General features: G+C 44.3%; 96 protein-coding genes and 2 tRNA genes (2 of these 98 cut by a window edge). 41 read left to right on the forward strand and 57 right to left on the reverse strand.

Going from position 1 to position 115,343, the window contains the following annotated elements; translation table 11 throughout:
* Positions 1-511: the 5' portion of an anthranilate phosphoribosyltransferase gene (gene trpD / locus EWM62_RS03030; protein ID WP_129875149.1), read on the reverse strand. It extends 479 nt beyond the left edge of the window; only the first 511 of its 990 coding nucleotides appear in the window; it begins with the start codon at positions 509-511; its stop codon lies off the left edge, out of view.
* Positions 512-887: 376 nt separating this feature from the next.
* On the opposite strand from trpD, the gene EWM62_RS03035 reads away from it, so the two are divergent.
* Entirely contained in the window at positions 888-1,832 is a 945-nt protein-coding gene (locus EWM62_RS03035; RefSeq protein ID WP_129875150.1) for an ion channel, read from the forward strand.
* Positions 1,833-1,870: 38 nt separating this feature from the next.
* Here the strand turns inward: EWM62_RS03035 and EWM62_RS03040 are convergent, their stop codons facing one another.
* The 18 genes from EWM62_RS03040 to EWM62_RS03125 form a co-directional block, all read right to left on the reverse strand.
* Entirely contained in the window at positions 1,871-2,686 is an 816-nt protein-coding gene (locus tag EWM62_RS03040; protein WP_129875151.1) for an SDR family oxidoreductase, read from the reverse strand.
* Positions 2,670-3,509 (reverse strand): glycosyltransferase family 2 protein, encoded by an 840-nt coding sequence (locus tag EWM62_RS03045; protein WP_129875152.1) that lies wholly within the window; start codon positions 3,507-3,509, stop codon positions 2,670-2,672. The genes EWM62_RS03040 and EWM62_RS03045 overlap by 17 nt, the downstream gene beginning before the upstream one ends.
* A 6-nt stretch (positions 3,510-3,515) precedes the next feature.
* The gene (recR, locus tag EWM62_RS03050) at positions 3,516-4,130 is read right to left on the reverse strand and encodes a recombination mediator RecR (protein WP_129875153.1); all 615 of its coding nucleotides are present in this window, start codon (positions 4,128-4,130) and stop codon (positions 3,516-3,518) included.
* Positions 4,131-4,655: 525 nt separating this feature from the next.
* The gene (locus tag EWM62_RS03055) at positions 4,656-7,022 is read right to left on the reverse strand and encodes an ABC transporter permease (protein ID WP_129875154.1); all 2,367 of its coding nucleotides are present in this window, start codon (positions 7,020-7,022) and stop codon (positions 4,656-4,658) included.
* Between the two features lie 380 nt (positions 7,023-7,402).
* On the reverse strand, positions 7,403-9,877 hold the full coding sequence (locus EWM62_RS03060) for an ABC transporter permease (RefSeq protein WP_162499764.1): 2,475 nt from the start codon (positions 9,875-9,877) through the stop codon (positions 7,403-7,405).
* An 82-nt stretch (positions 9,878-9,959) separates the two neighbouring features.
* On the reverse strand, positions 9,960-12,383 hold the full coding sequence (locus tag EWM62_RS03065; RefSeq protein WP_129875156.1) for an ABC transporter permease: 2,424 nt from the start codon (positions 12,381-12,383) through the stop codon (positions 9,960-9,962).
* 137 nt (positions 12,384-12,520) lie between these two features.
* Positions 12,521-14,926, reverse strand: coding sequence for an ABC transporter permease (locus tag EWM62_RS03070; protein WP_129875157.1), 2,406 nt, complete (start codon positions 14,924-14,926; stop codon positions 12,521-12,523).
* 72 nt (positions 14,927-14,998) lie between these two features.
* The gene (locus EWM62_RS03075) at positions 14,999-17,368 is read right to left on the reverse strand and encodes an ABC transporter permease (RefSeq protein WP_162499765.1); all 2,370 of its coding nucleotides are present in this window, start codon (positions 17,366-17,368) and stop codon (positions 14,999-15,001) included.
* A gap of 82 nt (positions 17,369-17,450) precedes the next feature.
* The gene (locus EWM62_RS03080) at positions 17,451-19,820 is read right to left on the reverse strand and encodes an ABC transporter permease (RefSeq protein ID WP_129875159.1); all 2,370 of its coding nucleotides are present in this window, start codon (positions 19,818-19,820) and stop codon (positions 17,451-17,453) included.
* Between the two features lie 25 nt (positions 19,821-19,845).
* Entirely contained in the window at positions 19,846-20,874 is a 1,029-nt protein-coding gene (locus EWM62_RS03085) for a DUF4097 family beta strand repeat-containing protein (protein WP_129875160.1), read from the reverse strand.
* 108 nt (positions 20,875-20,982) lie between these two features.
* Positions 20,983-23,382, reverse strand: coding sequence for an ABC transporter permease (locus tag EWM62_RS03090; protein ID WP_129875161.1), 2,400 nt, complete (start codon positions 23,380-23,382; stop codon positions 20,983-20,985).
* Between the two features lie 331 nt (positions 23,383-23,713).
* Positions 23,714-26,119, reverse strand: coding sequence for an ABC transporter permease (locus EWM62_RS03095; protein WP_129875162.1), 2,406 nt, complete (start codon positions 26,117-26,119; stop codon positions 23,714-23,716).
* Between the two features lie 75 nt (positions 26,120-26,194).
* The gene (locus EWM62_RS03100) at positions 26,195-28,549 is read right to left on the reverse strand and encodes an ABC transporter permease (protein ID WP_129875163.1); all 2,355 of its coding nucleotides are present in this window, start codon (positions 28,547-28,549) and stop codon (positions 26,195-26,197) included.
* 88 nt (positions 28,550-28,637) lie between these two features.
* A complete protein-coding gene (locus EWM62_RS03105; protein ID WP_129875164.1) occupies positions 28,638-31,028 on the reverse strand; it encodes an ABC transporter permease in 2,391 nt (796 codons plus the stop codon).
* A gap of 83 nt (positions 31,029-31,111) precedes the next feature.
* The gene (locus EWM62_RS03110; RefSeq protein WP_129875165.1) at positions 31,112-33,469 is read right to left on the reverse strand and encodes an ABC transporter permease; all 2,358 of its coding nucleotides are present in this window, start codon (positions 33,467-33,469) and stop codon (positions 31,112-31,114) included.
* Between the two features lie 73 nt (positions 33,470-33,542).
* Entirely contained in the window at positions 33,543-35,918 is a 2,376-nt protein-coding gene (locus tag EWM62_RS03115) for an ABC transporter permease (protein ID WP_129875166.1), read from the reverse strand.
* A 200-nt stretch (positions 35,919-36,118) separates the two neighbouring features.
* Complete coding sequence (locus EWM62_RS03120; protein WP_129875167.1) at positions 36,119-36,796, reverse strand: ABC transporter ATP-binding protein; 678 nt, start codon at positions 36,794-36,796, stop codon at positions 36,119-36,121.
* Between the two features lie 129 nt (positions 36,797-36,925).
* Complete coding sequence (locus EWM62_RS03125; RefSeq protein WP_129875168.1) at positions 36,926-38,179, reverse strand: efflux RND transporter periplasmic adaptor subunit; 1,254 nt, start codon at positions 38,177-38,179, stop codon at positions 36,926-36,928.
* Positions 38,180-38,491: 312 nt separating this feature from the next.
* Between EWM62_RS03125 and EWM62_RS03130 the strand changes: the two genes are divergently transcribed.
* The 4 genes from EWM62_RS03130 (at position 38,492) to EWM62_RS03145 (ending at position 42,499) form a co-directional block, all read left to right on the forward strand.
* Positions 38,492-39,850: a sigma-54-dependent transcriptional regulator gene (locus tag EWM62_RS03130; protein ID WP_129875169.1), complete on the forward strand. Its 1,359-nt coding sequence runs from the start codon at positions 38,492-38,494 to the stop codon at positions 39,848-39,850.
* Entirely contained in the window at positions 39,840-41,195 is a 1,356-nt protein-coding gene (locus EWM62_RS03135) for a sensor histidine kinase (protein WP_129875170.1), read from the forward strand. Before EWM62_RS03130 ends, EWM62_RS03135 begins: the two co-directional genes overlap by 11 nt.
* 125 nt (positions 41,196-41,320) lie before the next feature.
* Positions 41,321-41,848 carry an NADPH-dependent FMN reductase gene (locus EWM62_RS03140; RefSeq protein WP_129875171.1) on the forward strand — a complete coding sequence of 176 codons (528 nt, stop codon included), beginning with the start codon at positions 41,321-41,323 and terminating at the stop codon, positions 41,846-41,848.
* Between the two features lie 36 nt (positions 41,849-41,884).
* The gene (locus EWM62_RS03145) at positions 41,885-42,499 is read left to right on the forward strand and encodes a thioredoxin family protein (protein ID WP_129875172.1); all 615 of its coding nucleotides are present in this window, start codon (positions 41,885-41,887) and stop codon (positions 42,497-42,499) included.
* A gap of 16 nt (positions 42,500-42,515) precedes the next feature.
* Here EWM62_RS03145 and EWM62_RS03150 read toward each other — a convergent pair whose 3' ends face one another.
* Complete coding sequence (locus EWM62_RS03150) at positions 42,516-43,247, reverse strand: hypothetical protein (RefSeq protein WP_129875173.1); 732 nt, start codon at positions 43,245-43,247, stop codon at positions 42,516-42,518.
* Positions 43,248-43,296: 49 nt separating this feature from the next.
* Here EWM62_RS03150 and htpG point away from each other — a divergent pair, with 49 nt between their 5' ends.
* The 3 genes from htpG (at position 43,297) to EWM62_RS03165 (ending at position 46,256) form a co-directional block, all read left to right on the forward strand.
* On the forward strand, positions 43,297-45,180 hold the full coding sequence (gene htpG / locus EWM62_RS03155) for a molecular chaperone HtpG (protein WP_129875174.1): 1,884 nt from the start codon (positions 43,297-43,299) through the stop codon (positions 45,178-45,180).
* Between the two features lie 262 nt (positions 45,181-45,442).
* The gene (locus EWM62_RS03160) at positions 45,443-45,958 is read left to right on the forward strand and encodes a DUF4251 domain-containing protein (protein WP_129875175.1); all 516 of its coding nucleotides are present in this window, start codon (positions 45,443-45,445) and stop codon (positions 45,956-45,958) included.
* A 31-nt stretch (positions 45,959-45,989) separates the two neighbouring features.
* On the forward strand, positions 45,990-46,256 hold the full coding sequence (locus EWM62_RS03165) for a hypothetical protein (protein WP_129875176.1): 267 nt from the start codon (positions 45,990-45,992) through the stop codon (positions 46,254-46,256).
* Between the two features lie 26 nt (positions 46,257-46,282).
* On the opposite strand, the gene EWM62_RS03170 is transcribed toward EWM62_RS03165, so the two are convergent.
* The 13 genes from EWM62_RS03170 to EWM62_RS03230 form a co-directional block, all read right to left on the reverse strand.
* Positions 46,283-47,212, reverse strand: a complete 930-nt coding sequence (locus tag EWM62_RS03170; protein ID WP_129875177.1) for a sugar phosphate isomerase/epimerase family protein — start codon at positions 47,210-47,212, stop codon at positions 46,283-46,285.
* 87 nt (positions 47,213-47,299) lie between these two features.
* On the reverse strand, positions 47,300-49,897 hold the full coding sequence (locus EWM62_RS03175) for an MGH1-like glycoside hydrolase domain-containing protein (RefSeq protein WP_129875178.1): 2,598 nt from the start codon (positions 49,895-49,897) through the stop codon (positions 47,300-47,302).
* A gap of 4 nt (positions 49,898-49,901) precedes the next feature.
* Positions 49,902-50,972 (reverse strand): dipeptidase, encoded by a 1,071-nt coding sequence (locus EWM62_RS03180; RefSeq protein WP_129875179.1) that lies wholly within the window; start codon positions 50,970-50,972, stop codon positions 49,902-49,904.
* 27 nt (positions 50,973-50,999) lie between these two features.
* Positions 51,000-52,112, reverse strand: a complete 1,113-nt coding sequence (locus EWM62_RS03185; protein WP_129875180.1) for a D-TA family PLP-dependent enzyme — start codon at positions 52,110-52,112, stop codon at positions 51,000-51,002.
* The gene (locus tag EWM62_RS03190) at positions 52,112-52,576 is read right to left on the reverse strand and encodes a RidA family protein (RefSeq protein WP_129875181.1); all 465 of its coding nucleotides are present in this window, start codon (positions 52,574-52,576) and stop codon (positions 52,112-52,114) included. The genes EWM62_RS03185 and EWM62_RS03190 overlap by 1 nt, the downstream gene beginning before the upstream one ends.
* Positions 52,577-52,712: 136 nt before the next feature.
* Entirely contained in the window at positions 52,713-53,519 is an 807-nt protein-coding gene (locus tag EWM62_RS03195) for a hypothetical protein (protein ID WP_129875182.1), read from the reverse strand.
* 12 nt (positions 53,520-53,531) lie between these two features.
* Positions 53,532-55,085 carry a phosphatase PAP2 family protein gene (locus EWM62_RS03200; RefSeq protein WP_129875183.1) on the reverse strand — a complete coding sequence of 518 codons (1,554 nt, stop codon included), beginning with the start codon at positions 55,083-55,085 and terminating at the stop codon, positions 53,532-53,534.
* Positions 55,086-55,094: 9 nt separating this feature from the next.
* Positions 55,095-56,036, reverse strand: coding sequence for a transporter (locus EWM62_RS03205; RefSeq protein WP_162499766.1), 942 nt, complete (start codon positions 56,034-56,036; stop codon positions 55,095-55,097).
* Between the two features lie 181 nt (positions 56,037-56,217).
* The gene (locus tag EWM62_RS03210; RefSeq protein ID WP_129875185.1) at positions 56,218-56,772 is read right to left on the reverse strand and encodes a hypothetical protein; all 555 of its coding nucleotides are present in this window, start codon (positions 56,770-56,772) and stop codon (positions 56,218-56,220) included.
* Between the two features lie 103 nt (positions 56,773-56,875).
* Positions 56,876-58,000, reverse strand: coding sequence for a glycoside hydrolase family 130 protein (locus EWM62_RS03215; RefSeq protein ID WP_129875186.1), 1,125 nt, complete (start codon positions 57,998-58,000; stop codon positions 56,876-56,878).
* Between the two features lie 6 nt (positions 58,001-58,006).
* Positions 58,007-58,696 carry a class I SAM-dependent methyltransferase gene (locus EWM62_RS03220; RefSeq protein ID WP_129875187.1) on the reverse strand — a complete coding sequence of 230 codons (690 nt, stop codon included), beginning with the start codon at positions 58,694-58,696 and terminating at the stop codon, positions 58,007-58,009.
* A gap of 138 nt (positions 58,697-58,834) precedes the next feature.
* The gene (locus EWM62_RS03225) at positions 58,835-59,689 is read right to left on the reverse strand and encodes an SDR family oxidoreductase (RefSeq protein WP_203234970.1); all 855 of its coding nucleotides are present in this window, start codon (positions 59,687-59,689) and stop codon (positions 58,835-58,837) included.
* A gap of 51 nt (positions 59,690-59,740) precedes the next feature.
* Positions 59,741-60,904: a zinc-dependent alcohol dehydrogenase gene (locus tag EWM62_RS03230; RefSeq protein ID WP_129875189.1), complete on the reverse strand. Its 1,164-nt coding sequence runs from the start codon at positions 60,902-60,904 to the stop codon at positions 59,741-59,743.
* A 182-nt stretch (positions 60,905-61,086) separates the two neighbouring features.
* Here EWM62_RS03230 and EWM62_RS03235 point away from each other — a divergent pair, with 182 nt between their 5' ends.
* From EWM62_RS03235 to smc, 7 genes are all read left to right on the forward strand, one after another.
* Positions 61,087-61,926: an MBL fold metallo-hydrolase gene (locus EWM62_RS03235; RefSeq protein ID WP_129875190.1), complete on the forward strand. Its 840-nt coding sequence runs from the start codon at positions 61,087-61,089 to the stop codon at positions 61,924-61,926.
* Positions 61,927-62,127: 201 nt separating this feature from the next.
* Complete coding sequence (locus EWM62_RS03240; RefSeq protein WP_129875191.1) at positions 62,128-62,988, forward strand: sigma-70 family RNA polymerase sigma factor; 861 nt, start codon at positions 62,128-62,130, stop codon at positions 62,986-62,988.
* 62 nt (positions 62,989-63,050) lie between these two features.
* The gene (nfi, locus tag EWM62_RS03245; protein WP_129875192.1) at positions 63,051-63,755 is read left to right on the forward strand and encodes a deoxyribonuclease V; all 705 of its coding nucleotides are present in this window, start codon (positions 63,051-63,053) and stop codon (positions 63,753-63,755) included.
* 22 nt (positions 63,756-63,777) lie between these two features.
* Positions 63,778-64,089, forward strand: coding sequence for a hypothetical protein (locus EWM62_RS03250; protein ID WP_129875193.1), 312 nt, complete (start codon positions 63,778-63,780; stop codon positions 64,087-64,089).
* A complete protein-coding gene (locus EWM62_RS03255) occupies positions 64,071-64,733 on the forward strand; it encodes an ATP-binding cassette domain-containing protein (RefSeq protein ID WP_129875194.1) in 663 nt (220 codons plus the stop codon). Before EWM62_RS03250 ends, EWM62_RS03255 begins: the two co-directional genes overlap by 19 nt.
* A gap of 13 nt (positions 64,734-64,746) precedes the next feature.
* Positions 64,747-65,538 carry a PhzF family phenazine biosynthesis protein gene (locus tag EWM62_RS03260; protein WP_129875195.1) on the forward strand — a complete coding sequence of 264 codons (792 nt, stop codon included), beginning with the start codon at positions 64,747-64,749 and terminating at the stop codon, positions 65,536-65,538.
* 110 nt (positions 65,539-65,648) lie between these two features.
* On the forward strand, positions 65,649-69,224 hold the full coding sequence (smc, locus tag EWM62_RS03265) for a chromosome segregation protein SMC (protein ID WP_129875196.1): 3,576 nt from the start codon (positions 65,649-65,651) through the stop codon (positions 69,222-69,224).
* Between the two features lie 72 nt (positions 69,225-69,296).
* On the opposite strand, the gene EWM62_RS03270 is transcribed toward smc, so the two are convergent.
* From EWM62_RS03270 to EWM62_RS03285, 4 genes are read right to left on the reverse strand one after another with little or no spacing between them, the layout of a single operon-like run.
* A complete protein-coding gene (locus tag EWM62_RS03270) occupies positions 69,297-70,844 on the reverse strand; it encodes a S41 family peptidase (protein ID WP_129875197.1) in 1,548 nt (515 codons plus the stop codon).
* A 44-nt stretch (positions 70,845-70,888) separates the two neighbouring features.
* The gene (locus EWM62_RS03275; protein ID WP_129875198.1) at positions 70,889-71,515 is read right to left on the reverse strand and encodes an HAD hydrolase-like protein; all 627 of its coding nucleotides are present in this window, start codon (positions 71,513-71,515) and stop codon (positions 70,889-70,891) included.
* The gene (locus EWM62_RS03280; protein WP_129875199.1) at positions 71,496-71,792 is read right to left on the reverse strand and encodes an ATP-grasp domain-containing protein; all 297 of its coding nucleotides are present in this window, start codon (positions 71,790-71,792) and stop codon (positions 71,496-71,498) included. The genes EWM62_RS03275 and EWM62_RS03280 overlap by 20 nt, the downstream gene beginning before the upstream one ends.
* Positions 71,793-72,452: an ABC transporter ATP-binding protein gene (locus EWM62_RS03285; protein ID WP_129875200.1), complete on the reverse strand. Its 660-nt coding sequence runs from the start codon at positions 72,450-72,452 to the stop codon at positions 71,793-71,795.
* Positions 72,453-72,615: 163 nt separating this feature from the next.
* Between EWM62_RS03285 and sucC the strand changes: the two genes are divergently transcribed.
* The 4 genes from sucC to nhaA all read left to right on the forward strand — a co-directional run bounded on the left by sucC (position 72,616) and on the right by nhaA (position 76,561).
* On the forward strand, positions 72,616-73,809 hold the full coding sequence (gene sucC, locus EWM62_RS03290; RefSeq protein ID WP_129875201.1) for an ADP-forming succinate--CoA ligase subunit beta: 1,194 nt from the start codon (positions 72,616-72,618) through the stop codon (positions 73,807-73,809).
* Between the two features lie 244 nt (positions 73,810-74,053).
* Positions 74,054-74,584 carry a YceI family protein gene (locus tag EWM62_RS03295; RefSeq protein WP_129875202.1) on the forward strand — a complete coding sequence of 177 codons (531 nt, stop codon included), beginning with the start codon at positions 74,054-74,056 and terminating at the stop codon, positions 74,582-74,584.
* Positions 74,585-74,761: 177 nt separating this feature from the next.
* A complete protein-coding gene (locus EWM62_RS03300) occupies positions 74,762-75,382 on the forward strand; it encodes an L-threonylcarbamoyladenylate synthase (protein ID WP_129875203.1) in 621 nt (206 codons plus the stop codon).
* Between the two features lie 36 nt (positions 75,383-75,418).
* Positions 75,419-76,561 carry a Na+/H+ antiporter NhaA gene (gene nhaA / locus EWM62_RS03305; RefSeq protein WP_317127788.1) on the forward strand — a complete coding sequence of 381 codons (1,143 nt, stop codon included), beginning with the start codon at positions 75,419-75,421 and terminating at the stop codon, positions 76,559-76,561.
* Here nhaA and trpA read toward each other — a convergent pair.
* A complete protein-coding gene (trpA, locus tag EWM62_RS03310; protein ID WP_129875205.1) occupies positions 76,551-77,321 on the reverse strand; it encodes a tryptophan synthase subunit alpha in 771 nt (256 codons plus the stop codon). The two genes, nhaA and trpA, sit on opposite strands and share 11 nt — an antisense overlap.
* Before the next feature lie 260 nt (positions 77,322-77,581).
* Here trpA and EWM62_RS03315 point away from each other — a divergent pair, with 260 nt between their 5' ends.
* From EWM62_RS03315 to EWM62_RS03330, 4 genes are all read left to right on the forward strand, one after another.
* The gene (locus tag EWM62_RS03315; RefSeq protein ID WP_129875206.1) at positions 77,582-79,078 is read left to right on the forward strand and encodes a sodium:solute symporter; all 1,497 of its coding nucleotides are present in this window, start codon (positions 77,582-77,584) and stop codon (positions 79,076-79,078) included.
* Positions 79,079-79,163: 85 nt separating this feature from the next.
* Positions 79,164-79,871, forward strand: a complete 708-nt coding sequence (locus tag EWM62_RS03320) for an LOG family protein (RefSeq protein WP_129875207.1) — start codon at positions 79,164-79,166, stop codon at positions 79,869-79,871.
* Positions 79,872-79,941: 70 nt separating this feature from the next.
* The gene (locus EWM62_RS03325; RefSeq protein ID WP_129875208.1) at positions 79,942-81,204 is read left to right on the forward strand and encodes a TCR/Tet family MFS transporter; all 1,263 of its coding nucleotides are present in this window, start codon (positions 79,942-79,944) and stop codon (positions 81,202-81,204) included.
* 12 nt (positions 81,205-81,216) lie between these two features.
* On the forward strand, positions 81,217-82,488 hold the full coding sequence (locus EWM62_RS03330) for a TCR/Tet family MFS transporter (RefSeq protein ID WP_238989268.1): 1,272 nt from the start codon (positions 81,217-81,219) through the stop codon (positions 82,486-82,488).
* On the opposite strand, the gene EWM62_RS03335 is transcribed toward EWM62_RS03330, so the two are convergent.
* Both EWM62_RS03335 and EWM62_RS03340 read right to left on the reverse strand, forming a co-directional pair.
* Entirely contained in the window at positions 82,472-83,065 is a 594-nt protein-coding gene (locus tag EWM62_RS03335; protein WP_203234971.1) for a DUF502 domain-containing protein, read from the reverse strand. The two genes, EWM62_RS03330 and EWM62_RS03335, sit on opposite strands and share 17 nt — an antisense overlap.
* A 92-nt stretch (positions 83,066-83,157) precedes the next feature.
* The gene (locus EWM62_RS03340) at positions 83,158-85,617 is read right to left on the reverse strand and encodes a bifunctional UDP-N-acetylmuramoyl-tripeptide:D-alanyl-D-alanine ligase/alanine racemase (protein WP_129875210.1); all 2,460 of its coding nucleotides are present in this window, start codon (positions 85,615-85,617) and stop codon (positions 83,158-83,160) included.
* Positions 85,618-85,674: 57 nt separating this feature from the next.
* Between EWM62_RS03340 and EWM62_RS03345 the strand changes: the two genes are divergently transcribed.
* From EWM62_RS03345 to EWM62_RS03365, 5 genes are all read left to right on the forward strand, one after another.
* Positions 85,675-86,157: a regulatory protein RecX gene (locus EWM62_RS03345; protein ID WP_129875211.1), complete on the forward strand. Its 483-nt coding sequence runs from the start codon at positions 85,675-85,677 to the stop codon at positions 86,155-86,157.
* Between the two features lie 112 nt (positions 86,158-86,269).
* Positions 86,270-86,342 (forward strand) — tRNA-Gly (locus tag EWM62_RS03350).
* Between the two features lie 180 nt (positions 86,343-86,522).
* Positions 86,523-86,607: transfer RNA gene (locus EWM62_RS03355), tRNA-Leu, on the forward strand.
* 41 nt (positions 86,608-86,648) lie between these two features.
* Positions 86,649-86,906, forward strand: coding sequence for a GIY-YIG nuclease family protein (locus tag EWM62_RS03360; RefSeq protein ID WP_129875212.1), 258 nt, complete (start codon positions 86,649-86,651; stop codon positions 86,904-86,906).
* Positions 86,907-87,151: 245 nt separating this feature from the next.
* Positions 87,152-87,631 (forward strand): hypothetical protein, encoded by a 480-nt coding sequence (locus tag EWM62_RS03365; RefSeq protein WP_129875213.1) that lies wholly within the window; start codon positions 87,152-87,154, stop codon positions 87,629-87,631.
* 81 nt (positions 87,632-87,712) lie between these two features.
* On the opposite strand, the gene EWM62_RS03370 is transcribed toward EWM62_RS03365, so the two are convergent.
* The gene (locus tag EWM62_RS03370; protein WP_129875214.1) at positions 87,713-88,603 is read right to left on the reverse strand and encodes a winged helix-turn-helix domain-containing protein; all 891 of its coding nucleotides are present in this window, start codon (positions 88,601-88,603) and stop codon (positions 87,713-87,715) included.
* A gap of 104 nt (positions 88,604-88,707) precedes the next feature.
* On the opposite strand from EWM62_RS03370, the gene EWM62_RS03375 reads away from it, so the two are divergent.
* The gene (locus EWM62_RS03375) at positions 88,708-89,250 is read left to right on the forward strand and encodes a hypothetical protein (protein WP_129875215.1); all 543 of its coding nucleotides are present in this window, start codon (positions 88,708-88,710) and stop codon (positions 89,248-89,250) included.
* Between the two features lie 68 nt (positions 89,251-89,318).
* Here the strand turns inward: EWM62_RS03375 and EWM62_RS03380 are convergent, their stop codons facing one another.
* Complete coding sequence (locus EWM62_RS03380; protein WP_129875216.1) at positions 89,319-89,891, reverse strand: dihydrofolate reductase family protein; 573 nt, start codon at positions 89,889-89,891, stop codon at positions 89,319-89,321.
* Between the two features lie 135 nt (positions 89,892-90,026).
* Here EWM62_RS03380 and EWM62_RS03385 point away from each other — a divergent pair, with 135 nt between their 5' ends.
* On the forward strand, positions 90,027-90,803 hold the full coding sequence (locus EWM62_RS03385; RefSeq protein WP_129875217.1) for a hypothetical protein: 777 nt from the start codon (positions 90,027-90,029) through the stop codon (positions 90,801-90,803).
* Here EWM62_RS03385 and EWM62_RS03390 read toward each other — a convergent pair.
* Both EWM62_RS03390 and EWM62_RS03395 read right to left on the reverse strand, forming a co-directional pair.
* The gene (locus EWM62_RS03390; protein WP_129875218.1) at positions 90,800-91,570 is read right to left on the reverse strand and encodes a hypothetical protein; all 771 of its coding nucleotides are present in this window, start codon (positions 91,568-91,570) and stop codon (positions 90,800-90,802) included. The two genes, EWM62_RS03385 and EWM62_RS03390, sit on opposite strands and share 4 nt — an antisense overlap.
* Before the next feature lie 171 nt (positions 91,571-91,741).
* Positions 91,742-92,470, reverse strand: coding sequence for a DUF3667 domain-containing protein (locus tag EWM62_RS03395; RefSeq protein WP_238989269.1), 729 nt, complete (start codon positions 92,468-92,470; stop codon positions 91,742-91,744).
* Positions 92,471-92,700: 230 nt separating this feature from the next.
* Between EWM62_RS03395 and EWM62_RS03400 the strand changes: the two genes are divergently transcribed.
* From EWM62_RS03400 to EWM62_RS03420, 5 genes are all read left to right on the forward strand, one after another.
* Complete coding sequence (locus EWM62_RS03400; protein ID WP_129875219.1) at positions 92,701-93,036, forward strand: potassium transporter KefB; 336 nt, start codon at positions 92,701-92,703, stop codon at positions 93,034-93,036.
* Positions 93,037-93,096: 60 nt separating this feature from the next.
* Positions 93,097-94,419: a serine hydrolase gene (locus EWM62_RS03405; RefSeq protein ID WP_129875220.1), complete on the forward strand. Its 1,323-nt coding sequence runs from the start codon at positions 93,097-93,099 to the stop codon at positions 94,417-94,419.
* A 125-nt stretch (positions 94,420-94,544) separates the two neighbouring features.
* Positions 94,545-95,456, forward strand: coding sequence for a Nif3-like dinuclear metal center hexameric protein (locus EWM62_RS03410; RefSeq protein WP_203234972.1), 912 nt, complete (start codon positions 94,545-94,547; stop codon positions 95,454-95,456).
* A 93-nt stretch (positions 95,457-95,549) separates the two neighbouring features.
* Positions 95,550-96,020, forward strand: coding sequence for a VOC family protein (locus EWM62_RS03415; RefSeq protein WP_129875221.1), 471 nt, complete (start codon positions 95,550-95,552; stop codon positions 96,018-96,020).
* A 117-nt stretch (positions 96,021-96,137) separates the two neighbouring features.
* Positions 96,138-98,990: a hypothetical protein gene (locus tag EWM62_RS03420; RefSeq protein ID WP_129875222.1), complete on the forward strand. Its 2,853-nt coding sequence runs from the start codon at positions 96,138-96,140 to the stop codon at positions 98,988-98,990.
* A 77-nt stretch (positions 98,991-99,067) separates the two neighbouring features.
* Here the strand turns inward: EWM62_RS03420 and EWM62_RS03425 are convergent, their stop codons facing one another.
* The 4 genes from EWM62_RS03425 to EWM62_RS03440 form a co-directional block, all read right to left on the reverse strand.
* Positions 99,068-99,370 carry a hypothetical protein gene (locus EWM62_RS03425; protein WP_129875223.1) on the reverse strand — a complete coding sequence of 101 codons (303 nt, stop codon included), beginning with the start codon at positions 99,368-99,370 and terminating at the stop codon, positions 99,068-99,070.
* Positions 99,371-99,621: 251 nt separating this feature from the next.
* On the reverse strand, positions 99,622-99,885 hold the full coding sequence (locus EWM62_RS03430; protein WP_129875224.1) for a DUF4342 domain-containing protein: 264 nt from the start codon (positions 99,883-99,885) through the stop codon (positions 99,622-99,624).
* A gap of 89 nt (positions 99,886-99,974) precedes the next feature.
* Positions 99,975-100,400 carry an arsenic resistance N-acetyltransferase ArsN2 gene (gene arsN2, locus EWM62_RS03435; RefSeq protein WP_129875225.1) on the reverse strand — a complete coding sequence of 142 codons (426 nt, stop codon included), beginning with the start codon at positions 100,398-100,400 and terminating at the stop codon, positions 99,975-99,977.
* A 176-nt stretch (positions 100,401-100,576) separates the two neighbouring features.
* Positions 100,577-102,352: a tetratricopeptide repeat-containing sensor histidine kinase gene (locus EWM62_RS03440; RefSeq protein WP_129875226.1), complete on the reverse strand. Its 1,776-nt coding sequence runs from the start codon at positions 102,350-102,352 to the stop codon at positions 100,577-100,579.
* 179 nt (positions 102,353-102,531) lie between these two features.
* Between EWM62_RS03440 and EWM62_RS03445 the strand changes: the two genes are divergently transcribed.
* Complete coding sequence (locus EWM62_RS03445) at positions 102,532-102,954, forward strand: secondary thiamine-phosphate synthase enzyme YjbQ (RefSeq protein ID WP_129875227.1); 423 nt, start codon at positions 102,532-102,534, stop codon at positions 102,952-102,954.
* A 314-nt stretch (positions 102,955-103,268) separates the two neighbouring features.
* Entirely contained in the window at positions 103,269-103,670 is a 402-nt protein-coding gene (locus EWM62_RS03450) for a pentapeptide repeat-containing protein (protein WP_129875228.1), read from the forward strand.
* 197 nt (positions 103,671-103,867) lie between these two features.
* On the opposite strand, the gene EWM62_RS03455 is transcribed toward EWM62_RS03450, so the two are convergent.
* The 3 genes from EWM62_RS03455 to fdhD are packed head-to-tail and all read right to left on the reverse strand — an operon-like array spanning position 103,868 to position 107,386.
* A complete protein-coding gene (locus EWM62_RS03455) occupies positions 103,868-106,180 on the reverse strand; it encodes an FdhF/YdeP family oxidoreductase (protein ID WP_129875229.1) in 2,313 nt (770 codons plus the stop codon).
* Entirely contained in the window at positions 106,177-106,533 is a 357-nt protein-coding gene (locus tag EWM62_RS03460; protein ID WP_129875230.1) for a DUF7009 family protein, read from the reverse strand. The genes EWM62_RS03455 and EWM62_RS03460 overlap by 4 nt, the downstream gene beginning before the upstream one ends.
* Positions 106,511-107,386 (reverse strand): formate dehydrogenase accessory sulfurtransferase FdhD, encoded by an 876-nt coding sequence (gene fdhD, locus EWM62_RS03465; RefSeq protein WP_129875231.1) that lies wholly within the window; start codon positions 107,384-107,386, stop codon positions 106,511-106,513. The genes EWM62_RS03460 and fdhD overlap by 23 nt, the downstream gene beginning before the upstream one ends.
* Positions 107,387-107,483: 97 nt before the next feature.
* Here fdhD and EWM62_RS03470 point away from each other — a divergent pair, with 97 nt between their 5' ends.
* Positions 107,484-107,729 carry a MoaD/ThiS family protein gene (locus EWM62_RS03470; protein WP_129875232.1) on the forward strand — a complete coding sequence of 82 codons (246 nt, stop codon included), beginning with the start codon at positions 107,484-107,486 and terminating at the stop codon, positions 107,727-107,729.
* Position 107,730: 1 nt separating this feature from the next.
* Positions 107,731-108,150, forward strand: a complete 420-nt coding sequence (locus EWM62_RS03475; protein ID WP_129875233.1) for a molybdenum cofactor biosynthesis protein MoaE — start codon at positions 107,731-107,733, stop codon at positions 108,148-108,150.
* Between the two features lie 106 nt (positions 108,151-108,256).
* On the opposite strand, the gene EWM62_RS03480 is transcribed toward EWM62_RS03475, so the two are convergent.
* From EWM62_RS03480 to moaA, 5 genes are read right to left on the reverse strand one after another with little or no spacing between them, the layout of a single operon-like run.
* Positions 108,257-109,312 carry a HesA/MoeB/ThiF family protein gene (locus EWM62_RS03480; protein ID WP_129875234.1) on the reverse strand — a complete coding sequence of 352 codons (1,056 nt, stop codon included), beginning with the start codon at positions 109,310-109,312 and terminating at the stop codon, positions 108,257-108,259.
* The gene (locus EWM62_RS03485) at positions 109,287-110,483 is read right to left on the reverse strand and encodes an NTP transferase domain-containing protein (protein ID WP_203234973.1); all 1,197 of its coding nucleotides are present in this window, start codon (positions 110,481-110,483) and stop codon (positions 109,287-109,289) included. Before EWM62_RS03485 ends, EWM62_RS03480 begins: the two co-directional genes overlap by 26 nt.
* Entirely contained in the window at positions 110,464-110,934 is a 471-nt protein-coding gene (moaC, locus tag EWM62_RS03490; protein WP_129875235.1) for a cyclic pyranopterin monophosphate synthase MoaC, read from the reverse strand. Before moaC ends, EWM62_RS03485 begins: the two co-directional genes overlap by 20 nt.
* A gap of 3 nt (positions 110,935-110,937) precedes the next feature.
* Complete coding sequence (locus tag EWM62_RS03495; protein ID WP_129875236.1) at positions 110,938-112,131, reverse strand: molybdopterin molybdotransferase MoeA; 1,194 nt, start codon at positions 112,129-112,131, stop codon at positions 110,938-110,940.
* 13 nt (positions 112,132-112,144) lie between these two features.
* Complete coding sequence (gene moaA / locus EWM62_RS03500; protein ID WP_238989270.1) at positions 112,145-113,167, reverse strand: GTP 3',8-cyclase MoaA; 1,023 nt, start codon at positions 113,165-113,167, stop codon at positions 112,145-112,147.
* Between the two features lie 101 nt (positions 113,168-113,268).
* Between moaA and EWM62_RS03505 the strand changes: the two genes are divergently transcribed.
* Together EWM62_RS03505 and EWM62_RS03510 are read left to right on the forward strand one after the other, a co-directional pair.
* Positions 113,269-114,432: an XdhC family protein gene (locus tag EWM62_RS03505; RefSeq protein ID WP_129875237.1), complete on the forward strand. Its 1,164-nt coding sequence runs from the start codon at positions 113,269-113,271 to the stop codon at positions 114,430-114,432.
* Entirely contained in the window at positions 114,429-115,010 is a 582-nt protein-coding gene (locus tag EWM62_RS03510) for a nucleotidyltransferase family protein (protein WP_129875238.1), read from the forward strand. Before EWM62_RS03505 ends, EWM62_RS03510 begins: the two co-directional genes overlap by 4 nt.
* Positions 115,011-115,143: 133 nt before the next feature.
* Here the strand turns inward: EWM62_RS03510 and EWM62_RS03515 are convergent, their stop codons facing one another.
* Positions 115,144-115,343: the 3' end of an aldose epimerase family protein gene (locus EWM62_RS03515; RefSeq protein WP_317127789.1), read on the reverse strand. 880 nt of this gene lie beyond the right edge of the window; 200 of the gene's 1,080 nt are visible here — the last part of the coding sequence; the start codon falls outside the window, past its right edge — the gene reads right to left on this strand; it ends in the stop codon at positions 115,144-115,146.

A 115,343-nucleotide genomic window follows, 5' to 3' on the forward strand; every position in this document is an offset into this window, starting at 1 on the left:
TTACGCCCAGCTCGCGACGGATAGGCGCTACGGTTTTCATGGCCGGATGAAACAGCGGCGCGTGCAAAAAGCAGATATTAGCCTTATCAACGCTGCGTTTCAGCGAATCGGGGTTATTGGTGAATGTGTAACCCAGGTGCTCCATTACGTTTGATGAACCACAGCCCGATGACACGCCATAGTTGCCATGCTTGGCAACTTTATATCCCGCTCCTGCCACCACAAACGATGCAAGGGTAGAAATATTGAATGTATCCTTACCATCGCCGCCTGTGCCGCAAAGATCAATCAGTTCGCCGGTTTGCAGGTCAACAGGCAGGCAAAGCTCCAGCATGGCATCGCGGAAGCCTTCCAGCTCGTTAACGGTGATGCTGCGCATGCAATAGGCCGTCATAAACGCGGCCATTTGCGAATTGTTGAATTTACCCAAGGCAATATCCTTCAAAATTTCTTTTGACTGCTCGCGGGTAAAGGTTTTATGTTCAAAAAGGTGATTAAGTATCTGTTTCATCTGCCCCCTAACCCCCTGAAGGGGGAATTTTTAAGTTAATTGATATGTTGTTAGCTTCACCATTAATCCGACTCCCCCGTTAGCCAACGGGGGCCGGGAGGCGAGCAATAAAAAAGGGTCGCCGTAATGGCAACCCTTCTGTATATTTTATAAAAAACAAAAAATGAGGCTGCCTTACGAATTCTCGTTAAGCCACCACCAATTGTTGTTTAAAATTTGCGCTTTCATTTTTTATAAAGCAAATATGGAAATTGTTTTCACTAAAAGCAAGCATTATGATATTTTTACCAGAGCATTTAATGAATTAATGATTTAGTGAATTAGCTACTACTTTTTAAATCACTAAATCATCACTCACTAAATCACTAATTGATCCATGGCTATACGCAAACAGCATATTAACCCCGAGAATGACCTTGGTTTTGGCCCGCAGCCGGTGATCAAGAATCAGCCGCTTATAAATAAGGACGGCTCGGTGAATGTAAAGCGCAAGGGCCTTTCGCGGTTCAACACTGCCGATACCTACCATACGCTAATTAAAATGAGCTGGGGCAGATTTTGGGTTGTTGTGCTAAGCGGTTATTTAATTGCCAACCTGTTTTTCGCATCAATATATGTGTTGATAGGTATGGATAGCCTTGACGGTGCATCGGGCCATAACCATATGAGCCATTTGATGGATGCCTTCTTTTTTTCGGCGCAAACCATCTCTACGGTGGGTTACGGGCATATTAGTCCGCGGGGCGTGGTGGCAAACAGCGTGGCGGCATTTGAGTCGATGATAGGTTTACTTGCCTTTGCGCTGGCAACGGGATTGCTGTATGGGCGCTTTTCAAAACCATCGGCAAAAATTGTTTACAGCGAAAATATGGTTGTTGCACCCTATGGCGAAAATGGCCGCGGCTTAATGTTCAGGCTGGCCAATATCCGTAAGAATGTGCTCATAGACCTGGATATACAGGTTATCTTTTCATATAACGAATTTGTAGATGGCAAACCCATACGCCGCTTTTTCCCCTTAGATCTTGAGCGTAAATATGTGAGCCTGCTTACCCTTAACTGGACAATTGTGCACCCGCTTGATGCCAACAGCCCGTTGATAGATATGATATACGAAGACCTGGAAACCTACCAGGCCAGCTTTTCGGTATTGTTAAAAGCTTTTGACGATACCTTTTCGCAAACGGTGCACTCCCGTACATCGTACATTGCCCAGGATATGGTTTGGAACGCCAAATTCATCCCCATGTTTACCCGTGCCGAGGATGGCAGGATAGAATTGGATATGAGCAAAATAAGTGAATTTGAAAAAGTTCAATAGTTTATTAGTGTGTTTTTAAATACCAGTGAACCATGAAATTACTTCAAAAGCGCATCCTTTTCCCTGGCGAAAACCTTGAACACCTGCTTATCTAAAAAGACCGGCCACAATTTACTCAGGAATACAGTTAGCTTTCCCTGGAGGGTCATGATCAGGGTACGGTCGCGGTTCTCAATGCCGTTGGCTATAATTATGGCTACCTGTTCTGCGGTCATCATCTTGCCTTCGTTCATGGTGCTTTCGCCCTGTGGTTTGCCATTTTTATTAAGTGCCGTGTTACGGATATTGGACGATGTAAAACCCGGGCAGGCAACCATAATATGTACCCCTGTTCGCAGGTTCTCTACCCGCAGCGCATCCAGGAAACCGTTCACGGCAAATTTTGAGGCGGAGTACCCCGAACGGCCCGGCAAGCCCTTGTAACCTGCTATTGATGATACGCCTACTATGCTGCCCCTGGTTTCGGTAATAGCCGGCAGGGCATATTTGGTACAGTAAACAGTGCCCCAAAAGTTTACATCCATTATTGTTTTTAATACCTGCAGCTCCGCATCCTTAAAAAGCGCGCGCATAGATACACCGGCGTTGTTTACCAGTACATCTATTTTCCCGAAGGTAAGTTTGGCTTGTTTAATAAGGGTGGCGCAATCCTCCTCAATAGCTACATCGCATTGCACGGCAAGGGCTTTTATGGCATATTCAACCTGTAAAGTTTGGGCAATTTCGCATAAGGTTACGTACTGGCGGGCTGCCAATACCAAATTAGCGCCGCGCCTGGCAAATTCAATGGCAAGGGCCTTACCTATTCCAGATGATGCGCCGGTGATGATGACTACCTTATCTCTCAATTTCATATTTCGGGGCGAAGATCTGCGGGATACCCGGAATTTTTATCTCCGGCATATGCAGCAAATACTTGGCAGCGAATATAATCATAGCCCCATAAAAATGCCTGATGTAAGTCCAGCTAAATTTGGTCCTTGAAAGGCTATTGAAGTTAAGTATATATGTTTTTGGGAAGTAATAGTTTTTGTATCCCGCAAGGCGGATGCGGAAAGAAAGATCGATATCGTGACCGAACATTACAAATCGCTCGTCAAAGGCCTCTATCTGGTTAACTACCGAACGGCGTAATAACATAAATGCACCGTTGATAACATCTACTTCGGTAGTAGCAAACTCTTCATCTTCTACCCAGATATCATCAGTTTTGTAAAGGCGCGATTTTGGAAAGTATTTGGCCAACCCGGTTAGCTTTAGCAAGCCGCCCCATACCCTTGAAAACCCTGTTCGGGATTCGGATAAAAAATTACCACGCGGGCTTAACATACGCACGCCAACACCGCCGGCATCTTTATGGGCATCCATAAACGCAACTACATGCTCAACTGTTTTTTTGCCGCTAATAGTATCCGCATTGACCAGTAAAACATACTCTCCGCCGGCTTGCTCAATACCCTGGTTACGGGCTTTGGCTATCCCACGCGGGTGTTTGTTAACCAATAATTTAGCATCAGGAAACTCGCTGTTCAGCATCTGTACCGACTTATCCGTTGAAGCGTCGTCAACCACAATCAATTCATAATCAATATCCCTACAGGCCCTATTTAAAGTAAATAGCGCTTGCCTTAGCAGCGAACACATGTTGTAATTAACTACAATAACAGAAAGTTTCATAAGCTATCAGGATAATGAATTTTCGTACGGTACACGGGTTACGATAGATCGTCCTAAAGTAATCTCGTCCACGTACTCTAATTCACCTCCAAAAGCTATGCCACGGGCAATAGTTGAGATATTTATTGCAAATTGTTTTAAACGTTTGTGCAGGTAAAAAATGGTGGTGTCCCCTTCCATGGTGGCGCTTAAGGCAAAAATAACTTCCTTAACGTCGTTATCCTTTAACCTTTCTACCAGCGTATCTACCTGCAGATCGGCGGGGCCTATGCCATCCATTGGCGATATCAAGCCACCCAAAACATGGTAAACGCCATTGTACTGACTGGTGTTTTCAATGGCCATCACATCGCGGGTATCCTCTACCACGCAGATCAGGCTATGATCGCGCTTGTGCGACGAGCAAATCTCGCACACCTTTTGATCGGATATGTTATGGCAGGTTTGGCAAAACTGGATCTCGTTACGCAGTTTGCTGATAGCAGTGCTGAATTTTTGCACTTCATCCTTATCGCGGTTAAGCAAATGCAATACTAAACGCAGCGCGGTTTTTTGGCCCACACCCGGCAATTTGGCAAACTCGGCAACAGCATCCTCCAGCAACTTCGACGAAAAATTCATTAGGCGAATTTACAGATTTTGCGCGATGATGCATAGCCTCAGCTGTCAGTTTTGAATTTGTAGTTGCAAGGGTGTCCCACTAAATATATTACACTGCGGGACAGATTTGCAATTACCTGTTTATCAGATGAATACAAAATATAAAATTGCAATCTTATTTAAAGTAATACTTAATCATAAGGTATTTAATTATCTTTAAATAAGTTGTTTATATATTTTTATCAGGGTGTCCCACTCGCTTCTGAATGGGACAGAATGGGACACCCGCTAATTTTAGATTTTAGAATTACGATTTCGGATTTATCAACTCAATGAAGCGCAATCCGTCCTGAAATAAGTTTACACATTTGGTTGTTAATCCTGTAGTGGGTTTACACTCCTATATACGTTTCTTTACTTCTTCCTCAGGGGCTCATTGCGTTGCCTGCATGCGGCGCAGGGTCTCGTTCCGAAGACCCTGCGGAGAAGGTAGTCCATGTTTTTAGCTTCGGGCGAGCAATAAAACAATCAACAATAAAGCAATTATCATTCGCTCCTCAAGTTCTTCACCGGGTTAACCCAGGCGGCTTTCAGGGCTTGCCAGCTTACTGCTGCAAGGCATAAAACAATGCTTAAAAACAGCGTGGCTACAAATACCCAAATACTGATTGTGGTGTGATAGGTGTACTGTTTTAGCCATTGGCTGATGTTATACCAGCTTATGACCGCCCCAATCGCAAACGATATGAATACCAGCTTCACAAACTCCTGCGATAGTTTTAACCAAAGCCCGGCGGTACCGGCACCCAATATTTTGCGGATGCTGATCTCCTTTCCGCGCCGTTCGGCCGAGAATGAAGCTAATCCGAACAGGCCCAGGCAGGAGATAATGATGGCCAAACAGGTAAACATTACCGCCATAATGCCCAGTTGCTGTTCGTTCTTAAATTTTTGGGCGAAGCTTTCGTCGGTAAACTTATAATCGAAGGGGTAATACGGATTGTATTTACGGTAGACAGCCTGCAATAGCGCCATGTTTTTTGATACAGCGTTTGCAGGATTTAGCCGGATGCCGATGTTGCCTACCCAACCCTTTGAAAAACCGATGATGGTTGGTTTAACCGCATCATAAGGCGATGCCCACACAAAATTCTTAACCACACCAATAATGGTGCGCTCGGTGCTCATCCAGTTTATTTTTTGGCCAATGGGTTCTTTTAAGCGCATAAGCTTTACAGCAGCTTCGTTTAAAACCACGGCGGTTGAGTCTGAAGGCCTGTCTATGGCAAAATCGCGGCCCTGTATAACTTTGATCTGGTAGGTGTTTAGCATATGATAGGTAACCGCAATGCAATCTATAGGGATCTTTTCTTCACCTGGTAACTGCCCAGGCCATGTATTCTTCCAGGTGGCGCTGGTTATGGTGGTGATGGGCTCGGAGATACTGGCGGCATCTACAATGGCGCCCGAGCTGATGGCATCCTGCCTGAAACTTTCGAACTTATCGTACATCGCGCCATCTATCGGCAATTCGATAAGTCCGCTGCGGTTATAGCCGATGGGAAGGTCTTTGATATAGTTGATCTGCTTGTACACGAAAATGCTGGATACCACCAGGCATATGGCAAAGGTAAATTGTACCACAACCAACACCTGGCGTGGCCGTATGGTAGTTTTGGTGTTGGCAAACTGACCTTTTAATACCTTAACCGGGTTAAATGATGATAGAAATAATGCCGGATAACTCCCTGCAAACAAACCGGTTATACATGTTACTGTTAGCGCCGTTAACCATGCCCACAAGTTATTGTAAGGCAGGCTTAACTTTATGCCGATGATATTACCGAACACCGGCAACAGTACTACCACAAATATTAACGCCAGTGCCAGGGCCACAAACGCCATTAGCAACGACTCGCCCATAAACTGCTTGATGAGCGAGATACGGCGGGCACCTATGGCCTTGCGGATGCCCACCTCCCTTGCCCTCCGCTCCGACCGCGCGGTAGATAAATTCATGAAGTTGATGCAGGCGATAAGGAGGATCCCAATAGCCAGTAAAAGGAACAGGCGCACATAATCGATACGGCCGCCCACGTTTACGCCATTTTTAAATTCGCCGCGTAAATGCAAGTCGGTAAAGGGCAACATGAATAGCTTTACTTGCTTATCAGGAGCGAAATGCTCGCCTATCAGGTTCTTTATCTTGGCGTTAACTTTAGCGGCCGATGTGCCCGGTTTTAAAAGCACATAAGTGGCATATCCGTAATTGTCCCAGTTTTCGCCCTTCAGCCAGGGCTGCTGCGACAGAAAAGCATCCCACGAAGTGATAACTTTGAATGTAAAACTGGAGTTTTTTGGGTGATCTTTTATCACCGCACTCACCTTCATGGGGAACTGGTTGGCGTATTTCACCACCTGCCCCACCGGGTTTGCATCCCCGAAGATGGCCTTAGCGGTCGATTGGGTAAGTATGATGGATGATGGATCGGCCAGGGCGCTGCGCTTATCACCCTGTGTAAATTCAAAGGTAAACATATCCAGGATCTGGGGGTCCATGGCCACGCTGTTAAATTTCAACCCTTTGTTATTGTAGAATAGCACAACATCCTTCGCCTCGTTTATGCGGGCGGCAACGGATATTTCCGGATAATCTTTATTGAGAGCACCGGCAAGCTTTTGCGGTGTAAACCATTTGGTACGGATCTCGCCGTTGCTTGGCTGATTTTTAAATACCTGGTAAAGCCTTGGGCTGTTTATGTGGAATTTATCAAAGCTGTACTCGTTATACACGTACAACAGCAGCATAAAGCTTACCGCCATGCCAATAGCCAGTCCGCCGATATTAATGAGGGACGAAATCTTATTGCGGGCAAGGTTACGCCAGGCTATTTTTAAGTAGTTTTTTATCATGGTGACAGGTGCAGTGGTTTAACACTACAATATCAGCACTATTGATGTTAAATTATAATTTTTAACATCTGTTAACCTTTTGGGGAATGCTAAATCTTAAATTCTAAAATTCTAAAAGAGGAAGTTACTGCCTTTCTTAAAGAAAATGACGGCTAATCGCAAGGTTCAGCAAGCATGGCGATGCTAATTGGCAACAACAAACAAGTGCAAAAAAATAGCGATGGGTACAAACCCACCGCTATTTATGCTTTCATGCTGATCCGTTGGCTAACGGAGTGCATCTGATCGCCGTGATGCATATCGGTTATGCATAGTTCGCTAACAGATCCTTCACTACGTTCTCCGAAGGAGTCCTTTGGACAGGATGACAAATTTACTATCTATTCGCTCCGCAAACTCCTTACCGGGTTTGCAATCGCCGCCTTTACGGTTTGGAAACTTAGCGTAAACAAAGCTGCCGCAAGCATGCCCGCGCCGCTCAGGGCGAAGATCCACCAGCTTATGGTGGTGCGGTCGGCAAAGTTTTCCATCCATTTGTGCATGGCATAATAGGCTATCGGGGTTACCAATACAAATGCCAGTACAATAAGCCAGATCAATTCTGTTGATAGCAGGGTAACTATCTGCGCCACAGTAGCCCCTAATACTTTACGTACACCAATTTCTTTGGTGCGCTGGGTGGTAGTGTATATGGCCAGGCCCAATAAGCCCAGGCAGCTTATAAAAACAGATAAGCCGGTTGCCCAGTTTAAAAGCTTAGAGGTGTTTTGCTCGGCCGTGTAAAATTTGGCAATGTTATCGTCAAAAAAGTTGTAGCTAAAATCATCTTCGGGATAGATGTTTTTCCAAACTTTCTCAATTGCAGCCATCCCTGCTTTCCATTCGGCACCGCCGGCTGTTTCCGGTTTTAACAGGATATGAAAAGTGCGGTTGTTATATTTATTTGTGGTTGGCTGCAATATAGCCAAAGGTTTAATAGGCGCATGTAACGATCGCTGGTAAAAATCGGCGGTAACACCTATAATTTGCTTCTTTTTACCATTATAGTCAAGTATTTTACCAATGGCATCATCCGGCTTGCGGAAACCTAATATACGGGCATAGGTATTGTTGATGAGCGTGCCCCCGCCGCCGGTGGTATCAGATGTACGCAGGTTGCGGCCGGCCAGTAATTTAATGTTGTAAACCTTTAAATAATTTTCGTCGGCAAATTTTTGCTGCAGGTCGGTTTTAACCTCTTTTTTACCATCTAAATAATTAACCGTGGTAGAGTTGGTATTATTTGATGATGGCGGCGCGCCACCCACGCTTATCAATTGTATCTGCGGGATAGAGCGGATCTTGTTTAAAAACACCTGCTGCTTATCGGTATTTAATTGTTTAAATGGGGTGGATATATTAACGATAGCTTCCTTTCTAAAGCCAAGGTCCTTATGCAGGGCGTAGTATATTTGCTTGCTAACCAATACGGTTGCCATGATAAAGAACTGGGCTATTACAAACTGTGTAACTGTTAACGATTTACGCAACCATACGCTGCGCGATTTGCTGCTGCCGCTTTGCACCTGGTTTTTCAGCACATCTACCGGTTTATAGCCAGATAATACCAGCGCGGGGTAAAAGCCCGAAAGGCCGCTAACCACCACAACCAGTATAAGCAGGAACAGTATCACATCGGGGTGATGAACAATGTTAAGCGAGATCTCCTTAGGTACAAAATCGGCAAATATTTTGAGGATAAGCGGCGCCGCGGCTACTGATATAATTACAGCAAGCAATGTGATCAAAAAGGTTTCGCTCAAAAACTGGGCGATGAGCTGCCCGCGTCTGCTGCCCATGGTTTTACGGATGCCTATTTCTTTGGCCCGCTGCGAGGCCTGTGCCGTAGTTAAATTAATAAAGTTGATGCAGCCCAGTATCAGTAAAAACGCCGCTATAACCAGCAGGCCGTATAAAGTTGTTTTATTAGCGGTGCGTGCGCCCTCCATCCCGCCGTAAACCTGGTCGAAATGGATGGCCTTAAGCGGCTGTAAGGTAAAGCCCTGCGTGTTGCCTTTATCTTCGGGGCGTGGCGGGTTATGCTTGTTAAGCATTACATTCAGTTGCTTCTCTACCTTCGCGGCCGATGCGGTTGGCGATAATTTTATAAAAAGCTGTGATGCCGAATTGGTATTGCCCCACTGCGGCTGCTCGAAATTAGCTTTAAGGTAACTGTTTGTTGTAGCAGTTATGGACGAGATAAAATCGTGGTACATAAAATCGGTACGTTCTGTTATAGGAGCAACAATACCGCTTACCGTGGTTTTAACAGAATCATCGTAGATCACTTCCTTACCCATCATATCGGCATACGCCAGTTTGGGGAAGTAGATCTTAGCCTGGGCCGAGGTAAGCACCACCTGGTCGGGGTTTTTGAGCGAAGTTTTTGGATTACCGGCCAGCCATTTGTAGTTGATAAACTTAAAATAATTTTCATCGGTAAAAATAATGCCCGGCTGATTTTTTACCTTATTATCCGCGGCGGTACCATTTGGTATAACCACGGTAGTTTGATCGTAAGTATAAAACGGGGCAATAATATCTACACCGGTTACTTCGCTTTTTATAGCCGGAGCCAGGGCCAGGGTTACGCCGCTGTTGTGGCCAACTTCGCCCGCGAAGGAGTAATCGGTTGTTACCCGGTAAATACGTTCGGGATCCTTGTGGAATTTATCAAACGTAAAGTCGAAATAAACAATAAGGTAGATAACCAGCGCCGCGCTGATACCTATCGACAAGCCTACAACGTTTATAAGCGTAAATAGCTTGTGTTTTTTAAAACCGCGTAAGGCGATCTTGAAGTAGTTTTTTATCATATTTTGAGTCATTGTGTCATTAGGCCATTAGTCAGTACAGGCCTAAATAACGACCCAACGACCAAATGACTCAATGAACTGTTTATTCGCTCTTTAAGCTTTTCACCGGATTGGCCAATGCCGCTTTAACCGACTGAAAGCTGATGGTAATAAATGCTATAACTATTGCCCCTGTACCTGCCGCTGCTATTATCCACCATTTTATACCATCGCGATAGGCAAAACCCTGCAGCCAGTAACGGCCGGCCAGCCAGGCCAGCGGCGACGCTAATACGATGGCTATTAACACCAGCTTTATAAAATCTTTTGAAAGCATCCCCACTATAATAGATACGTTGGCCCCCAAAACTTTACGGATGCCTATCTCTTTGGTACGCTGCTCGGCGGCGTAGGCTGCCAAACCAAATAAACCAAGGCAAGCAATAACAATGGCCATAGTGGTAAAGGCTACAAAAATACCGCCCATGCGTTGTTCGGTACGGTAGCTTCTTTCAAAATCCTCGTCCATAAAGGTGTAATCCAGTTGCTGGTTTGGCGATACCGAATGCCATTTTGCCTTTACCTGCGCTATAAGGCCGGTTGTATTGGCGGTGTTAATGCGTACGGCGAGGCTGCCCCTATTCTCTTGCAGGGCAAATACCACCGGTGTAACATTTTCCCTGAGCGAGTTAAAGTTAAAATCCTTTACCACACCTATAATACGGTAGATCTTTAAATTCTTTGCCATATTATCCATCGAATAGTACAGTTCCTTGTTTATCGGGTCTTTAACTCCAAGGCGTTTTACGGCAGCTTCGTTTATCACCAGGGCTGTCGAATCTGCTTTATTCCCTTTAGAAAAATTGCGGCCCTGCAATAACTTCATCCCCATTGTGCCTATATAATCTTCATCAATATCCCACACCTGGGTTGATAAGGCAGTTTTGGTATCCCTGTTGGCATCCTGGAAAAACGTGGTGCTGTTGCGCCATCCGCTGGTGGGTATATAGCCCGTCATGGTGGTACTTACTACGCCCGGTAGCTGCCCAAGTTGTTCCTTAAGCACTTTAGCGCGGTCGCCCAGGGCATTAGCGTTATTGATAACCATTACCTGCTCGCGGTTAAAACCAAGGTCCTTGCTTTGGATAAATTTAAGCTGATGATAAATAACCAGCGTGCCGATGATCAGAAAAATTGATATTGAAAACTGGAACACCACCAAAAAGCTGCGCAGAAAGCCGCCTTTAAAACCTGATGATAACTTGCCCTTTAATACATCAACCGGCTGAAAAGCCGAAAGAAAAAACGCCGGGTAAGAGCCTGCCAGGCAACCTATAACCAATACGGTTACAAGCAAGGCCGGTAAAAGCCACGCAAAAGTTGCAGCGGTAAAGCCAAGCTGCTTATCGGCTAATTGGTTAAACAATGGCAACAGCAGCCATGCCCCTATTACCGATATGATGGTAGCGAAAAGTGTTACCATAACAGACTCGGACAGGAACTGCGCGATAAGATATTTACGCGGCGAACCCAATACTTTGCGCACCCCAACTTCGCGGGCGCGGTTTGATGAGCGCGCGGTGCTCAGGTTCATAAAATTAACACAGGCTATCAGCAATATAAATATGGCGATGGCCGAAAACATATACACGTATTGGATATTACCATTCCCGCTCAGTTCGGCCTCGCGGTTTGACTTTAGGTGGATATCCTTTAAGGGGATCAAATTCACCCTGAAGTAACTTCCGCCCTTTTCAAGGTCTTCGTAACTCATATGGACAGCAGCTTGCAACTGGCCGCCCACATATTTGCTCACCATACCCTTAAGTTTGGCATTCAGTTTATTAACATCCGCGCCCGGCTTTAATAAAATATAAGTGTTAAAGTTATTGCTTAACCAGGCATCCTCTTTGCTTTCGGCAAGGTCTGTCATGCATATGAAGATATCGGTGTTAAAGTGCGATTGCTTGGGCATGTCTTTAATAACACCCGTAACCTTGTAAAAAAGCGTATCGTTCAATGTAAGAGATTTACCAACCGCATCATCTGTATCAAAATATTTTTTGGCAGTGGTTTCGTTGATCACCACGCTCCTGGGGTTTTTAAGCGCCGTTTTTGGGTCGCCGTGCAGCATGGGCAGCGTAAACACATCAAATATCTGCGGGTCGGCATATAATACATGCTGCTCCTGCACGTTCTCGTCGCCTTTGCGCACTTTAAAACTGCCGCGGTCCCTAAACCTTACGGCCAGCTCCACCTCGGGGAAATCGTTTAAGAACGTTTGTGCCATTGGCGCCGGCGATACCGCGTAGCTGTTGGTATTGCCCCCAAACCTTATCTCGTCGTTTGCCCGGTAAATGCGGTCGGCTTTGGTGTTAAATTTATCATACCCAAGCTCATCTATCACATAAAAAACAATAAGCATGCACACGCATAAGCCCAGGGCAAGGCCAAACACGTTAATAATAGTGAAGCCTTTATTCTTTTTTAAACTTCTGAAGGCGGTTTTGATGTAGTTTTTAAACATGATGTTTTTTTTTTAAATTCTAAATCTCAACACTAAATCCTAAACTAACCTCTATGTCTTAAATCGACTTTAGGGTGTAAAAATCAGGATTTAGAGTTTCTGTCTCGGCATATATGACAACTTGTAACCTAAACAGGTTACTCGCTTCGTAAACTTTTTACGGGGTTGGCCAATGCCGCCCTAATTGTTTGAAAACTTACCGTAATATACGCCACAGCTAAAGCCATTGTACCTGCCGCTACAAATACCCACCATTGTACCTCTACGCGGTAAGCAAATTCCTGAAGCCATTTGTGCATGGCAAACCACGTAAACGGTATTGCTATGATAATTGACAGCGCAACCAATTTTAAGAACTGGGCCGATAGCATCCCGGTAATACTGCCCGACGATGCACCTAACACCTTGCGGATGCCTATCTCTTTTACCCGCTGGCGGATACTGAATGCCGATAAGCCAAATAAACCCAGGCTCGCTATAATTACTGCCAGCACCGCAAACGAGGTAAATATTTTACCCGTACGGGCCTCGGCTATGTATAGCTGGGCAAACTGGTCGTCCAGAAAGGTATAGCTGAACGGGCTATCGGCGTGGTAATCGTCCCACTGTGTTTTAATATCCGCAATTAAACCGCTTACATCAGCCGTTTTAACTTTTACCATGATAGAGCCGTTGCTGTGGCCGTAAAGCATCATTAACGGGGCTATTTTTTCTTTGGCCGATGAATAATGAAAATCTTTAACTACGCCAACAATGGTAAACTCGCGCTGGCCCGAGCGCACAATGGTTTTACCTATCGGGTCGGCGTTGCCTATACCAAGCTCCTTTACCGTAGTTTCGTTTACAATAACGGCCGACGAATCGCCCGGGGAAGCCGGGGAAAAGTTTCGCCCTGTGGCCATTTTCATGCCCATAGTTGGCAAGTAATTTTCATCAATATGGTAGATGCTGGCGTGGATCTCGCTGTGGCCCACGTTAGCGTTTGATGATTTTAGATAGATCTGGGTACCATCGCCTGTGCGCACCGGCAAATCGCTTGATATGGTGGCGTTAAGTACCTGCTTATTTTGCAGCAACTGGTTTTTAAATGGCACCAGGTTGTTTTTTAACGTGTAAGTATCGTTTATTACCAATACCTGGTCTTTATCGTAACCCAATTTTTGGTTCTGCATAAAATGCAGCTGCTGGTACACTATAAACGTGGCGATGATAAACGCGGTTGATATACCAAACTGGAATACAATTAAGCCACTGCGTAACAGGCTGCGTGTGTTTTGCGAGTTGCTGTTACCTTTTAATACGCTTAGTATCTTAAATGACGAAATAAAGAACGCCGGGTAAACGCCTGCTGCAATACCCACTACCAGGGCCACTATCAACTCGATGAACAGAGCTTTGTAGTTTAAATAAAATTGCATGGTGATATGCTTGCCCGCTACATTGTTAAAATATGGCAGTAAAACATAAACAAGGGCAAGGGCAAAAACCATTGCAATTGTGGTTAACATTACCGATTCGGTTAAGAACTGATTTACCAGGCTGTTTTTTAACGACCCCAAAACCTTACGGATGCCAACCTCTTTTGACCGCCTTGCCGATGCCGCTGTAGAAAGATTGGTGAAATTGATGCAGGCAAGCAGTAATATAAACGCGGCAAGCGCCCCAAATATGTAAACGTAATTGATGTCGCCATTTGCCTCGCGCTCAAATTTGGTATGCGAGCGCAGGTGGATATCGGTAATGGGTTGTAAGCTAAAAATAAAGGTGTTGACAGATTTTTGCGCTTCGGCCAGGCTCACACCCATATCTCGTTGAACTTCGGGCACTACGTATTTTGATACCAGCTGCGGAAATTGCGCTTCCAGCTTTTTAGGGTCGGCGTTCTTATCCAGCAGCAAGTATGTGTAATAACCAATATTGCTCCAGGTTTGGGGGCGGTTACGCGTATCCAGGCTTATAAAAGCATCGGCATGGAAGTGCGAATTATCGGGCACGTTGTTGATGATGCCGGTAACCTTTAGGGGCTGGTTGGCAACCAAAATTATTTTGCCAATAGCGGGGGTTTCGCCAAAATACTTTTTGGCCATATTTTTTGTAAGCACAATGCTGTTTGGCTCGGCCAGCGCGATACTGTTATCGCCCTTTATAAGGGGGATCGAAAAGATCTTCAGGAAATTAGAATCGGCCTGTACAATATTGGTTTCTTTAAATTGCTGCCCGTTATATTTAACAAAAAGCGGGGGATTGCTCAATAACCGGGTTGATGCCTTTATCTCGGGATATGCATTTTTCATGCCCTCGCCTACCGCTACATCAACAAGGGGGTAAACATCGGTACCACCGTTGCCAATGGTGCCCAGGTTTACCCGGTAAAGCTGTTTTGAATTTGCGGAATAGGTATCGTATGTTAACTCCTGGTACAGGTAGCCGCTTATAAGCATACAGCAGGCCAGGCCAATGGCCAATCCAAATGTGTTGATTAACGAGAACACCTTGTTTTTGGTAAGGCTTCGCCAGGCGATGGTTAAATAATTCTTTATCATTTTTTTAGTCATTGGCTCATTAGGTCATTAGTCATTGCCGGTCCGAAATGACTCAATGACCCAATGATAAATTTATTCGGAACGTAAACTTTTTACCGGGTTACTTAACGCGGCTTTTATGGCCTGCCCGCTTACTGTTAGCAAGGTTACGGCAAGGCTTATCACTATAGTAGCCACAAATACCCACGGGCTTATATCAGTACGGTAGGTGTAATTATGCAGCCACTGGTCCATAAAACGCCAGCTTACCGCACCGCCGATAATAAAGGCGATAATAACCAACTGCACAAATTCTTTTGACAGGTTAAGCCATAAATTTGCAGTGGTGGCACCCAATACCTTGCGGATGCCGATCTCCTTGCGGCGCTGTTCGGCTGCGAATGATGCCAGGCCGAATAGACCAAGGCAGGACAGCACAATGGCCAGCACGGTGAATGAATTTGACAGCGTACCCAATAATTGCTCGGTATGGAATTTTTTACTGTACTCTTCGTCAACAAATTTGTAGTTGAAGGGGTAATCCGGGTTATACTTTTTATAAACAGCGCTTAATTTATCCAGCGCATTTGATACGGATAATGCCTTGTTAAGCCTTACCCCTGCCATGCCTGCCCAGCCTTTTACATTGCCTACTATAAGTGGTTTTGCCGGCTCGGATGGCGAGTTTACAATATAATTTTTTAATACCCCAACAACAGTACGGTCGGCGCCCTGCCAGTTAACAACTGCACCCAAAGGTTCTTTTAAACGCATCATTTTCACAGCGGCTTCATTCAGCAGGATAGCGGTGGTATCTGATGGGCGTGTACTATCAAAATCGCGCCCCATGGCCATTTCCAAACCAAATGTTTTGGTGAAGTGATAATTGGCTACCATCTGCTCAATCGGCAGTTTGTCTTCGCCCGGCAACTGCCCCGGCCATTTAATACCCCACGATGCACCACCGTTACCTGTTATGGTGTTTGAAGTGCTTACAGCCTCGGTAATAGCCCCTGATGCGATGGCATCCCTGCGGAAACTTTCAAATTCATTATACAACCTGCCATCAAGCGGAACCTCTACCAGGCCGTTTTTATCATAACCTGCCGGGCGGTTTTTAATGAAGTTTAATTGCTTGTAAATAAGGATGGTTGACAAAATAAGGCAGGTTGCAAACGAGAATTGCACGATAACCAATATTTGCCTTGGCCTTAAGGTTGCCTTGCCAGCTTTGTTTATCCCCTTTAAAACCTTTACCGGTTTAAACGACGACAGGAAGAGCGCGGGGTAACTGCCCGCGATAATGCCGGTAATAACCGTAACCCCTGTTCCGGCTATCCAAAAGAAGGGCAGCCGATAAGGAATGGTTAAATTTTTTGCGATAAGGCCGTTAAAATAAGGCAGTATCAATGCAGTTAAAGCCAGTGCAAGCCCAAATGATATTACGCACATCAGTAACGATTCGCCCATAAACTGCTGGATGATAGAAACGCGCCTTGCACCTACCACTTTGCGCACCCCAACTTCGCGGGCACGGGTTTGTGAGCGTGCGGTAGAAAGGTTCATGAAATTGATGCAGGCTATCAGCAGGATGCCAATGGCCAAAAACATAAACAGGCGCACATATTCTATAGCGCCGCCGCCGGTGCTTACGCCGTTTTTAAACTCGGTGAACAGGTGCTGTTTAGAAAACTGGTACAGGAACAGCTTGTTCTCTTTATCCTGCGAATTGTATTTGGCTACCAGGCCGGCCAGCTTACTATTAAGCTTGCTTAAATTGGTGCCCGATTTTACCTTCACATACGTTTGGAAACTAAAGTTGCCCCAGCCCGAGGTTTTTATCCAGGGTTCGTCTGCCTCCAGCATAGCCCACGAACCCATCGCGCTAAATTTCATGGAGCTGTTTTCGGGCATGTCTTTTAAAATGCCTGTAACCTTGGCGCTGCGTGTATTGTTTATTTTAACCATTTTACCCATAGGGTCAGTATTACCAAAAATTGCTTTTGCGGTGCTTTGGGTTAATACAACGGATGACACATCTTTAAAAGCATCAGATTTACTGCCCTGTACAAATTCAAAGCTGAAAATATCGAGCAGCGACGGATCGGCCGATAACATGGTAATTTTAAGGGCGTTATCCTTATAGCTGAACAGGTATTCGTTCCCCCAGTTGGTGCGTGCCGTAAGCGCTATCTCGGGGTAGTTTTTACGTATAGCATCAGCAACCGGTACCGACATGCTGTTGGTGCTGCGGATGTCGCCATTTGATGGCTGGTTGCGCCAAACCTGGTAGATCAGGTCCTGGTCCTTATACATTTTATCGAACGAGAATTCGTTGTAAACATATAATAACAGCATAAAGCTTACCGCCATGCCTACACCCAGGCCACCTATATTAATAAAGCTGTAAAGCTTATGACGGGCCAGGTTACGCCATGCAATTTTCAAATAATTCTTTATCATTTTTTTAGTCATTGGGTCATTGGGGCATTGAGTCATTACCGGTCTAAAAATTACCTGATGACTAAATGACCTAATGACAAATTTATTCGGAACGTAAACTCTTCACCGGGTTGGCTAACGCTGCCTTTATGGCCTGATAGCTAACCGTGGCTATGGCAATAATTACGGTAATTAAACCTGCCAAAGCCAGCATCCACCAGCTTAGGGTAATGCGGTACTCAAATTTTTGCAGCCATTTATTTAGGGCCCAAACAGATACAGGCACCGCTATAACTATGGCAATACCCACCAGCATTAAAAAATCTTTTGAAAGCAGCGTGGTTAAATTAAATACCGTTGCGCCGAGCACTTTGCGTACACCTATCTCCTTAACCCTTTGCTCGGCGGCATAAGCGGCCAGCCCGAACAAGCCAAGGCACGATATGATAATAGCCAGGCCACCGAAAAGGTTAGACAGTGTAGCCAGTAACTTTTCGTTCTGGAATTTCTTCTCAAAATCACTGTCTACAAATTTTATAGTTGGCGGGTAAGCCGGATTAAGCGATTTTAAGCCCTTATTTATAGTTTCGATATTGGCCGTAATGCTTCTGTTTTGATTTAAGCGCAGATCAATGGTAGCGCCGCTATTACCACCATACTGCGTTAACATGGGGCGGGTTTTTTCGTATGGCGATCCCCATACAAAATCCTTATACACACCCACTACCGTAAGCTCGGTATCGCCCCATTTTATAAGTGTGCCAATAGGGCTTTTAAGCTTCATAACTTTGGCAGCCGATTCGTTTAGCATAACCGTTTTGCCGGCAGTATCGGCCGGGTAAGCCTGCGAAAACTCCCGACCGCTTAATAATTTAACGCCGGCGGTTTTGGTAAAATCGTTACCCGCCCTAAACACGTCGAACAAGATGGTCTCGTCATCGCGTTTTCCGGGCCAGCTTACGCCCCATGTATTGTTTCCGTTTTCGGTAATGCTTTGCGAAAACACAGAAGCGTTGGTAACCGCGCCCGATGTTTTTAACTGATTAATAAGCACTTCGGTATTTTTTTGCAGGTCGCCTTCAATAGGGATCTCAACCAGGTTGTTCTTATCAAACCCCGCCGATTTTTCCTGCACAAATTTTATCTGGCGGTAGATACAAATGGTGGCGGTTATTAAAAATACGGCTAAACCAAATTGCAAAACCACCAGTACTTTACGTATTGGCAAGGCCGAACCCCCTCCCTTAAATACCCCTTTAAGTACTTTAATAGGCTCGAAAGAAGACAGGTAGAACGCAGGGTAACTCCCGGCAAGTATGCCGGTAAGTAAGCCTATGCCTAATATGGCAAGCCAGGTAGGCAAACTGGTGTATGGTAAGGCCAGTTGTATGCCCAACAGATTATTAAAGTAAGGCAGCGATGCAATTACTATACCTATGGCAATTGCAGTAGAAAGTAACGAAAGGATAACCGACTCGGCAATGAACTGGCTTACCAGTGATGCCCTGTTTGAACCGATAGCCTTGCGGATACCTACCTCTTTGGCGCGTTCTTCAGACCGGGCGGTGCTCAGGTTCATGAAGTTTATACAGGCAACCAGTAAAATACAAAATGCAAGCGTAATAAATAGTTTTATCTGGCTTATCATCCCCCCTACAGGTTTGCCATCCACAAACTCCGAATACAGGTGCAGCTTGCTGAATGGGTAAAGGAACAACTGGTTTTTATTACCATCGTTATGCCTTTCAACCATGTTTTTCATAATGCCGTTGGCGCGTGCTAATGCCGATGGGTTTTTAAGTTGTACCACGGTACGTGCAAAATTGCTTCCCCATCCACCATTTTTGGCCCATGGGTTAGCATCTTCAAACATCACCCAGGGTAAAACAAATTCAAACTGGAAGCTGGCATTTGCGGGCAGGTCATCAATAACGCCGGTAACCGTTAAAGGCAGCTGGTTGTTACGCTTTACTATCTTATTCATCGGGTCTTCATCGCCAAAAAGGGTTTTAGCCAGTTTTTTCGTGATGATGATAGAATTTGGAGATTTTAAAGCGCTTGCCGCTGTGCCTTTTATAAAATGGTACGAGAATATATCAAAGAAACCATCATCGGCAAAAAGCCCCGATTTTTTAAAGCTGTTGTTTTTATAGGTAAGCAAGCCTTCGGCAGTATAGGTAATAACCCTTACCGCGCGTACCGCATCGGGCACTTCGGTTTTAATGGTTGCCGCTGCCAGGCGTGGTGTAGCCGCGAAGGTGTAGATTTTGCCATCGCCGGGCTGGTTATTTTCAACAAGGTATATGTTGTCGATATTTTTAAACTGCTTATCATAGTTTAAGTGGTACGATACATAAAGCAGCAAAAGCAGGCAGCTTGCCATGCCCAATGCCAATCCGCCTGCGTTAATTAACGAAAATCCTTTATGCTTGGCTATGTTGCGCCAGGCAATTTTAAAATAATTCTTTAACATATACCTTGTATTTTATTGAAGCGTATTATTTAGTGTTTACATTAACGGTGCCGTCGCCGCGTACTTCAACCAGCGACCCACCACCGTTTACTTTACCGGTAACCCGTTCTTTTTCTTTATGGCCTTCAAATTTGCCGTTGATGTTAAAATTTACGTTATTGCCACGAAGGTCGACATCTACGCCCTGGCTTGTTGGCAATTGCAGGTCTACATGGCCCGAGTTGGCATCAATTTTCACATAGCTGCCTACGCGCAGCATTTGCACGTGCATACTGCCCGCACTTGTAGAAGCATCAACGCTGCCGGCCATAGCCATAAGGTTTACGCTGCCGCCAGATGTGCCTGTTACCAATTCGCCATCAATATTATTGCCCCTTACACTGCCGCCGCTGGTTGTAGCTTTAATAGTGCCTTTAAGGTCGGTTAGGTTTAACGATCCTCCGCTGGTTTCTAAACGGATCTTACCGCTGCAGTTATCGGCAGTAACGCTGCCGCCGCTGGTTTCCAGGTCGATATCGGGTTTACAGTTTGATACATGGATGCTGCCACCGCTGGTTTGACCTTTTATTATCCCGGTTAAACCATCAGCATGAATGCTGCCGCCGCTGGTCTCAAAATTCTGGTTGCCGGTTAGGTTATCCAGGTGCAGGCTGCCGCCGCTGGTATTTAGGTTGGTGGTGGTTTGCTTATTTACATAAACTTTAAAACCAATGCTTAACGACCGCCTCCAGTTCATGTTGTTACGGCGGCTTTTAGCGGTTGCATGCAGTTCGCCGTTCTGGATATTGATATCCAGGATATAATCTTCCTCAAGGCGTTTTTTGATCTCGTCCTTGGTAAGGTTTTGGTTATTATTGCCAACCACATAAACATCAATATGCGGCTGTTGGGTACTTGCACCACTTACCGAAATACTGCCGCCGCTGGTGTTTACAAATACGGCTTTAATACCATCATTTGCTAACGAGCGGGTGTAATAAGGCGTTTCCCTGTCCTGTGCCGAAGCAAGATAAACCGGCGATGCCATTAATAATAAAAGGAAATACTTTTTCATAATTGTTTTGAGTTTAATACAAGACCACTTTTTTATATTATAGGTTGCATGATGTTAGTATTTAGTTCATAGTTCACGCCAGCTTCACTATGAACTATTAACCATCAGCTATTCGCTTCTCAAGCTCTTCACCGGGTTTGTTAATGCCGCTTTTATAGATTGTACGCTAACTGTTATAAGCGCTATTAAGGCCGCGCTGCCGCCTGCTAACAGGAATACCCACCAGTTGATACTAATCTTGTAGGCAAAATCCTGCAGCCATTTATCCATGGCAAACCAGGCTATAGGGCATGCAATAAGCGTTGCTATAATAACCAGTCGCATCAGATCTGTTGATAGCAGGCTTACAATGCTGCCCACACTTGCGCCAAGCACCTTGCGGATGCCTATTTCTTTAACACGCTGCTCGGCAGTAAAAGTAACCAGGCCAAACAAACCCAAACAAGCTATGCTGATGGCCAGTATGGTAAATATCAGCAGGATAGTACCCTGTTTTTGTTCGGTTTGATATTGGGCGGCAAAGTTTTGATCGAGGAAATGGAACTCGGCTTTGTTCTCGATATCAAAAGTGCTGTACACTTTGCTGATGTAATCTAACGATGCCTGTACATTGCCCCTCGCAATACGCACATACAAGTTATCCTTATCATTTGCCTGCGATGGCATATTTAATACCATCGGGCTTATTTTGTGCTGTAACGAGTAGGTGTTAAAATCCTTTACCACACCTACAATGGTTTGCTCTATAATTTTGCCCTGCTCATCAACTCCGGTGCGTACACGGCGGCCAACGGCATCCTTCCAGCCCAGTTCCTTAACCAATGTTTCGTTTACAATAATGGCGTCTTTAACATCGGTGGTAACGTCCTTCGAGAAATTGCGGCCGCCTGCCATTTTTATTTGCAGGGTTGGGATAAAATCTTCATCTACCTGCAGGTTTTGTACCATTTTCGATTCGGAAGTAGCCTTGCCATCCGGGCCGAGGTTGAAGTCGCCCCCACCTATATTGTTGTTGCCGATTGGGTTACCCGCTACGCCAACACTTTCGATATTTGGGTTTAGCAGCAGCTGTTGTTTTATGGCATCCACCTTGCCGCGTACCTCGCGGTTATTGATGTGGAAAGTAAGCGTTTGCGCCTTGTTAAAGCCCAGGTCGCGTTTTTGGAAATAGTTTAATTGCTGGTAGATAACGCATGATCCGGCTATCATTACGATGGTGATAACAAACTGGAATACCACCAGCGATTTACGGAAAAGTATGGTTGATAGCTGGTTGCCCAGCTGGCCCTTCATGGCCGGTATGGTTTTAAATCCGGAAAGGAAAAGCGCCGGATAAATACCGCTTAATACGCCTGCCAGCAAGCTAAAGCCAATAAATATGCAGATGGTTTTTACCGTACCAAATTGTAGTAATACTAAACTTTTGCCGGATAGATGGTTAAAGTATGGCAGCGCAAACTGGATAATGGCCGCGGCTAATAAAGTAGATATAAAGGTAAGCAGGATACACTCGGCAAAGAACATTACCATAAGCTGTGTGCGGCCCGATCCTATTATCTTACGCACCCCAATTTCTTTGATGCGGATAGATGACCGCGCCGTGGTAAGGTTTACATAGTTGATAATGGCGATAACCAGTATCAGCAAAGCGGTTAAACTGAACACATAAACATAAGTAATATTACCATTGGAGCCGATCTCGTAGCTCAGGTTCGATCGCAGGTGTATATCCGTAAGGGGCTGCAGTTCCATCACAAACTTCATGTCTCCAAGGTCTTGTTTAACATGCTTATTAAAAAACGCATCGCCGGCTGCTTCTATTTGTTTGTAGCTATCGTGGTCTTTCAGCAGTACATAGGTATACACATTACCCATGCCCCATTTGTTATCGTTGGCTTTATAGTCGGCAGGGAAAGCACGCAGGGCCTTAAAACCAAAGTGAGAGTTTACCGGCACATCGGCTATTACCCCGGTAACGGTTGTGGGCTGGCTGTCAATTAATATGGTTTTGCCTGTGGCGATTGATGCATTGGTAAAAAGGTTTTCTGCGAGGGTTTTGGTGAGTACTATGGTTTGTGGTTTTGCCAAAGCAGTTTTATCATCACCATATAAAAATTGATAGCTGAATATATTGAAAATGCTATTCTCGGTAAACAGCATGCTGCCTTCGCTTATGCTTTTATCGCCTGTAGTGATCTTGCCGCCACCTTCAGCGTTTATTCTTATAGCATCAACCACCTGCGGAAACTCTGCCTTCAGTGTCGGCGCGTATGGCGGCGAGGTAACCGCCAGGTCGAATTTACCGCCGTTCCATTGTCCGTGCTGCACCACGCGAAAAATGCGGTCGGCTTTGGTGTTGTAGCGGTCGTAGCTCCACTCATCGGTAACGTATAAAGTAATTAACCAGAAGGCAGCAATGCCCATTGCCAGGCCGAAGATGTTGATGAACGAAAAAGCCTTATGTTTTTGCAGGTTCCTCCAGGCTATTTTTAAATAATTGCTGATCATGGCGATGTGGTTTGGCCTGATAAGTTAAAAAAAATGCCAAACATATAACAAATTAATTATCAACCAATTAACTCAATTATATATTTGGCAATACGTACGTAAGCGTAACAGTGTATGTTCGGTTATGATACAGTTGGGGTTTAGAGATTAGAGACTTGTGATTAGAGATTAGTTGTCGCTGGAGATCAGACACTGATTAATTAGAGATTAGTTTAAAAAAAAAACAAAACAAACGATGTGATATGGCATTCCCTCTAATCACTAATCACTAATCACTAATCACTAATCACTAATCACTAATCACTAATCACTAATCACTAATCACTAATCACTACTCCGAACGTAAACTCTTCACAGGGTTGGCTATAGCTGCCTTAATGGCCTGGAAGCTAACGGTTACAAAGGCTATCAGTACCGATATTACGCCGGCCAGTATAAATACCCACCATTGCATATCAATACGGTAGGCAAAGTTTCGCAGCCATATATTCATCAGCCACCAGGCTAATGGCGAGGCAATTAGCAGGGCCACAATTACCAGCACAATAAAATCTACCGATAAAAGCGACACAATGCCCGATACGCTTGCGCCCAGCACCTTGCGGATGCCTATCTCCTTACCGCGCTGCTCGGCGGTAAAGGCTGCTAAACCAAATAAGCCAAGGCAGGATATGATAACCGCCACAACCGCAAATACCGACATCAGCCCGGATGATTTGGCATCATCACGGTACAGCTTATCAAAATCCTGGTCTACAAAGCGGTAAGCAAACGGCTCGCCGGGGAAGTTGGCCTTCCATATCTTTTCTACATTTTTAATCGCTTCTGCCTGTTTATGGGCTACCACTTTCAATTGAAAATTGCTGCAATACTCGTCGGCAGTTTTAATAACCACCGGGCTGATCTTATCGTGCATGCTGCGGAAATGGAAATCTTTAACAATACCGATCACCTGCCCTGTATCACCCCCGGCGGTAAAACGCTGGCCTACGTATGGTTTATGCAGATTAAATTCTTTTGCCGCGGTTTCGTTAAGTAGCACATTGCGCTTGTCGTCATTACCCGGCAAAAACCACCTGCCCATGGCAATTTTAAGGTTTACCACTTTAGTATAATCCCGGTCTACACTGAAAAACGAAATTGGCGGTACAAAATCGGCAGGGCGACCATCCCAATCGTTACTGCTGCCTGATGATTGCCCTTCTTCGTTAACTATGGATTGGAGACTGGTGAGTGATGCCGCCTCAATAGCCGGCTGCGATAACAGGCTTTGTTTGATGGTTGCCATTACCGCCGCGCGTTTAGCATCGTCATACTTTTTAAGCAATTTATAAGAGATGCCAAACGACATTACCTGCTCGCGGTTATACCCGGGGTTGTTGGTGCGGATAAAAGCCAGCTGGCGGTAAATGGTTATTACCCCTACTATCAGGAAGATAGAGAACGTAAACTGAAGCACAACCAGCCCTTTGCGCAGCGAGGTATCTTTTAAGCGCAGCACGCTTGATCCCCTGAAGATATTAAGCGGTTTAAACGATGATAACAGCATTGCCGGGTAAATACTGTTCAATACGATGGTTGCCAATAAGGTAAGCAACAGAATAGCCCATAAGTAACCCGAGCTAACCGATAAGGTAAAATTACGCTCGGTAAAGCTGCTGAACGCGGGCAGGCAGGCCGCTATAATGATCACGGTTAAAACAAGCGCCATCAGGCTTATCAATGCCGATTCGGCCACAAACTGGGCGAAAAGTTGTTTACGCCCCGCGCCTACTATTTTTTTGATGCTTACCTCTTTTGCCCGCAGGCTGGCCCGCGCCGTGGTTAAGTTAACATAGTTGATACAGGCAATAAGCAGCAACAGTGCACCAAGTACTATAAATATGAATACCACCTTTTTATCGCCATGAATAAGGCTGCCGTTTTGCAGGTCGCTTTCAAAGTGGAGGGCCGCCAGTGGCGTTAAACCTATCTCCAGGTTTTTCGCTTTGCGGTTTTCCTCCAGTATTAATTTTATTTTGTTTGTTACCTTTTTCTGGTTGGCGCCGGGATGTAACTTTAAAAAGGTTAGGTAATAAAAATTACCCCATTGCATTTCGTTCTCTCTTTGTTTCAGATCGGCATGCCGGGCAGCTACCGGTATATACACACCAAACCTAAAGCTCGAATTTGCCGGCGCGTCTTTTATAATGGCCTGCACCTGGTAGTTGTTAGAGTCGATACGGATGGTTTTGCCTATGGCATCCTGGTTGGCAAAATATTTTTTGGCCTTGCTTTCTGATAATATGATACTGAATGGGTGCTGGTTAAACGCCGTGCTATTGCCACTTACAAAATCGCCTTTAAACATATTAAACCAGCCGCTGTCAACATAAGCAGCATTTTCTTCGGGGAAAAACTCGCCGTTTATATTGAAATATACCGGCGCGTAATTAATTGGCTTAATGCGGGCCACGGCTTCCACTTCGGGCAATTGTTTTTCAGCTGCCTCCCCTATATTGTAGGGCGAATTATCCCATACCCACGTGGTGTTTTTATCTAACGACAGATAGTTTTTGATACGGAAGATGTTTTCGCCACCGGGCGTGGCCGTATCAAAGCTCAGCTCGTTTTGTACCCATATAAATATGAGCACAGCGGCAGCCATACCAACAGATAAACCGGCAATATTTATAAAGCCGGTTACCCTGTGTTTCCAAAAATTCCTCCACGCGGTTTTGAAATGGTTTTTCAACATGATTTTTATTTCATTGAGTCATTAGATCATTGAGTCATTCCTGTCATGTTTAATGACCCAATGACACAATGACGGTTATTCGCTACGCAAACTTTTAACCGGGTTAGCCAGTGCTGCCTTCATGGTGTTAAGGCTTACCACTATCATGGTTAAAAGTAATATCAGTACGCCAACTGCGGCAAAAAGCCAAATGCTTATGCTGATGTGGTAGGTGTATTTTTGCAGCCAGTTACTCATCAAATACCAGGTTAACGGCACCGCTATAACAAATGCTACCACTACCAATTTTAAAAACTCGGTTGATATCAGCATCAACAGTTGCCTTACCGATGCGCCCATCACCTTGCGCACACCAATCTCTCGGAAGCGTTTTTCGATGGTGAATGATGCCAGCCCGGCTAAACCTATACAGCAGATAAAGATGGCCAGCCCTGCAAATATGTTAGTTATGCGGCTGATCAGTTCTTCGGTTACGAATTTTTTGCCAAACTCCTGGTCTACAAACTGGTACTCGAACAGGTTTTGGGGATTGTATTTTTTAAATATAGGCTCCAACGCTTTAATACCAGCCTGCGGGTTCACGCCATTTTTTAAACGGATATCTATCATGCTGGAGCTGTTGGGGTCGTAATAGATCATCAGGGGCTCTACCGGGTCGTAAGGCGATGCCATTACTATATTATCTATAACCCCGGCAACGGTAAACTTACGCCCGTAATTCATTTCCATGCCAACCGGGTTTTTCAGTGTCATGGCCTCAACAGCGGCTTTGTTTATCAGCATCACCGCGGTATCGCCAGGGGTTTTGTTAAAATCGCGTCCCTGCAATATTTTAATGCCCATGGTTTTGGTAAAATCCACATCGGCGTTTAACCCCGAAAAGATGATATCGCCATTGGCGGCTTTACCGGCATAATCAGGCGAGCCCGATTTCCACCAGATCTGTGTGATGGGCGACGAAGTGCGGGTAACCGCTCCAATTAAGCCGGTGTTCAGTAAATCCTGCTTAATGGCAGCGTAGTTTTTATCAATATCGCTTGATGATGGCACCATCACCAGGTTGTTGGGGTTGTAACCAATGCTGCGGTCCTTAATATGCTGGATCTGCTGGTAAACAATAATAGTAGCCGATATCAACAGTATCGACATTACAAACTGGCCTACCACCAGTATACGCCTTGGCAACACCGCGCTTTTACCCGCGGCAAACGTGCCCTTAAGCACCTTAACCGGGTTAAATGACGATAGGTACAAGGCAGGATAACTACCCGCAACTACCCCTGTGAACAGTATGATAATGAGCGAACCTATCAGGAAGAACGGCTCGAAGATAGCAAGGTGCAGGTTTTTACTTACCAGCGTATTAAATAACGGCATTAACAGGTAAACAAATGCCACGGCCAGCACAAAGGCTATCAGCGCAAGTATAATAGATTCGAAAAAGAACTGCGTAATGAGCTGCTTTTTATCAGATCCTAAAGTTTTACGGATGCCAACTTCCTTAGCGCGTTTTTCAGACCGTGCTGTGCTCAGGTTCATAAAATTAACACAGGCTATCAGCAGGATAATGATGGCGATAACGGTAAACATGCGCACATATTCTATCATCCCGCCTACGTTTTTACCATCTTTCCACTCGCTATACAGGTGCCACTTATTCATGGGGAAGGTGTAGTAAGTGCTTATCTTATCGCCTTTAGAATGGTCGTGTTTTATCTTATCAATGTATTTATCAACGGCAGCCATGTTGGCATTGGGCGTAGTTTGAACAAAAACGTTGTGCGATGAGCCGCCCCATTCCTTCATGCGGTTCTTTACATAATCTGAATTGTAATCAAACGGCTGGATGAAATCGAACTTAAAGGTAGAGTTACCCGGGGGATCGGCGAAAACAGCGGCTATTTTGTAGCTTTGCTGGTTGTCTATCCTCACCATTTTATTCATGGGCTCGTCGTTGCCAAAAAATGCCTTAGCGGCCGATTCTGTTATGATGATGGATTTAGGATCTTTTAACGCTTCGGACGGGTTGCCTTTAAGTACCTTAAAAGTGAAGATATTAAAGAACTGTTCGCTTGCTACATACAAATCTTTTTTTAGCTTGATATTATTGTATTCTACCAGGTGCGACTCCTGGTGCGAAGTAACCGCCGTACGTACTATCTGCGGGTTGCCGCCTTCAAGCGTTTTAGCAAGTGGCAGCACCATGTTAGGGTCGGTAAAAATGGTTGGCTTAAAATCGCGCGTGGCCATTACCTGGTAAATATTATCGTGGTTTTTATGGAACTTATCAAAGGCTACCTCGTCCTTAACCCATAAAAAAATGAAGATGGTGCATATCATCCCGATGGTAAGCCCCAAAATGTTGGTGATGGCAAACCCCTTGTTCCTGACAAGATTTCGCCACGCGATTTTAATGTAATTTTTTATCATGATATATCAGGTCATTGAGTCATCAGGTCATTGAGTCGTTAGCCTAAATAATGACCTAATGACTCAATGACCCAATGATGATGGTTAATTATTCGCTTCTTAAACTCTTTACCGGGTTGGCCAGCGCGGCTTTAACCGATTGTATGCTGATGGTAGCCAGCGCAATTAGTGTGGCGCCGCCCCCTGCAAACAGGAACACTACCCACCCTATGTTAATTTTATAGGCAAAATCCTGCAGCCAGCTGTTCATGGCAAACCAGGCTACCGGCATGGCAATAAATATAGCAATGATGATAAGCACCATAAATTCGGCTGCCAGCAGGCTGATGATCTTGGCCACACTTGCGCCAAGCACCTTGCGGATGCCTATTTCCCTGGTTTTTACCTGGGCTGAGTAAGTTGCCAGCCCGAATAAGCCCAGGCACGATATAACAATGGCGATAGTGGCAAACAGGTTAAATAACGACCCCTGCTTTTGTTCGGTGGTGTAAAGCTTATCGTAGGTTTCATCCAGGAAAGCATAGTTAAACGGCACATCGTTATTGTATTGCTTCCAGGTTGTAAGCGCGGCGGCAATAGCTTTTTGCGCATCCCGACCGGTGGTTTTTACATAAACCTTCCAGCAGTAATTGGGCTGGTACTGGAATACCGCTGGTTCTATTTTTTTATGGATGGTTGTAAAATGAAAATCTTTAACCACGCCAATGATCGTTCCGTTACGGGTTTGCACGCGCAGGCGTTTACCTATAGGGTCCTTAAGCCCCATTTCCCTTACGGCGGTTTCATTTATTAAAAAGTGTATGGAGTCGGCAACTACGCCTTTAAAATTAGCGCCCTCAACAATATTCATGTTAAAAAAGGGGATCAGGTCCTTATCGGCGTAGATCTGGTTGAACCACATGTTGGAATTAGCCGGTTTGCCATCCCAGTCGTTATCCCCGGTAGACATGCCACCTGTAATAATATCGCGCCCCGCACGGGTTACAGAAAGCACCGCAGGGTTTTTAAGCAGTTCGGTTTTTACCACATCAAAATGCTGCTGCATGCTGTTACGCATTGTAAAAGAGAACACGTTCTCCTTATCGTAACCCAGGTTTTTATCGCGGATGAATCTCAACTGGTTGCCAATAACCAATGTGCCTATAATAAGGATGATTGATGCCGAAAATTGCAGCACAACCAGGATCCTGCGGAAAGCCACATTACCTATACTTACAGATATTTTGCCCTTAAGCGCCTTTAACGGCTCAAAGGATGATAACAGCAATGCCGGGTAAATGCTGGATGCAGCCAGCGTACCAACAAGCGTTAGGATGATACAAAGCCATATGTTGTAGTTAGACAGGTCTAAAGCTATTTGCTTGCCCGAAAACTGGTTAAAGTTTGGCAGCAATACGATCATCAGCACAAAAGCAAAAACGGCGGCTATCATAAACAGCAGCGCGGTCTCTACCATAAACTGTATAAAAAGCTGAAACTTGCCTGCACCTATTATTTTACGCATGCTTACTTCTTTGGCGCGCAGCATAGAACGCGCTGTAGACAGGTTTACATAGTTGATACAGGCAATTACCAGTATCATTAAAGCCACAATAGCAAACGTACTTACGGTTGACATACCACCGTCGGTGCCGTCGGCCTTGTACAGGTGCATTTTTAGCAGCGGCTGGGTAAGGTACGGTACAGGTGCATCTTCGGGCTTGTTACGCTCGTGTATGGCCTGCAGCTTTTTCTCAAGCGCAACAGTATTTACATCACTATTCTTAAGCAGCAGATAGGTTTGAAAACCAAAGTTCGACCAATCGGCATCCATTGACGATACAATGGTTTTATTGTCATAGGTCTTTTTGTTTTTAATATAAGCAAGGTCGTTAAACCTTGATATGGGTAGCAACACATGATATTGAAAGCTCGAATTTTCAGGATAATCACGTATTACACCGGTTACCTTACACTGTTCGTTTTGCCCCATCATCACCACCTTCCCTATCGGGTCTTCGTTACCGAAATACCTTTTGGCAGTGCTTTCGGTGATCACCAGCGAATTATTGTCAGGGAATGGGTTTTGTTCATCGCCCCTGATAAGGTTAAAATCAAATACTGTAAAATACGACGGATCGGTAAAAGCAAAATCCTTTTCATAAAACACCTTGTCTTTGTATTTGAAAGGCGCGTCGCCAATTGACATGATGCGCACAGCATCCTTTACCTCGGGGATCTCGTTTTTTGCAAAGGTTGCTACCGGGGCTATAATGTTATTAAATATCTGTTTGCTGATACCCGTGCCGCCAACTATACCAACTTTGTATATATTTTTAGCGTTAGAATTAAACTTATCAAAACTCAGTTCATCCTGCACCCATAGCAACATGAACAGGCCAACAACAAGGCCAACGGTTAATCCGGCAACGTTAATGGTAGCGTAAAACTTATTTTGCAATATGTTGCGCCAGGCGGTTTTTAAATAGTTTCGTATCATAATTTTAAACTCTAAACTCTAAATCCTAAAAGAGGAAGAAAAGTCAATCACTAATTCAATAATTCAATAAGTCACTAACTGACTTATTCACTTCGTAAGCTTTTAACCGGGTTTGCCAGCGCGGCTTTAACAGCCTGGAAACTCACCGTTATAATAGATATAAGGGTAGTTAAAAATGCCGCGATGGCAAATACCCATACACTTATCTCGATACGGTACGAGTATTTCATGAGCCAGCCATGCATAAAATACCATGCAACCGGCACCGAAAACGCGAAAGCTATACCTACCAGTTTCAGAAAATCTTTTGACAGCATGGTGGTAACGCCCAGCACCGATGCGCCTAAAACCTTGCGCACGCCAATCTCCTTAATACGGTTTTGCGCCATGTAAGTAGCCAGGCCAAACAAGCCAAGGCACGATATAAATATGGTTAAGCCTGCAAATAGCGAGGCTAATGTGCCTATTTGCTGTTCGCTTGCAAATTTTTTGCTGTATTCATCGTCAATAAAATGATAATCAAAAGGATAATCGGGGTTAAATTTTTTAAACACAGCCTCTACCAGTTTAAGGTTTTGGGCTGTTGTGTTTTTATCGTTAAGCTTGTAATGTATAACATTGAACCATGCGCTTGGCCCTTGTATAATCATTTGTTTAACCGGCTCGTAAGGCGATTGCAGGATAAAATCTTTCACAACCCCAACAATAACAAGTTTATGGCTGTCGCGTATAACTATCTGGCCAATGGGGTCTTTAAAGTTCATGATCTTTACTGCAGCCTCGTTTACCAAAATCGCCGACGAATCTGAAGGGTAAGTTTTGATATCGATATCGCGGCCTTTCAGAATTTTAAGGTTCATGGTTTTGCTGAAATCACCGTCGACATTAAACATGTTGAAATCTATTTTTGCATTCTGGTCTTTTCCCTGCCAGTTAAAATCCCACGAATCGCTCCAGCCTTCGGTCATGGGCGCGCTGGTTTTGGTAACCGCGGTTACGGCACCGCTTGTTATCAGTTCGTTACGGATAAGCGCGTAATTCTTTTCGATATTGCCCGACATGAAGGTGTAAACCAGGTTGTCCTTTTTATAGCCTGTATCGCGGTTTTGGGCATAATCAAGTTGCTGCTTTACAATTATTGTTGATATGATAAGTACAATTGCAAACCAAAATTGTGTCACCACCAATATTTTACGAGGCGAAAATGTCGCGTTAGCAGCTTTAAACGTGCCTTTTAATACCTTTACAGGTGCAAACGACGATAGGTATAAGGCCGGGTAACTCCCAGATACCATACCCGTAAACAGTATGAACGAGAGGACTATCATCCAGAACGGCGCACTGTTAAAAGGTATAAATAATTGTTTTTCGGTAAGGGTGTTAAACGCCGGCAGCGATAGCTGGATAATTACTAATGCAAGCGCTCCGGCTATAAAAGCGATCATGATCGACTCGCCTAAAAATTGCGTTATCAGGCTGCCCTTTGATGCACCCACCACCTTACGTATCCCCACCTCTTTGGCGCGTTTCTCGCTGCGGGCGGTGCTTAAATTCATAAAATTGATGCATGCGATAAGCAGGATAAATACTGCAATGATACTAAACAACTTAATGGTATCTATACGCCCTCCTGCTATTTTGCCATTCTCGAATTTTGAATACAGCCTCCATTTGGTAGCAGGGTGCATAAACACATCAATATCCTTAATATCCGAATGTGTGCGGGTGATATTTTTTATCCTGGTGTTTATATAACCTTCGGTAACACCGGGTTTTAGCAGCGCGTAAGTGTTTGTTGAGTTGTTGCCCCAGTTTTTATCTTCGCCCTTGTTTAGCTTTTCCCAGTACGACCACGGCAACAGGTATTCAAAATCGAACCGGGTGTTGTTTGGCAGGTCTTTCATTACGCCGGTTACTGTAAAGTAATCAACGCTATCTATTTTAATGGTTTTACCCATCGCATTATCATTACCGAAAAGTTTTTTAGCGGTTTTTTCGGTAAGTACAATGTTGTTCATACTATTCAATGCGGTTTTCGGATCGCCCTTTATCAGCGGGAAACTGAACATCGTAAGAAAATCGGGGTCGGTAAAGTTTCCGGGGATGGTAAGGCGCTTATCGCCCACGGTAAATAAAAACGCGCCACCCGAAATGCGGGCGGCTTGTTCTACCTGCGGATAATCCTGTTTAAGCGATTTCATCATGGGCTTGGGCGTAGTGCCCCAGCACCATAGCTTACCATCAAAAACCGACTTGTTATACATTTGGTACAGGCGGTTCTTATTGGCGTGGAACTGGTCGTAACTGGCCTCATTCTGCACCCAAAACAAAATAAGGGCTGCACTTGCCATACCAACCGCCAGGCCGGCAATGTTTATGGCGGTGAAACCCTTGTTTTTCATCAGGTTACGCCAGGTTATTTTTATGTAGTTTTTAAACATGATGTATAATTTAAATTCTAAATCCTAAAAGGTAAACTCTAAATACTAATCACTAATCACTAATCTCTAACCCTTACTCACTGCGCAAGCTCTTCACCGGGTTACTTAACGCCGCCTTTATAGCCTGGAAACTGATGGTTGCCACCGCGATGAACATTGCCGCTAAACCTGATACCAAAAACACCCACCAGTGTATCTCGATATGGTATTGATAGCCCTTTAGCCAGCCCTGCATTACCCAATAGGCAACCGGGAAGGCTATTACACACGATATAATAACCAGTTGTAAAAAATCTTTTGATAATAAGCCCGCAAGGCCCGATACACTTGCACCCAATACTTTACGGATGCCTATTTCTTTTACCCTGCGTTCGGCTGTGTAAGCTGCCAGGCCAAACAGGCCAAGGCATGATATGATGATAGCCAATGCCGAGAACACCCTCGATAACCTGCTCACCAGCATTTCGCTTTGGAACATCTGGTTAAACTGGTCGTCTACAAAGCGGTAATTAAAAGGATAAGCGGGGTTATCCCTTTTTAAAACGTCCTGCACGGCAGTCAACGAACTTTCGATACCCTTCTGCGCCTTAATGCGTACGTACATCATGGTTGTATGTACCGGGTCGGTACTAAAAAACATCACCGGATCGGGCTTGCCGTACATGTTGCCATATACATAATCGTTCACCACGCCAACCACTACGGCCGATGTGGTATCGCGCTCGCCGTGTACACGTTTACCTACCGCGCTGCCCTTACCCATTAATTTGGCCATGCTTTGTGTAATAATCATGGCAATTGGTTTAGAGTTGGTATCCATTGCGGTAAGGTTACGCCCGTCTATCAACTTAAGGCCGGTAGCGTCAAAAAAATCGGGTGTAATATATCGCTGCGATATAAGCACTTCAGAACCGGGGGGCTTACCATCCCAGGTAAGGCCCGAAGTGTTGTTGCCGCCGTAAATTATCTCATGATCTGATAAGGCTACGCTTTGGATGTAGCCGGTGTTAAGCAGATCGAGCTTAATGGCATTAAAGTTTTTTGCCATATCGCCCTGCAGGCTAATTTCTAACAATTTATCTTTATTAAACCCTAATTGCCTGCTTTTTACATGCTGTATTTGCTGGTAAACAATTATAGTACTAATGATGAGGATCACCGAGGCGGTAAATTGCATCACCACCAAACCCTTGCGGATATAGGCGGCGCCGCTATCCTTTAATTTAAGGCCCTTTAACACCGCTACCGGGTTGAAAGATGACAAATACAACGATGGATAACTGCCCGCTATGAGGCCGCAGGTAAGTGTTATAGCAACCAGCCCGATAATATGATATGGGTTATCAAACCCTGCCACCAATTGTTTTTGAACAAGCGTATTAAATGCTGGCAAAACAAGCGCGATAATGATAACCGCGAAAAACGCCGCCATAACCGACATGAATACAGCCTCGCCAATAAATTGCATGGCCAGCGAGCCTTTACCGGCACCCAATACTTTACGCACGCCTACTTCGCGGGCGCGTTTTTCGCTGCGGGCGGTGGCAAGATTCATAAAGTTGATACAGGCGATGAACAGGATTATCCACGCTATTACAGTAAATAACTTTACATACTCTATTTGGCCGCCGCCTGTTTTAAAGCCATCTTTAAAATCATCGTACAGGTGCCAGTCGTTCATGCTGAATAAAAATACACGGCCCAGTGAGCTGGGCTCGCGTTTTTGAATAAAGCCGTATAATTGTTTGTTTAAAGTTTCGGGGTTTATGCCGGGCTTTAATTCAATAAAAGTACTTAACGAGTTATTACCCCAGCTTTTTAACCATGGGCTTTTATCCCAGTAGATCTGGAATGGCATCAGCCATTCAAACTGTATGGTAGAGTTGGCGGGGATATCTTTTAATACACCGGTTACAATATAATCCTGCTTATTATCAACCCGGATGCTTTTGCCAAGCACATTTTTTTCGTTCCCGAAGAATTTTTTAGCGGTTTTTTGGGTGATGACAACAGAGCGAAGCTGCTTAAATGCCGTAGCGGGATTGCCCTGCACAAAAGGCAGTGTGAAGATGCTGAAAAATGATGGCTCTACATATTTGCCGTTGGCGAAAACGGGTTTGTCGCCTGCACCGAATAATAGCGACTCTGTGCCTTCATTGCTGCGGCAGGTGTTGGCAATGCCGGGTAGTTCGGCCTGTATGGCCGGCCCCATTACACCTGGGGTTGATGAATGGGTAAAAATGTAAGTATCGTATTTTTGATTCTCGCGGGCGAGATAGATGCGGTCTTTTTTGAGGTGGGTTGAATCGTAGTTAACCTCGTTCTCTACCCATAAAAAAATAAGCGAGGCGCAGGCTATGCCTATGGCCAGCCCAAATATATTTAAAAAGCTATACGCTTTGTTTTTTGTCAGGCTCCTGAAGGTGGCCTTAATGAAGCTTTTTAACATGATATTTTGTTTAAAAAATTAAACCTTAAAAGCTACTGTTTAACGGTTATTACCGTTTCGTTGACACTACTCACCCCATAATTTTAAACATGGCGATGCCAATTATAAGGCAATTCTCAAGCAAACCCCTCCGCCGTATGAGGGCGGAGAGGCAGGCAGGAGGCACACTTAACTATATTAATTAAACTAAAAAGCGGGTATTAAACCATGATGTTTTCCATCACAGTCTGGCCATCCAATAAGCGGATAATGCGGTGGCTGTAACGGGCATCATGCTCGGAGTGGGTAACCATTATAATGGTTGTACCCTGTTCGTTCAAATCTGTAAGCAGTTCCATTACATCGTTACCGTTGCTGCTATCCAGGTTACCGGTAGGCTCATCCGCAAGTATCAGTTTTGGTTTATTAACAACCGCACGGGCAATAGCCACACGCTGCTGCTGACCACCAGATAATTGCTGCGGGTAGTGGTTACGGCGGTGCATTATCTGCATTTTATCCAGCACCTCTTCTACCCTTTTAACACGCTCTGATGCGGTTACGCCGGTGTATATCAACGGCAGTTCAACGTTTTCAAACACGGTAAGCTCATCAATAAGGTTAAAGCTCTGGAAAACGAAGCCAATGTTGTGCTTGCGCAGGTCGGCACGTTTGCGTTCGTTAAAATGCGCCACCTCAATACCATTAAATACATAGCTGCCTTCATCCGGATCATCAAGCATGCCCAGGATGTTAAGCAAGGTTGATTTACCGCAACCTGATGGCCCCATAATGGCCACAAATTCGCCTGTGTTAACTTCCATTGTAAGCTTGTTCAATGCAATGGTTTCTACCTCTTCGGTGCGGTAAAACTTTTCAAGATTTGTAATTTTTATCATTTGGCCTCCCCAGCTTCCGCGCCTTCGCGCAGCAGCCTTTTTGTTAATTGTGATTTATATTTTTATTAGTTTTTCTTTTCCGTTTTCTTATACAAGACGCATGCTTTATAAGAAGGTTACAATGTTTTGCTACTTCTTAAGTACCAGTTCCTGTATGTCGCCATAATTCTCGTAGCTGGATGTAATTACCTTATCGCCGGGTTTTAATCCTTTCAATAGTTCGTAATTATCAGTATTGTAACGGCCTATTTGTATATCAACCTTGTAGGCAGTTTTACCATCATCGCTTACTTTAAATATCCAGTTACCACCTGTTTGCTGGTAAAAACCGCCTTTAGGTAATAACAATGCTGTAGTTTCGTCGCTTAGCGCTAAACGGATCTGCAAGGTTTGCCCTTTGCGAATCCCTTTTGGCACTTCGCCTTCAAATTGCATATCAACTTTAAAGCGCCCGCTGGTAACTTGTGTGTAAACCTTTTTAATTACCAGCTTATAGGTTTTATCAGCAAAGCTAAAATCGCCTTTTAAACCTGCATACACCCGCGACAAGTAGTGTTCTTCCACATCAACCTGTACCTTAAAGCCGTTTTGCGCATCCAGCTGGCCCAGGTGCTCGCCTTTGTTTTTGTTTTGGCCAACCTCGGCATCTAATGATGTTAGCTGCCCGTCGATAGGCGCCCTTAAGGTTAAGCTGGCAACCTTTTTACGCATCAGTGTTAACGCCGATTTCATTTGCGCGTAATGTTCTTTTGCCTGCTGCTCCTGCTGTATGGTAAGCGCGGTATCTTGTTTTAATATTTGCGTGGTAAGGCGTTTGCGGCGCAGCGCGTAATCGTAAGCATTTTTTGCCGACTGATATTCCTGTAAGCCAATCGCTTTTTGGTCGTAAAGTTTTTTATCAAGCAGGTAAACGCGTTCGGCTTCTTTAAAGGCATTGTCAACCTCGGCCATTTGGTTAAGCTTGGTAACCGTATTTTGCTGCGCGTTGTTATGCGCTATCTGCATTTGTGTCTGCTCGCCAAATACCGCCGATTCCTGCGATGCCAGGCTAAGCTCTTCGTCTACGTTGCTTAGTTTCAAAATAGGGTCGCCCTTTTTTAGCATGGCGCCATCTTCTACAAACTTCTCTTCAACCTGCCCGCCTTCTACCGCGTCAAGAAAAATGGTATTTAACGGCATTACTACACCATTAACCGGGATAAACTCCTGGAAAGCGCCTTTTTTTACTTCGCTTATAGTGATACGCTCGGTATCTACATTCAATTTACTTTTGCCCGATGTAAAAATAATACTGCCGGCAACTAAAGCTACCACACCTGCAATACCGGCTATGGTCATCAGGCGCTTATTGCTCCACTTCTTTTTTTGTATAACTCTGTCCACTGTAATTTATTAATATTTTGTTATTGGATACAAAAACACATGCCACAAATTAAATTGCTGTATTTCAATTGTTTATGCATAAAACACAATATTGCACCGTACGCTTCTGTTACAGCATGTGTTCGGTTATGATACAGTGTGTTTTTTGGGCCGGCAGCCCATAGTTTACTGCTCATAGTTGATTATCAATATTATACTTAATATAAGGCAATTGGTACGATAATTCGTATCAAAATATTAAATTGCATGGGTATTTAGCAGTACTTTAAAGTATGCTGATCTATCACACCCTGAACTAATTACCAACGATAAATGATACTAAAAAAAGCGACTGTTTTAATTGTTGACGATGACCCCGATGTACTTACGGCAGTTAAGTTATTGCTTAAAACAGAAACCCACGAAATTATCACCGAAAAGAACCCCGAAAACCTGAACTGGCTTTTACAGCGTAACCAGGTTGACCTGGTGCTGCTTGATATGAACTTTAACAGCGCCATTAACACCGGTAACGAGGGGATATACTGGCTGCGTAAGATAAAGGAGTGGAAACCCAACGTTTGCGTGATAATGATAACAGCTTACGGCGATATCGACCTGGCCGTACGATCGTTAAAAGAGGGCGCCAATGATTTTGTGGTAAAACCATGGCACAACGAGAAACTGATAGATACTATAAAAGACCTGCTTGATAAAAAAGAAGGCGACGGCAAAACCATCAAGGCATCGGTTAAGGGTGGGTCCGGGCAAACATCAATACTGGGCGATTCTGAGGTGATGGAGGATATTTTCCATAAGGTAAATAAAATAGCCCCTACGGATGCCAATATCCTGATACTGGGCGAGAACGGTACCGGTAAGGACCTGATGGCGAAAGCCATTCATGAGCGGTCGTTACGGGCAGCTAAACCGTTTATAAAGGTTGATGTGGGCGCTTTAACAGATTCGCTATTCGAGAGCGAACTGTTCGGGCACAAAAAGGGCGCTTACACCGATGCCCGCGAAGACCGCATGGGCCGGTTTGAGGAAGCCGAAGGCGGCACCCTTTTCCTTGACGAAATTGGGAACATCAGTTTGCAGCAGCAGGCCAAGCTGTTAACCGTATTGCAAAACAGGCAGGTAACCCGTTTGGGTACAAACAAAGCTGTTGATATTGATATACGCCTGATATGTGCTACAAACGTACCACTTGCCGAACTGGCCAACGAAAACAAATTCCGTAAGGATCTGATCTACCGCATCAACACGGTAGAGATAAATATGCCGCCATTGCGTAAACGTGCCGAGGATATTGTGATACTGGCCAGGCATTTCGCCAAATTGTACAGCAGTAAATACCTTAAACCATCAATGGATTTTGAGCCCGCGGCGCTGCAGAAACTGCGCGCGTATAATTACCCCGGCAATGTGCGCGAACTGCAATATACTATAGAGCGTGCCGTAATTATGGCCGACGACCCCATGCTAAAGCCCGACGACCTCATCTTCTCGATATTGGAAACACCCGGCGAAAGTATAATAGATGATGATAATATACAGCTGAGCACATTAGAAAAGAACGCGATACTGCGTGTTATTGAAAAGCATAACGGCAACATTACCCGTGCCGCCAAAGAGTTAGGTTTAACACGTACCGCCTTATACCGCAGATTAAGTAAATATGATATTTAACCGTTACGAATGGCGGCTGGTGCTGCGCGTGCTTTTTTTATTTGCTGCCGTTACGGCTACGGCATTTTTGCTGTTGGGCGGCAGTAATTATTTATACAATGTAATAACCGTGCCGCTGGTAGTTTACTCGGTGCTTGACCTGATCCGCTTTAACAAGAAAGCGCAGGACGAGGTTAACCAGTTTGTAGAATCTATACACTACCGTGATTTTTCGCGCCATTTTGATGTGCGTAAGGCACCTAATGAGTTAAAGCCCCTGCGCAAGGGTTTTAACGATATTAACACCACCTTTAAACTCATCAGTCGCGAACGCGAAACCCAATACCATTACCTGCAAAAGATCTTAGAACTGGTTGATACCGGTATTTTAAGCTACGAACAGGAAACCGGCGAGATAAGCTGGATAAACGAAGCTTTTAAATCGCTGATAAGTATCCCTTATTTAAAAACCATCCACTCGCTTGAAAAACGCGAACCGGCCTTATACAAGGATGTAGTGAAGCTTAAACCCGGCGATTCTAAAGTATTAACCATTACGCGCGATCAGCAGCAGATAAAAATGCTTGTTACCGCAAGCATTATGCGCAGCGACGAAAAGATGTACAAACTTATCGCTTTCCAGAACGTGAGTGAGGCCTTGGACGAAACCGAATCAAAGGCATGGTCGAAATTGCTGAATGTGATGACCCACGAGATCATGAACTCGGTTGCCCCTATCTCGTCGCTGGCCGATACCTTGAAAAACCGCCTGCAAAGCCCGGATATAACCGAAAATTTAGAGGGTGTTGACCTGGAGGATATATCGTTAGGTATCGATACCATCAAACGCCGCAGCGAGGGCCTGCTTAAATTTACTGAAAGCTATCGCAGCCTGAATAAGATAACTAAGCTCGACCTGAACAAGATACTGGTGCGTAACATGTTCGAGAACCTTAACAGCCTGATGCGTCCAACCTTAGAGAAAAAGAATATCGAGCTGGAGATCATCCTGCGAGACCCGGCTTTGGCCATAGAGGCCGATATCAACCTGATAGACCAGGTGATGATAAACCTGCTTGTAAACGCCATTGAAGCGGTTAAGGACAGGGACGAACCGCGCATAACCCTATCTGCCGAGGTGCAAAGCAATAACCGTACACTTGTTAAAGTAACGGATAATGGATTGGGCATGCCGCCGGAGTTGCTGGACAAGATCTTTATCCCCTTTTTCAGTACGCGCAAAACGGGCAGTGGTATTGGCCTGAGCCTTTGTAAACAGATAATGCTGCTGCATAAAGGCAATATCCAGGTACAATCCACCGAGGGCAAAGGCTCGGCATTTATATTGCAGTTTGCAAATAATTAATGGCCTCCTAACCCCGTCCCAACCATATCATTGCGAGGAACGTAGTGATGTGGCAATCTCATAAGACGTTCGGATATGCTGAGATTGCCGCGCTATCGCTCGCAATGACATAGATTATATGAGTTATGCCAAACAAAAACATCTTCGCCATCTCCGGTAGCCTGCGCGCCGGTTCATCAAACCATAACATCCTGAAACACATCAGTGGGTTATTACCTGCGGATGTTGGTTATAATATTTACGATGGCTTAGCCACAATCCCACCCTTTGACCCCGGGTTGGATAATGATACGCCACCACAATCAGTCGTTGATTTGAGACACGCCATCACCGCGGCAAATGCTGTGATCATCTGTACGCCAGAATATGCCTTTGGCGTACCCGGCCAGCTGAAGAACGCGCTGGATTGGCTGGTAAGCAGCAGCACACTGGTTAATAAACCGGTGGTATTGATAACCGCATCCTTAGGCGGCGAAGATGCGCATGCCTCGTTACAACGTATACTTAGCGCGCTATCGGCCAAAGTTGTTGATACCTTACTGATACAGTTTATCCGCTCCAAAATAAATAACGAGGGAAATATAACGGATGACAAAGTGGTAATCGACTTGAAAAATATGACCAACAGCGTACTTAAAGCCATCACGAAATAGTTTCTATTTGCTAAATTGCACTTTAAATATGCTACCATGAAAAAAACGATCCTTATATTATTTGTGGTGTTTGCCGCCAAAACCGGGTTCGCGCAAACTGCCGCTTTACCAACAAGCGAAAATATTTTAAAAGATGCTTACGCAAAAGCCGCTAAAGAAAATAAAAAAGTAATGCTGATGTTCCACGCGTCGTGGTGCGGTTGGTGCAGGAAAATGGAAGCTTCGCTGAACGACCCGCTGGTGAAAAAGATGTTTGATGATAATTATGTAACAGCCACGCTTGATGTGATGGAACAGCCTGCAAAAAAGAACCTGGAGAACCCCGGCTCGTTGGATATGATGACCAAATTTCACGGCGAAAAATCGGGCCTGCCTTTTTGGGTAGTACTTAATGCAAAAGGAAAAGTTTTAGGTGATAGCCAGGTAAGGCCTGCCGGTGCATCATTAAATACCTATGGAGAAAGCGTTGGCTGCCCCGCCAGTACGGATGAGGTTGCCTTTTTTGTAAAGGTGCTAAAAGCGACATCTAACTTAAACGACGAGCAATTAGCCATAATAGCCAAACGCTTCGCGCAAAATGCACCGGCACCTGCCGCCCAACCGGCTACACCCGCAACACCAACTTCGCCGGCATCGATGGGAAATAGATAATTTTAGTTTTTTGGAATTATTTTTCGTTTAACTTATTAAAGAGTGTTTTTAGTTGTTTTAAAGTGTCATTAATCGCGTTTAAATTTTCTGGAATTCTTGTTGATTTTAAATAATAGTCATGTTTATCTGTTGATGGTCTCGGGCTGTTGCGGTAAGGTTCTAAGGAAATAAAGAAGGGCTTCTTTAAAGAACTATTGCTTTTTCTATTAATTTTATAACTAATTGTACCAGAATATATCTTCGAACGCAACCCTTTATCAACTTCATCAAAGAAAATAACAGTTCCTTGCACGATTTTAAAAAACGTTTGTCCTTTTAATATAACAGGCACCTCTGTAAAATTAACTTCTTTATTCTTTAGATTTAGCAAAGGCGTATCCCATTTTAACTCTAAATCATACGCATTACTACCACCAATATTTTTCACAGATAATAATGTAAGACCGCTTCTTTTTTCCAAGTCAAACGCCACACAAACATCCGGTTCGTAATCGTCTTCTTGTCTCCACGTTAAGCGTTGTGCATTCCATGTAGATAAAATCGCTGCTATAACAGCAAGAGACGCGGTTACCGTACTCCATTCTTTTATTTTTACACCATAGATAATTAGAATAAAGCTGCACAAGCAACCAACTGTAAGGAGTAAATTAATTAATATTCTAAAGGCATTTTTCCGAAACATATCACTAATATAACAAAATAGAATAATCCTGCCAATTTGGCAAACCCATCTCTTTGGAACGGGCATTGATATTTGGTTTGCATATTATTTAATCAAACCAAAAAAAATATAGACAATGCAAGAAAAAGGCACCATCTCGATACACACCGAGAACATTTTTCCTATCATTAAAAAATTCTTATACTCTGATACCGAGATATTTCTGCGCGAGCTGGTATCTAACTCGGTTGATGCAACTCAAAAAATAAAACGCCTCGCATCATTAGGCCAATACAATGGCGACCTGGGCGAACTGCGCGTTGAAGTTGCTTTTGATGCAGACAAAAAGACCATCACCATATCTGATAACGGATTAGGTATGACGGCCGAAGAAATAAAAAAATACATTAACCAGATAGCATTTAGCGGCGCTACCGAGTTTATGGAGAAGTTTAAAGAAGCTAAAGACGCCAACGAGATCATCGGCCGCTTTGGTTTGGGCTTCTACTCAGCATTTATGGTTGCCGATAAGGTGGAGATAGAAACCTTAAGTTACCAGGATGGCGCTACGCCTGCCCATTGGGTTTGCGATGGCAGCACCGAGTTTGAAATTAGCGAAGGCAGCCTGGAAGAACGCGGCACCGAGATCACCCTGCACATAAATGCCGAATCTGAAGAGTTTTTAAACCAGCAGCGCTTGCAGCAGATCCTGGATAAGTATTGCAAGTTTTTACCTGTGCCTATTAAATTTGGTACCACCAATCAGGAGGAAGAGGATGGCGTTGACGAAGAAGGTAAACCTAAGTACAAGTCTGTTGAAGTTGATAATATCATCAACGATACCAACCCTATCTGGACAAAAGCGCCAAATGAGTTAAAGGACGAAGATTATCTGAAGTTTTATAAAGAACTTTATCCGTATAGTGAGGACCCGCTATTCTGGATCCACCTGAATGTTGATTATCCTTTTAACCTTACGGGTGTATTATATTTCCCTAAGCTGAAAAACGATTTTGAGATCACCCGTAATAAGATAAAACTATTCTCGCGCCAGGTATTTATTACCGACGAGGTGAAAGATATCGTCCCCGAGTTTTTAATGCTGCTGCACGGCGTTATCGATTCGCCGGATATCCCGCTGAACGTATCGCGAAGCTTTTTACAGGCCGATAGCAACGTTAAAAAGATAAACAGCTATATCACCAAAAAAGTAGCAGATAAACTTGCCGATCTGTTTAAAAACGACCGTAAAGGTTTTGAAGAAAAATGGAACGACATTGGCCTGTTTGTGAAATACGGTATGGTGAGCGAAGACAAGTTTTATGATAAGGCGAAAGATTTTGTTTTGGTAACCAATACCGCCAAAGAGAATTTCACACTAAACGAATACAAAGACAAAGTTGAAGCCGTACAAACCGATAAGGATGGCCAACTGGTTTACATTTATACCAACGATGCCGAAAAGCAGGACGCGTTCATCCAGTCGGCCAATAAAAAGGGTTACGATGTTTTGGTGATGAACTCGCCTATCGATAATCACTTCATTAGCCAGTTAGAGCAAAAATTAGATAAAACATCGCTTAAACGTGTTGATGCTGACGTTGCCGATAAACTGATAAAAAAAGACGACGCACTTGAACATGTGCTGACCGAAGAACAATCGACCAAAATAAAGGCGATATTTGATAAAGCCATAAACAAACCGGCTTACCGTGTTGAGTTGGAAAGCCTAAACCCCGAGGAGTTACCTGTAACGGTTACCATGGACGAGTTTATGCGTCGTATGAAAGATATGGCTGCTATGGGTGGCGGCATGGGCTTTTACGGCAACATGCCCGATAACTATAAGGTTATAGTTAACGGCAACCATAAACTGATAAGCCGAATTTTAGAAGGTGAAGATGAGGGTGTACAGGCGCAGCTTGCAAAACAGGCGTTTGACCTGGCCCTGTTATCCCAAGGCTTGCTAACAGGCGCCGAACTAACCGAGTTTGTTAACCGCAGCGTTAGCCTTATATAATAGGCAATCAAGTCCCTCATGGGGGAACAATATCTAAAGCCATTCGTAAACGGATGGCTTTTTTGTTTTATTTCGATTTGCTTATGGAAAACCGCCGGTTGCTGCATCTTGTAAATAAAACCCGAATATGAACATATACAAAACAAACAGTAAAGCGCCGCCGGTTGTACTATTTAAGGTTATAATTTGCTAATGCTATTAAACTTACAGCCCAATATCAAGTCTAACAAAAACAACGTTATATTTATATAAACTATTAAAAATGAAAACTTTAATCAAAATAATTTTAGCATGGGCGCTTGCCATTGTAATGGTAGCACCTGCTAACGCCCAAGATAAAAAAGCCATAAAAAAAGCTAAGAAGGCTGCCGAAGTAAAAGAACTTATTGATGCGCAAAATTACGTATTCAAGGCTACGTACATGTACCCTAATGGCGGGGGCCAGCGCTATTTAACAACAGATTATGATGTTACCGTGTCCCGCGATACAGTGGAGTCGTTCCTGCCCTATTTTGGTGTAGTTTACGCGGGTGCAGGCTATAACAGCAGCAGCGATAATGGAGTAAAATTTACGTCGACCAAGTTTAATTATACTGCCGATCTTCAAAAAAACGGGAGTTACCGGATAATTATTAAGCCTAACGATGTTACCGGCACCACCCAAATGTTCCTTGATATTTTCCCAAACGGTAATGCTAACCTATCGGTAATTAGCTTAAACCGTGAAAGGATCCGTTACGACGGCTACATCAAAGAACGACGCAAACCTAAAGCATAATTTGCAGTTATAGCATATAAACATAATTGTTATGCTTAAAATTAATATTCCACCCATCGGTTTTGAAGGGAGCATATTTGATAAATATAATTTACCATCGCCCCCAAACGGCACCGAAACAGAGGTAAACGGCGAAATGATATTGATGTTTGAGGATGAAGAGGAGGCTGTGGCTTATCTTGATGAACTGGAAGACTACTCAACCCGCTTAGATGCCAATGCACCCGAGAAACCGGTAATAAACACCCTGGTAAGCGCCATCAATAATGATGAATTTGTACAGTCATACTTACAGTAACCTGTACAAATTCTTTTTTAATATACTTATACGTTTAGGTTTTTATTGATGAACCCGATGCTGCTGTTTATACTTGCAAAGGCATCTTTAGGCATATCGTGCTCCACAAAAAAGCTGCGCATACCAGCTGTTGCCGCCGCCGCGAATATGGGTTTAAAGTCGATAGTACCGCTGCCAACAGGCAGGATATTTTCGCGGCTCGCGTCCAAATCTTTCACATGCCAAAGCGGGAAACGACCGGGGTTCTGTTTAAACATCTCCACCGGGTTTTTACCACCTTTTATAGCCCATGCCAGGTCAAGCTCCATTTTTACATGGTTATGGTCGGTTTCTGATAAAAGCAGATCGTAAGGCACTTTACCTCCTTCAAGCGCTTTAAATTCCATATCATGGTTGTGATAAGCAAATGTTAATCCTGCTTTGGTTGCAGCCTCGCCAGTTTTATTTAATACAGCGATCGATGCTTTCAGTTCGTCCATAGTACCGGTTGGGGTATTAGCGCATACCAGGTATTTTACACCACCTTCGGCAGCTTCATCTACCAGTTGCTGCATATTATCCTGCAGGTTATTCATAGGTGGTATCACCATAGGTTTACCATCGGGCATGGTTGGCATTTTGGCGCCTGCAGGCATTTTAAACGGGGCACCCAGCACATGGTGCGATTTCCACGACAAACCCAGATCGTTGGCCAAAGCTTTAAACTCTTTGGGTTTTAAGCCGTAATACCCCCCTTTTTTGCTGAAGGCAGATTCTATTTCGCCATAACCGGCCGCAGCTATTTTGGTTAATGTGCCTTTAACATCATCATCAATAATATTAAAAAAAGTAAATAACTGCACGCCTACCGGGCGTTTAATAATATTAAAATATGATGCTGCCTTACCCGATAAAACAACACTGCTTAGGGCAAGAGCCCCCGTGCTTTGTAAAAATTTGCGCCTGTTAAAATTCATGCTGATTAGTATTTATTACTTGGTAAGTAAATCTAAATCAAATAATTCGAACAAAGAAATTTATTGTGTCTATTTAACACATTAAGTTTAATGATACAGGCAATTAGCTATTATCCCCGTCCAGCCGGTTTGGTGGGCAGCGCCCAATCCTTTCCCGGTATCACCGTCAAAATATTCGTAGTACAGGATGTGGTCTTTAAAATTCGCGTCGGTTTGTACTTTTTCGTTCGTTCCGTTACTTGCCCTGCGGCCGTGCTCATCGGGCATAAAAAGATTTGAGATGCGCCGGTAGATCTCGTTGGCCACCTCTTTCAAGGTCATCATATTGCCCGATCCTGTAGGGCATTCAACCGTAAAACCGTCGCCATAGTACAAATAGTACTCGTTAAGGCTTTGGATAATAAGGTAATTAATGGGCACCCAGACCGGGCCGCGCCAGTTACTGTTGCCGCCAAACATATTGCCATCGCTTTCGGCAGGCAGGTACTTTATACTAAACAGCGTGCCGTTAATATCTGCGCTAAACGGGTGCTCAAGATGATATTTGGACAGTGAACGAATGCCGAAAGGGCTCAAAAACTCGTTCTCATCCAGCATATATTTTAGAATGGCTTTCATGCGGTGCCCGCGCAGCAGGCTTATCAAATGTTTGCCGTTATTACTTTTTTCGTCCCAGTGCGATACCAGTGCTGCAAGGTCGGGGCGGTTTGCTGTAAACCAATCCATACGCGCACGAAAGATGGGGTTATTGGTAATATCCGCGTCGTCCAATACTTCGGCGGCAAACAAAGGCACCAGGCCAACAATGCTGCGTACCTTCATCTTTTCTGCAGTGCCATCGGGCATACGCAACTGATCGTAAAAAAAGCCGTCCTGCTCATCCCAAAGGCCGCTAACCCCGCCTTCGCCCAGGCTGGCCATGGCCGCCGAGATATAAATAAAGTGCTCAAAAAATTTAGAGGCAATATCCGCGTAAGCCTTATTGGTTATGGCGAGTTCAGCGGCTATACGTAACAGATTAAGCGAATACATGGCCATCCAGCTGGTACCATCTACCTGCTCTAAATGGGCGCCATTGGCAAAGCGGGTGTTACGGTCAAAAACACCAATATTATCCATCCCTAAAAAGCCGCCCTCGAATATGTTGTTACCAACTTCGTCCTTGCGGTTTACCCACCAGGTAAAATTGAGCATCAGTTTATGAAAAATGCGTTCCAGGAAATAGGTATCCCCTTTGCCACCGTTCTCATTTTTATCCAGCTGATATATCTTCCAGGTTGCCATGGCATGCACGGGTGGGTTGGCATCATTAAAATCCCACTCATAAGCCGGCAGCTGGCCGTTGGGGTGCATATACCAATCGCGCACTAACAGGTTTAATTGCCTTTTTGCAAAACCCATATCAATTGCGGCCAGGGGGATACAATGGAAGGCCAGGTCCCAGGCGGCAAACCAGGGATATTCCCATTTATCAGGCATCGAAATAACATCCTTACCATTAAAATGCTGCCATTTGCTGTTACGATGCTGTTTCCGCTCGTTTGGCGGGGCGGGTTCTGCCGGGTCGCCGTTTAACCATTGGTGGATGTTGTAATAATAAAACTGCTTGTTCCAAAGCATGCCGGCATAAGCCTGGCGCTGGATCTGTGCTTTTACATCATTTTTATCATCGGGCCTAAGTGCTTTATAAAACTCGTCGGCTTGCTGCTGCCTCGATGCAAAAATCTTGTCAAATTCTCTAAATGTGTTTTCGGCCTTGTCAGACAGTCTTAACCTTATAATGGTACTTTCTCCCGCCGGGATGCTTATATCATAATTAAAGGCCGCCTTTGTGCCTGTATCGGCATGATTAACAGTATCGGCACCGTAAACAACATGGTCATTAATGCCATCCTTGTAATAGGATTTGTTGTCGCCTTGATTAGTAAAACGTTTGGTATTGGTTTGATTATCACAAAAAAGCATCTCAGCTTCACCTTCGGCCATTAAGCTAAGCCGTCCTAAATCTTTGTGATCAATAATGATAGTGTTTGCTCCCGCCGATAATTGCGGTTTGTAATTATCATAACCCCAGTCCCAGGTGTTACGAAACCATACGGTAGGCAGTACGTTTAAGCTCGCTGCCTCTTTGCCCCTGTTATAAATGGTGATCTTTATAAGAACATCATCCGCCGATTGCTTGGCGTATTCCACAAAAACATCAAAGTAATCATCGTTATCGAAGATGCCAGTATCTATTAGCTCGTATTCGGGCTGTGTGCGGTCGCGTTTTTTATTTTCGGCAACAAGGTGGTCGTAAGGAAATTGCTGCTGCGGGTATTTATACAGCATTTTCATGTACGAATGCGTGGGCGTATTATCCAGGTAATAATAAAGTTCCTTCACGTCCTCGCCATGGTTACCTTCGCCATTATTAAGACCAAAGTAGCGTTCCTTTAAAATAGGATCTTTCTTGTTCCACAGGGCCATCGCGAAGCATAACAATTGCTCGCGGTCGCAAATGCCGGCTATACCCTCTTCGCCCCATCGATAAGCCTTACTGCGGGCCATGTCGTGGGTAATGTAATTCCAGGCATCGCCATTGGCGCTGTAGTCTTCGCGTACGGTTCCCCACTGCCTGTCGCTTACGTATGGCCCCCACTTTTTCCAGCCTGTATCTTTTAACCTGTCCTGCTCTGCCCCCATCTATTTATTTCCACGCGTTTCGTAAAAAACGCAGCCAGTTACCGTGCATCATATTGTCAATATCCGCATCGGTATAACCCCGCTTTTTTAATAAAGCAGGTACTTTCTGCAAATCGGCGATGGTTTCCAGGTCATAAGGGCACTGTTCGCGCCCAAAAGCACCATCCAGATCAGTACCCATACCTACATGCAGGGCGTTGCCCGCTATCTGGCAAATATGGTCGATATGATCTACCATCACTTCCAGGTTACAATTCATTCCGCGCGGGGTCGACTGCCCCCTAACCCAATTGGGCACCATCATCCAGGCATCTAAGGCAGCGCCAATTACCGCGCCACGGTCAATAAGGGCTTTTATCATTTCATCGCTGTACTGGCGGTTATGGTTTACCAGCGCGCGGCAATTATTATGGCTTGCCCAAACATGCCCGTTAAAATTATCGAGGGCCTGCCAAAAGGCATCGTCGCAAAGATGGGTAGCATCAAGGATGATATTAAGGCGTTCCATTTCTTTCAATAGCTCGATACCTTTAGCGCCCATTTTACCGGTAGAATCGGTACCGTTTGCGTACCTTCCGGGCCCGTAATGTGCCGGGCCAAGGGCACGCAGGCCGTTTTGATACGCGCCTTCTAAAAAGCCTACGTCAACTATCGAATCGGCCCCTTCCAGACTTAAAATATAGCCTATGGCTTTGTCTGCATTGTCTTTCCCGTTGCACCACAAAGCTAAGTGCTCGCCAAGGCTCTGCAGGCTATTCACCTGGTTCATTTCCCCGGCATCTTCCATAGCTTTGTACCATGCCAGCTGTCCCTGCGTTTGCGCCCAGGCCTGCTGTGGCGAGTGCCAGCCGGGCAGCTTATTATCCGGTGCAACATAGCGGCCTATTTGGGTAGCCACCACCAAACCAATATTACCTTTCCGCAATTCGGGCAGGGATACAACGGCTTTGGCGCGGTCGGGCTTATCGGTTAAACCCTCTTCGCGCCGGTTAATTTCGGCAACCGGGCGGGTAAGGTCGCGGTTCCACTCCAACGCGTTCATGCTAAGGTCTAAGTGGGCATCTATAATAAACATCTTTTGTATGGTTAAATTGATGTATTGCTATATTGTTATCTTCCTGTCTCTCGCAATAGTTTTCCATTCACCGGTAACTAACTTATTTTCAACGGTTATAACGCGTTCATATAAAGCAACGGTTGGGCAAATGTGATATGGCAGGCCGTATAAAATATCACCTACTTTATATGGATGGTTTATGCCTGCATCAGCTACAAGGTGTTCTTCGCTTTGGCCGCTAAACTTTAGATCGGGCGCGTTTAAAAAACAGATACGCTTACTCAACTCGTTCTCTGCTGATACCGATTTATGGCCAACATCAATACAGATCTTCCCATCTTCCGGTAACGAGATTACCCTTCCAACAACAAGCGCCGCGGTTTGAAACTCCTGCTCGGAAAATGCCAGTTGATACCCCCTATCCCAATATGCAAATGTACCGGGGCTGCATTCTATGTTTTTACGCTTGGCGATGATGGGAAACGTTGGCGAACCACCTGCAATTACAATCGGTTCGGGATATCCTTTAGTTGTAATATCCGCGGCAAGTTTTAATACAGGGGCGATACTTTCGTCAGACCGTTGCTGCCTAACCCGGTAATCGCTATCGTGGATATGCCCGTCGTAAGCATGCAGGCCTGTAATAGCTATACCCGGTAACGATGCGCACCGTTCATATAAACCTAATGCTTCGTCAGGCGCAATACCCGTGCGGTTCATCCCAATATTTAAATCGATATAAACGGGTATGGCAATATTATTGCCAACAGCTTCGGCGGATATCGCGTTAGCGGTTTCAACATTATCAAACAGGCTCGAAAACTTAGTTTTTGAGTATGTCTTCACAAGTTGGACAAACCGCTTAAGCTTTGGCCCTGCAGGCTGGTAAGCCAGTAACACATCAGGCGCTTGTGCCACCCCCAGCATCTCGGCCTCGGCAATGGTGGCGCACTTAAATTTGGTGATACCTGCCTTTATCATCATCAGAGAAACGTCGATACTTTTATGCGTTTTTACATGGGGGCGCAGTCGCGATGCATCGTCTATCATCGTCTTCACCATGTCAATATTGGCTTTTACCCTGTCGGGATAAACCACTAAAGCCGGGGTGTCCAGCTCATCAACATTGCTTATGGTGTACCAGTCTGCCGCTGCCATTATACCAGTTCAAATAAGGCTTCTATCTCTACAGGGATATTATCTGGCAACGAGCCCATGCCTACCGCGCTGCGTACGCCTATGCCATTCTCTTCGCCCCAAACTTTGGCAAACAGTTCGCTGGCACCGTTGATGATATATGGGTGTTTTTCAAAGTCGGGCGTACAGTTAACCATGCCCAATACCTTTATAACACGCTTAACCCTATCCAGGCTGCCTAAATTTGCTTTAATGGTTGCCAGCATAGCTAAACCTACCTGCCTTGCGGCAAGTTTGCCGTCTTCCTGGTTAATGGTATCGCCAATTCGGCCGATGATCAAACTGCCATCGTCCTGCACGGTACCGTGGCCCGACAGGTACAGGTATTTACCATCAATTAAACAAGGTTTGTAAACGCCAAGTGGTTTTGGCGCGGGCGGCAGATTTAAGCCTAATTCTTTAAAATTTTGTTCAGCTGAGTTCATTTGGTAAATCTATTATTTAAAAATAAAAACCCGTGTTTATTAAACAAAAAAAGGCCGGGAACCACCCCGGCCTTTACTTACATAACCATTATATATTAAGCTTAAACAAACGTTAAAGCTTTTAAAAGCTACAGTGCTATAAGTTGTGCACTGCCTTTTTATCTGCACGAGAAGGCATGTTAAAACCTGGCGATACCTGTTTTATGGCAAACCACAACGCTATCAGGGTACCGTAGCTGCCACCGCGTTCAATCCACTCGAATACTTCGTAATGCGGGTACAACAACTCGCTTGAGATCTTCCAGATAATGAACAACAACAGGATACCACGCACCGGTTTAATTAGTACTACCAAAGCGGCCGCTACTTCAAAAACACCGATAAACTGCGCCACCTTTGCCGGGTGGGCAAAACCAATTGAAGCGTACTGGCTCAGCAACCCTTTCTTTTGAATAAGATTTAACCAGCCGTGGCCCATAAGCAACAGGCAACCAACTATTTTTAAACAAGTGAATACGTTTTTAATGGTTTTGGCGTCGACAATGGCGTTTGCATCTATCCGGGTAAATAACTGGCGGAAGCTTTTGATGCCACCCGACAGCATAAGCAAGGCAAGCGGTGCGCCAAAATTACCGGCACGTTCAATAAACTCGGCAAAAGGCTCGCCGGATGCCGGGCGCAGGAAGGCCGTAAGAGCGCCCCATATTACCAGCCATAATGCAATTGCACGTACAGGATAAACAAGCATTACCAAACCCATAGCTATATCGCAAACGCCAACCCATGGCATCAGCGCGTAAGCCGTATCGGTGCCAATGCCAAATACGGCAAAATAGTTGCACCACACCTGTTTTGTGATAATACCAAATGTACCGTGGCCAATAAAGCACATAGCTACGGCAATGCGTAAAACGTAGTGTATCTTTTGTTCTGTCCTAAGCATAACTCTCAAATCTTATTTTCCTGCACCGTCTGTTTTTGCCCTGTTTACAGCAAATTCTCCAACTTTTATACCGCTGGCCAAACCAGCGTCGCAATCGCTGCGGTAGTGGATACCACCGTAAAGCCTGGACATACCGGCCTCTTTAGCCATAGCCATAAACTGGGTTGCTTTTTCGGGCACCAGGTATCCTAAAACCGTAGCCGCCGAACCACTGAACGTAGAGTGGCCCGAAGTATACGACGGGAAGTTAGGGATACCTGTAAGTGTTTTTATATTAAACATGGTTTGTGTTGGGCGTGGGTTAAAGTAGTAATACTTGGCATCCCAGCATACGATAGCGGCATCCATCTGCGCCATATTTAATAACGCTAAGTTTCGCGCCCATCTTACTTCGCTGTAATTATGTTTTACAAATTCGTCGGCAGCTATGGTATTCCAGTGACCTGAAGGTGTGGGGGTGCCTACACCATCAGCCCAATAATTTACTATCCGCTCGTGCTCGCGGCTATGATCGTTACTCATGGCCAACACCTCATCAGCTTCTTTTTTAAACTCAGGCGAACTGGTTGAGTAGGGAGCCGGCGGGCGAATAGAAGGTATAGAAGCGTTGCTAAATAAAAACGGCTGTACCTTGGTGAACAAAGGCAGCATTGGCGGGCGTTTTGGCAATTCTAAACTTACCCATGGCACTTCGCCTTTGGCAGTAGCAGTTGTTTCAAACGATTTCCAAACCTCGGGGTTACCACCGGCAGTGCCTGCACCGTCTGTACGGGCGCGCGCTGCAAATACTGCTGCTACCTGTTTGCCTAAAGCTTCGCCCGCATCCATATCCGACCGTGTGTTTGCACCGGCCATAATGCGGTATAATTTTTCTTCGGCTACTTTCTTTTGGATAAAATCAAGGTCGCCAGGGAAAAGCAGTTTCATCAGGTCGGCAGTAACACCTGCAACAACAGCATCCTCGCTTGGGTAGGATGGCAATGTTGATTTGGGTACCAGCGCCTGTATGTTTACATCATTTATATAAGGGGCCGCGCGGTTAAACTGCTTTTTAAATTTCCAGGCCTGTACCAGGGCATCGTACTGTGCAGCGCTTACATAAGCATAAGCGCGGGCGGCGTATGGTGGGTTCGAGAATGGAAACAACGGGTAAGCCAGCGGGTTTGCAGCGCTTGGTGCCGGGTATGTACCATCCTGGTTTTGATACGGCGGTACGTTGTGCTTGGCAACCAATTCGCGCAAAATTTCGTTCCAGCGTAGTACCGAGCCTGCGCTCCAATATTTAATAATATCTTTTTGTTCGCTGGTAAGGTTACGCTGATAGCTTTTTATCTCGTTCAGGTCTGCAAGATAACCCGGTGCGGTAATTACATCAGGCGTAGCTACGGTAAATGTAGACGAGGCTGTTAATACCGGTGTCCAGGTATCAGCGTCAAGATCTAAATTTGACGGGGCCAGTGCAGGGTATTGCTGGTTGCGTTCCTGTATTTCCTTTTTGCATGATGAATTGAATACCGATAAGGCAATCATCATTACGGGTAATATATGGAGTATGTTTTTTTTCATGACTATTTCTTATTTTTCTGATTTATCCTTTTTAACCGAAAACACGTAATAAACACCACCAAAAAAGGATGTATTTTGCCCGTAGTTGCGGCCTTGTAATACATAGTTGCCACCGGCAGTAAGCTCAAGCCCTTCCAGTTTGCTAAAGCTATATTTAAACACAGCCCCAGCCGCCAAAGCATTCATTTTGTTGCTTATGAAAGGCATATTGTTTTTAGTGATATCAAAACCACTTGTCGAGGTCATTTTTGTTAAAACAGCTTCGGCATTAAACCTTAAGCTGCGGTAGCCCGAACTAACTAAAAAGTTGGTAACGTTTGGCATTGCTACCTGGTTGGTATAATGCATTTCGGTAGTGTAGTATGCGTCGCGGTCAATAGTAACATTGTCCTTGCGTACAAACTGACCGGCGCCGGCTATAAAAAAGCGGCCTACCTGGTAATTAACCAGGCCACGAAGCGCTATACTTTTGCTTTGCATACCCAACGAAAGCGGTAAAAAATCAGCCTCGTAATTATTTAGCGGGATGCTTCCTGATAAAATTGCGTGTACGCTAAAAAGGCCCGTGCCTATTTCCTGTTTTACAGCCATCCATTTTACAGCCAGGTTAATATCCTGTACACCGCGCTGCCCCCTAAGGGTACCTGCCGATGCATTTGATTTTATATAAGGGATCATAAACAACAAGTTTACCCGGTTGCTTAGGCCATAGTTACCGCCCACAGCATATATGTTGCTGCTAACGGTGCCTAAATTGGCATTATCACGTTTAAAGGTGCCTTCCCAGTAATGGTCCCAGCTGTTGTGGGTGTACACACCTGCGGCGCAGAAGTAATTTTTAGGTATCATTAATGCGTCTGTTTCGGTTTGGGCGCTAACTGTATTGGTAAAAGCGGCACAAACTAAAACAGCTAAACAATACCTGGTAATATATTGTAAAGAATGTTTCATATAGTTTTTTAAGTAATGGTTAAGTAATATGATAAGCATCAGCCGCTAAAAATCTCACAAATTAGTAGCTGATGCTCATATTTTTCATCTTAATTCAATTAAATAAACGGATAAGCACATCACGACAAGATGCGATACCTTTATTACAGGAATTAAGAAATAATAAGTTTGGATATATTAATCAACCGATGTGGTTAGGCGGCTTGCCCGGAGATTCGATATAAGGTTCTGTTAATTTAGAAGATATAGGATTTTCTCTTCTGTCGATAGAATCTGCGAAACTTAAAAAGATATAATTTACCGCAGGGTTATTGTACTCTGATGTAGCAGATTGTGTTTTCTTTATGGGTGCGTCCTGGCCTTTTTTGCTCAGGGGCACATCGCTAAAGTTTTTGGCGACGATGATGTTAGCATTGAACAGCTTGGTTTTAACACTATTGGCAACGCAAACCAGGAACATGGTATCCCGGGTCATTTTAACGCCTACATAATTATAAAAACCATCTTTTAACTGTATTTGCCCCTGTACGCGTTCGTAATCGGGCCAATCTGTTATTCCGGGGCTTTTTAAGGGTACTTTTATTTGTACAAGCTGTGTAGCATCAACCTTGTTTTCGTAGATCTGCTTTACTATCTGTACTTCGGATTGGTGTATGAAATATTGGAATACAAGGCTGTAACCACCTGTGTTAAACAGATGTATGCTGAGTAAGAATAAAGCAACAAACCTTTTCACCAATCGTAGTATTAGGGATAATACGGTTGTAAATATATGTTTTTATTTAATTATCACAAAAAAATTACAAAACTGTGCTATTTAATTAAAACAATTTTAAAAATTACTTTTTAGGATTGAAAATTGCAACCCCTACGCGCGAATCGGCGCATCCATAATATAAAAACCATTTGCTTTTAAAATACACAAGCCCTTCCATAAATACGGTACCAGCAGGATATTGTCCGCTTTTTTCAAACGCTTCCTGGGGCACAAAAAATGGCTTATCTAACCTGCTGAGGGGCTTAGTTGGGTCGATTGCCGAAAACATTACCTGCCCCCCGCAATACGAGTTGGCGGTATAATGCTTATCGCCGTAGCTGATGTTATTTTTTCCGTTATATAATAACAAAATTCCTTTTGGAGTGATAATAGCAGGTGGGCCACACTCGGTAAGGTCGCTATCAAAATAATTTTTTCGGGGCGATATTAGCGCTTTAAGACTGCCATCGGCATTAATTAGCGGTGCCCAATTGACCAGGTCTGTTGAGGTGGCTGCATAAACACCCGTTTCGCCCCAGTACATCCAGTACTTGCCGTTGATTTTTGCGATCACCTGCTTGCCACCGGTTAATTTTGTGATGATGGATGCCGATTTACTGGCGATATTGAAAAACTTGCCATTATATGCTTTGCGAAAGATAGGCCCGTGCTTTGTCCATTTCTTCAGGTCCTTTGAAGTGGCCACACCAAGGCGCGGCATATCATGGTTCCATTGGGTGTAAAACACCACATAAGTGCCATTGGCGGTCATGGCTATGCGCGGGTCTTCGCAGCCGCCCGTCCATTCAAATTCTTTCTGGCTGTCGTTATCGGGGTATAACACCGGCACCGGCGACCGCTTTACCGAGATACCATCACTGCTTTCGGCCAGGCCGAGCCTTGAGGTACGGCCCCCTATGCCTGTGCCTGATTTGTCCTCGGCACGGTATAGGATATAGATCTTACCATTTTTGATAGTTGCCGCCGGGTTAAAGGTATCGTTCGATTCCCAATCCATTTGCTTTTTGCGCATTGGGTCGTAAAACCGGGTGGTAGTATCCGGGCTGATGAGCGGATTAACATGCGCCGGCCGTATAAAAGGCCCAAATGCCCATGCCGGCAGTTTTTCGGTTTGTGCCGATACGGTGCCTGCCGATAAGATCAGCAGCGCGACTATCCTGATAATTTTGTAAACGTTTTTAATCATATATTTTTAATTAACCGGTGTTAACCTTGCCAGGTACTGATCGAACTCGTCTTCATACAAAAACTCCGTTGCCCAGCCTTCTTCGGTGGCAACAGCTTCTAACGTTTCCTGATCGATATAAAGCCACTTGAACCAATCGGTTTTTTGCCCCTTGTAAACATACTGATAGGATAATTCGCCGTAATATCCCTCTTCGGGCAAATCATCTTCGTATAAATATGTAATATCAGAAGAATCAAACAATAACCGGCCGCCCTCACTCAGCAGCGTTTTGGCATGTTGTAAAAATACACGTAATTGTTGGATAGTTCCGCATAGGCCTATCCCGTTCATCAATAGCAATAAAGTGTCGAATTTTTCTCCGTGGTAATTAAAAATATCACCGGTTACGGCCCGCTTTACCCCGCGCTGCAGCATAATGGTAACTGCCAGTTCTGATATATCCAGTGCGGTAACCTCGCAACCCAGTTCCTGCAGTATCAAGGCATGGCTGCCTGCCCCAGCTCCAATATCTAAAACCCGGTCGTAACACCTACTCAGGGCCTTATGTTCAAGGCCTGGCATCTCATCCTCTGTACGGAAAAATACTTCCAAAGGCATTTCTTCTTTATCACCATAAGTGTTGTTTATCCAAAGCTTATGTTTGCTTTCGCCTTTAAAATGATCAAACAGTGCCTGCCCTAAAATATCTTTCAACGGTTAATTGGTTTTTTTCAACCCAAAGAAAAGCATTGTAAGGTAAATCGTCAATCTTTTTTCTTCACAATGCTTAAGGTCGCCGGTGTGTTCGATATAGCTTTCTTTCACATTATCCATCAGATACGCTCATATGTTTTACCCGTTCACTACCTCGCCGCCGTTAACGTGGATCACTTGTCCGGTAATAAATGAGGCATCATCTGAAGCGAGGAATACATAAGCGGGACCAAGCTCTGATGGCTGCCCCGCGCGTTTCATGGCGGTTTCGCTGCCAAACTCCTTTATCTTTTCTTCATCAAAGGTGGATACGATGAGCGGTGTCCAGACCGGGCCGGGCGCAACAGCGTTAACCCTGATGTTCTTTTTAGTAAGGTTAGTTGCCAGCGATCGTGTAAAAGATGTAATAGCACCTTTTGTGGATGAATAATCTATCAAATTCGGCGACGACCGATAAGCTGTTACCGATGTGGTGTTGATGATACAGTCGCCTGCCTTTAAATATTCAAGGGCCTCGTTTGCAAAATGGAAATAAGCGTAAATATTGGTACGGAAGGTATCATCCAGCTGTTTCTCATCAATAGCTTTTGGATCTTTCTGCGGAAACTGCATCCCCGCATTGTTAACCAGTATATTAAGCTTACCCAATTGCTTTACAGTTTGCTCTACCGCTTTTTTACAAAAGGCGCTTTTTCTCACATCGCCTTTCAATAGCAGGCACTTACGCCCTTCAGCCTCTACAAGCCTTTGAGTTTCTTTAGCATCCACATCCTCGTCTAAATAAACAATGGCTACATCGGCTCCTTCGCGCGCATAATGCACCGCAACGGCCCGGCCAATGCCGCTATCGCCGCCGGTTATCAGTGCAACTTTGCCTAATAGTTTGCCGGCACCCTTGTAATCAGGTTTTATATACTGCGGCCGTGGGTCCATCTGGGCTTCTATGCCGGGCTGATGGTTTTGTTTTTTCGGTGTTTTTTGTGCTTTGCTCATAAGTATTATGTGTAAAGGCTACCACTTAAAAAGCGATAGCCAATAAATCATTTATTCCCAGGGTTTTAACACCACTTTAACGCAGTCGTCTTCTTTTTTATCAAACATCTCGTATCCCTTAGCTACTTGGCTAAGCGGTAAGGTGTGGCTGATGATATCATCCAGCACTACTTTTTCTTCTTTAACAAGGTCTATCAAATGGTCGATATAGTTTAATACCGGTGCCTGCCCCTGGCGTATGGTTAAACCTTTATCAAACATGCGGTGCATCGGGAAGTTATCGTAAGTGGAACCATACACACCCATAATGGTTACTGTACCGCTCCGGCGCACGGCCTTAAAGGCCATATCCAGTACTTTCATGCTACCTACTTCAAAGTTCACCAGTGCCTTGGCTTTATCAAGTATGGTGCGCTCGGGTTCAAAACCTACGGCATCAACGCACACATCGGCACCTCGTCCACCGGTCATTTCGCGGATGGCTGCTACCACATCAACCTCATCGGGGTTAAGTGTGTCAACCTTGTTAACGGCACGGGCTTTTTCTAAACGGTAGTTTAGCGGGTCGATAGCGATAACGCGGCTCGCGCCATTTATCCATGCTGCCTTTTGCGCCATTAAGCCTACCGGGCCGGAACCGAATATGGCAACAACTTCGCCGCCTTTCAATTGCGCCCAGTCGATAGCACTCCAACCAGTTGGGAAGATATCCGTCAGGAAAAGTACCTGCTCATCGGTCATATTTTCGGGCACTACACGCGGGCTGATATCGGCATAAGGCACCCTTACATACTCGGCCTGCCCGCCGCTATAACCGCCGTATAGGTCGGTATAGCCAAACAAGGCCGCACCTTTCTGGTCCATCATATCGCCATTGGGTCCATAATGCTTGTAATTGGAGTTTTCGCAGCTTGGCGATGCGCCGTGGTTACAAAAAAAGCAATGCCCGCAAGCTATTGGGAAAGGCACAACCACACGGTCGCCCTTTTTAAGGTTGGTAATGGCCGAGCCTACTTCTTCAACAATACCCATAAATTCGTGACCCATTACCATATCCGAAGTTTGCGGTACGCCGCCGCTAAGTATATGCAAATCAGATCCGCAAATTGCTGTTGATGTTACCTTAAGGATTACATCCCTCGGGTCTTCGATGCGCGGGTCATCAACGGTGTCGTAGCTAATGTCGCCTGGTTTGTGAAATACTGCTGCTTTCATGTTTGATTTTTTAGTCTTAGTTAGTTTGCAATTATAACACAGATTACGAAATTATAGTTTTAAGAAATAAAATATAGTTTATGATTATTTATTGCGCGAAATTTATGGAGAATCCGATCTATTGCCTTTGCAATTTTTCGCGCATGTATGGTTAATATTTAAAGAATTTCTACCTTCACATCATGAAGCTACATACTATTGATACCGGCTTTTTTAAACTGGATGGCGGGGCGATGTTTGGGGTTGTGCCCAAATCATTGTGGAACAAAACCAACCCGGCTGATGATAAAAACCTATGCACCTGGGCCATGCGCTGCTTGCTGATAGAGGATGGTAAACGCCTGATATTGGTTGATACCGGCATTGGTGATAAGCAGGACGAGAAATTTTTTAGCCATTATTACCTGCATGGCGATGCCACCATGGATAGCTCATTGGCGGCCAAAGGGTTTCACCGGGATGATATAACCGATGTATTTTTAACCCACCTTCATTTCGACCATGTGGGCGGTGCAGTTGTACGTAATAACGAACGGCTTTTGCCGGCCTTTAAAAACGCCACTTACTGGAGCAACCCGCAGCATTGGGACTGGGCGGTTAACCCTAACGACCGCGAAAAGGCTTCCTTCTTGAAAGAAAACATAATGCCTATACAGCAAAGCGGGCAGTTGAGGTTTATCGATGCCAAAGATGGTGTAAGTTTTAGCGATAACATCAGCATCCGGTTTGCCTACGGCCATACCGATGCCATGATGCTACCGCTGATAAATTACAAGGGCAAACAGGTTTTATATATGGCCGATCTGCTGCCATCTGTTGGCCATCTGCCCCTGCCCTATGTAATGGCTTATGACATGTTCCCGCTAAAAACCCTGACCGAGAGAAAAATTTACTGGACTGAGGCCGTAGAGAAGGAATACATCCTTTACCTGGAGCACGACCCCATAAACGAATGTTGCACCCTGCAGCAAACCGAAAAAGGCATCAGGGTTAAGGAGATATTCAGGTTAGATGAGGTATAATTTTTTAACGTTTAAGTAATTTTTTAGATAAACCTAATAAATTGGCCTGCAACAAATATTATTCCAAAAATAGCTTATCAAAATTTCTTTCATTTAATGGTAAAATACAGCCATAATTGGCTATAAAATATTATTTTTAGAAACAAATTTGTAGCTTTGCACGTTCAATTCTAAATTCAAGAATCGAGGTTAATAAAATAAATGAGACAACTCAAAATAACTCAATCCATTACCAACCGTGAGTCACAGTCCCTCGACAAATATCTTCACGAAATTGGTAAAGTTGACCTAATAACTGCCGAAGAAGAAGTAATCTTAGCACAGAAAATTAGAGAAGGCGATCAGGCTGCGTTAGAGCGCTTAACAAAAACGAACCTTCGTTTTGTGGTATCGGTAGCTAAGCAATATCAAAACCAGGGACTTACCCTTGGCGACCTTATAAACGAAGGTAACTTAGGCCTTATTAAGGCCGCAAAACGCTTTGACGAAACAAAGGGGTTCAAATTTATATCATACGCCGTTTGGTGGATCCGCCAGTCGATATTACAGGCCATTGCCGAGCAAAGCCGTATTGTGCGTTTACCTCTAAACCAGGTTGGGTCACTCAGCAAAATAAGTAAAGCATTTTCAAAGCTTGAGCAGGAGTACGAACGCGAGCCATCGCCCGAAGAACTTGCCGATATGCTGGAAACCACTGTAGATAAGATATCTGATACGCTGAGCAACAGCGGGCGCCATGTATCTATGGATGCGCCGTTTGTACAAGGCGAAGAGAACACACTGCTGGATGTATTGGAAAACCAGGAACCCAATACAGATTCTATCCTGATCAACGAGTCGCTGTCTGAAGAGATCAAACGGTCGTTATCTACCTTAACCGAGCGCGAGCGCGAGATCATTGTTCTGTTCTTCGGTTTGGGAAGCAACCACCCGCTATCGCTGGAAGAAATTGGCGAAAAGTTTAATTTAACCCGCGAGCGTGTTCGCCAGATAAAAGATAAAGCTTTACAACGGTTACGCCATACTTCGCGTAGCAAGATCTTGAAATCATACTTAGGATAACTATAGGTTAAAATATTAAGCCCCCGTTTAAACAAGCGGGGGCTTTTTTATGTTATAAACTTATGGATCCATCCGGCTACGAACACTTATCTCCTGCCGAAGCAATAGCTTACCAGGAAGAGTTACGCCATAAGATCAGTATCCACGAGCTTACCAAACCAATTAACACGATAGCCGGTGCAGATATTTCCTTTGATAGAAATTCGGACATACTTTACGCCGGAATAGTAGTTTTTAAATACCCCGAAATGACCGTAATTGCCACTTCGACAGCGATATCGCACACCGAGTTCCCATATATCTCGGGCCTGCTCGCTTTTCGCGAAGTGCCCGCATTATTTAATGCATGGAACAACCTTTATACAAAACCCGATGTACTGGTGCTTGATGGCCAGGGCATTGCTCATGAGCGGCGCATGGGCATAGCCACACATTTTGGCCTGTTAACCAATGTGCCAACCATAGGCAGCGCCAAAAGCAGGCTATATGGTAAATACCAGGAGCCCGCCGATAAAATATTTGCCGAAAGCCCTATGTATGATAAGGGTGAACTGATAGGCATAGCACTACGCAGCAAAGAAAACTGCAACCCTATTTACATATCGCCGGGGCATAATATTAATATGCAGCAAAGTGTTGATGTGATAAAAAAATGCATCCGCGGCTATCGCATACCCGAGCCTACAAGGCAGGCCCATTTCCTGGTAAACAAGATAAGGGTAGAGAACAGCGAAAAAAATAACCGGCAATACAATTTATTTGATTGATTTACGTATAGTATCCAATCAAATGCGACGCCTAACCACCCTCACCCTTCAATATTACCGGTCGTTGCTGCTTTACAATATCACCTTTACAATTCTTTGTGTTTTTTTAATTGGCCTGGGCGTAGGTACAAACCCGGCGGGTTTTTTCTTTTCAAAGCTCATAGGGTTTGCGGCGGCAGCAGGCTTGCATTACTTTTCATCAGCCAAAACATATTTTTACTATCGCAACGCGGGTTTAACTATCAGGCGTTTGTACGTTTACGCCTATTTAATTGATGTAGCTGTTTTCATCCTGTCAACCATCATATTTATAATATGCCGCCACTTATTTTAAAGGTTGATAGCGTTCAGCTGGCTTTTAACGATCGCAGAATACTACAGGATGTTCATCTTGAATGCAGGCAGGGCCAGGTAATTGGCTTATTAGGCAGGAACGGAAGCGGTAAATCATCATTATTAAGGATCATCTTCGGTACGTTGCAAGCCTCATACAAATATGTGAGTATTAACGGTGATTTTATTCACAAAGGGTATCAGAACAACCGGATAGCCTATTTGCCGCAGCATGGTTATTTACCTGATAATATTAAAATTAGCAAACTTGCAAAAATGCTTGTTGACGAATATTGTTGGGATGAGTTTAACGCCCTTGATATATACCGGCAGCACTCTCATAAAAAGCCGGGGCAATTATCGGGCGGTGAGTTAAGGCAGCTGGAAATGCTGATGATCATTCACAGCAGGGCCGGTTTTATTTTACTGGACGAGCCGTTTACGCATATCTCGCCTATCCAGGCCGATGAATTTAAACCCGTTATCCGCGCTTGTGCAAAACGCAAGGGCATTATCATTACCGATCATCAATACTATAATATATTGGAAGTAAGCGACAAAGTAATTTTATTGAATAACGGGGCCACAAAACATATTACCGATAACGATGAATTAATTACTTACGGTTATCTTAGCGGTAAATAAACAATAACCCGCAATGACTATCCCTATTTACCAGGCCGATGCTTTTACCGATAAACTGTTTGGCGGCAACCCCGCTGCTATTTGTCCGCTGGATGAATGGCTGCCCGACGAAACCATGCAGAAAATAGCGCTGGAGAACAACCTTGCCGAAACCGCTTTTTTTGTAAAAAACGAAACGGGCTACCTGCTGCGCTGGTTTACCCCCGAGCTGGAAATAGACCTTTGCGGCCATGCCACGCTGGCATCGGCACATATCTTATTTACCGAGTTGGGATACAACGCTGATACTATAAATTTTGATACCATTAAGGCCGGCACGCTGGTTGTTAAGCGCGATGGCGATAAATATTCGATGGATTTCCCCTCGCGCCCGCCATTTGCCGCGGATAAACCCGAAGGATTAATTGAAGCCCTTGGCGGTAAAAAACCAAAAGAGATCTTGCGCAGCCGAGATTATATGCTGGTTTATGATACCCAGGAAGATATACTTGATATGAAGCCCGATCACTTCGCTTTGGCTAAGATAGACAGTTTGGGAATTATAGTTACCGCGCCCGGTAAAGATGTTGATTTTGTATCGCGTTTTTTTGCCCCCTCGGCAGGTATCCCCGAAGACCCTGTTACGGGCTCGGCGCATTGCAACCTTATACCCTATTGGGCGGGCAAACTGGGTAAAAACATTTTGCATGCCTACCAGGTAAGTCCCCGCAAAGGCGAGCTTTGGTGTGAGTTAAAAGGCGACAGGGTGATAATGGCAGGTAAAGCGGTTACTTATCTTAAAGGTTCTATCGAGGTAAAAGGTTAAGCGTTAAAGGTAAAAGGCCTCGCTCTAAAACCTTTAACCTTTTACCTTTCAGCTTTCGCCTAAAATCATTATTTTCCGACCTCAATTTTATATAGAGCACAGCAGTATTAATGCAACTTACCAGGTTAGAAATCAAGGGCTTCAAAAGCTTTGGCGATAAGATCACCATTAATTTTAATGAGGGTGTTACCGCTATTGTAGGCCCTAATGGCTGCGGTAAAAGTAATGTTGTAGATGCAATACGCTGGGTGTTGGGCGAGCAAAGCACCCGTGCGCTTCGTTCCGAGAAGATGGACAACATCATTTTTAATGGCACCAAAAGCCGCAAGGCAGCCAACCTGGCCGAAGTATCGTTAACCTTTGATAACACCAAAAACGTACTCCCTACCGATTATTCGCAGGTTACACTTACGCGCAGGCTTTACCGTACCGGTGAAAGCGAATATCGCCTTAACGATGTACAGTGCCGCTTAAAGGATATTACCGACCTTTTTCTGGATACGGGTATTGGTTCGGATTCCTACGCCATCATCGAGTTGAAGATGATCGACGAGATCATCAACAACAAAGAAGGCTCGCGCCGTAATTTGTTTGAGGAAGCATCGGGGATCTCTAAATACAAGCTCCGTAAAAAGCAAACGTTCAGCAAGTTAAAAGATACCGAAGCCGATTTGGAACGTGTTGAGGACCTACTCTTTGAAATAGAAAAGAATTTAAAAACGCTGGAGAACCAGGCCAAAAAAACCGAGCGTTATTATAAGCTGCGCGACCAGTATAAAGCGCTAAGCATTTCGCTGGCGTCCTTCCGTATAGCCAATTTCAGTAGATCGCTTGCCGAAATTGAGGGCAAGGAACAGATCAGGCGCGAGGAAAAATCGGGCATTGCTACACAGATAGATAAACTGGAAGCCGCTTTACAACAGGATAAGTTAGATAGCCTGACAAAAGAAAAGAACCTTGCCGCACAGCAAAAAGCCAGCAACGAGTTTACGGCCAGGATCCGTGCGTATGAAAGCGAGAAACGGGTAAAGAACGAACAGTTAAAAAATCAGCAGGATAAAGAGGCCCGCTTAAAGGATGAGCTGGAACGCGATAACAACCAGTTCAAACACGTACAGTATAATATCAAGCGCCTTAACGAGGAAAAGCTACAGGAAGACGAAAACCTGCAAAGCATTACCTCCCGCGTAGCGGAACTGAAGGAAGCGGTTGATGAACTGCGTGCCCAACAGGCCGAAGCCCGTAACGAGCTTAACGAACTAAACAGCATAAACGGCCGCCTGCAAAACCAGGTTTACAAAGCCGAAAAAGATATCGATATCCTGAACATACAACAGCAGGCGCTTGAGCAGGAAAGCCAGCGCAACATGCAGGATACCACCAACAAGGAAGCCGAGCTTTCGCATTTCAACACGGTAGTTGCCGAACTGCAGGCCCGTGTAGAAACCCTTAAAAGCGAATACGACCAGGCTGTTGAGGCCGAAAACAAATTGCAGGAACAGGTTGCCGAAACCGAAACCGAACTAAAAACCATAACCGACAGCATTGCCGCCGACGGCCGTAAGCTGGATGCCAAACAAAACGAATATAACCTTACCAAAAGTTTGGTTGATAATTTGGAGGGCTTCCCCGAGAGTATCCGTTTCCTGAAAAAGAACACCAACTGGGCTAAAACAGTCACCCTGTTTAGCGATATTTTGTTTTGTAAGGAAGAATACCGCGTAGCGATAGAAAACTACCTGGAGCCCCTAATGAACCACTACGTGGTGAATACTTACGATGAGGCCATAGCGGCCATCAACCTGCTAAGCAATTCATCAAAAGGGCGGGCGCAGTTTTTTATATTGGATAATTACGAAGCCACCTCTAAATCTCCCCCGAAAGGGGAGACTTTATCTTCTGAAGCCCTCTCCTTCGGGGAAGGTTTGGGTGGGGCTCCTGCCCTATCTGTTGTGGAAGTTGAAGAGCGCTACAAGCCGCTTTGTAACCATCTGCTAAAAAACGTTTATTTAGTAAATGACGCAACAGAGAACGACATCAATGCCATACAATTACCGGATGGTGTAGTGTTGATAGGTAAAAGCGGCAAGTTCAATAAATCTAAACATACTATGGCCGGTGGCTCGGTTGGGTTGTTTGAGGGTAAGCGTATCGGCAGGGCTAAAAATTTGGATAACCTTTTAAAGGAAATTAAACAAGCCGAAAGCCGCATCCAAAATTTTAAGAATAAAAATGAGGAGCTGCAAAGCCGGTTGGCCGCATTAAAGGCATCCAACAAAAGCAACGAATTACGCCAGCAGCAGTATGAGCTAAACCAGGTTAATACCGAACTGATCACCGTTAAAACCAAGCAGGAACAATACCAGGCCTTTATTGAGAACAGCCTAAACCGCAAACAGGATATTGCCAACAAGGTTGCAGGCATTAAAAACGACATCATTACCCTTGGCCCGCAGCTGGTAGAACTAAAAGAGCAAAAGCAAGTTCAGGCCGAATTGCTGCTGGATAAGCAACAGGCCTTTAACGAACTGAACGAAATGGTTACGGTGCAATCTAACACCTACAACCAGGAGAACATCCGTTTCCACCAACAGCAAAATAAGGTATCGGGATTACTAAAAGATCTTGACTACCGCGAAACACAACTGGAACATCTGGATGTACGTATCCGCCAGAATAATATCGAGCTTGAAAAAGCAAAAGCCGCAATATTAGAAAACCTGCAGCAAACCGGCGACAGCGACGAGAGCCTGCTGGAAATGTACGAACAAAAGGAAGCCTTGGAGAAAGGCACTGCCGAAGCTGAGCAGGAATATTATGCATGGCGCGCAACCATTACCGAAAGCGAGAACGAGGTATCCAAACTCCGCCAGCGTAAAGACCAGACCGAGGCTTTAGAGAACGAACTGAAAGACGAGCGTAACAACCTTAAACTGGAATTGAACGCCCTTCGAGAACGCCTTTCTGTTGAGTTTAACGTAGACATAAACGACCTGCTGGAGATTGACAGCACCGAAACCGGCGATGAAGATGAGATCCGTGACAAAACGGAGAAACTGAAACGCCAACTGGATGATTTTGGCGCAATTAACCCTATGGCGGTTGAGGCCTATAACGAAATGAGCGAACGTCATACCTTTATCCAGGATCAGAAGAAGGACCTTGCCGAGGCTAAAGCATCGCTGCTGGCAACCATTAAGGAAATTGATGATACGGCTAAAGAAAAATTCATGTCGGCATTTACAATGGTGCGCGAGAATTTCATCAAGGTATTCCGTTCGCTGTTTAACGAGGAGGATTCCTGCGACCTGATATTGAGCAACCCTGAACAGCCGCTTGAATCGGAAATAGATATTATTGCAAGGCCTAAAGGGAAACGCCCGCTATCCATAAACCAGCTTTCGGGTGGCGAAAAAACGCTTACAGCCACGGCTATCCTGTTCTCGCTTTACCTGTTAAAGCCCGCTCCCTTCTGTATTTTTGATGAGGTGGATGCTCCGTTGGATGATACCAATATCGATAAATTCAATAATATTATCCGCAAGTTCTCTACCGAGTCGCAGTTCATTATTATATCGCATAATAAGCGCACCATCGCCTGTACAGATATTATTTATGGTGTTACTATGGTAGAGCAGGGAATATCACGGGTAGTGCCTGTAGACCTGCGCGAATTAGCTGATTAAATATCAAAACCTACTGCATAAAAAAGGCCCCGAATAAAATCGGGGCCTTTCGTTTTAATAACAAGCTAAGTATTACTTGGCCTTTGTGTTGTTGTAGATCATACCCCTGAATACTTTTTTTCCCTCAACCTGGATACCAACCTCACGAGATTTTTCAACAGAGAAAGTTTTAAGGCTGTTGGTGCTTTGCACACGCGGCCCGGATATTGCAAATGTGCCGGTTTTTGCGTAGTTAATTGCGTATGCAAATAATTCTTCTGTTGGGTCGCCAAAATCCTTGGTGACATCATCTGATGCAAGCTTACCCGGATAATCTGCCGAGCCTGGTTTCATACCTGCATAATAACCACCCTTGCCTGCACTGTTCTTTGTTTCGAACTGCGGCATGTACATTTGGTATTTATTAATGTCGATATCAAAGAAGCCTACTGGTTTGCCATAACTGGTTGTACCAATTATTTTAACATCCATTTTTGGGATAAGGTTGTTTATGGTAAGCTCGCTTGCCGATGCTGTTGAACCTGTTACTATAAAAAACACATGGCTTAAGTTTAAGTTTGGCAGGCCGGTTTTATCAAACGGAATGGTATTGCCCGCAGCGGTATAATCAAAATCAAAATAGCTGTAGGTTTGGCTACCATCTTTACGTACCTGATTTTTAAGGATGGTTGCTTTACCTTCAGTCATTGTTTTATTAAAGTTGTAGGTAAACATAGTAGAGTTGTTTGCACTGGCCGGCGCAATCAAATTGCTCAAATATTCGGCGGTAGAAACGTACCCCCCGCCATTATAGCGCAAATCAACAACCAGGTCGGTTATTCCCTGCGCGTTAAAGGTGTTAAACGCCGCATCAAGCTTTGGTTTGGCGTTTGCGTCGGATGTAAAACTGTTAAATACTATATAACCTACTTTTTTACCGCCGCCCGCGTCAATAACTTTTGCAGTTAAAACAGGGTTTACAGTATAAGTTGCGGTTGACATGGTTACATCAAATGTGGTGTTATCCGGTTTCTTTAATGTTAGCTTTATACTGGTCGAATTGCTGTAAGCATTTACCAGGAAATTAACATTTGCACCATTATCATAAGTTAAACCAGTACCTGTGCGGTTATTTATGCCAACTATCTGGTAACCTCTTTTCAGGCCATTTACATCGGCCGGCGACCCCGGGTAAACATATTTAACCCTGATATCGTCATCATCTACCCAAACAGGGGCAAAACCAAAGTCGCCTTTTATACCATTCAACTCGTCTGATACGCTGCCATCATCAATAAACGAATATTTGGCGTAACCCGGTGCTGGCGCGTAATACTCATAAGGCTTACCTCCATTATCAGGGTTTGAACTGTATTGGCTCAATGCATCAATTTCTGTTTGCAGGGCGTCAAGGTCATTACTCCCGCTAAAACCGCGCGGCTTAAAGTTTGCATAAGTAGGCAAAGAGGTGTTCCAGTAGTAAGTTTGCTGGGCATAAAGGTACACCGAGTCTTTTATCAGATCCAGCTTCGACCCTGTTTTTGTAGGCTCGTTATTGTTAGGGGTGATCTTCTTATCCTTTGAACAAGAAGCGATGACCATTGCAGTGGGCAATAGAAATAAGTAAAATATTTTCTTCACAGTTTAATTTTTAGTGTTAACGGTATTATTCTTTATATATTATATTAATTATGATCTATAATTTCTTTAGCGCTTAAATAATCTATCCCGCATGCTTCGGCGCATAACTTGTCTAATCCTGAACCTTCTATTATCAGCATATCACGCCGCTCTAAATTATGCTGTTTCATTAATAAATGCAGCACATCGGGTTCGGGCTTAGGTAAGCTTTCGTTAGCAAAATAGCATGTTAAATAAGGTTCTAAACCATGCCATTCAACTTGCCTTAGTTTATTCAATTGCTGTTGCGGGTCACCGTTTGTAACTATAAATATCTTTTTACGGTCGGTAACCACGTCCTGCATAAAGCTAAGCATATTTTTATACAGCAGCAATTTTAATGGCAGCCGCGATGTTAACAACATGATCTCAAGCTTATCGCGATACTTCTCTTCTATACCGAGCTGGGCAACAAGTTCATTGTAAACTTCGCCCTCCCCTTTCTCATTATACGTATTTATCATCAGTTCGGTTGTCCTGGCCGCGCTATTTAATTCGGTGTACTCTAATAAATTAGCAAACAGGTAATAGATCTGGTAATAGTAGTCCTTAGCAGGATACAGCACATCGTCCAGTTCAAAAATAAAAGCTTTTTTGCGTGGGTCTATATCATTATATGTTATTGCTGCCATTTATAATATTGATATTATACTCTTTAAATAGCTGTTCTGATAATAACAGCACTTCCGCTTCCTGTGAATTTAGCAGGTAAACCGTATCGAAGCTATTATCCAAACAAAGGGTTAACATTTGGTGCGCGTAGGTATCTGCTGCGGGGTTTGGCAATTTAAGCATGCCCATAAACGCCGGGAGATCGTTGTAGTCGCCTAAAACTACCTCATCATTATTAAGTGCAGCCTTAAGCTTGTGCGCACCGGCAGATGCCGCGGAAGTGATCAGTACTTTCAATTATAAATTATTTACGATCAACCCGTCCTTCATTAGTATAGTGCGGTCGCTCATGTCAGACAGGTCCTGGTTATGGGTTACAATTACAAAAGTTTGGTTAAAATCATTTCGCAGCTTAATAAATAACTCGTGCAGTTCAAGCGCGTTCTTCGAATCGAGGTTGCCCGATGGTTCATCGGCAAATATCAGTGCCGGGTCATTGATCAGCGCCCTGGCTACTGCCACACGCTGCTGCTCGCCGCCCGATAGTTCGGCAGGTTTGTGGGTTATCCTGTCGCCAAGGCCAAGCATATCTAATAAACCAGTCGCTTTTTTTTCTGCTTCGGCACGGGGCATGCCTGCAATAAACGCCGGGATGCACACATTCTCGATAGCGTTAAACTCTACCAATAAATGATGGAACTGGAAGATGAACCCTATCTTTTGATTACGGAAAGCGCTAAGGTTCTTGTTATTAAGTTTGCTAACTTCAACATTATCAATAAACAGCTGGCCCGAATCAGGGCTGTCTAAAGTCCCTAAAATATTAAGTAACGAACTTTTGCCCGCGCCTGAAGCGCCTACTATAGTTACAATTTCGCCGCGTTTAACCTCAAGGTCTACCCCTTTTAAGATATGGAGCTTACCGTACGATTTGTTGATAGATTGCGCTTTTAGCATGTACAAAGGTAAAATTAGTATCAAGTAGTTAGTATCAAGTATTGAGATTTTTTGCTATCGGTTTAAGTATGCCTTTTTTTTGTAAAAAACGTCTTGATACTTTATACCTGCTACTTGATACTAACCAACAAAATAGTAGCTTTACCGCAAATTCTTCAAATACATGAACATTCACGAATATCAGGGCAAAGCGATATTAAAAAGCTTTGGCGTAAGAGTACAAGAGGGCATAGTTGCAGATACACCCGAAGAGGCTGTTGCTGCTGCTCAGAAAATGAAGGAAGACTTTGGGTCGGACTGGACGGTTATAAAAGCACAGATCCACGCAGGTGGCCGCGGTAAAGGCGGTGGTGTAAAACTGGCTAAAAACGCCGAGCAGGTAAAAGAAATTGCAGGTAAAATTATTGGCATGCAACTGGTTACCCCGCAAACCGGCCCCGAAGGTAAATTAGTTAAGAAGGTTTTGGTTGCGCAGGATGTTTATTATCCCGGCGAAAGCGAAACTAAAGAGTTTTATATAAGCGTATTGCTTGACCGTGCTAAAGGCCGCAACATCATCATGTACAGTACCGAAGGCGGTATGGATATTGAAGAAGTAGCGCACTCTACACCCGAGCTGATACACAAAGAAGAGATTGACCCTAAAGTTGGTTTGCAAGGTTTCCAGGCGCGTAAAATTGCCTTTAACCTGGGCTTATCAGGTGATGCGTTTAAGGATATGGTAAAATTCATCACCGCTTTGTATAAAGCGTACGATGCTACCGATTCGTCGCAATTTGAAATTAACCCGGTGTTAAAAACATCTGATAACAAAATTTTGGCTGTTGATGCCAAAGTTAATATCGATGATAACGCCTTATTCCGCCACCCTGATTATGCAGCATTGCGCGATACCGACGAGGAAGACCCTACCGAAGTGGAAGCAAGCAAAAGCAACCTTAATTATGTAAAGCTGGACGGTAACGTAGGCTGTATGGTTAACGGCGCGGGCCTTGCCATGGCAACCATGGATATTATTAAACTGGCCGGCGGCGAGCCTGCCAACTTTCTGGATGTGGGCGGTACTGCAAACGCGCAGACAGTTAAAGCCGGTTTTAACATCATCCTGTCTGACCCTAACGTTAAAGCAATCCTGATCAACATCTTCGGCGGTATTGTACGCTGCGACCGTGTTGCACAGGGTGTTATTGATGCTTATAATGAAATTGGCAATATCCCTGTTCCTATTATCGTACGCTTACAAGGCACCAACGCCGAAGAAGGCAAGGCATTAATTGACAACTCTGGCTTAAAAGTTTACTCTGCCATCCTTTTAAAAGAAGCTGCAGACAGGGTTAAAGAAGTGTTGGCGATATAGTAGAGATTAGAGGTTGCTTAGAGATTAGTTGACCTGAATAATATAAAGGGAGCCGTTAGGCTCCTTTTTTGTTATTACCATATTGTTAAATTATAAGTTTAAACAAACATACCCCCTGCTTATTCCGTTATATATAATATGTCTGCAAATTGTAATACTTTAATATAATAATACATGTTTAAACATCTATTATTATATTTGTATTATAATAAACAGATAAACAAAATCAAAAACTTAAAATATCATGGCAACAACTAAATGGGTTTTAGACCCAATGCACTCAGAGGTTCAGTTTAAAGTAAAACACCTGGTAATATCAACCGTAACCGGTTCTTTCAAAACATTTGAAGGATCGTTAGAAACAGAGAACGAAGATTTTAGCGGCGCTGAAGTTGAGTTTTCGTTAGATGTGAACAGTATAGATACTACCCAGTCGCAACGCGATGAGCACTTAAAAGGCCCTGAGTTTTTTGATGCCGCAAGCTTCCCAAAGATCAGCTTTAAATCAACATCGTTCATCAAAGATGGCGACGACTATACTTTAAAAGGCGACTTGACTATTAAAGATGTAACCAAACCGGTGACATTTGCGGTAGAGCATGGTGGCGTAGCTGGTGATTTTTACGGTAACACCAAGGCAGGTTTTGAAGTAACCGGCAAAATTAACCGTAAAGAGTTTGGCCTTACCTGGGATGGCGTAACCGAAGCAGGTTCTATCGTAGTAGGCGAAGACATTAAACTGATAGCTAACGTACAGTTTGCTAAGCAAGCGTAATTCGATTTCGGATTTACGATATTCGATTTCGGATTTTTTATATTACAAACAAATGCAATCTCGGTCGGGTTGCATTTGTTGTATATTGCAAAACTAAATCCAGATTTATCGTTAATCATTACAGATCAAATTTGATTTAAATCCGAAATCGTAAATCCGAAATCCGAAATCAAAATAATGCTAATACGTATCTACCCCGAAAACCCGAACGAAAAAGCTATTGAGCAGGCTGCTGATGTGCTGCGTAAAGGCGGTATCATCATCTACCCTACCGATACGGTTTATGGTTTGGGTTGCGATATTACCAACCAAAAGGCTATCGAGCGCATCTGTAAGATCAGGAATATTAAGCCCGAGAAGGCTAATTTTTCTTTTATATGCTACGATCTTAGCCATATATCAGATTATATCAAACCTATTGATAACGCTACTTTCCGAGTGTTGAAGAAGGCTTTACCGGGGCCGTTCACCTTTATATTTAACGCGAGCCATGCGGTGCCAAAACTGTTAAGCTCAAACAAAAAAACGGTAGGGATCCGTGTACCCGATAATAACATCGCCCGCGAAATTGTAAAGGCCCTGGGCAACCCCATCCTATCCACTTCTATCCACGATGAAGACGATATTATCGAATACTCTACCGACCCCGAACTGATCCACGAAAAATATGAGGACCTGGTGGACATCGTTATTGATGGCGGCTACGGTGAAAACATTCCCTCAACAGTTGTAGATTGCACTTCCGGCGAGTTTGAGATCATCCGCGAAGGTAAGGGCGAACTGGAAGAGTATTTATAATCCTATCTTTGCGATTATAAGCAGAAACCATATATCTTGATAAGCAACCTCAAACAATTCGCCGAATTTATCCGCTCATACGCTACAGGCGGCGTTATCCTCATTGCCTGCGTGGTGGTTTCGCTGGTAATTGCCAATACAGGTTTACACACACCATTCAACAATATCCTTGATAAGCATATTGGCCCTTATACCTCTTTGGGTTGGATAAACGACGGGCTAATGGCCATCTTCTTTTTGCTGGTTGGGTTAGAGATCAAGGACGAGGTCTTAAATGGTGAACTATCCGACAGACAATCGGCAACCTTACCCATATTCGCAGCCATTGGCGGGATGCTTGTACCTGCCGTGATCTACGCGCTAATTAACCTTAACACGCCAACTATAAACGGCTGGGGCATCCCTATGGCTACCGATATAGCCTTCGTGGTGGCAATTATCAGTATCATCAAATCGCGGGTGCCGCAATCCTTGCAGGTATTTATAAAAGCATTGGCCATTGTAGATGATCTGGGGGCGATACTGGTCATCGCTATATTCTATTCTTCCGGGCTGCATACCACTTACCTGCTTTTAGCATTGGGTATGTTTATTTTGCAGCTGCTATTTAACCGCCTTAATGTGCGATACCTGGCTGCGTATCTAATTCCGGGAGTGTTGATGTGGTATTTTATCCATCACAGCGGCATTCACGCCACGGTTGCCGGGGTGCTCACCGCTATGGCCATTCCTCATAACGTTAAATTGGGTTATTCGCCCTTAAAAAAACTCATCCATCTGCTGGAAAACCCGGTGAATTTTATCATCATTCCCCTGTTCGCATTAGCAAATTCTAATATAAATATTGGTGAAAGCTTATCGGGCGGGAGTATCATTAATCCATTATCAGCCGGGATATTATTTGGCTTACTGTTAGGTAAACCCATAGGCATTACGCTGTTTAGCTGGCTGGCGGTAAAACTAAAGCTATCCAAACTGGCCGACGGTGTAAAATGGCTGCAGGTATGGGGGATTGGTCAGTTGGCAGGCATAGGCTTCACCATGTCAATATTTATGGCATTGCTATCTTTTGCCGATACAGGCTTACAGAGCCAGGCAAAGTTTGTAATTTTAGTCACTTCCCTGCTGGCAGCAGTAATTGGTTATGTGTTTTTAACCAGGGTAAGAGCTAAGCTTTGATACCGCCTATAAACGACGGAATTTTCTCCATATAATTCTCTTCGGCAAGCAACTTTACAAATGCGCTGCCCACGATGGAGCCATTGGCATACTCGCAGGCTTTGCCGAACGATTTGTTATCCGAGATCCCAAAACCAATAATGGTAGGATTCTTCAGATCCATTGCCTTAATGCGGTTGTAGTAGCTTTCAATGCTATCTGTTAATTGCAGGTTACCGCCTGTTATGGATGACGACGAAAGCAGGTAAATAAAACTGTTGCTCAACTCATCAATCTTGCGGATACGGTCCTCTGATGTTTGCGGTGTCACCAAAAATATATTGCTCAGTCCGTTATCCTCAAAGTGGTTGCTGTACAGCATTTCGTATTCATACATGGGCAGGTCGGGAACGATGATGCCATCTACCCCCACCGCTACTGCCGCTTTGCAAAAACGCTCCACACCGTATTGTACAATAGGGTTAACATAGCCCATTAACAATACCGGGATGCTGACACGGCTGCGCAGGTCTTTCAGTTGCTCAAACAAAAGATTAAGGTTCATTCCGTTATCCAACGCGGTTTGCGAGCTGTGCTGAATAGTAGGCCCATCTGCAACCGGGTCCGAGTATGGGAAACCGATCTCCAGGAAATCTGCCCCTGCTTTCTCCAATGCTTCCGCAATATCAACCGTAGTATTTAGCTGCGGATAACCGGCTGTAAAGTATATCGAAAGCAGGTTTTCTTTTTTGGTAGCGAAAAGCTGGTTTAGTCGGTTCATTGGAGCGGTTGTATTAGCCATATCAGCAGCAAAAATATTGTTATTAAATGGTTTTACCACAGCGTGCACATAGTTTTTTCACAGAGGGCGCAAAACTTTGAAAATAATAAAGGCTCTATGTACGCTGTGATTTCACTTTGTGCCCTTTGTGGTTTAATACAATTGCATAATTCTAAACCAAATATTTTTTGCTTTGCCAATGTTAAACTTCTACTTTAGAGCAATCTGCTTTTAGCAGATTCCATTAAACCCTGAAGAATATGTCTCCCGGAATATTGCTTTCATTTATAGTAGGTTACTTTTTGGTGTTACTGATAATATCTCACCTTACCTCAAAAAAATCATCAGATAACGATACCTTTTTTGTGGCCAACCGCAACTCAAAATGGTATTTGGTTGCCTTCGGGATGATTGGCACAGCCTTAAGCGGGGTTACTTTTATATCGGTACCGGGCAAAGTGGGCGCGCCAAGCGGCGATCAGTTCGCCTATTTTCAGTTTGTACTGGGTAACGCCGCGGGTTTCATTATCATCGCAACAGTACTCCTGCCACTGTATTATCGTTTAAAGCTTACATCAATTTACAGCTATATAGAACAGGCACTGGGAACCTGGAGCTATAAAACCGCCGCGGCTATATTCCTGCTTAGTCGCACCATTGGTTCGGCATTTAGGTTATACCTGGTGGTAATTGTATTACAGCTTTTTATTTTTGATTATTACCATATCCCATTCGCGGTTACGGTACTCATATGTTTACTGCTTATCTGGTCGTATACGTTTAAAGGAGGCCTAAAAACCATCATCATAACCGATAGTTTGCAAACCCTGTTCCTGGTATCATCGGTATTCTTGTCCATCTACTTTATTTGCGATAGTTTAAATTACAACATATTCGAAGCTGCCGAAGCTATCAAGAACAGCAGCTATTCAAAGGTTTTCTTTTTTAATGATTTCATGAGCAGCCACTTCCATTTTGGCAAAGAGTTTTTGGGTGGTTTATTTATCACCGTGGGAATGACAGGCCTTGACCAGGACCTGATGCAGAAAAACCTGAGCATGAAAAACATTAAAGAAGCACAAAAAAACATGTTCAGCTTTACGGCTGTATTTGTGGTGATCAATATTTTCTTTTTAAGTGTGGGCGCTTTGCTTTATATCTATGCGCAGCGTTATGGCATCACGGTAGCAAAAACCGATTATCTGTACCCTACTATCGCTTTACAATACCTGGGGGTTATCCCCGCCATGGTATTTATGCTTGGTTTAACAGCTGCCACCTTCGCCACTACCGATTCGGCCCTTACGGCCTTAACCACCTCGTTTTGTGTTGATTTTTTAAACTTTAACAAACGCGGTGATACCAACAGCAAAAAAATGATCAATGTTAGGCACTATGTGCATATCGCTTTTTCGGGGCTGTTGTTCCTTACCATCATATTGTTTAACGTGCTAAATGACGATGCTGTGGTTACCGCCATATTTAAGGTGGCGTCGTACACCTATGGGCCACTGCTTGGTCTTTACAGCTTCGGCTTGTTTATGAGCAGCAGGCAGGTAAAAGATAAACTGGTGCCTTTTATTTGTTTGATATCGCCTGCGGTATGTTACTTCCTGAGCACCGAATCAAAATACATTTTAGGAGGTTACGTTTTTGATAACGAACTGATCATAGTAAACGGGTTAATTACCTTTGGCGGCCTGTGGCTGTGTTCGGGTCCGAAAGTAGGGAAGACCGTAAGTCCGAAAGCCGCATAATTAAAACCTAAAGCAAAATTTATTGTAATATCTATCATACCTCCGGATTTGCCGACCTTTCGGGCTTCCGGAATATATATAAAACATGACTGGTGACGAAAAAATAAGACAAGCATTTGAGAACAAGAACTGGCAGGAAATTAAAGTAACCGATTCCTGGCAGATCTTTAAAATTATGGCCGAGTTTGTAGACGGCTTCGAGAAACTGGCCAAAATTGGCCCGTGCGTATCCATCTTTGGGTCGGCACGTACAAAAAACGATAACCCATACTACAAACTTGCCGAAGATACCGCACGCCTGCTTACCGAGCGTGGTTACGGTGTAATATCGGGCGGCGGGCCGGGCATTATGGAGGCAGCCAACAAAGGCGCTTATGAAGCAGGCGGAAAATCCGTAGGCTTAAATATCGAACTGCCTTTTGAGCAATTCCACAATAAATATATCGATAGGGATAAGATCCTGGAGTTTGATTACTTTTTTATCCGCAAGGTAATGTTCATGAAATACTCGCAGGGATTTATTATCCTGCCGGGTGGCTTTGGTACCATGGATGAATCTTTTGAAGCGATTACTTTGATACAAACCGGTAAGATAGCCCGCTTCCCTATCGTTTTTGTTGGGGTTGAGTATTGGGGCGGCCTGTTTAAATGGGTGGAAGAAAAAATGCTGGCCAACGAACACAACATCAGCGACGACGACCTTAACCTTTACCGCGTAGTAGATACCGCTGAAGAAGCCACCGAACATATCTTCCGTTTCTACGAGAAGTATGTATTGAAACCGAATTTTTAAATCACACACCTACTGTTTACAGCGACTGGCCTATGCCTGTCGCTTTTTTTATATACTTTAGCCCGATATAATGGATACGTTAACCCAACCCAAAAAAAAGGCAGCACTAAGCTTTATATTTTTCACCCTCCTTATTGATGTTATAGGTTTAGCTATCATCATTCCTGTTTTCCCGAAACTTATTGAGAAACTTATACATGGCAATATCAGCGACGCATCAAAAATATCAGGTTTGCTATTTGTTGCTTACTCGGCCATGCAGTTCATTTTTTCGCCGCTGGTAGGCAACCTGAGTGATAAGTATGGCCGCAGGCCGGTGCTGCTATGTTCGCTTTTAGGCTTTGGTATCGATTACCTTTTCCTGGCGTTTGCACCCACAATAGGCTGGCTGTTTGTCGGCCGTATTATTGCAGGTATTACCGGTGCCAGTTTCACAACAGCATCTGCGTATATAGCCGATGTAAGCGAACCCGAAAAACGCGCGCAAAACTTCGGGATGATAGGTGTTGCTTTTGGCCTGGGTTTTATCATCGGGCCGGTTATAGGCGGTGTTTTAGGTAAATATGATACCCACTACCCTTTTTACGCTGCCGCTGCACTGGCGCTTTTAAACGCGGCGTATGGATTTTTTATCCTGCCCGAATCACTTGATAAAGAACACCGCCGCGAATTTGACTGGAAACGTGCCAACCCAATGGGTTCATTAGTACAGCTAAAAAAATACCCCGCCGTTATTGGCCTGGCAGCCTGCCTGTTCATTGTTTATTTTGCCGGCCATGCCGTACAAAGCGTATGGACTTACTACACTATAGAGAAGTTTAAATGGAGCGAGGATGTGGTTGGCTATTCGTTAGGCTTTATAGGCTTAACTATAGCAGCTGTGCAGGGTGGCCTTATCCGTGTAGCTATCCCCAAACTTGGCCAAAACCGTAGCATATGGATAGGTTTGGTGCTTTACGCTATTGGGATGCTATTATTCGGGCTGGCAAATAAAAGCTGGATGATGTTTGCCTTTATGATACCTTACGCACTTGGCGGTATATGCGGGCCTGCTTTACAAGGTGTTATGACCAACGAAGTGCCTAAGAACGAGCAAGGCGAGCTGCAGGGCGGCTTAACCAGTTTAATGAGCCTTAGTTCGATATTTGGGCCATGGTTTATGACTTTTGTATTTTACTACTTTACAAAGAGTGATGCACCCGTGCACTTACCCGGTGCACCATATTTTATAGCGTCGGCGCTAATGCTTATAGCCGCGTTACTTGCCGTAAGAAGTTTTAAAAAAGAGAAACAATCTGAAGCTAAAACAGCTTATAACAGCAACCTGCATTAATTGCTGATACTTATGATGGAGAAACCCATACAACACGGCAAAGCTGCTTTAGGATTTATTTTCGTAACGATATTTATCGATGTATTGGGATTGGGTATCATTATCCCTATCCTGCCGCAGCTGCTGGAAGAACTGGGCCATGTGGATATCAGTATGGCAAGCCAATACAGCGGCTGGTTAACCTTTACTTATGCCTCCATGCAGTTTTTGTTTGCCCCGGTTTTAGGCAACCTCAGTGATATGATCGGTCGCAGGCCGGTGTTGTTGTTCTCACTGCTTGGCTTTGGCATCGATTACCTGTTTATGGCCTTTGCCCCTACTATTTTATGGCTTTTTGCCGGGCGATTGATAGCCGGGATAGCCGGTGCAAGTACAACCACCGCTACAGCCTACATAGCCGATGTAAGCAGCGGTGACAAACGGGCAGCTAACTTTGGCTTAATTGGCGCTGCAACCGGCCTTGGTTTTATTTTGGGTATTGGGTTGGGCGGATTTTTAGGCGCTTACTGGATAAAATTACCTTTCATTGTAGCAGCAGGGCTGGCATTACTAAATGCGCTATACGGCTACTTCGTACTGCCCGAATCGTTGATCATGCGGAACCGCCGCAGGTTTGAGTGGAAACGGGCAAACCCGGTTGGTTCGTTATTACGGCTAAGAAAGTACTCTATGGCCATCAGTACGCTTATTACTGCCTACACTATTGTGTACATCGGTCAAAAAGCTATTGAAAGTGTACTGCCTTTTTACCTTATAGAGAAATTTCAATGGACATTACATAGCATCAGCGCCCTGGGTGTTTTTATTGGTTTACTTATAGCAGGCATCCAGGGTGGCTTTGTGAGGTGGACGATACCAAAATTTGGTTTACGGAAAAATATTATGGCGGGTATTGCCTTCTATGGCATCGGCCTTATCATGATAGCTTTCAATAACGTAGGCTGGCTGATGTATGTTTACATGATCCCCTATTGCCTGGGTGGTATAGGCGGTACGGCCTTGCAAGGCTTTATATCCGAAAACGTACCTGCCAACGAGCAGGGCGAACTTCAGGGCGCACTTGCCAGCCTGGTAAGCTTAACTACCATAGTTGGCCCGCTGATGATGACCACCTTATTTCACCATTTTACCATCAAAGGGGCATCGGTTTACTTCCCGGGGGCACCGTTCCTGTTGGGGGCATTGCTTATGTTTATAAGTGTTATATTAACTATAAGGAGTTTTAAAAAGAAAGACCCCAAACTGCTGCCTCAAAACGCAATTACACCTACTCCAAACCGCTAACCCCGCCCGATATAACAAACTTCATTACATCCGCGGCGCTGCGGTCAATAAGTTTCACCTTATCAGCAGGTACAATAACTACCTGCCCCGCAAACGAGTACGACATGGGGAAGTAAACGGCAACTTCGCCCGGCAGGTTCAGCGCTGTCATATCCTTCTGTACCAGGAAACCGATCTTCTTTAACCCAAACTCGTTCACTTCAACCAAAACAGGTTCGTTAAACTTCTTTTCCTCGCCTACAAAGGCCTCGGTAAGGTCTTTTATCGAAGAATATAAAAATTTGAATAAGGGCAAACGGTTTAGCCAGCGGGCAAACCACCGTTTTATAGGGTCGGTAATAACATTGGTAACCAGTATCCCGGCTATCAAAATGATGACTATCACATTCAGGATACCTAAGCCTGGGATATATAGAGGTTTACCCTGGCTGTCAACCAGTATCTCGCTGCTCAGGTTCAATGAATTATCTACACGGGATACTATCCAGAATATCAGGAAAAATGCAGCGCCAAGCGGCACTACTATCAGCAGGCCTTTAAAAAAATAATTTAACAGGGCTCGGAATATTCTCTTCATCAGATAATTAGTGAGTTAATGATTTAGTGAATTTTGAGGACTAAATCTGCACATCTAATCCCGATAGCTATCGGGACTGCACATCTGCATAGCTACTCGTAAAAGTACACTCTTTTTACCCGTTGCGAAATGTTTGTTAGTATTTCGTAAGGGATTGTACCAATTTGGGTGGCAAGGTCCTCTATACGTTGCTGTTCGTCAAATATGATAACCTCGTCCCCTTCCTTCACTTCTACATTGCTTACATCCAGCATACACATATCCATGGTGATGTTTCCTACCGTTGGTACAAGCGTGCCGTTAACCAGCATCCGCCCTACGCCGTTACCAAAAGCTCGCAGGTAGCCATCAGCGTAACCAATACGTACGGTCGCTATTTTACCATCGGCTTTAAGGCTGCCGTTACGGTTATAGCCAATAGTTTCGGCGGCGGCCATCTTTTTTACCTGCGATACCGTGGTTTTCAGGGTAGCTACCGGCTGCAAGCCACTTTCTTCGCGCGGTACCGCTGCATCCACCCCATACAGGCCAATGCCCAGCCTTACCATATCATAATGGGCATTTGGCCAGCGCGTAATACCAGATGTATTGCTGATGTGCTTAATTACCGGGTAACCCAACGCGTCTTCTATCTGCTTAAAAGCTGTTTCAAATATGCTGATCTGCTGAACAGTGAACAGGTCGTGCTGCTCGGCATCGCTGGCCACAAGGTGCGAGTAAACCGACTGCACACGGATATATGGATTTATCTCCAGCAGATCGCACAGGGGTTCAATTTCAAAAGCTTCAAACCCTACACGGTGCATTCCACTGTCTATTTTAAGGTGTACGGGGTAATTCATTACTTCCTCTTCCTGCGCAAATTTTACAAATTCATCCAGCAAAGTAAAACTGTAGATAGCAGGTTCTAACTTGTTAGCTACCAGCTTATCGTAAGCCAACGGTTCGGGGTTAAGCACCATTATGGGCAGGGTGATACCCGTTTCGCGCAGGGCGATACCTTCGTCGGTATAAGCTACAGCCAAATAATCAACTTTATTGTACTGCAGCATATTAGCAACCTCAAATGTGCCGCTGCCATACGAAAAAGCTTTAACCATCGCCATTATTTTTACGCCGGGTTTAAGCCTTGCTTTATAAAAGTTTAAGTTGCTTAGTAAAGTGTTCAGGTTTATTTCTAATACCGTTTCGTGCGCTTTTTGTACCAGCGCGCGGCTTATACGTTCAAACTCAAAACTGCGCGAGCCCTTTATCAGGATAGTTTCGTCCTGCAGGTGCAACTTGTTCATCTCTTTCAGTAAAGAGGCTGTATCGGCATAAAAATGCATCTGCGGCACGTTAAAGTAATCCTTGTACTCTTGCAAGAATGTACCCACGCCTATAAACCTGTCTACCTGTTTGGCGCTCACCATTTGCGCTACCTGCTTATACAAGGCATCCAGTTGTAAGCCCGACTGGTAAATATCCGATAAAATGAGCGTTTTCTTTTGATGCTGATTTTGTTGATTTAAAAAGTTTAACGCTATTTCGAGCGATTGGATATCTGAGTTATACGAATCGTCTATGATCGAGCAATCGTTTATCCCATGCTTCAGTTCTAACCGCATACTAACGGCGGCAAGGCGCTCTATGCGGTCGTCAGCATCGGCAGGGCTGTAACCCATGGCCAGCATAGTTGCCCAGCAAACAATAGCGTTCTCTACCGATGCCTCGTCCCTGAAGGGCACCAGGCATTCAATTTCCTTTTCTTTATAAATGGCGCGCATGTAATATTTGCCGGATATGGTTGTCTCGCTGAAAACATACAGATCAACCAGGTTAAACTTGCGGCTCCATACAAAGCACTCGCGGGTTTGTAGTTCATCTTTATGATCAAGCAATGCTTCGTAATTATATATCAGCTGCTTACAATTTTTAAACAACTTCAGCTTTTCGTCCAACTTTTCTTCGGGCGATTCAAAACCCTCATCATGCGCGGTGCCCATGTGGGTAAGCACACCTATGGTGGGCTGTATAATAGCTTCCAGCTTATCCATTTCGCCGGGGGTTGAGATCCCCGCCTCAAATATGCCCAGGTTATGCGTCTCGTTTATTTGCCATACGGATAACGGCACCCCTATCTGCGAGTTATAGCTTTTGGGGTTGCGTACAATGCTTTTTTCGGGATTCATCAACTGATAAAGCCACTCTTTTACAATGGTTTTGCCATTGCTGCCGGTAATGCCTATCACATCAAGGTTAAACTGTTTGCGGTGATGCGCTGCAAGTGTTTGCAGGGCCGTTAGCACATCGGCCACCACCAGGAAACTGGCATCGGGCATAATTGTATCAGGCTGATGGTTCACCACAAAATTACGTACACCCGCGATATAGGCATCGGCAATAAACTCGTGCCCGTCGCGCCGGCCATCCAATGCAAAAAACAACGAACCGGCGGGGTTACCGATACGGCGGCTATCGGTAAGTAACGTGCTGATGGCAGCATCAGTGACTATGTCACCTGTAGCATTTATAACCTGTTTTACATCATTTATGGTGTAAGTATTTTGCATAACACGAATTTGCTTATATTTCTGTGAATAGAAGAATTTTAACGTATTTTGGTTTTGATGGATACCCCAAAAAAAGTAAAAATTACCGATGTAAATGTTGCCATGGCCAAAGCCGAGCATTACTGCGCCTACCAGGAGCGTTCGCAGCAGGAAATACGTAACAAACTTTACGATTGGGGCCTGTGGACAGAGGCGGTAGAAAACATCATTATTAAACTGATAGAAGAGAATTACTTAAACGAGGAGCGTTTTGCTAAAGCTTATGTAAAGGGCAAGTTCAATCAAAAAAGCTGGGGGCGGATAAAGATAAAGCAGGGGCTTAAATTTAAAAATGTATCGCCGGTGTTGATAAAAAAGGCGCTGTTAACCATAAATGCAAGCGACTACATGGATACCCTAACCCGCATAATTGAGAAAAAAGCAGGTACCCTACCCGAAAAAGACACTTACAAACGCAGGTATAAATTGCAGCAGTACGCTTTAAGCCGTGGTTTTGAAACCGACCTTACCGCTGAGGTTTTGAAAAACAGCGAGTTATAAAAAACTTTAAAAAAAGTTCATTTTTTACTTGCAGAACATTCATTTCTGTCTATATTTGCACTCCCGCAAACGCGATAAGGCACACGCCCAAAGCCAAGCAGGAAACACCAACGCGAAAGTAGCTCAGTTGGTAGAGCACGACCTTGCCAAGGTCGGGGTCGCGAGTTCGAATCTCGTCTTTCGCTCAAATCCCTTCCACAAGAAGGGATTTATTGTTAAAAGGTTAATCGCCTGCTCAGATGGTGGAACTGGTAGACCGTCCCGATTTAAATCGGGATTCCCGTTAAAGGAGTGTCGGTTCGATTCCCGCTCTGAGCATAAATCACCAGCTTGGGTGAAATAATACAAGCATGACTACAACACCTGCTCAGATGGTGGAACTGGTAGACACGCAGGACTTAAAATCCTGTTCCCGTTAAAGGAGTGCGGGTTCGATTCCCGCTCTGAGTACAAAAGCCCCATAACTGGGGCTTTTGTTATGATAGCCAATTATGTTTTACGCTTATATTTTGCAATCTTCAAAAAGCGGTCGATATTACATCGGGCACACTGAAAATATTGAAGCGAGATTGGAAAGACACAACACTGGAAAGGTTAAAGCCACCAAAAATAAAGGGCCTTGGATTTTGATGAGTTTTGAAAGTTTTCAAACAAAAGCCCAAGCCAATGCAAGAGAATTTTATATTAAATCGATGAAGAGCCGGGTATTTATTGAAAAACTGGTAGCAACCTTTAATAAAGATGTTTAATACTGGTAGACCGTCCCTATTTTAGTCGGGATTCCCGTTAAAGGAGTGCCCGATTGCATCGGGACTCTGAGTACAAAAGCCTGATACATGCCCGTATCGGGCTTTTTGTTTTAAACCACCTTAACCTCAGCCATTCTCCCGAAATTTAGACATGCTGTACCTTTTAATAATTTAGAAAAGAATTATATCAGATACACGGCAATTTATTATTTTGCAGGTAAATTATCTATTTTAACCTTACCACAATGAAACGTATCCTGTTATGTATAATCGCTTCGCTGTTATATACATCCTCATTTGCTCAAACTATCGAGTCAAAACTTTGGACGATCGCTAAAAAACAATATCCTACTGACGTAGAAATGCAGAAGTACATTTATGAACAGCAGAAGAAAGGTTATAATTTCATGAGCAGCGTAATTGATGCCGAGGTTAAAATTTTTGCTGAAAAACAATATCCTGAAGATTACAGCATGCAGGAATACATATATAATCAGCAAAAAAACGATAAGAGTTACATGAAGAATGTAACCGACCTTGAGTTAAAGCGCTTCGCCATTAAAAAATACCCAGAAGATTATTCTATGCAAAAATATATTTATGATGAGCAGGTAGGCGCCAAAGAATTTATGCGAAATGCAACAAATGCTGCTGCTAAAAGCAAGGCGCGCGAGCAATATCCAGATGATTATAGCATGCAGAAATATATTTACGAACAATTTTAGTAAATGTACTTCCATATGAAATAAAAGCCTATCTATGTGTCATAGAGGCTTTTGGGTTTTATTATAAGCAATAGGCATACATCAACCCCTAACCTCCAACTTATATCCTTTGCCACGTATAACCACGATGTTAATATTGGGATCATGCTCCAGTTTTTTTCTAAGTTTTGAAATGAACATATCCAGGCTGCGCCCCACAATTACACCTTCATCCTCCCAGATCTCTTTTTGCAGCCGGCTCCTGTCTATGGTTTGGTTGGGCGAAAGCGCGAAAATAACCAACAGGCGCGTTTCAGTTCCGGTAAGCTCAATCGTATTTTCGTTTATGATAAGCTTACGATTCGCGGCATCAAACAACACCTCGCCTAAAGTTAGTATATCAGTAGCCTGGCTGCCAGGTAATGATTTTCGGGCTTTATGCGACCTCGAAAATATAAATCCAATAAATGCTAAAAATGGAAGACTACCAAGGATATAAACTTTAGTAGTTGCATTTATAATTGCCGGTTTAAATTTAATGCTGATCATATAACATGCCCTGGGCTGTTTTCTTCCTTTGCATGGTACAATATCATCTTTTGTGTTTTTGGATATGGCGTAACCATAGGCTACACTGTCTGTGCCACAGGTTAAAACATTAACAACATAATCATGTGCGAGCGGGTCATTGGCGAGCAAGCGGCTGGTAATATTCACAAGCGAACCTGGTTCAAAAGTAATATCTTTCTCAAATCTTACCTGGTATTCATTTTCGGCGATCCTTTTTACCGGTAGTACCCTTGATGTACGGTCGCCTGATTGTAACAGCAGTTCATGACCTATCCGGCGGAGCAAAACTTCCCTCCTGGCAATATCAAAATCGTCGCTTCCCTCCATATTGAACGCCACGCTGACCACAGAGATAAGCGAGAGTATTATGAATCCGAACAGGTACTTACGTTTCCCGGAAAGGAGGTTTTGGCTATTAACCATAGTGTCAAGTTTTTATTTACAAAGTTTACATTTTTATTTACAATCCTGGTTCTTTAAGTGGAAATATATCAAAGTAAATTCGTTGAATCAATTTTTAAAAGGATATGAAAAAAATCATTTATGCGCTGATCTTACCGCTGGTAGTGGTAAGCGGACTGGTATTTGCTAACCATGAAACTAAAAACGAAGCTCCTAAAAAATCAACTTCAAAGCCCCTCTCTGCTGCTGAAAGGAATGCTGCACTGAAAAAATGGGAGGCTACCCCTGATGGTATAAAGTACAAAAAATGGGAGGCATCTGCTGAAGGTAAAAAGGTGCATGCCAGCGCTGACAAAATAAGGAAGTACGTAAAGGCTTTCACCAATATGGAGGCCGTGGTAACTTCTGTTACTTTTCAGCGTGCAAACGCGAAATCATCCGGACCAAAATGGCTTTTAGTAAGGATCAATGACGAAGAATACATGATGCAATATAGTCTTAAGGATTTACAGCAGTTAAACAGCCTGAAAGTTAACGACAAAATAATCATAAGAAGCCACAGCGTAGGGTATTCGCCTAATCATCCATATTTGATTGTATCGGGCGACTATATCGAGCTAAATAATAAAGTAATTTATAAACGTGTATTTAACAAAGGCGGTTGCTGAGGATAAACTTAAAGCTATCAATACAAAAACCCGATATATCGTATCGGGCTTTTGTATTTTTTATAGAGTCAGGCTTTTTCCAGCGCCCCCACGTGCCTGTAGGTATTAAGCAGCAAACCAGTTGGTGTGCTTTGCGAACTCACAAATTCGAGTTTGCGCGCGTCGAAATCTTCTGCAAACAGGCGTTTGCCTTTACCAAGCAAAACCGGGTAAGTGATAAGCACAACCTCATCAGCCAGCCCCTGGGCAAGCAACAAGGATGTGAGTGTAGAACTTCCCACCACGATCAGGTCAGGGCCATCGGTTGATTTCAGGTCTTGAATATCCTTAGCCAGGTCTTCGCTAAGCCCTTCTACAGGCCCCCACTCCAGGCTATCGGGCTGGTGGGTTACAATATATTTTTTAGCTGCGTTGATAGCATTTGCCATCGGGAAATTACCTGCCGTTGGCCAAAAGTTGCTGAATATATCATACGTACGGCGGCCAAGCAGCAGGTCGAAGTTTGTACCGTATGCCTCAAGCAGCATCCCGGCACCTGCAGGGCTGCGATATGGTGTGGTCCATGCGCCGTAGGTATAATCACCATCGTGCTCTATTATCCCGTCAAGCGAGATATGTTCAAAGATCCTGATCTTTCTCATTGTATTGTTTTTAGTTGTGTTGATAATTCAAAGGTACAACGGGCAGGGCATGCAAGTGAGGTGCGATAATGACAATAAAAGGGCGATTTGCGACCTTGCCGGATCGATTGTAGGAAGTGAAAAATTGAAGGCCAAATGTTAGTAATTTTAGGCGAGATGCATTTTGCACTGATTGATCAAAAGCATTATATTCGAATCAAAAACCTTTATATGAGATACATATATGCATTTATTTTATTACTTGGTTATCACTGTTCAGTTGCACAACAGCAAATAAACGGTGTTGGCGATCTTCAACTTGGCAAAACCGAAAGCGAGATATTAGCTGTTTTAAAACTTTCCCCCGAACAAATTATCGACGGTTCATCAAAAACTGTAAAATATTTAGAAAAGAACAAGGAAAACAAGGTGCTGAAATTTAAATACGACCCTTTGAGTCCCCTGGTTAAAGATATCATATCATCCAAACTCGACATAAATAAAACATTGGATAACCTTTTTATAAAAAAGTGTAAAGATGCTGTTGTATACCTAATACCTACGTATGAAGTGTATGGCACAACCTTTAATAGTTTCGCGTTAACTTTCTATAAAGGAACGCTGATCAAAATATTAGCCAATGACGAAGCAGGTAAGAACGCTCTCTTTATGGTAGTTTTTAAAAGCAAATACGGTGAAGGTAAGGTAGGACGACCATTTTATATTGGTTTAGATGCATGCGCTAAGCCCATGGAAAGCGTTACCACTACCTGGGATGCCGGTCAAGATATTGCAGTTTTGGCCTCGCACAAAAACTATTGCGTTGTTAAAAGTAATTATGATGAAAAAACGATAGATGAAAATCGTTTTGTTATTCAGAATAACCTATTATTTGATGAACTATTAAAATGTAACAGCGCGGGGAGCAATTAAAATTTAACCAGTAACTTTTCGGAAACAAGCTTGTTGCCCTTATAGTATTCAAAAAACCAGTCATCACCTTTCTTAAGCACCACGCCGCTGGCATCTGCATTACTGGCTATATAATAGTTTTCTGCAGAGGTTTTTAGCAGGGTTAAAACTATTTTTGGGGTAGTATCAATTAATTGATAGCCGTTGGCAATTGCCTGGGCGTACAACGTACCTGCCGGGTGGTCAATTGCGGTTTTGGCTGCCTGCACAGGTACTATTGGCGCTGTTTCGGCAGGTTTTACCGGCACAGGCATTTGTTTTTCCGGATCCTTTACCGCAACCGTTGGAGGGGCCGCCTCGGTAACCGGGCCGCTATAGGTGTATGCAACAGATGTAAAGGCATCTCGTAAAGCCAAATTATAAGCGGTTTTATAATCTTTTTCGCGGCTTTTACCGGCTTTGCTTGTATATATGACCGCGCCTTTGCAATCTTTTAGTACAAGCGTAACTTCGGTTGTGAACATCCCGCTCTTCTGCATCAGGTCGGCGTTTAAGGCCTGGCACATGTTATTGACCACATCACCTGGTATTTCGGTATTTTCAAAATAAACCGTAAACCCTTTGTCCTCTAAAAGCGCTTTGGTGAGCCGGTTTAACGAGTATTGATCGATCTCTTTAAACTGCGCGAATTTTTGGGGCACAATTACATACTTATAATTATTAATGGTGCTTTGTGAATAACCCGATAAACAGGTAAATAGAAACAGCACTAAAACGGATCTTTTCATGTATTAAACCTAATAAAATTATAAATTGAATAACAGTGCATCGGTACCCATGACAGATAGCATTAAAATTAACATTATTTCGGAATTGAATGAAGATTTATTATGCAGCCGGCTTTAACCCTCAATGCCAAATTTATAAATCTTGAAACAGCCATTTATACAATATTAACATCAATGCCTAAAAACCGCATCCACCAGGAAACCAATTAACAACGCGGCCAATGCAAACGTAAGCATCCCTAACAGGTAAGCAAAAAACGAGTTTACGTAACTCACCACTTTTTTGCCATTGAAGAACTGGGCGATGGCCCAGGTGCAGTATGCGATGACAATATAAGATGATACCTGCATTAGCTTGGTGTGCGATAAAACTTCTGCTATTGTAAAAACCGAAAACAGCAGCATCCCCATCCCCATTACAAAGCATAACAGGATCAGTATCTCGAAAAAATTATAATTGTATTTCCTGAAAAAAAGCCTTGCCCACAGCGCTATAAATACGCCCATTATAATATTGGCGTACCCGTAATGGCTTTGCACCCAGGCGAAGATCTGGGTTGTAGCCGAATCTTTTTTGCCCCCATAATTTACATATCCTTCTTCAACGTGGAAAAAGTGGTTTATAGTAGAGTATATCAGCGATGTAATAATGATAAAGATAATTGGCTTTACCAGCCTGTTGCGGTTTTCGGTAATAAACTCCCGGATGTTTTTTCCCGGGTGTGTCAGTAACCCCTTAACAGTGTATAAAATACCTTTTTCGAAATGCAGTATATGCTGAATCTCGTGTATGATGTAATGCCCGTCTACCCTTTTTAATAGCCTGGGGTGCCCGCAGGCCGAACAATAATTATCTATAACAGGGCTGGCGCAATTTTTACAATTAATGGTTTCTAACACTTATAATAAATTAACAGGGTTTGGTCTGCGAGCTAAACTAAGCCTTATAAAAACATAACAAGATATATATTATCCGGATCTTAACAGGCAATTTTTTAAAATATCCGTTGAAATTATAAATGAAAACTTTTTTTTAATTCTCACTTTGCAATACAAAGTAAAATATATAACTTTGTATTGCAAAGTACTTTTTTAGTACGTATTACTATTATCAATAAATTACAATAACAATGACACAAAAAAACATTTTAACACAAAACATCGATTCGGCAGCATTAACAAAACGCATGCTGCTTGGCGCCGGCATGGGGCTTATCGTTATTCTTTCCTTTGTGCTGCAGGTTAGGCACCCGCATGTTGAGTGGGGTAAATTCTGGATGGTAAGGCCATTACTGGTTGTCCCCTTCGCCGGTGCAGTGGGCGGCGCATTCCATTATTATGTAAACCTGCTAACCGGTAACGGCGGCTGGAAAAAGGTGCTGGCTAACGTAATAAGCTTTGTAGTATTTGTAATAGGGCTTTGGATGGGCATTGTTTTAGGCCTGGTTGGCACGCTATGGCACTAATTTCCCCGCTCCTTTAAGCCATAACACATCACTTTACTATACCAGCAATTATTAAACAGTATGAAAATTAAAGCAGCCTTAACCGCAATTTTAGCTATATGCATTTTTACAGCAGGCTATCCCCAGGTCCCCTATAAAGCCAGGCTCGACCAGTTTTTTGACCGCCTTGCCGAAAAAAACAAGGCGATGGGCGGCCTTGTCATCGCACAAAACGGGGATATCGTTTACAGCCGCAGTATAGGCTACAGCCATATCAACGGTACCGAAAAACGACCTTTAACGGCATCAACCCGCTACCGCATAGGGTCTGTTACCAAAATGTTTACCGCTACACTGATCTTTCAGCTTATTGAGGAAGGGAAGTTAAAGCCCGATGATAAGCTTGATAGGTTTTTCCCCCAGATACCAAACGCCGGCAAAATCACCATCGAACAGATATTGGCGCACCGCAGCGGCATTCACGAGGTAACCGAAGACCAAAACTTTAAAAGCAGGCGGTTTATGGTAACAACAAAGGATGAAATGCTGGGTTTTATTGCCAGCACTACACCCGATTTTGAGCCGGGCACAAAATACAATTACAGCAGCGCGGGTTATTTTGTGTTGGGTTGCATCATAGAAAAAATAACCGGCAAAACTTATGCTGAAGCCCTTAAAAAGCGGATAAGTGATAAAATAGGACTGAAAGATACTTATTTAGGCATAGGCAAAATTGACCCTGCAAAAAATGAAAGCTATTCTTATAAGTATGGGCGCGACTGGGAGCAGCAACCCGAAACCAATATGAGCATCCTGTTCGGTTCGGGCGCTATGGTATCTACAACTGCAGATATGGCCAAATTTATTAAAGCGCTGTTCGACCTTAAGCTGGTATCGCAGGCAAGCCTTAAACAAATTACACAAAAGGAATTAGGCATTGCCACCTTTAAGTATAACGGTAAAACCCTGTATGGCCACACCGGCGGTATAGATGGCTTTGGGGCCTGGCTGGTTTATCTGCCCGAAGAAAAACTTGCCTTATCCTACGCTACAAATGGCAAGGTTTATTCTGTTGGTGATATGATAGACGGTATTTTTAATATTTATTGGAATAAGTCGTTTACTATACCCGCCTTTAATTCCATGCTCATCAGCCCCGAAATACTGGACAAGTATACTGGTGTTTATGCCGTGCCCGGTGCCCCGGTAAAATTTACAGTTACCAGGGATGGTGATAAATTATTTGTGCAGATGAATGGCAAAACAGCTATCCCGCTTGAAGCTACAGCAGACAATAGGTTCAAAATAGAATCAGCAGGTATAGAGGTAATGTTTGATGCCGATAAAAAGCAAATGATCATCATCCGCGATGGCAGGGAAAGGGTTTTAACAAAAGAACAATAAGCCATTACTACCATTGTTACATTCATAAAATGCCGGATATATTTTATCCGGCATTTGCGCTTTGTACCATAGGGGTGTAGCAATAACCCGGTGTATTTAATATATTGCGATAAAGTAATTTGTATATGAAAAAGTCGACCCGGAACAGCTTTACCCGCCGTAAATTTATTTCCGCATCTGCCATATCCGCAGGCGCTTTAGCCTTATCATCGGTTAAGCCAGCATTGGCAGGAATATTCACGGGGCAAAAGCAGTATACGGTTCAGCAGATTATAGATCTGATAATGAAAGAAGGTAACCTGTCGCCTATCCCCAACACGGTTGATACCTTAAAATCAGGCGATGCCAATATGGTAGTTACCGGCATAGTTACAACCATGTTTGCCACAGTAGAACTTATCGAAAAAACAGCAAAGCTGGGCGCCAATTTCATCATAGCCCACGAACCAACCTTTTATAACCACCGCGATGATCCCAACTGGGTGAAGGACAACCATGTAGTTAAGCAAAAACAGGCCCTGCTTAAAAAGCACAATATTACGGTTTGGCGTTGTCACGATTATATCCACAGTTTAAAGCCGGATGCGGTGATTTACGGCGCCATGAAAAAGCTTAATTGGCTTCCCTACTATGCCGCCGCCGAACCCACTATTACCATACCTGTACTAAGCTTGGGCGCTTTGGTAAAACATCTTAAAACATCGCTCGGCATTGCGCATTTACGCGTGATAGGCGATCTTGAAAAAAACTGCAGCCGCGTAACCTATTTACCGGGCGCCCCCGGCGGGCAAATGCAGGTAAGCTTTGCCGAAGCTAAAACTCCCGATGTATTGATAGTTGGCGAAGTATCTGAATGGGAAACCGCCGAATACATCCGTGATGCACGCTTATTAGGTTCGGACATTGCCCTGGTTATACTTGGCCATAACATGAGCGAGGACCCCGGCATGGACTATTTTGTCGACTGGCTGCAACCTAAACTTACGGGCGTGAGGATCACCCACATCAAATCCGGCGATCCGTTTACGTGGCTTTAGTCAGTATATGCCCTGTAATTCGTCGCTTTTGCCCCCTACCGGTTATTAAACAGCATGGTACATTTGTATAAGCAAACATTAAAACAAAATATCATGAATAAGATAACACCATTTTTATGGTTTGATAACAACCTGGAAGAAGCTATAGACTTTTACCGGTCGGTATTTAAAAACTCAAGCGTAAACAATATACTCAGGTACCCACCAAACGGTCCTGGTCCCGAAGGAGCGGCAATGACCGCATCATTTACCCTTAATGGACAGGAGTTTACGGGCATAAACGGAGGGCCCCAATATAAATTTACCGAGGCGGTTTCCTTTGTAATAGATTGCCAAACACAGGAGGAAGTAGATTATTACTGGGAAAAACTAACAGATGGCGGCCAGGAACTGGCATGCGGCTGGTTAAAAGACAGGTTCGGGCTTGCGTGGCAGGTAACACCAGCAATCCTTATAAAATACCTGGGCGATGCCGACCGCGAAAAAGCAGCCCGGGTGATGCAGGCCATGATGAAAATGATAAAACTGGATATTAACGCCATAGAAGAAGCCTATAAAGGTTAAGCGACCCTTGGGCATATGAAATGTGTAAGGTTTAGGATTAAAAGGTAAACGCATTGGTTATTGCCATTTCGCGGATTTTGCATACCTTAATGGCTTAAACCTTACACTTTCTGTAACATGAGTTTACCTTCAAATACCGGCCGCAATACAACTTCCACAATAAAAAATGCCCCCGGTTTTATCCCCGATATTATTGGCTTTAATAAGTGGCCATCAGCAACTGCAAAATATCATTTTAAAAATATTGGTAATGTGCCGCAGTTAAGGGTAGTTTTTGCTTTTGACATTAGCCGGTACACGCAATTACCGGATGCTACCCCGGCAGATGATACAGATGATACCGAAATACCACAGTGGAAACAAAACGCGATAGAAGACCTTGCCGTTTATAAAAGCATCCGCTACCAGCTAAAATGGATGTATGCGCCCGATGATGATAAACCCACTGAAAAAGTACGGGCGACGGATCTTTCGGCTTTTATCAGCCTTACACCTGCCGCATATAAGTTTACAAGTCAGCAAACCGCCAACACCCTGGCTTTTATCAATAATATAATAAACTGGCTGCAAAGTGTCACCACTGCGCCGGAAGGTGGCAGAGTTGTTAAAGTCCCGGTAAATAAAACGTTGATATTCCCGCTCACGGGTACCATCAATCCAAAAAACATATTCGAGGTTGAGGTTATATTTGCCATAACCCGTGCCGATGCTAATGGCGGCACAAATGCCACGGTTAGCAGCACGGCTGTTATGCCTGATATCAGTGCGGGCCTTACTGCATTTTCCAAAAGATTTGAAAACATTTTTAAGGCCGACGACCACCGATTAAAGCTGGCAACAGGTGCAAGCCTTGCGGGCAGTAACAGCGCGCGGCAGTTGTGGGCGGTGCGCCTGGCCAACAGCAATACCGGCAAAGGGATCTTTTACATTATTAGTGCCGGTACAGCTACAGCCATAGCTCCGGTGCCGTTATCAACAAATCTTATCACCAGCGGCAGCACCGCTATACGCCAATACAAAACCCGGGCTGGCATTGATTGGGATACACCTCCTGATCATATGCAGTTTAATAGTATTGACCTTGACGCATGGATGAAAGTTTTTTTGCAGGCAATAGATGATCTGTTTGCCACGGATAATATCGGTGCGGTTATGACCTGCGCATCCTTATATAAATTGCAGCACCCGGATAACGCCGACCTGATCCAGGATATTGCGGCGGCTAAAACAAGTATTACCGGGCAACTGGTAAAACTGCTGGAACCTGTTATAGCAGGGCAAATACCAAACCTTAACCACGCAGCCGGCTACCTGGCCCAACAATTAAATAACCGGCTTTACAACTTTTACTCCACTACTGCCGTTGTGCAGTATAGTGTAACTGCTGCCAACACCGATACGGGCGTGGTTAAGCTATCGGGCGATATAGGTACCTTAACTGCAAACAATCAAAAATTAAAGGGTGTAAACGTTTCAGGCGCTATCTTAACAATAGATACCGGTACCGAGGCGCAGTCGGGTTTATCATTTGGTATAAGTTTAATTGATCCCGGGCTGCAAACACATCTGGCTTTCAGTACAACCTTCAGGCCCACCCAGGTAGAATATACCCCTGAAGGAGGCATAAATATTATCCTTAACATTTTACAACCCGAAACCTCGCCGGCGTTTAGCGCCAATGTTCCAATTGTTATACGCGAACACCCCGTATTACCCACGCTGATATCGCAAACAGCAGCAAAAACGCACAAGGGCGATGCAGTATCCATCCCGCAAACTGTACTGTGGAATTATAGCTGCAAATATCAAAATACAAAGGCTGCCCAGGATATGTTTCAGTCGCAGCTGCTGATAAATGAACAAGGCGCGCCGGTTGGCGCGGCTTATGACGATGCAAGCGCGTTGTTTGCAAACCTTGCGCAATTTATCATGACCTACCCCCCTATAAAAACCGACCTGGACGACGCTTTACCTCAAATAAACAACAGCACTACCGGCGACAGCGACAATTACAAAACCGCACTTTACGCTTTAATAAGCCTGTCGCAGTTGATAGTGAAGGTAAAAAACGCGCTAAAGACCGGCGCGCCGGGTAGCCTTGCAGCAGTTGCCGCAGGTTTTAATAAGCTGTTTAATTTTACCATAAGCGAAACTACGGTAAACACAAACGGCGATAACCGCCTGCTTGTAAACGTATCAACGGAAAAAACGACCGGAAAACCCATTGAACTTCCGGAAGTGATTATACAGGGTTATGATACCGTGCCATTAGAAGCGCTAAGCGGCGATACAAAAGATATAAAAAGATACACATACTCACGCAATGGTAAATCGTTGATGTTTGCCAATGCATTTAAACCCAACCGCATCAGGGCAGTTAAGTTTAAAGCCCTTAACGCACTGGAAGTGCAAAGCATACGCACACTAAACGGCATGTGGCGCAATAAAGCCCTTCTGCCCAATGCGGAGGGCGGCTTTTTTGAAACCAATGATAAATTTGTTTACCATATTTCGCAGACTGCATCAACCCAAAACCTGGCGCCAAAACTAAACTGGGCAGATACCGGCCTTGACCTGGCTTCGCTTGCTACAAAGGGTAAGTTAAGTGTGAAAGATCATCTCGCACAATTTTTTGGCGCGATAACAAAAGGTGTTGAAAATGTAACGTATTGGGTAAAACTACAAATAGATTACCAGTATAAAGTTAACGATGACGAATACTCGCCCTTAATGACCATGCCCCTTGCGCTTGTACCTTCTACAGCGTTCAACACATCTGACGATACAGAGCTGCGCAATATTACAGATGGTATAGACAAAACAATTAAACAATGGAGCAAGAATGCAGAAATAACCGGCTATAGCCAGCGTTACAATTTTGTGGTTACAATTTTTTCGACTGCCGAAGGTACCGGTAACCCACTATATTTTGCAGATAATTTGTACCTTAATCTAAACGATATAGGCTAAATAAAATGCGGTTATTAATGCATAAAATAATGTGCATTAATAACCGCTATATTTAAATTTTTATATAGGGCCCAATGCTAATAAACAGCGTCGGGTGCTTTGTAATCAAATATAAAATCTACTATTTTCTTCAACTCGGGAATTTTTAACTTGGTGCCTTTATATTCCCACTTTTCCCTTTCCTTGTCAATGCTTATTTCCCCAAGGAAATTTGGATCATTCATATCGGTAGGTTCATGCGGTATATCCTTGTGCGATAGTCTGTTCAGAAATTTCGCTGCAAAAATTTTATAGGCGCCGCTACCCCAAACACCCTTTTCAGTAACAATTTCAACCTGCTTTTCAGGTTCGCTTTCAGTACCAACTTTTAAAATTACCATATTGCTTTAAGATTATATTGTTATGACAAACATCATCTCAACTTGTTTGCAAGAAATTAAGATTTTTTTGTAAAAATAGTATCACAGCAAACACCGTTTATTGATCGTAATTAGTTTACTAATATACAAATTTTTGATATGCATGCATAATAAAACATACTTAACTACCTGCTATTATGTGTAAGTAAAAAGTTTTTATATCCCTTGTAGGTTCAAGATCTGATTAATTGGAATAACAGCGCGGCGCAGGACTATTTAACCTCGCCCTCTCCTCCTTTTTCTTCGCGTTCTACGGTAAGGCTGCACTCGCCAACAAATATAGCCAGCGCGCCAACCGCGGCAAGCACGGGTGCAATAACAGCCGCAACCACACCTACCGATAAAGGGAAGGTCATTAACTCTTTACCATTCTTATCGCTGATGGAGATGCTGGTAATGTTACCCTCTTCAATAAGCTCTTTTATTTTATTCACCAGGTTTTTACCGTGGATACTAAAGGTTTCTTTCTTTGTCATACCGTATAGACTACTGATAGTCAACTAAGTTACAAAAATACACATGTGGTAAATGATAAGTAAACAACAACAAACCTATTTTTAAATCGCTACAAAGATTTCTGCATAGCGGTAGCCGATTCCTGGCAAACATGCGTAAACTCTGATGATGCTTTCACCGCTTCGGGGATATCCATACGGGCAACATGTTCGTAACCCTTGCCTTCAAAATAATCTTTAGCCGTTTCGGTAAGCAGGTATATGGCTTCAAGTCCCCTTTCGCCTGCCACGGCTTCTATCCTGTTCAATAGTTCTGCGGCAACCCCTTTGCCCCTCCACTCTTTAACTACAGCGACAGATCGTAGTAAGCCATAGTTACCATAAACTTCTAACCCGGCAATACCAATAACCTGGTTATCTTCTGTCGCTACAAAAAAATCATCAAGGGTGGCATTGATATCGGCAGTTGGTAGGTTTTCGGTAGTTAATTTATTAATTACATCATCGCGGTATAATACTGCTGGCTTTATTTCCATTATCGTAGCTTTATATCTTTAAGCAATATACCTGTATTTTGTTTTTACGGTAATCGTTAAAGGTATCGGATATTTAAATATCAGGGGATCCGCCGGAACCTGATACTACCTCACTAAAATTGTTATAATTTCCCGGGCTTCTTGGGTGCCTCCGGCTTTCAAAGCGATCTCCCGGTTTACGATGCCATACTTAGCAAAGGTAACTCGATAACATAGGTTACCCCTTTACCGGGTGTGGCATCAATAGCCAGGCTGCCGCCAATATACGCCACGCGCGATTCGATATTTTTAAGGCCAAGCCCTTTATTGGTTTTAAAAAGCGTTTCCTTATCAAAACCAACCCCATCGTCTATGATCATCAGCGTAAGTTCGGTATCGTGGTTCACCAGTTCTATATGGATATTTTTAGCCCGTGCGTGCTTAAACACGTTTGATATGATCTCCTGAACGCTGCGGTAAAGCATCAATGTAGTGGTTTTGTCAATAGCAATATCATCGGTGTTTACCCACTCGGTGTATATTTTCACCAGGTCCTTATTATTCAGGCGGTGAATAAACTCTTCAATGGCTTCCCTTAAGTTTTTATTAAGGATGTAAGGCGGCATCATACTATGCGACAGATCGCGCACTTCTTTTATAGAATCGTCCAGCATTTGCAGGGCGGCCCCTTCATCATCCGTTGGGGTAGTGTCCAGTTGCGAATATTCCAATTGCATGCGTGCGCTGCAAAGCATCTGGCCAATACCATCATGCAGTTCGCGGGCAAGGCGCTGGCGCTCGTTCTCCTCGGCGTCCATAATAGCTTGTGTGCGCAGGTGTTCTTCTTCCAGCATCGCTTCGCGGAAACGCGCCTGTTGCTTAATGCGGTAACGGTTATAAACCAGGTAAAATATAATAGCGATAAATATAATAGTAGCCAATAACGCGTAAATACCTATTTGGTTACGCGTAAGCTCGGCCTTTTGCTCTTTAGATTGCGCTAAAAGCAACTTATTTTCCTGTTCTTTTTTATCGGTGGCGTACTTGGTTTGTAATTCCTCAATATCCTTGTTGCGTTTTGCATCAAGCTCCTTTTGGGTAAGGTCAAGGTAAGTGGTTTGCGCATCAAAAGCCTCCTTATATTTCGCCTGCATTTTGTAACTGGTAGCCAGCTGGCTGTAGGTATACGTTTCCAGCGCGGCATATTTTAACGCGTGGGCTTTTTTACTGGCCTCTAAAAAATAAGGTACGGCATCGGAAGGTTTGTTTATTTTAAGATAAAGCTCACCAATGTTGTTTATGGCTATGGCCTCGCCCGCTTTATCGCCAACGCCGGCGCGAAGCTGTTTGCTTTCGTTCATGGCAGACAAGGCCCTGGTATACTGCCCCTTTTCGGCCAATGCTGATGACATATAATCCAGCGCGTACGACATACCAACCCTATCGTTAATAACCTTGTAGATCTCGTAGCTTTTGCTAAAATAGGTAATGGCGCTATCCATTTGCCCGCCATCTAAAAACATCAGCCCCCGGTTGTTTACCGCTGCAGATAGCCTTTGTTTATTTTTTGACTGTATTGCGTAAGCAATGGCCTTTTGGCTCACCTCATCGGCCTCCTTCATTTTTTTAAGGCGCAGGTACATCACCCCCATGTCCGAATACAGCTCGGCCAAACCATCAATATGCCCGGCAGTTTGATAAAGTTTTTCGGCCTCGATATACCAGCGTAAAGTTTTATCGTGATTGCCCGAAAGATAATTACCCATACCTATCATAAAGGCAGCCTCGCCCTGTAGTTTGGTTTGCTTTTCGGCTTTGGCTTTATCATACGCCAGGGTTGAAAATTTAATAACCTTGGCAAAATCATTGGTCTTGTTTACACGGGCCGAATCAATAAGCTGCCTTATTGTTTGTGCCGATGTAGCCAAGCCGCAAAAAACCACGAACATAACGATTAGGGGGATACGCTTCATATTCTGTTTTAGTATGATGAAATATTATGTATATATAAATAATATTTGTGAAGAATCAGGCATTTATATAGCAAAATACTACATATGTAGTATGGCAAAATCACCATGTTTGGAATTTTTTGAACTTGTTGGCTGTTTGCTTGTATTATTGTTATGTATCTTGTACTCATTTACAACTGATGAAAATATTTCAGCAAACGCTTGACCTGCCCCAAAAACGCCGGGGTTTCCATATCATTACCTATGAGGTTTTAGATGCCATACCACAACTGCACGAAATTAAAACCGGCATTTGCCAGGTGTTTATCCAGCATACTTCGGCATCGCTTAGCATTAACGAAAACGCCGACCCAACCGTAAGGCAGGATTTTGAAATGTATTTTAACAAGGCTGTGCCCGAGAACGACCCTGATTACCGCCACGATGATGAAGGCCCCGACGATATGCCCGCGCACCTTAAAGCCGCTATGCTGGGCTGCTCAGTAAGCATACCTATCCGCAATGGGCTACTGGCTTTGGGAACCTGGCAGGGCATTTATTTATGCGAGCACCGTAACCGTGGCGGGAGCAGGAGTTTGGTTATTACCGCCTGGGGCGAATAGTTTTACTGTTAAATATGATGCAAAATGTTCACGTTCACGTTCGCCAATACAGGTTGATTTTTTACAAATATTTAATAATCAAATGTTTATGACGTAATATACTGACAAAACATTGTCACCAATTTTTCCAAATAATTATCTATCAGTTTAAGATGCGAACCCATCTCTTTTAAAAATGTGAAAAATTTAGTCGTTTAAAAAACGTACACTTCGCCAAAAAGATGTCGCGAAACGCCTTAAGTTCGTCGGATTTGCACCTCTTAACCGGCCGCATTTTTATGAACTTTGTATCTACAAATCATTAATCAACCGCAATGAAATTAGTAGAGATCATCAACTGCCAAAAACAGCTTAACGTTTACGAAGCGTTGTTAAAAGACTCAACCATCAGGATGTCGTGCATTAATGGGTTAACGATGGATGATGTATCGGCTACCAACATGAAAATATCAGATGCCAACCTCAGCGACCTGGAAATAAACGGTGCCCAAATGGGTGGAGCTTATATCCACAGCATTGGCATGCCACCCGAAGGGCACCCGCATTACGACCCCAACGCTAAACAGCGCCCGCTTAAGTTTGAGGATTGCAATTTGGAAGGCAGCACCATAGACGACTGTGATTTAAGCGGTGTAGCCATAAGCGATTGTAACTTGACCGGGATGACCATCAACGGCATCTTAGTGGAGGACCTGTTAGCGGCTTATAAAGGATAAATAATCACATTTTGTCGAGCAATTAATTAGCATTCTGCCCACACCGTGTCATTTCGAACGAACAGGGGGTGGTTTGTGAAGTGGCGTGAGGAGAAATCTTCTACACCCTGAATTCCCGTACAAGTAATCAAGTTGATATATTGTATAAGATTTCTCCTCGCACCTCGTTAGAAATGACAGGGTGGTTATTTAACCATCTACCCCTCGTGCTTCCTGATCTTGATAAACACCAGCTTACTGGTGGGGCAATTGCTTTTTTCAGCCACGCTGTTTATGGGCACTAAAACGTTCCCTTCGGGATAATAGGTAGCGGTATTGCGTTCGGGGATATCATAGGGGACGATGACAAAAAGCCGGGCCACACGTTCGATGCCATCATAATAGTTAAACAGGTCTACCTTATCCCCCTGCGTAAAACCTGCTTTGGCAATATCTTTCGGGTTCATAAATATTACCCGGCGTTCGTTATGGATGCCGCGGTACCTGTCCTGCAGGCCGTAAATGGTGGTGTTAAACTGGTCGTGGCTGCGGATGGTGGTCATCATGTATTCATCATCGGCCATTTCATGTGCCGGCAGTTCTGTGATGCTGAAAGGCGCCTTATCCTTAAACTTTTCCGTTTCAAATTTACCCTCGCGCGGCCCATTTGGCAGGTAAAAACCGCCCGGAAGCCTTACACGCTGGTTATAATTTTCAAACCCTGGTACCACCTGGCCTATTACATCGCGGATGGCATCGTAACTGTTGGCGTATTTATCCCAATCGATAACGGTGCGGCCAGCTAAAGTAGCTTTGGCCAGTTCGCAAACTATCTGCGTTTCGTTCAGCAGCTCTTTTGATATTGGCTCTAAGATCCCCTTCGACGACTGCACCACCCCCATCGAGTTTTCGCAGCTGATAAACTGATCCTCGCCGTTAACCACATCCCTATCGCTGCGCGAAAGCGTTGGCAGGATGATAGCTTCGTGGCCGTGCACCAAATGGCTGCGGTTAAGTTTGGTAGATACATGCACGCTCATTTCAAGCTTGCGCATGGCCTCGGCAGTAAACGCTGTATCCGGCGTAGCCGAAAGAAAATTGCCCCCCATCGCGAAAAACACCTTCAGTTTATCTTCGTGCATAGCTTTTATAGAATCCACCACATCGTAACCATGTTCCCGAGGCGGCTCAAAACCGAATACCTCTTTAAGCTTATTCAATTGCTTTTTTGTGGGTTTATCAAATATCAGCATGGTGCGGTTGCCCTGTACATTACTGTGCCCGCGTACAGGGCATAAACCTGCCCCCGCTTTGCCAATACTACCCTTAAGTAGCACCAGGTTCAGGATCTCTTTAATGGTATCCACACCGTTTTTATGCTGCGTAATACCCATAGCCCAGCATATGATGATCCTGCTTTTATGCTTCAACATATCTGCGGCCTGCCTTACCTGCTCAACAGGTACACCGGCAGCAGCGCAAAGGGCTTCCACATCAAAGTATTTTATCTTTTCAACAAACTCATCGTAACCAACAGTACTCTTCTCAATAAATCCGGTATCGAATACCTTACCGGGTTCCTGTATCTCTGCATCGTATAAAAGCTTCTCTATTGCCTTTATCAATGCCATATCGCCGTTTATCTTTACCTGCAGGTACAGGTCGGCAAGTTGGGTACTAAAACCCAGTACACCTTTTACGCTCTGCGGGTTTTTAAATGCCATCAGTCCGGCCTCGTGCAGCGGGTTTATGGCTATTATTTTAGAACCTTTTTGCTTAGCTTTTTCTAAAGCAGTGAGCATGCGGGGATGGTTGGTACCGGGGTTTTGCCCCATGATGATGATTACATCCGTATCGTAAAAATCATTTAGCGTTACCGTCCCTTTGCCAATGCCAATGGTTTCGCCCAAGGCTACCCCGCTCGATTCGTGGCACATGTTTGAGCAATCGGGCAGGTTATTGGTGCCATACTCGCGCACAAAAAGCTGGTACACAAACGAAGCCTCGTTACTGGTACGCCCCGACGTGTAAAATGCGGCCTCGTTTGGCGAGGCCAGACTATTCAGCTTATCGCCTATTTTATGAAAAGCATCCTGCCAGGTAATCGGCTGGTAATGTGTGCCGCCTTTTGGCAAATAAACCGGTTGCGCGATACGGCCTTTTTTACCAATGTCCATATCATCCAGCCTGGCCAGGTCGGCAACGGAGTTTTGCGCGAAAAATTCGGCAGTAAGCTTTTTGGTAGTGGCTTCTTCGGCTAATGCTTTGGCCCCGTTCTCGCAGTATTCCGCAAGCGTGGACCGGTCATCATCCGGGTCGGGCCAGGCACAGCTGGAGCAATCAAAACCACCCTTCTGGTTCATGGTGAATAGCGCGCCCGCGCCACGGGCAACGCCCGTTTCCTCAAAAATATCTTTTAGCGCTGCCGTTACACCCGGTATGCCTGCCGCCCACTTTTTAGGTTCGGTAACCGTTAATTTATGCAGGGTTTCGGGGTTTTCTGCGGCGGGTTGTTCGTTTTCCTTACTCATGATCGTGCTGCGGCTAAGGGGTTGGGATAATTATCGCTCTGGTCTTCATCAACTTCGTCCAGGCAGGTAAAATCTTTTTCTACCAACAGTTGCAATTCGGCTGTTTTATGTTCAAAGCCAACCTGGTCGGTGCCTGTCCACTCATCGGCAATTTTTTCGGGTACCAGCATGGTAATAATGTTGTTTTTAAAGGATGCGGAAAGCTGCGCTTCGGCCGTGCGCTGTAAAATGTAGGTAAGCGCATCATCGCCAATTTGTACTTTCTCTTTAAATACACCATCGCGGGAAAATGCTTCTACCTCGCTGCGGGTAAGCCTGTACCGTAAGCCGTTATTTTTGATCCGGATTTTCATAACTGGGTATTAAAATGCGCTGTGGCGCAGTGTAGATATTAAACCGTTGCCCGCGTAAAAAGCCGGCGAGTGTGATGTTAAACTCCTGCGCCAGTTGCACCGCCAAACTTGAAGGCGCACCCACCGCCGCGATAATGTTGATGCCTGCCATAGCCGCTTTTTGCACCAACTCGAAACTGGCCCTGCCGCTTAGCAACAGAACAGCTTTATTTAGCGGCAGCATATTTTGGTTAATGGCCGCGCCGATGAGCTTATCCAAGGCATTGTGCCTGCCTACATCCTCGCGAACGATAAGCAGCTCCCCCGCCGGGTTAAGCAAAGCCGAAGCATGCAGTCCACCCGTATCAGCAAATACCTTTTGGTGTTGGCGCAGGATATCGGGCAGGGCGGTTAATGCCTCAGTATTGATGGCATTATCATCTGTTAGTTCAGCATTGTAATGGCTTACCGTACGGATGGCGTTAATTGAACCTTTGCCGCATACGCCGCAACTTGATGTAGTATAAAAATTACGTTCGGTGTTTTGCAGGTGCGGAGTGATGCTTTCGGCCAGGCTAACCTGTATTACATTCTCGCGGTTTTCGGCACATGCTATGAAGCAATGTGTTACCTGTTGGATGTCCGAAGCGTTTTTTATGATACCCTCGGTAAACAAAAAACCTGCGGCCAGTTCAGCGTCGTTGCCGGGGGTGCGCATGGTAACGGAGATGTTCTGCACTTTGCGTTCCGCAGCAGGGCCATATTCCAGGCGAATCTCTAAAGGTTCCTCAATGGCGATGGCGTCGTTAAGTTCTTCGCTTGCGCCATCAGTTACCCTGGTAACCGGGATTTGTAAAACAGCATTTGCGGCCATAATCAAATATACAATTTAGCGTAAAGGTTTGTTCTTTTTTTGCCACAACTAAAGCTTGTTATTGATGTTATGAACAAGATTGTTGCATATTTGCGTAATGGAAATTACAGTGCTTGCATTCGGCATCGCCAAAGACATATTCGGGGGACAATTGATAACTGTTGAATTAGGCGATAGCACCGCCACAACCGCTGATTTAAAAGTATCCTTAGAAGCAAGATATCCCAAACTGAAACAACTGGCCAGCTACATGGTGGCGGTTAATAACGAATATGCGGAAGACGGCGGAGTAATAACAGAACTTGATGAAGTGGCGATAATACCGCCGGTTAGCGGGGGATAAAATGCAAAGCCAGATAGAGATCCATACCGAACCCTTAAATATCCAGGCGTGCATAGCTTGGGTGATGTCGCCTGAATCCGGAGGCATTGATATTTTTATAGGCACGGTGCGAAATGCTACCAAGGGGAAACCTGTAGTAAAACTTGAGTTTGAAGCTTATAACCAAATGGCTGTCAACGAAATAAATAAGATACTTAAACAAGCGTTTGAACGATGGCCGCTGCAAAAAGCCCTTGTGCATCACCGCACCGGGACCTTGCATGTTGGCGAGATCCCGGTAATAATCGCGGTATCTGCCGCGCACCGGGACGCTGCCTTCGAGGCTTGCCGATACATCATCGATACCCTTAAACAAACGGTACCCATCTGGAAAAAAGAGTTTTTTGAGGATGGTGAAGTTTGGGTAGCAGCGCATCCGTGACCGGGATTTTTACGATTTAGCAGATTTAGGGATTTTTCTGAACTATAATTTTCTTGATTTGAGGATTTCCTGATGCAAATCAAATCCCTTAATCGCAAAAATCAGCTTAATCCCGGTTCAGACTACCCAACCCGCCTCCCAACGAATAAGCCTTTACCCCCGGCAATTTCTGCTGAAGTAGTTTTACAGCTTCACCGCTCCTTTTACCTGATGAGCAATAAAATACGTAGGTTTTATTAAAGTCAAACTCATCAAGGTTATCTTCCACTTCGTCCAGTTCAAAATGCAATCCACCGATGTTATACTCATCGCGTTCCTGGTCGGTGCGGATATCAACGAGGTGTAAAGTGCTATTTGCCAGTCCGCTTTGCAGTTCAGCTGCTGTGATTGTTGGAATATCTGTAGATAGCTGTAGCTGCGTAATGCTGGTTTTGGTTGTCTTACCAATGTTAATCACCCTGCTTTGCATGGTTTGTGCATCAAACACCAATATTTTCCCGGCCAGCACCTCTCCCGTCCGGGTAACGTACTTTATCACCTCGTTAGCCTGCATACAACCAATTATGCCGGCCAGTGTGGGTATTACCCCGCCTACGGAGCAATTAGGTACGTGGGTAGCATCTACCTGCGGGAACAGGTCGCGGTAATTGGGTGAGCGTTTGCCGTCGTCATTCTTTATATTCCAAACAGCTACCTGCCCTTCATATTGGTAAATAGCACCATAAACAATGGGCTTACCGGATAATACTGCCGCATCGTTCAATAGATATCTCGTCTCGAAATTATCCGTACCATCTACTATAATATCGTAACCTTCAATAACTTGTAACACATTATCAGAAGTAATTTTTGCAATGTGCGATACCAGTTTTATACCGGGGTTTTGCTGTTGTAAACGTTGGCAGGCAACTTCCGCCTTTAACAAACCAACATCAGCAGGGTTATACAACACCTGCCTGTGCAGGTTGCTGATAGATACTGTATCAAAATCGGCTATGCCTAAGGTGCCTATACCACTTGCGGCAAGGTATTGCGCCGCCGGGCAGCCTAAGCCACCTGCACCCACAACAAGCACTTTTGCATGCTGCAGTAACCGTTGCGCCGCCTCGCCGAAACCCGGTAGTGCTACCTGGCAGCTATATCGTGACAGGTCCGGATGCATTGGTTGTAGCTATTTTTTGGTGAAGGATGCGTTTGATCCGTTCCAGTTCTTCGGGTGTGTTTACGTTTGCCAATGCGTTTGGTTGGGGTGCTTGCAGCAGGGTGATGTCGCTGTTAATAAGCACCTTTCGCGGGCAGGAATAGCCCTGAGCTAAATATTGAAGTAAGACAGGGTAACTTTTTGGCTCATAAATAGTTATCAATGGTTCGGGGAAGTCTTTATAGTCGCTTTTGTAAGCGGTTGCAATGGTGGCGGTGTTGCGGTTATCTACCAGGTGTTGTACAACCTGCGCATCAACCAAAGGCAGGTCGCAGGCTATGACCAACCATGCACTATCGGGCTGCTCGCGGAAGGCCGATAGTATGGCCCCATATGGCCCCAGGCCGGTAAAGGTATCGGGCAGACTTAAATAATCCGCACTTATCTCCTGCTGCTGTTTAACGTCCCGGCAGGAAATATAAACACCGTCACAATGCCTTTTCAGCAGATCGGCCATGTGGTAGCGTTGCTCCTTGCCGTACCAGTTTACGGTGCCTTTGTCAAAACCCATACGGGCGCTTTTGCCGCCGGCCAATACCAGGCCGTTTAAAATGGGTTTAGCCTGCTCCAGCCTGGTTTTAAAAAAGTTTATAATTTGAAGGGTATCGTCGTTCAGTTGCAATACGGGGATCTCCTGCCAGTTGGGCAGGGCTTCCTGTATAAAATCAGGGATATCTACAGCGTTATCGGCCAGTAAGAACAATTCCACATTTGTCAGTTCCCTAATACGTCTTTGCAACGATGCCCTTTTATTGCTATCGATAATAACTACCTGCGCTTTTGCCTGCTGGTGGTTACCGTTAACCAGCACCAGATCCATACCAGAAAACATCTCGCGCTGTTTAAAGGGCGTTAAAGCTAATTTGTAGTTTAACTGGGCATGGTTTAGCTGGTCGGTATATTCCAATGCAGCGCCGCTTGCCAGTTTACCCGGCAAGCCTACCATATCATCGTTATGCGAGGTATCGGCGTAAGCACATTGGTATCGGTGCGATAACGCGGTAATAACCTGGTCGGCCAGGAACTTGATCACCGTACATGGCCCGCCAAGGATAGCCCATTCGTTACGACCGAAATTACCCATAGCCGGGCGCGTAATGGCAGCATGCTTTTTATGATCGTTTAAAGTCACGTTTACCTCCGGTTTTTGCTATCAGTTTGGTTTCTTTTATTACGATATCGTGGCTCAGGGCCTTACACATATCATAAATGGTGAGTGCGGCTATGGTTGCGCCAACAAGGGCTTCCATCTCGATGCCTGTTTTGGCGGTAATGCTTGCCGTGCATTCTATTATTACTTCATTTAATGGCGATAATTCAATGGTTACCTTACAGTTATCCATACCCAGGGGGTGGCAGAGCGGAATCAGGTCGCCGGTTTTTTTAGCCGCCATTATGCCTGCTATTATCGCCGTTTGAAACACCGAGCCTTTTTTACTTTGCAACTCGCCATCAACCAGGTGCGCCAAAACCTCGGCAGGTAAAACCACAATGCTTTGCGCTGTTGCGGTGCGGTGCGTAGCCTGCTTTTCGGATACATCAACCATCACCGGGTTATTTTGGTTATCTAAATGACTCAGCATATATTAAAATTTAATCACAGGGAATACTTCACCCTGCTTAAACTCATTCCGTTCCAAAGGCAGTTCCATAAAGGCATCGGTATCAGCTAAGTTAGCAAAATCACCCGATCCATTGCCTTCTATGGATTGGGCCAATAGCACGCCCTGCTTTGTAAAAGTAAGCTTTACCTGCAAAAAATATTTTAGCTGTGGCGTAAAGGTAAAATCTTCGGCCAATTGGGCGTATATGGGCGGCTTAGAGGGTAATCCAAGCGTCTCGTTTAGCCATAATAAAAAATAGCGGTGCAGGCACATGAATGTTGCTACCGGGTTGCCGGGGAACGCGAATACCAGCACACCGTTATTATGCCTGCCAAACCAAAATGGCTTGCCCGGCCTTTGTTTAACCTTGTGGAACAACTTTTTCACCTGCAGGTCTTCCAGTGCCTGCGGAACATAGTCAAATTTACCCATGCTAATACCTCCGCTCAGCAGTATCACATCGTATTTTTGAAGACAGGTTTGAATTTGTTGTTTGGTGATCTCAGGATCGTCGGGAATATGCAGCATATCCGCATCTAAACCGTGTTGGCTTAAAACCGCTTTAATAGTATAATTATTCGACCGCCTGATCTGGTAGTCTGAGGGCGTATCGGCCACATCCACCAATTCGTCGCCCGATGATATGATTATCACCCGCGGCTGCTTTTTAACCATCAGCCGGGCCTTACCTACCGATGCAGCTAAGCTGATGATAGCCGGTGTAATCAGCTGATTTGCAGCAGCTACCGTATCGACCTGCATTTTATCTTTCCCTTTTTGGTGGATGTTTTGGCCTTGTTTGATATCTGTGATAAGCAATTTTGCCGTACCATCTTTAATCTCCAGGTCTTCGTAACGGATAATAGTATCCAGGGTAGATGACAAAGCAGCGCCCGTCATAATTTCGATGCATTCGTTTGTGTTATCAATCCCTATCGGCTCCTCGCCTGCTGCCTGTGTGGCCTTTATGTTAAAGGTGCTAATACCCTGTTCAATGGCTTTATATGCTATCGCGATACCATCCATAGTAACCCGGTTAAAGGGCGGCAGGTCGCGGTCGGCTTTGATATCTTCGGCTAAAACACGGCCCAGCGCCTGTTCAAAAGGCACAGTTCCGGTACCGTAATCCTTCAATTGGGCAAGTATTATCTGTTCGGCTTCTTCTACCGTTATCATGTTATCTTTTGTGTTAGCCCCCAATGGTGGCCATAGATTCGTGAAAGTTTGGGTTCTCTAAACGTTTTTGTTCGGCCTGCCAGCCATCCTTCTCGCGGGTGTTGAACGCCCGGCGCAGGGTTTGCTCCAGTTCGGTATCACTTATTCTCAAACGCATCAGGTCTTTAATATTCAGTACGCCATCATCATACAGGCAATTCTTTAAAGTGCCCTGTGGCGTAATACGGATGCGGTTGCAGGTGCCGCAAAATGTACGTGAGTAGGCCGCAATGATACCAACACTACCCTTATGCCCCGGAATGCTATAATTGTATGAGGTGGAATATTGCGGGTCGGGCACTTTCTGTATATCAGGAAATGTTTGTCTTATCTCGTCAAAGATCCTTACATAATCCCAAACAATACCGCTGTAGCTGTGCCCTTCGCCGTTAAAGGGCATTTCTTCTATAAAACGGACGCTTACGGGCAAGTTTTTGGTTAACTCCACCAGCGGGATAATATCCTGTGTGTTTTTACCAGCCATAACCACGGTGTTTATTTTTACTTCCATGTCGTGCTTTAACAGCTCCTCCATGGTTTCCATCACACTGGCAAATTCATCGCGGCGGGTAATGGCAAAAAAGCGGTTGGCATCCAGCGTGTCCAGGCTCAGGTTTACTGAGCGCACCCCTATCCGCTTTAGTTCGGCCACGTGCGGCGCGGTTAAAACACCGTTGGTAGTAAGGCTAAGTTCTTTGAGGCCATCAAGTTTTGACAGGGCCGTAAGCAACTGCATAATATCCTTACGAACAAATGGCTCGCCGCCGGTAATACGGATCTTTTCGATGCCCATTTTTACCAGCAAGCTGCAGGCCCGCAGCATTTCCTCGTAAGTCATCAGCTCCCTGCGCGACAGCCAGTCCAATCCCTCTGCGGGCATGCAATAAAAGCAGCGCAGGTTGCAGCGGTCGGTAACGGCCAGCCGCAGGTAATTTATCTTTCGTCCGTGGTTATCTAAAAGCAAGTGTTTTAATAATAGCTGGTAAACAGTGGCCATAAGCCAAAGTTTGGTAAAGTTAATGATTACAAAGCTTTTTAATTGTCGTTAATATGTCTAATAAATGCGGTAAGAAGTCTATTTTTGAGTAAATACTACTTGTGAAAGAATTAAGCGACATAGTACATGCATTTGATAACGCGCAAAAAGCAGGCAGGCAAACCGCCCTGGCAACCGTAGTGCATGTAGAAGGCTCATCCTATCGCCGTGCCGGTGCGCGTATGCTGGTTACCGAAGACGGGCAGTTAACCGGCGCTATTAGCGGCGGTTGTCTGGAAGGTGATGCCCTGCGAAAAGCACGGCTGGCTATGGCGCAGCAAAAACCCATGCTGGTTACCTATGATACTACCGACGATGACGATGCCAAACTTGGCGTAGGCTTGGGTTGTAATGGTATCATCCATATTTTAATTGAGCCGATACATCCGGCTTTACCAAACAACCCCATAACTTTTTTCAAGCAGTTCTTAAATGCGCGTGATCCGGTTGTGCTTATAACCATTTTTACTTTAAATGATAAGCAGTCGGCACAGCCGGGCACCTGCGCGTTAATGAATAAGGATGGGCAGGTGACGGGCGTTTTCCCGGATAGTATTATTGAAGAGGCTGTATTAGCCGATGCAAAGAATGTGTTGAAGAATGGCAACTCGGTCACCAAAACTTACCTATATGACGACAGGTTTACCTGCTTTGTAGAATTGCTGCAACCGGCGGTATCGCTGATTGTTGTTGGGGCTGGTAACGATGCCATTCCGCTTACCCAAATGGCAGCTGTTTTGGGCTGGCAAGTAACCGTTGTAGATGGCAGGGCAAATTATTCGGTTAGTGACCGTTTCCCGTTGGCTAATAAATTACTGGTTGCCAAACCCGATAATGCTTTGAGTAAGTTAAACATAGACAATCGCACCGTTTTTGTGCTGATGACGCACAATTACAATTATGATATGGCTATGCTTAAACAGCTTTTACCTTTGCAGTTACCCTACATTGGCGCTTTGGGGCCAAAAAAGCGCCTTAACCGCATGCTTGATGAATTGCGGGAAGAAGGGACTGATATAAACAAAGAGCAACTAAAAAGCATTTATGGCCCGGCGGGACTGGACATAGGGTCGGAAAATGCCGAGGAGATCGCCCTATCTATCGTTGCCGAGATACAGGCGGTTTTGGCAAAACGAAACGGTTTATCGTTACGATACAAGCAAGCCACACACAATCGCGACGAGCACATTGTACAGCAATCGTTAAATGCCAATACCTTATCATGACGTCAATAGTTATTCTTGCAGCAGGGTCGTCAAGCCGCTTTGGTTCGCCTAAGCAAAACCTGGTTTTTGATGGACAAACGCTTTTACAAAGGGCAATTAAGAATGCTTTAGCGGTTACCGAAATTGTAATAGTTGTATTAGGCGCTAACCGCGAGGATATTGAGTATACCATAAAAGATCATCCCGTTAATATCCTGTATAACCCAAACTGGCCCGAAGGTATGGCTACGTCCATAAGCCTGGCTATCGAAACGATTCAACGCGATTATTTAGGTGTAACATCTGCAATTTTCATGCTCTGCGATCAGCCTTTTGCTGATGGTGTACTATTAAACGAGTTGGTAAAAGCTGCCGGCAGTAGTGATAAAGGCATAATTGCTTCTGAATATAATAACACCCTCGGTGTGCCTGCCCTGTTCAAACAGGGTTATTTCCCCTACCTGATGGCCCTAAAGGGCAAAGAAGGCGCTAAAAAGCTTTTGGGGCTACATGCTGATGATGTACAATCAGTACCGTTTGCCTTGGGTGGTGTGGATATTGATACGATGGAAGATTGGGAGCGGTTTAATAAAAATTAAATAAAACCATGTCATTGCGAAGCGTGGCAATCTCAGCATATCCGCACTTCTCATGAGATTGCCACGTCGCTACGCTCCTCGCAATGACATATTGTAAAACAAGAAGAGATGCGATTATCGCATCTCTTTTTTCTTATTTAGCTACCGAAAATTTATATATCGATTGTGTTTTGTAGGTCTGACCAGGTTTTAACTCAGTTGAGGGGAACGTTGGCTGATTTGGCGAATCGGGGTAATGTTGTGTTTCCATCGCGAATGACGTACGGAACTCATCTTTTTTGCCGCCCTTCATGGCATTTTGCGCCTGCATAAAATTACCGCTGTAAAATTGCA

The sequence above is a fragment of the Mucilaginibacter terrigena genome, assembly GCF_004168255.1.
In the GTDB taxonomy this organism is placed as follows: domain Bacteria; phylum Bacteroidota; class Bacteroidia; order Sphingobacteriales; family Sphingobacteriaceae; genus Mucilaginibacter; species Mucilaginibacter terrigena.

Excerpts from the sequence above, each read along its gene's own strand:
- EWM62_RS03035 (WP_129875150.1), top strand. The coding sequence starts at position 888 with ATGGCTATACGCAAACAGCATATTAACCCCGAGAATGACCTTGGTTTT.
- EWM62_RS03040 (WP_129875151.1), bottom strand. The coding sequence starts at position 2,686 with ATGAAATTGAGAGATAAGGTAGTCATCATCACCGGCGCATCATCTGGA.
- EWM62_RS03045 (WP_129875152.1), bottom strand. The coding sequence starts at position 3,509 with ATGAAACTTTCTGTTATTGTAGTTAATTACAACATGTGTTCGCTGCTA.
- recR (WP_129875153.1), bottom strand. The coding sequence starts at position 4,130 with ATGAATTTTTCGTCGAAGTTGCTGGAGGATGCTGTTGCCGAGTTTGCC.
- EWM62_RS03055 (WP_129875154.1), bottom strand. The coding sequence starts at position 7,022 with ATGATAAAAAACTACTTAAAAATAGCCTGGCGTAACCTTGCCCGCAAT.
- EWM62_RS03060 (WP_162499764.1), bottom strand. The coding sequence starts at position 9,877 with ATGATAAAAAACTACTTCAAGATCGCCTTACGCGGTTTTAAAAAACAC.
- EWM62_RS03065 (WP_129875156.1), bottom strand. The coding sequence starts at position 12,383 with ATGTTTAAAAACTACATCAAAACCGCCTTCAGAAGTTTAAAAAAGAAT.
- EWM62_RS03070 (WP_129875157.1), bottom strand. The coding sequence starts at position 14,926 with ATGATAAAGAATTATTTAACCATCGCCTGGCGAAGCCTTACCAAAAAC.
- EWM62_RS03075 (WP_162499765.1), bottom strand. The coding sequence starts at position 17,368 with ATGATAAAGAATTATTTGAAAATTGCATGGCGTAACCTGGCCCGTCAT.
- EWM62_RS03080 (WP_129875159.1), bottom strand. The coding sequence starts at position 19,820 with ATGTTAAAGAATTATTTTAAAATTGCCTGGCGCAACATAGCCAAGCAT.
- EWM62_RS03085 (WP_129875160.1), bottom strand. The coding sequence starts at position 20,874 with ATGAAAAAGTATTTCCTTTTATTATTAATGGCATCGCCGGTTTATCTT.
- EWM62_RS03090 (WP_129875161.1), bottom strand. The coding sequence starts at position 23,382 with ATGATCAGCAATTATTTAAAAATAGCCTGGAGGAACCTGCAAAAACAT.
- EWM62_RS03095 (WP_129875162.1), bottom strand. The coding sequence starts at position 26,119 with ATGTTGAAAAACCATTTCAAAACCGCGTGGAGGAATTTTTGGAAACAC.
- EWM62_RS03100 (WP_129875163.1), bottom strand. The coding sequence starts at position 28,549 with ATGATAAAAAATTACATTAAAATCGCGTGGCGAAATCTTGTCAGGAAC.
- EWM62_RS03105 (WP_129875164.1), bottom strand. The coding sequence starts at position 31,028 with ATGATACGAAACTATTTAAAAACCGCCTGGCGCAACATATTGCAAAAT.
- EWM62_RS03110 (WP_129875165.1), bottom strand. The coding sequence starts at position 33,469 with ATGTTTAAAAACTACATAAAAATAACCTGGCGTAACCTGATGAAAAAC.
- EWM62_RS03115 (WP_129875166.1), bottom strand. The coding sequence starts at position 35,918 with ATGTTAAAAAGCTTCATTAAGGCCACCTTCAGGAGCCTGACAAAAAAC.
- EWM62_RS03120 (WP_129875167.1), bottom strand. The coding sequence starts at position 36,796 with ATGATAAAAATTACAAATCTTGAAAAGTTTTACCGCACCGAAGAGGTA.
- EWM62_RS03130 (WP_129875169.1), top strand. The coding sequence starts at position 38,492 with ATGATACTAAAAAAAGCGACTGTTTTAATTGTTGACGATGACCCCGAT.
- EWM62_RS03135 (WP_129875170.1), top strand. The coding sequence starts at position 39,840 with ATGATATTTAACCGTTACGAATGGCGGCTGGTGCTGCGCGTGCTTTTT.
- EWM62_RS03140 (WP_129875171.1), top strand. The coding sequence starts at position 41,321 with ATGCCAAACAAAAACATCTTCGCCATCTCCGGTAGCCTGCGCGCCGGT.
- EWM62_RS03145 (WP_129875172.1), top strand. The coding sequence starts at position 41,885 with ATGAAAAAAACGATCCTTATATTATTTGTGGTGTTTGCCGCCAAAACC.
- EWM62_RS03150 (WP_129875173.1), bottom strand. The coding sequence starts at position 43,247 with ATGCCCGTTCCAAAGAGATGGGTTTGCCAAATTGGCAGGATTATTCTA.
- htpG (WP_129875174.1), top strand. The coding sequence starts at position 43,297 with ATGCAAGAAAAAGGCACCATCTCGATACACACCGAGAACATTTTTCCT.
- EWM62_RS03160 (WP_129875175.1), top strand. The coding sequence starts at position 45,443 with ATGAAAACTTTAATCAAAATAATTTTAGCATGGGCGCTTGCCATTGTA.
- EWM62_RS03165 (WP_129875176.1), top strand. The coding sequence starts at position 45,990 with ATGCTTAAAATTAATATTCCACCCATCGGTTTTGAAGGGAGCATATTT.
- EWM62_RS03170 (WP_129875177.1), bottom strand. The coding sequence starts at position 47,212 with ATGAATTTTAACAGGCGCAAATTTTTACAAAGCACGGGGGCTCTTGCC.
- EWM62_RS03175 (WP_129875178.1), bottom strand. The coding sequence starts at position 49,897 with ATGGGGGCAGAGCAGGACAGGTTAAAAGATACAGGCTGGAAAAAGTGG.
- EWM62_RS03180 (WP_129875179.1), bottom strand. The coding sequence starts at position 50,972 with ATGTTTATTATAGATGCCCACTTAGACCTTAGCATGAACGCGTTGGAG.
- EWM62_RS03185 (WP_129875180.1), bottom strand. The coding sequence starts at position 52,112 with ATGGCAGCGGCAGACTGGTACACCATAAGCAATGTTGATGAGCTGGAC.
- EWM62_RS03190 (WP_129875181.1), bottom strand. The coding sequence starts at position 52,576 with ATGAACTCAGCTGAACAAAATTTTAAAGAATTAGGCTTAAATCTGCCG.
- EWM62_RS03195 (WP_129875182.1), bottom strand. The coding sequence starts at position 53,519 with ATGCTTAGGACAGAACAAAAGATACACTACGTTTTACGCATTGCCGTA.
- EWM62_RS03200 (WP_129875183.1), bottom strand. The coding sequence starts at position 55,085 with ATGAAAAAAAACATACTCCATATATTACCCGTAATGATGATTGCCTTA.
- EWM62_RS03205 (WP_162499766.1), bottom strand. The coding sequence starts at position 56,036 with ATGAAACATTCTTTACAATATATTACCAGGTATTGTTTAGCTGTTTTA.
- EWM62_RS03215 (WP_129875186.1), bottom strand. The coding sequence starts at position 58,000 with ATGATTAAAAACGTTTACAAAATTATCAGGATAGTCGCGCTGCTGATC.
- EWM62_RS03225 (WP_203234970.1), bottom strand. The coding sequence starts at position 59,689 with ATGAGCAAAGCACAAAAAACACCGAAAAAACAAAACCATCAGCCCGGC.
- EWM62_RS03230 (WP_129875189.1), bottom strand. The coding sequence starts at position 60,904 with ATGAAAGCAGCAGTATTTCACAAACCAGGCGACATTAGCTACGACACC.
- EWM62_RS03235 (WP_129875190.1), top strand. The coding sequence starts at position 61,087 with ATGAAGCTACATACTATTGATACCGGCTTTTTTAAACTGGATGGCGGG.
- EWM62_RS03240 (WP_129875191.1), top strand. The coding sequence starts at position 62,128 with ATGAGACAACTCAAAATAACTCAATCCATTACCAACCGTGAGTCACAG.
- nfi (WP_129875192.1), top strand. The coding sequence starts at position 63,051 with ATGGATCCATCCGGCTACGAACACTTATCTCCTGCCGAAGCAATAGCT.
- EWM62_RS03250 (WP_129875193.1), top strand. The coding sequence starts at position 63,778 with ATGCGACGCCTAACCACCCTCACCCTTCAATATTACCGGTCGTTGCTG.
- EWM62_RS03255 (WP_129875194.1), top strand. The coding sequence starts at position 64,071 with ATGCCGCCACTTATTTTAAAGGTTGATAGCGTTCAGCTGGCTTTTAAC.
- EWM62_RS03260 (WP_129875195.1), top strand. The coding sequence starts at position 64,747 with ATGACTATCCCTATTTACCAGGCCGATGCTTTTACCGATAAACTGTTT.
- smc (WP_129875196.1), top strand. The coding sequence starts at position 65,649 with ATGCAACTTACCAGGTTAGAAATCAAGGGCTTCAAAAGCTTTGGCGAT.
- EWM62_RS03275 (WP_129875198.1), bottom strand. The coding sequence starts at position 71,515 with ATGGCAGCAATAACATATAATGATATAGACCCACGCAAAAAAGCTTTT.
- EWM62_RS03285 (WP_129875200.1), bottom strand. The coding sequence starts at position 72,452 with ATGCTAAAAGCGCAATCTATCAACAAATCGTACGGTAAGCTCCATATC.
- sucC (WP_129875201.1), top strand. The coding sequence starts at position 72,616 with ATGAACATTCACGAATATCAGGGCAAAGCGATATTAAAAAGCTTTGGC.
- EWM62_RS03295 (WP_129875202.1), top strand. The coding sequence starts at position 74,054 with ATGGCAACAACTAAATGGGTTTTAGACCCAATGCACTCAGAGGTTCAG.
- EWM62_RS03300 (WP_129875203.1), top strand. The coding sequence starts at position 74,762 with ATGCTAATACGTATCTACCCCGAAAACCCGAACGAAAAAGCTATTGAG.
- trpA (WP_129875205.1), bottom strand. The coding sequence starts at position 77,321 with ATGAACCGACTAAACCAGCTTTTCGCTACCAAAAAAGAAAACCTGCTT.
- EWM62_RS03315 (WP_129875206.1), top strand. The coding sequence starts at position 77,582 with ATGTCTCCCGGAATATTGCTTTCATTTATAGTAGGTTACTTTTTGGTG.
- EWM62_RS03320 (WP_129875207.1), top strand. The coding sequence starts at position 79,164 with ATGACTGGTGACGAAAAAATAAGACAAGCATTTGAGAACAAGAACTGG.
- EWM62_RS03325 (WP_129875208.1), top strand. The coding sequence starts at position 79,942 with ATGGATACGTTAACCCAACCCAAAAAAAAGGCAGCACTAAGCTTTATA.
- EWM62_RS03330 (WP_238989268.1), top strand. The coding sequence starts at position 81,217 with ATGATGGAGAAACCCATACAACACGGCAAAGCTGCTTTAGGATTTATT.
- EWM62_RS03335 (WP_203234971.1), bottom strand. The coding sequence starts at position 83,065 with ATGAAGAGAATATTCCGAGCCCTGTTAAATTATTTTTTTAAAGGCCTG.
- EWM62_RS03340 (WP_129875210.1), bottom strand. The coding sequence starts at position 85,617 with ATGCAAAATACTTACACCATAAATGATGTAAAACAGGTTATAAATGCT.
- EWM62_RS03345 (WP_129875211.1), top strand. The coding sequence starts at position 85,675 with ATGGATACCCCAAAAAAAGTAAAAATTACCGATGTAAATGTTGCCATG.
- EWM62_RS03360 (WP_129875212.1), top strand. The coding sequence starts at position 86,649 with ATGTTTTACGCTTATATTTTGCAATCTTCAAAAAGCGGTCGATATTAC.
- EWM62_RS03365 (WP_129875213.1), top strand. The coding sequence starts at position 87,152 with ATGAAACGTATCCTGTTATGTATAATCGCTTCGCTGTTATATACATCC.
- EWM62_RS03370 (WP_129875214.1), bottom strand. The coding sequence starts at position 88,603 with ATGGTTAATAGCCAAAACCTCCTTTCCGGGAAACGTAAGTACCTGTTC.
- EWM62_RS03375 (WP_129875215.1), top strand. The coding sequence starts at position 88,708 with ATGAAAAAAATCATTTATGCGCTGATCTTACCGCTGGTAGTGGTAAGC.
- EWM62_RS03380 (WP_129875216.1), bottom strand. The coding sequence starts at position 89,891 with ATGAGAAAGATCAGGATCTTTGAACATATCTCGCTTGACGGGATAATA.
- EWM62_RS03385 (WP_129875217.1), top strand. The coding sequence starts at position 90,027 with ATGTTAGTAATTTTAGGCGAGATGCATTTTGCACTGATTGATCAAAAG.
- EWM62_RS03390 (WP_129875218.1), bottom strand. The coding sequence starts at position 91,570 with ATGAAAAGATCCGTTTTAGTGCTGTTTCTATTTACCTGTTTATCGGGT.
- EWM62_RS03400 (WP_129875219.1), top strand. The coding sequence starts at position 92,701 with ATGACACAAAAAAACATTTTAACACAAAACATCGATTCGGCAGCATTA.
- EWM62_RS03405 (WP_129875220.1), top strand. The coding sequence starts at position 93,097 with ATGAAAATTAAAGCAGCCTTAACCGCAATTTTAGCTATATGCATTTTT.
- EWM62_RS03410 (WP_203234972.1), top strand. The coding sequence starts at position 94,545 with ATGAAAAAGTCGACCCGGAACAGCTTTACCCGCCGTAAATTTATTTCC.
- EWM62_RS03415 (WP_129875221.1), top strand. The coding sequence starts at position 95,550 with ATGAATAAGATAACACCATTTTTATGGTTTGATAACAACCTGGAAGAA.
- EWM62_RS03420 (WP_129875222.1), top strand. The coding sequence starts at position 96,138 with ATGAGTTTACCTTCAAATACCGGCCGCAATACAACTTCCACAATAAAA.
- EWM62_RS03425 (WP_129875223.1), bottom strand. The coding sequence starts at position 99,370 with ATGGTAATTTTAAAAGTTGGTACTGAAAGCGAACCTGAAAAGCAGGTT.
- EWM62_RS03430 (WP_129875224.1), bottom strand. The coding sequence starts at position 99,885 with ATGACAAAGAAAGAAACCTTTAGTATCCACGGTAAAAACCTGGTGAAT.
- arsN2 (WP_129875225.1), bottom strand. The coding sequence starts at position 100,400 with ATGGAAATAAAGCCAGCAGTATTATACCGCGATGATGTAATTAATAAA.
- EWM62_RS03440 (WP_129875226.1), bottom strand. The coding sequence starts at position 102,352 with ATGAAGCGTATCCCCCTAATCGTTATGTTCGTGGTTTTTTGCGGCTTG.
- EWM62_RS03445 (WP_129875227.1), top strand. The coding sequence starts at position 102,532 with ATGAAAATATTTCAGCAAACGCTTGACCTGCCCCAAAAACGCCGGGGT.
- EWM62_RS03450 (WP_129875228.1), top strand. The coding sequence starts at position 103,269 with ATGAAATTAGTAGAGATCATCAACTGCCAAAAACAGCTTAACGTTTAC.
- EWM62_RS03455 (WP_129875229.1), bottom strand. The coding sequence starts at position 106,180 with ATGAGTAAGGAAAACGAACAACCCGCCGCAGAAAACCCCGAAACCCTG.
- EWM62_RS03460 (WP_129875230.1), bottom strand. The coding sequence starts at position 106,533 with ATGAAAATCCGGATCAAAAATAACGGCTTACGGTACAGGCTTACCCGC.
- fdhD (WP_129875231.1), bottom strand. The coding sequence starts at position 107,386 with ATGGCCGCAAATGCTGTTTTACAAATCCCGGTTACCAGGGTAACTGAT.
- EWM62_RS03470 (WP_129875232.1), top strand. The coding sequence starts at position 107,484 with ATGGAAATTACAGTGCTTGCATTCGGCATCGCCAAAGACATATTCGGG.
- EWM62_RS03475 (WP_129875233.1), top strand. The coding sequence starts at position 107,731 with ATGCAAAGCCAGATAGAGATCCATACCGAACCCTTAAATATCCAGGCG.
- EWM62_RS03480 (WP_129875234.1), bottom strand. The coding sequence starts at position 109,312 with ATGCATCCGGACCTGTCACGATATAGCTGCCAGGTAGCACTACCGGGT.
- moaC (WP_129875235.1), bottom strand. The coding sequence starts at position 110,934 with ATGCTGAGTCATTTAGATAACCAAAATAACCCGGTGATGGTTGATGTA.
- EWM62_RS03495 (WP_129875236.1), bottom strand. The coding sequence starts at position 112,131 with ATGATAACGGTAGAAGAAGCCGAACAGATAATACTTGCCCAATTGAAG.
- moaA (WP_238989270.1), bottom strand. The coding sequence starts at position 113,167 with ATGGCCACTGTTTACCAGCTATTATTAAAACACTTGCTTTTAGATAAC.
- EWM62_RS03510 (WP_129875238.1), top strand. The coding sequence starts at position 114,429 with ATGACGTCAATAGTTATTCTTGCAGCAGGGTCGTCAAGCCGCTTTGGT.